This is a genomic window from Kribbella steppae (assembly GCF_004342025.1).
Lineage (GTDB): Bacteria > Actinomycetota > Actinomycetes > Propionibacteriales > Kribbellaceae > Kribbella > Kribbella steppae.
In genome coordinates this window covers 1-113,334 of record NZ_SLWN01000020.1, presented here as the reverse complement: position 1 = coordinate 113,334, position 113,334 = coordinate 1, and the positions used below count along the sequence as shown (strand labels likewise).

Here is a 113,334-nt window from a genome sequence, read left to right as displayed (position 1 = left end):
CGTTCGGCACCGAGAAGTGGATCCGCACTGGTGTCGACCGGCTCGGGCAACCACGGCCCGATGTAGGTCTCCCGCCGTACCCGCGCCGACTGCATCACGTTGATCGCGAGCCGGGTGATCGCCGTCGCCAGGTACGCCGCTGGATTCGTGACCGTACTGCGGTCAGTCGTCTGCCAGCGCAACCACACGTCCTGAACAAGGTCCTCGGCCTCAGATGCACTGCCGAGCATCCGGTACGCGATACCGAACAACCGCGGCCGCACTTCTGCGAATACGGCCGCCGCCTGCTCCAAGTCCATCGCGGTCATTGCTCGCTGAACTTGATCTCGCGATGAGTGCCGTCACACAACGGCTTGTTCGCCGAGTGACCGCACCTGCACAAGGTCACCCGGTTGCGAGTCTCCAGCGACTGCCCATCGGCCCGGTGGACCGGCAGACCGCCGGTGATCCACAGCGCGCTGGCCTGACCGTCCTCCTCCTCGAGGACCGAGATCGCCCGCGGCAGATCCGGCTCGATCGACTCCCCACCGCGGCTGAGCGCGTAGCTGTACGACCCCGAAGGGCAGTGGTCGATCCGTCCCATGACGTCGGAGCGTACGTCGCTGTCACCGGTGTCGGCGAGCATCTTGGCGATCGGCCGGGTCCGCCCGATGCAGAAGGCCGCGTGGATGCACAGTTCGCCGACGCGCTGCGCCGAGATGTCGACCGCGTCGTGCACGTGCTGCAGTTCGCGGTACGGCGGCATCAACGACGCCTCCTTCCCGTCGAATCCGACCACCGCATGGGTTCCGTCGCAGAACGGTTTGGAGCCGGACTGTCCGCACCGGCAGAGTGCGTAGGTGTCCTCGGTCTCGATCTCGAGCCCGCTCTGCCAGGTGAGCGAGTCGTTGTTCTCGGACACGATCTTGAGCTTGCGTCGCAGCGGCACCCGGCCGTAGACGACGTACGGACCATTCGGCAGTACGGCGACCCGCTGCGTCTCACCGACAGCCCATCGACGCGACGAAGGGGCGACATAGTCGAAGGTAGGACCCGCCGTACGACCGTCGTCCTCAGGCATCTGCATCAGCGCGGTAGCCTGAGCCTTGAGCGCATACATGGTGCCGGTGGCAACGGCTAGCATTCGCGGACTGCCATTGAAAGCCTGCTCGAGCAGGTGCAGCACAGCGCAGTACGTGTGGTTGAACTCCTCCTGCGCAACGCGGATCGGGTGTCCCTCAGGATGGTCGGTCAGGCGCGGGTTCGGCCGCATCGGGTGTACGCCGTCCGCGTCGTAGCCGATCGCCTCGCCGGTCGGGCCGGAGGCCGGGGTGTCGCCGCGCTGGTACCGGCGGCCGAGCTTGAGTTCCTGGAAACGGTAGTAGTGGGCGACCTCGTCGCGGTCCGGGTGGAACATGTCCGCGTCCCCGTCCCAGACCTCGCCGCGCGCTCGTACCCTCGCCCTGTTCGACGATCTCCTCCAGGGCTTCCAGCGCGGACTTCAGGCTGTCGACCACGACCAGCCGCCCGCCGCTGAGCCGGAAGTGGGCGTTGCTCACCTGCCGGGCCGGGTCGCCACAGAAGACCGCCTCCTCACCCAACGAGGAGCAGAGCGACCGCAGCGCGTGTTCGATCGCGTCATAGAACTGCCCGATCGTCTCGTAGTTGTCGCCTTCGGCCGCGCCGCCAGGTGGTGCCGGCCGCTCGATCCGGAGGAACATCTCCAGCGCTTCGGGGCCGAACGGCGCGAGTGACAGTTCCAGCGAGCGGTCGCCGTGCGGCATCCGACGCGGATGTGGTGGCAGCATCTCCGGCTTGTCCAGGTGCGGCCGCCCGCCGACGGCGTTCAGGATGTTCGCGGCCAGCGCGAGGTGCAGCATCTCTTCGGAGAAGACACTGCCGACGACCTGGACGGCCTCCGGGTTCCGCTGCGGGTCCAGCGAGTAGAGCGCGCAGAGGTACGGCGGAAGCGTCGCGTGCTCCAGCTCGACCGCCCACTGCAAGTGCTCCCGGAGACTCTCCAACGTCCACGTCATCCTCTTCTCCCCTGCCTGGTCGCATGAATCAGTTGCATCGAGAGGTGTCCGCCGTCGAAGAGGCCGGCCAGCCGCCTGCCCTGACGAGCGGCAAGTGCGTAGGCGCGGTGCGCGCGATGACGGGCCTCGACCATCGCGGCGACCTCCTCGGCACGCCGGGACCACGATCGCGGCACCTCGGCGGGCCGATCGATCTGTTCCACCACGTCGAAGCCGACGTTGCCGAGCAAGGCGTCGAGTTCGTCCTGACCCGGGAAGTGGTTGCCATCCGGCGGCCGGAGCAGCTGTTTGCCCTGAGCAACAACAACAAGTAGTCCAAGTGACCCGCCTGGCACGAGCACACGGTGGATCTCACTGAGCAGACCGGCCTTGTCCTCGACTGTGCAGAGCACTCCGAGACACCATGCGACGTCGATCGACGCCGTACGGAGTGGAATCCTCCGGCCGTCAGCCAGTACGACGGGCAGCCCGAACAACCTGGCTGCGGCACGGCAAGCGGCTGGCATCGGCTCCAGCAGGATCGGGCTGACACCGAACCGTTCGGCCGCCCAGGCCGCAGGCCCGCCGACACCCGCACCGACGTCGAGCAGGCGCATCCCGGCCGACAGCTCGCAGGCTTCGGCCAGCCAGGCCAGCGCCGTGGGGCTGGCGCTGCCACGACAAGCGGCCGGTATCGCGTACCGGTCGCCGAGCTGTCGTACGGCGTCAGCCGTCCACCCAGCCACGTCGTCGAACTCGGCAACCATCGCCGCAGCGGTCATTCGCCACCTCTCCAAACACGCGGTCGATAGCTAAGACAGGTCAGGGTGCCGTCGTGTGACAGCGGCGACATCGAGCCCTGGTCACAAACTCGCAAGCTGCCATGTCTGAGCTGGTGCCATCACTTCACGAAGGAGTTCCCCATGAATGACCAACGTCCTGTCGTCGTCCTCGTGCACGGCGCGTTCGCCGACGCCAGCAGTTGGAACGGTGTTGTCGAACGACTACTGGAGCGCTCGATCGACGTCGTCGCCGTCGCCAACCCGCTGCGCAGCCTCACCACCGATGCCGCCTATGTCCGTGACGTCATCGCGGGGATCGGCCGGCCCGTCCTGCTGGTCGCGCACTCGTACGGCGGCATGGTCATCACCGAGGCGGCCGCGCAGAACGGCAACGTGGTCGGCCTGGTGTACGTCGACGCGTTCGCACCCGACCACGGCGAGAACGCGTTCCAGCTCTCGGTCAAGTTCCCCGGCAGCACCCTCGGCGACGCGCTCAACGCCTACCCCGTCGCCGGCGGCAACGAGCTCGCCATCAGGCAGGACCTGTTCCACCAGCAGTTCGCGGCGGACGTCCCGGCGGCTGAGGCGGCCCTGATGGCCGCGACCCAGCGCCCGGCCACCGAGGCCGCCCTGACCGAGGGACTCCCGACCGAGATCCCGGCCTGGAAGTCGCTGCCGTCCTGGTTCGTCTTCAGCGACGGCGACCGCAACATTCCTGTCGAGCTGCACCGCTTCCTGTCCGAGCGGGCCGGCGCCAAGGGCAGCAAGGAGATCGCCGGCGCCTCCCACGCCCTCAGCGTCTCCGAGCCCTCGGCGGTCACCGCGACCATCCTCGAAGCCCTCGGCAACTGAACCCACCAGGCCCCTGCCGGCGCACCCAAGGCAGGCGCACCCGGCAGGGGTTTGGTGACCAGGGGCGGCGGAATACTTGCGGGATGGATGCGGAGGAGATGTTCTCGGCCGGACGGGAGTTGGAGGACCGCGGGCGGGTGGAGGATCTGCCGGCCATCGAGGAGTGGTACCGGAAGGCCGCGGCGGCCGGGTCTGCGGAGGCCATGGGGCGGCTGGGGTTGCTGCTGGAGGGGCGGACCCGGGCGCGGATGGAGGACCGGCTCGTCTACAGCGGGGACTTCATGGAGGCGGCCCGTTGGTATCGGCAGGCCGTCAGCGCGGGAGATTCCTGGGCGGCCTTCGCGCTGGGCCGGTTGTACTCGGACAAGCTGGACGACTGGGCCACTGCGGAGGTCTGGTACCGCCGGGCCGCGGCTGACGGCCGATGGCAGGCCGAGGAGCGGCTGAAGGAGGGCCCGCCCGGAGCGGTACGGCGGCAGCGCGAGGACGCGATGTTCGACCAGTCCGCGAGCGACCAGCCCAGACCCAATGCCGGTACGGCGGCCGCCGGGAGCAGTTGCCTGATGATCGTCGTACTCGTCAGTGTTCTGCCGATGCTCGCGCTGCTGCTCTCGTTCAATCCCTTGTGAGGTCCGACCAGAGCTCCTCGGGGATCTCCGCGCGGTAAGCGGCGAGGTTCTGGTGGACCTCCGCAGGCGTCCGCATCCCCAGGACGACGGAGGTGACCGCCGGGTGGCGGAGCGGGAAAGCGATGGCAGCCTCGGGCACCGTCACGCCATGCGACTCGCAGATGTCAGCGATGCGATGCGCCCGCTGCAGCACGTCGGGTGTCGCGGTCTGGTAGTCGAACTTGGCGTCCGGATCAGGGCGAGAGGTCGCAAGGATGCCAGAGTTGAAGACACCGGCGGCAACCACTGAGACGTCGCGCTCCACGCACGCCGGCAGGAACGTGGCCAGGGCAGGCTGCTGGAGGACGGTGTAACCGCCGGCGAGCATGACCACATCGACGTCGGTTTCGCGGACCAGGGTGGTCAACTGGTCGACGTCGTACATGCCGGCGCCGATCGCTTCGACCACGCCCTCGGCACGGAGTTCGGCCAGGGCCGGGTAGCCGAGGCGTAGCGCGTCGTCGAAGCGTCGCTCGGCGTCGTGCAGATAGAGGATGTCGATCCGGTCCAGACCCATCCGCTCCAGGGAATCCTCGACACTGCGGCGTACGCCGTCGCGGGAGAAGTCCCACACCCGGCGGTGCGTGGCCGGCACCTGGAAGTCCTCGTCGCTGCGGCCCTGCGGATCCTGGGGAACCAACAGCCGGCCGACCTTCGTCGACAAGATGAACTCGTCCCGCGGCTTGGTCCGCAGGAACTCGCCCATTCGTCGCTCGGAATGACCGATCCCGTAGTGCGGCGCCGTGTCGTAGTACCGGATCCCGCCGTCCCAGGCGGCCGCCAGGGCAGCGGCCGCGGTGGCATCGTCCAGCGGCTCGAACAGACCGCCTAGCGGCCCGCCGCCGAAGCCGAGTTCAGGGATTCTCACTGCTCGTTCTCCTTTGTACGACGAGTGTGGACCATTGCGGCCGCACCTGCGAGTGTGGCCACGAACAGCGGGACAGCCCACCATCCCAACGCCTGGTAGAGCCGTACGGCAGCCCACGACCCGAGACTGCCGGCACCGTACGCACACACCATGTACGCAGTGTTCATCGCACTCCGCGAACGTGGCGCGAGCCGGTACATCCTGGTGACGTTGGCAACCATGCCCGACTGCATCGACACGTCGAGCACCAGCACCCCGGCCACCAGGAGGACGAGCCCGACCGGCCCGCCAAGAAGAGCACCCAGCATGAGTACGGCGGCAACGCAGGTGCCGGCCAGGATCCAGGACGTCACCACATCCGGGCTCCGCCGATCGACCAACCGACCGATCAGCGGTACGACGGCCATCGTGGCGATCGCCACCAGGCTCACCCAGCCGAGTGCACCGGCACCGAGCCCGAACTCGTCCCGCAGGACCAGGACCAACGTTGCCCACGTCCCGGTGAACCCCGCGAACGAGCAGGCCTGGTAGAACGCCGATCGACGCAGACCGGGCCGCAGCCGCAACTGATCGAGCGGTCGCCGCAAGTACCGCGGAAAGTCCACCGGCTCGACGCTCACCGGCGTCGGCAGCCGCGTCCACGCGACCACAGCACACAACGCCGCCAGCACGGCTGCTCCGAAGTACGCGTACCGCCAGGAGTACTCCTGACCCAGATACCCGGCCACTGCGCGCGATGCGATCATCCCGGGGATGCCGACGCTGAGCAGGATGCTGTTCATGCTGCCCAGCCGTCGGGATCCGGTCATGCCCGCGACGTACGGTCCGATCACCGGGGATGCCACGGTCGCGCAGCCCATCAGGAACGAGGCCAGCACGAGCACCGGCAGCGACGGCGCCACGGCCGCGGTCAAGGCGCAGATCGTGACGCTGCTGAAGAGGATGGTGAGCAGCCGGCGCTGCGCCCCGGTGTCACCAAGTGGTACGACGGTCAGGATGCCGGTGGCGTACCCGGCTTGCGGCGCGGTCACGACCAGCGCCGCATCCGCAGGCGATACCTGCAGCGACGCGGCCACGTACGGCAGCAGCGCCTGCGGGAAGTAGACCATGCCGACACCGACGGCGGAGCACACAGCGAGTACGCCGAGCAGAGCCGTCCGTGGTCGCGCGTCGGGAAGAGCCTCGGTGAGCATGGCCCCGACTGTCCCCCGGCGTTCCGTCCGCCCGGGAACGATTTAGGATCTGGCTACATCGACGGAGGTGACGGTTGTGCTCACCTATGAGCTGACGTCGCGAGATCTGGAGGACGTCCGGTTCGCGATCTCGCCGGCAGCCGAAACCGTGCTTTCACTGCGAGCGCTGCGGGACCCCGGCCGCTTCCCGCTCCAACTGCCGTGGGTCCGCGCCGTGCAGCCACAGCTCGCCGGGCTGGACTGGAGCCTGCTGAGCCTGCTGGTCAACGACACGATGGGCAGCCCGGATTTCCTCACCCCGCGTCCCACCTCGCCGCTGACCCAGTTCCAGGACGAGCTCGAGATCATCGCGGCGGTGGACCGGACCACCTTCGATCGGCAGCTTGTCGCGGTGAACCGGGAGCTGCCGGGCGAGCTTGCCGGCTCCGATGGCGTCTCCAGAGTGGTCGACGCGCTGCGCGAGTACTGGCAGACGGTGATGGCGCCGTACTGGCCGCGGATGCGCACGGTCCTGTCCGCTGACATCAGTTTCCGCGGTCATGCGATCACCCAGCACGGCACCGGCGTGATGCTCAACGAACTCGGGCCTGCGATCAGCTATCAGGACGGCCTGCTCCGCGTCGACCGGGTCAGCAACCCCAGCCGCACCGAGCGGATCGACGGCCGCGGCCTGGTCCTGCAGCCGACCCTCTTCGGGCCGCACGCGGTCATTCCGTTCGACATCGGTGCAGAGCCTCTGCTTGGCTATCCACCGCGCGGTCAGGGAAACCTCTGGACTGTCGCCGAGCCACCGTCGCGGCGAGATCTCGGCCGGCTCGTCGGTACGGCGCGCGCCCGCATCCTGGAGCTGCTCACGCATCCTCGGACGACGAGCGACATCGCCGCGGAACTGAAGGTCACCCCGTCCGCGGTGAGTCAGCACCTCCAACTGCTTCGTCGTACGGGCCTCGTCGACCCACAACGCACCGGAAAGCAGGTGCTGTACCGCCCAACGGAACTCGCCGCGCTGCTCACCGGCACCGATCTGTTAATGTCGAAAGTGCCGCGGGAGCTCACACCGGAGTGGGCTGAGAGGGCGACTGACCAAGGTGTCGCCGACCGCTGAACCTGAATCGGGTAATTCCGGCGTAGGGAGGAAGCGATGGCGTACGAGGTATGGGTCAACGGCACGGCGACGAGCGTTCCGCCGAACCGATCCGTGGCCGATCTGGTCCGGGAGTACTCGGACCGACAGACCGGGATCGCGGTCGCGCTCAACCAGACCGTGCTGACCCGGGACGAGTGGGCCGGCACCACGCTCACGGACGGCGATCGGGTCGAGATCGTCAGTGCGGTCCAGGGTGGTTGAGATGGACGATCCACTGGAGCTCGGCGGCCGCACCTACACGTCCCGGCTGATCATGGGCACCGGCGGTGCCGCGAACCTCGAGGTGATGGAAGAGGCGTTGGTTGCCTCTGGCACCCAACTGACCACGGTCGCGATGCGCCGGCTAGGCACCGGCCACGAGGGCTCGATCCTCGACGTACTCAAGCAGCACGGCATCGAGGTGTTGCCCAACACGGCCGGTTGCCACACCGCGGCGGAGGCTGTGCTCACCGCGAAGCTCGCCCGGGAGGCGTTGGAGACGGACCTGATCAAGGTCGAGGTCGTCGCCGACGACCACCTGCTGATGCCGGATCCTGTCGAGTTGCTGGATGCCGTGGACGCGTTGGTGGCGGACGGTTTCACCGTGCTGCCTTACACCAACGATGATCCGATCCTGGCGCGTCGGCTGGAGCAGGCCGGGTGCGCCGCGGTGATGCCGTTGGCAGCCCCGATCGGGTCCGCCCTCGGCATCCGCAATCCGCACAACCTCGCTCTCATCGCCGAGGCGGCGAACGTCCCGGTGATCGTCGACGCCGGCATCGGTACGGCGAGTGACGCAGCGCTGGCCATGGAGCTCGGCTGCGCCGCCGTCATGCTCGCCACCCCGGTCACCCGAGCCGAAAAGCCCGCCCTGATGGCAGCCGCAATGCGCGACGCAGTCAACGCCGGCCGAGCCGCCCGCCTGGCCGGCCGAGTCCCCCGCCGCTGGCACTCAGCCCTCGCCTCCTCCCCGGTGACCGGCCTACCTACCTTCTGAGAGCTATGTCAGCTGGTCCAGAACGACGTTGCAGAAGGTGGATTCGTCGGCGTGCGGGCCGTGGAGCGCCAGCAGTTCTTCAGAGATCAGGATGCCGCCGGGTTGACTGTCACCGAGGGTGTCGAAGAGCTGACGGATCTTGATCACGCCACGGTCGCGGAGGAGGCGGTTGCCGTCCAGGTCGGTGATCGTGAACGTACCGGCGTCCAGGAAGTCGAAGGACCAGACGGTTCCAGAGACGTGGCTGGCGCGCTGTTCGTGGAAGACGCCGTTGGCGGTGAAGACGATCTTGTTGCCGGTGGCGGCATACGTGATCGTCTCGACGGTCTCGTAGTTGTTGTGCGCAAGGAACGCTTGCCCGTCCGAGCCCTTCACGGTGCGGACCGTCGTCACGCCACTGAACTCGACGGTGCCGGTGATCGCGAGGCCACACAGGGTATCGGTGAACGAGTCGGTACCGGAATAGTGCATGTGTTCGTACGGCGGAGCAGCCTGGGCCACTGTGGGTGTGAACAGGCCGACGACCACGATGATCGGCACCAGAAGACGACGTAACACGATGAATCCCCCTTCGCTCATGCTCCCCCAGAGCGATTCCACTCACCGTAGGACGACGAGCTCCGGGTTACAACGGGTCCGCCAGGCGAGCAGCCAGCTCGGCACCTTCGGGCAAATCGATGGAGCGGTCCAGCAGCAGGGCTGTGAGGGAGAGCGAGAGGTCTTGGTCGGGCTGTAGGGCCAAGGCGCTTTGCCAGGCTAGGGCTGGGCCGGCGCCTACGTAGTCGGTGGAGCGGAGGAACCAGGGACGGACGCCCTCGGATTGCACGAGTAGCAAGGTGGTGACGGTGTCGCCGCGTTGTTGGACGAAGGCCAGCCAGGGGCTGAGGGAGCCGTAGGCGGCGTCGACACCTTCGCCGGCTTCGCTCAGCACCACAGTGGTTTCGGCCGAGGGCAGTCGCCAGAAGATGCCCCCGTACCCGGCGCCGGGACGCCCTGCGGTCGCCGGGCTGTCGATGCGGATCGGGCCGTAGCGACCGGTGAGGACGCTGTTCCAGTCGAGGCGCCAGCCGCCTTCGGACAGCGAGCCGCTCAGGCGTCGGCGTTCCACCAGTTGCGGTCGGCCTTGTTCGTCGTACCAGGTGATGTCGTCGGTCAGCGAGTTGCCCGGGCCGTCCTCGACGGTGACGCCGCGGCTGCGCTGCTGGCCGTGGTTCGTCAGCAATGTCGGACCGCGGCCGGGGAGGAACGTGCGACCACCCCAGTGCGACGTTCCGTTGACTCCGGCAACAGCCAGCGAGACGCCGTAGTGATGCCGGTGGTCGACCGGGCTCACCTCGGTCAACGGATTACCGCCGAGGGTCCGAACCGGATGCAGATAGGGCCGCGGCGAATGCACCTGCGGCATCCGGCGCCCGAACTCGTAATGCGCCAGCAACCCCGACGAGGAACCCAGAACGAAGATGTCCCCCTGCTGCTGCCACCGAATCGGCCCCAACCGCCCGCGCGGCGCATCCCCTTGCAACCGGGTCGCCTGCGGGACCGGCCCAGTGCTCGCGCGCAACGCCAACCGCAGATCCGGTACCCCGGCCACCTCGCCCTCCGAGCCCGCGATCTGCGCGTACAAGACCTGCCAGGCCAACTCCCCCAACCCCTGCTGCGGAACTCGCACAGTCGTCAGCGACGGTACGGCGAACCGCGACAACCCGATGTCGTCCATCCCGGCCACCGACAGATCAGCCGGTACGGCGACGCCGACCTCGTTGAGCCTGGCCAGCAGACCGAAGGCGACCAGATCGTTGAACGCGACAACGGCCGTGACATGGGACTCCAGCACCCGCTCGACCGCGGCGTACCCGTCCTCGATCGACGAACCGCACTCCAGCCGAGCGATCTCCAACTCAGGGATCTCTCGCTCGGCGATCTCCAGCGACCGCAGGCGGTCCGTGTTCGACGCGCTCCCCACCGGACCGGCCAGATAGGCGAGGCGCCGATGACCGAGACCGACGAGATGGTCGACCACGATCCGCACCGCCTTGCCGAAATCGACCCCCACCGTGGCGACATCGGACGGCCCCTGGCGATTGACCAGGATGACCGGCTTCACCTCCGGTAGCAGCTCGAGCAGGCTGTCCTCGGCCAGCCGCGGCGACACCATGATGAGCGCGTCGCACCGGCTCCGGGCCTCCACCGCGATATCCGCCTCGGCCATCGGGTCCTCGTCGGTCTCGGCGACCAGGACGCGGTAGCCGGGCGCGGCCGAGGCGTTCGTGATCCCACGCATGATCTGCTGGAACAACGGGTTGCCGAGATCCGGGACCACCAGCGCGACCATGTTCGTGCGGCCGAGGGACAGGTTGCGGGCCAGATCGCTGGGCCGGTAGTTCAGCCGGTCGGCGGCGGCCCGGACGCGTTCGGCGATATTCGGCGCGACCGTGAGACGCCCGTTCATCACCCGCGACACGGTCGCCCGCGACACCTCCGCCGCCCGCGCGACGTCGGCGATGGTGATCGAGTCCTTCGGTGTCCTGCCCATCAAGCCGTCTCTCGCTCGGTTACCCGGACCGGGCCGAACACGGCCCCGCCATCGTCCATCGTGCCTTGTGGCGCCGCGGCGAACAGCCCCACCTCGGCGCCGATCCACCGTCCCTCCACAGCCTGGAAGGCCTTGGCGATCTCCACCCATTCACCGCCCGCCCGATACGAGAACCGCACAACTGCATTCTCATCCACGTCAGCGGCCAATTCGACGTACGGCGTCTCCAGTGGAGCCTGATGCAGGACGTCCTCATCCGGTGTACCGCGTTCCCGCAGTACGACGTCCGTCCCGGTCGGCGTCCGATGGAGCCCGATCCACGCATACGTCTGGCCCAGTACGACGAGACCCGCGCGAGCACCCGGCCCGCCGCCGTCGAGCTGAACCGACGTCTCGAACCGGCGGGGATGTCCAGGTAGCTGCTGCCCGAGCACCTGCGGGAGATTCCGCAGATCGCCGTCGTCGTCCGGGAGCACGGCCAACCGCAGTGAGCCGTCCTTCGGGGCGTCGTACCAGTCAGGTCGCGGGTTCGCCTGCCAGTGCCAGATCGGCGACAACTCCGGCCCCTCGAACGCATCACTCCGCTCGGGCTCTCGCTGCTCACCGGCCGGCAGCGGATGCCGCAGTACCGGCTCTCCGCCGTTACCGATGACGGGCCAGCCGTCCTCCCATTTCATCGGCTGCAGATGGACGACGCGACCCGCCGGACCGCGATCGGAGAAGTGCAGGAACCAGTCCTCACCATCCGGCGTGTCCACCCACGCGCCCTGATGTGGCCCGTTGACCGGCGTCGACCCCTGCGCCAGTACGACGCGATCCTCGTACGGCCCGTACGGCGACCGGGCCCGGAACGCGGACTGCCAGCCAGTCGTCACTCCACCGGCCGGCGCGAAGATCCAGTAGTACCCGTCCCGCTTGTAGAACTTCGGCCCCTCGAGGGTCGTGTACCCGGGCAGCTCGTCCCCGTCGATGACGGTCCGAGCCGGCCCCACGACTCGATCGAGTGCCGGCGACACCTCGCGGACGGTGAGCCGGTTCTTGATCCCGGCCCGGCTCTTCGCCCACCCATGCACGAGATAGCAGCGCCCGTCGTCGTCCCACAGCGGGCACGGATCGATCAGACCGCGGCCGGCCAGCAGCAGTCGCGGCTCCGACCAGGCGCCCGTCGGATCGGTGGCGCTGAGCACGAAGATCCCGTGATCCGGGTCGGGATAGACGATCCAGAACCGGCCGTCGTGGTGCCGGATGCTCGGCGCCCAGACACCGCCGCCATGCCGAGGAATCCGGTAGTGCTCGACCGGCGGCACCTCGCGCAGCGCATGGTTGACGAGCGTCCACGAGACCAGGTCGCGCGAGTGCAGCACCGGCAGTCCGGGCGCCCGGTTGAAGCTGGACGCGATCATCCAGAAGTCGTCGCCGACCCGGATCGCGTCCGGATCCGGCCAATCTGCATCCAGCACCGGGTTGGCATACACAGGTCTCGCCCTCCATCGGGAAACCGCCTTCCGAACCCTATTGCGAGCCCGGTGCGCTGTGTTACTTTCTCACGAAGAAACCGGTTTCTCAAACTGTTCCGGCGTGGAGAGAAGGACGAGATGACAGGCAGAGGGTGGTTCCGGGCCACAGCGGCGGCCGCGGCACTGACGCTGGCGATCGGCGGTTGTGCCGGCCCGACCAGCGGCGGCGGTTCGGAGGCCGCGAGCAACCCCGACGACTGGGGTGAGGCGAAGGGAACGGTCCAGTTCTGGGACACCAACGCCAATCCGGCGCTGACCAAGAAGTGGGAGAAGTTGATCGGCGACTTCAACGCCGCCAACCCCGACATCAAGGTCGAGTACGTCGGCCTGCCCAACTCGTCGTACCTGCAGAAGGTCGACAACGCGCTCGCCTCCGGCGAGATCCCGGACGTGATGCTGATCGGCAATGACGTCGCCCACCTGATCGCGCAGAACGCGCTGGTCAAGCTGGACGACGCGTACGAGACGTCGGCGCTGACCAGCAAGGTCGACGCGACCATGATCGCGAACGAGCGCCGAAACTCCGCCGACGCCAAGCTCTACAAGGCGCCGCTGAGCGCGCTGTCGGACGTGATCTGGTACCGGACCGACTGGCTGAAGCAGAAGAGCCTGGCCGAGCCCAAGTCGTACGACGAATTCTTCTCCATCGCCCAGCAGCTGACCGAGAAGGACAAGAACAGGTTCGGCTTCGCGTTCCGCGGTGGGCCGGGCTCGATGCCGCCGATGTTCGCGATGACGTACGGCCAGGCAGGGATCGGCAAGTTCTTCACCGACGACGGCAAGGCGACGTTCAACGACCCGGAGGCGGTCAAGGCGCTCGAGCGGTACGCCGGTCTGTACGGCACCGTCAGCGCACCGGCCGACCTGTCCAACGACTACGCCAAGATCGTCGCCGCGTTCGACGGCGGCTCGGCCTGGGCGACACACCACAACCTCGGCTCGACCCAGGACCACTTCAAGGCCCTCGGCCCGGCGAACGTGGCCGGCGTCCAGCCGTTCCCGAACGCCGACGGCGTCATCACCGCGACCGCGCCGGCCATCTCCGGGCTCGGCATCCTCGCGAAGAGCGAGAAGAAGGCGGCGGCGTGGAAGTTCGTCGAGTTCATGAGCACGACGGCCAACTCCGAGTGGTGCGAGGCGGTCGGCCAGGTGCCGGCGAACACCGAGGCCGCGAAGGCGTCGTGGGTGCAGCAGTCGCAGCCGCTGAAGGCGATCGTGGAGACGTCGAAGAACCCGAAGACGCAGTACCTGCAGCTGCCGACGTACCTGCCGGACTGGAGCAAGATCCTCAAGACCGAGATGGAAGCCGACTTCCAGCAGTTGCTCCAGAAGAAGCTCACTGCGCAGGCGTTCGCGGACAAGTACGCCGCCCGGTTCGAGGCCGCGAAGAAGGAGTACGACGAGTCGCTCAAGGCAGGCAAGTGACCCTGCTCTGACCACGGTCTGTAGTTCGTCCTAAGAAACCGGTTTCTCTCTGTGAGGAGACCCCGTCATGCCGCCCTCCCTCCGCGCCACCACAACCTTCCTACTCGCGACCGCACTGCTCGGCCTCGTGCCGGTGCAGGCTGCGGTCGCACACCAAGCCACACCGACAACCACTCACAGTTCGGATCCGGCTCGGCAGGTCCTCTCGCCTGGTGACGGGTGGGCCTCCGACGGATCCGGTACGACGGGTGGGGCTTCGGCCGAGCGCGTCGTACAGGTTCGGACGGCGGCTGAGCTCAAGGCTGCTGTGGCCGGGGACGAGCCGAAGATCGTGCAGGTGGTCGGGAAGCTCGATGCCAACACCACCGATGACGGCCGGCCGATCGCCTGTCCGGAGTACAACGTCGCGCCGTACACGTTGGAGAACTACCTCCAGACCTACGACCCGGCGCACTGGACCGGTCCGGCGACCGGCCCGGTGGAGGACGCCCGCAAGGCCTCGTCGGCGAAACAGGCCGAGCGGGTCCGGATGGATATCGGCGCCAACACGACTCTGATCGGTCTCAGCGACGCGCACCTGGTCGGGTTCGTCGTCAACATCGAGTCGGTCGACAACGTGATTGTCCGCAATCTGCGGATCTCCGACGCGTACGACTGTTTCCCCGGCTGGAACGGCGACACCTGGAAGACCGAGTGGGACAACGTCGTCGTCAGCCGGTCGACTCACGTCTGGCTGGACCACCTGACCCTCGACGACGGCGACACCGTCGACACCGAGCAGCCGAAGTACTTCGGCGAACCGTTCCTCCGCCACGACGGCCTGCTCGACGTGGTCCGCCAGGCCGACCTGGTCACGATCTCCTGGAACAAGCTCAGCGGTCACGACAAGTCGTTGCTGTGGGGCAACGGCGACGGCGTCATCGCCGACCGCGGCAAGATCCGCGTGACCATGCACCACAACGAGCTCACCGACCTGGTCCAGCGCGGTCCGCGGGTCCGGTTCGGCCAGGCGCATGTCTACAACAACCTCTACCGGGTCACGAATCCCGACCGGTACGAGTACTCCTGGGGCGTCGGCGTCGAGTCCTCGATCATTGCCCGCAGCAACTGGTTCCAAGGCGTCACCCCGGACCGCATCATCTACGACTGGGGTGGCACCGGCATCACCGAGTCCGGCAACTGGGTGAACGGCCGGCCGACAGCGGTACTGGCCGCCTACAACGCCGTACATCCTGATGACCAACTGCTGCCGACGGTGTCCGGAAGCTCCGGCCCGCACCTGCTGATCAACCCCGCGCCAAGCGTCCCCTCGCTGGTCGGCGCGTGGGCGGGTGCGGGCAGGCTGGACCAGAACAAGCAACTCCTCCAACTGATGAACGCCCCATCCAGTACCACGGCCGACGGCCCGGTGTGGTCGGGCAAGGCGACCGGCATGGCGTCGATCCCGACCGCCGACCTCCCCACCGGCACCACCGGCGGACTCGGCGGCCAGATCGTGGTCGCGGACACGGCCGAGAAGCTGACCCAGTACGCCGGTAGCGCCGAACCGCTGGTGATCGTCGTCCGGGGCAGTCTGCGGATTCCCTTCGGCACCCAGGTTTCGGTCGCGTCGAACAAGACCATCATCGGCGCCGGCACCGTGGCCGAACTCGTCGGCGGCGGCCTGTTCCTCAACGGCACGCACAACGTGATCGTCCGCAACCTGCGGATCCGCGACTCCTACATCCCCGGCGACTGGGACGGGAAGTCAGCCGAGAACGACAACGACGGAATCCGGCTCGACACCGCACACCACGTGTGGATCGACCACGTCACGTTCGAGCGGCTCGGTGACGGCCTGGTCGACGTACGCAAGGACTCCGACTACGTGACGCTGTCGTGGAACGTCTTCAGCGCACACAACAAGACGGTCGGCGTCGGCTGGACCACGAACGTGCTGACCAAGATCACGATGCACCACAACTGGTTCTCGAACACCTACCAGCGCAACGCGAGTATCGACAACACCGAGGCCGCGCACGTCTACAACAACTGGTTCCGCGGTTTCGGCCAGTACGGCACGATGTCCCGCGGCGCCGCCAAGGTAGTAGCCGACAGCAACTACTACTCCGACGGCGAGGATCCGATCGTCGCCAAGGACCCGGCCTCGCAGATTGTCAACAAGAACAATGTCTTCAACAGCATCCGCGGCCGGCGCGACAACGTCGGTACGGCGTTCGACCCGGCGGCGTACTACGCCTCGACTCCGGACGCCGCGAGCAAGGTGCCCGAGCTCGTCGGCGAGTACGCCGGACCGACCACAAAGGCCCGTAGCTACGGCCGCACGGTCACCGTGGCACTCGACGGGACCGGCGACTTCGGCAGCCTCGGTGCGGCCGTGGCAACCGTGGGCGGAAAAGGGCCGGTCACGATCGTCGTGAAGCCCGGCGTCTACCGGGAGGTCGTCCGAATCTGGGCGTTCCAGGACAACCTGACCATTCGTAGCGCGACCGGCAACCCGGCGGACGTCGTACTGACCTATGACCTCGCCGCCGGCCAGGAGAAGTTCTACGGCGGAACGTTCGGCGCGACCGGATCGGCGACGCTCGGCATCCTCGGCGACGACGTGACCGTGGAGGACATCACCGTCGAGAACGGCTGGGACGAGCAGGCGAACTTCCCCAGCCAGGCGATCGCGCTCCGCACCGCCGGCGACCGAATCCGGCTGGACAATGTGCGCCTGCTCGGCAACCAGGACACGCTGCTCCTGGACACGCCGAACCGCGAGGCGATCGTCCGCACCTGGATCACCGACTCGCTCATCCAGGGTGACGTCGACTTCATCTACGGCCGCGGTACGGCGGTGATCACCGACAGCACGATCAAGTCGGTGAACCGCGGCCAACCGGTCAACGGGTACGTCACCGCGGCCGCGACCGTCGACACGAACCCGCACGGCTACCTGATCGAACACAGCCGCTTCGAGTCCGATGCCGCCGCCGGCACGGTCTTCCTCGGTCGTCCGTGGCATCCCAGCGGCGACCCCGGTGCCGATCCCCGCGTGGTGGTGCGGGACTCCTGGCTCGGCGCCCAGATCGGTACGCCGGCTTGGACGGACATGAGCGGGTGGTCGTGGCGCGACGCGCGATTCGCCGAGTACCGCAACACCGGCCCAGGCGCCGCGACCGGCGACGGACGCCCGCAACTGACCGACACAGAGGCCGCCGCGGCCAACCGATCCGCCTGGCTGGCCGGGGCCGACGGGTGGAACCCGGTCGACCGCGACTGACCCGCAGCAACAACAAGGAGATTCCACGATGGCAGTTCTGCAGGCCGATCCGGCGCCGCCGGACACACAGGTCCGTCGGCGACCGCGGGAGCGGTGGACGCCGTACGCGCTGCTGGCGCCCACGCTGGTGCTCGTCGCGATCTTCCTGCTCTACCCCATCGGCAGTGTCGTGTACTACTCGCTGTTCAAGTACAACGTCACCAAGCCGCGCAGCAACGGCTTCATCGGCCTCGAGAACTACCAGAACATGCTGGGCGACCAGATGTTCTGGGACTCGCTGCGCTTCACAACGCAATGGGTCGTCGTCGAGGTCGGGCTCCAGTTGGTCCTGGGGCTCGGCCTGGCCCTGGTCATCAACGAGACGTTCGTGGGGAGGAGCCTGGCCAGGTCGCTGGTCTTCTCCCCGTGGGCGGTCGCCGGTGTTCTCACCACGACGATCTGGCTGCTCATCTACAGCCCGACCACCGGGTTCTCCCGCTACCTCGCCGACATCGGTATCGGTAGTTACGGCGAGAGCCCGTTGATCGACGGCACGTCTGCCTTCTGGGCGGCGGTGCTCGCGGAGTTGTGGCGCGGTGTGCCGTTCTTCGCGATCCTGCTGCTGGCCGATCTGCAGACCATCTCGCAGGATCTCTACGAGGCCGCGGAGGTCGACGGTGCCGGGCGGCTGCAGCGGTTCTGGTCGGTAACGCTGCCGCACCTCAAGAACGCGATCATCCTGTCGACGCTGCTGCGGGCGGTGTGGGAGTTCAACAACGTCGACCTGCTCTACACACTGACAGGCGGCGGCCCCGGCAACGCGACCATGACGCTGCCGCTGTACGTCGCCCGGATGGCGGTCGACGCGAAGGAGTTCGGCTACGGCTCCGCGCTGACCGTGTCCGCATTCCTGATCCTGGCGATCTTCTCGATCGCGTATCTCAAGCTCTCCAGAGTCGGCCGAGAGGACAAAGCATGACAGTGCCTTTGGCCGGGCCTTCGGCGCCGGCGGGGTCATGGGGCCTTGGCTCCCGGCCTTCCCTCGTCACTCCAGTCGCTGCGCTCCCTCCACTCCTCAGTCCAGGCCGGGAGGCCCCATGACCACGGTTCTTGAGGCGCCGGCAGAGCGTCGTACGACTGTCGATCGTCGACAATCCCGCCAAGAGATTCCCAACAACCGGCGAGCGCCGCGGTGGATGATCTACGCGCCGCTCGCGCTGTATCTGTTGTTCACGCTGGTGCCGTTCTACTGGATCCTGCTGTTCAGCCTGCGCCCGGCCGGGTCCACGTCCGTGGTGCCGTGGCCGATCACGTTCGAGCACTACGCGACCGTGTGGAACGGTGCCGGGTTCGCGGTGTTCTTCAAGAACTCGGTCATCATCGCGTTGTTCACCTTGTTCGGTACGACGGTGTTGTCGTTGCTCGGCGGCTACGCGCTGGCCCGGTTCCGGTTCCGCGGCCGGGGTGCGTTCCTGGTGATGACGTTGTGCACGCAGTTCATCCCGGGCGCGATGATGCTCATCCCGCTGTTCGACATCTTCCGCACCATCGGGCTGATCAACACCCCGTGGAGCATCGTCATCGCGGACACCGTGTTCGGGTTGCCGCTGTCGCTGATCATGATGGCCGGGTTCATCCGCAACGTCCCGATCGAGCTGGAGGAGGCGTCCTGGGTGGATGGATGCGGCCGGCTCCGCGGCTTCCTGACCATCGTGCTGCCGCTGCTGCGGCCCGGGATGGTGGCGATCAGCTCGTTCGCCTTCATCGGATCGTGGAACAACTTCCTCTTCGCGCTGATGTTCCTCAACGACCAGGACCAGTTCACCATCCCGGTCGGGCTGAGCTACATGCTCGGTGAGTACAGCGTCGACTTCGGCGCATTGGCGGCGGGTGGCGTGGTGGCCGTCGTACCGGTTGTGCTTGTCTTCGCCTATGTGCAGAAGTTCCTGGTCCAGGGCCTGTCGGCGGGGGCGGTGAAGGGTTGAGCGATCGCCCGAGCTCCCTGGGTGGCTACGAGGACTGGCCCGATTTCGTCCGCGATGCCTCGGCGCTCACCGGGGACGAACTCACCACGACGGTCGCCGGGCTGCTCGGCGTACCCGAACCTCCTCAGCCGCCGGCCGTGCGGATTGTCGACGATTGGCAATCCGACGGTGTCCACGGTCAGGTGCTCGAGTGGACGACCGGGTTCGGACCGCCGACGCGGGCGTGGCTGCTGCGTCCCGCCGATGGACCGTCAGGGCCCGGGTTGCTCGGGCTGCATTGCCATGCGGGTGTGAAGTCGGTCGGTGCGGAGCGGCTGGTCGAGTTGCCTGGGTCCAGTGCCGGTGCGGTCAAGCTTCGCCAGGAGCTCTACGAGGACCGGGCCGTCGCGAACGAGTTGGCTCGCGCCGGTTTCGTCGTGCTGTGTCATGACACGTTCGCGTGGGGCTCGCGCCGGTTTGGGCTCGATCCGTTGCCGTGGCGGCTGCGCGACGTGATGGCGACGTACGAGGCGGCCTGGCTGGCGGCGGATCACTCACCTGGCGACGACGAGTGGTACGACGTCGCCGCCGGCCACCACGAGAATTCGATCGCGAAGGCCGCCGGGCTGCTCGGTACGTCGTTCGCCGGCATGGTCGCGTACGACGACCTCGTCGCACTCAGCGTGTTGCGCGGGCTCGACGAGGTGGACGCGGACCGGATCGGCGTCTTCGGCTTCTCCGGCGGAGGTGCCCGCTCGGCGGCCCTCACCGCGCTCGATCCCGCGATCAAGGCGTCGGCGATCGTCTGCATGATGACCACGTACGACTCGCTCCTCCCGGCGTACTTCGACGCCCACACCTGGATGTTCACCACCCCAGGCCTGGCCCGTCATCTCGACCACCCGTCCCTCACCGCCGGCCGGGCCAGCCACCACCAACTCGTCGTCTACGCCGAGGACGACGAGCTCTTCCCACCCCAAGGCATGCTCACCGCCGACCGCGAACTCACCGAACACTTCCACTACGGCCCCGCCACCTACCAAGGCCTCTTCCTCCCCGGCCCTCACCGCTTCGACCGCGAAATGCAGGACGCGGTCAAGGACTTTCTGTTGTCGTCGCTGTAATGCGGTCCAACCGTCAAGAAATGAAGAAGCCTTGGAGATGCGTTCTCCGGCTGCACGACTGGCGAAAAAGTGGAGCGAGGACGTAGCGGCCGGGTTCGAGGTGATCAACCCGGTCCAGGTCACCGCCACGAGGTCTGCTACCGCTGCGACGCATACCGTGACCCCACCTGCTCGACCACCCCGGGCAATATCACCGCCCCTGACCTACCGACCGGCAATCCACCACCGGCTGGGCATTGCACCTCGGTCTGACGGTCGGGGGCCCAGGTTGCGAGGTACCGACGGACAGGAGGTACGCGGCTTCTGTCCGAAGCTTCCCGTCTGGATGCCCTGCTCTGTCTCCGTTCTAGCCGACTACCTCCTGTCCTTCGGTACCTCGCAACCTGCGGCGGTGGCTGAGGGGGTTGGAATGCGGTGGTGCCACCCGGTGTTGGGGGTGAGGATGGGGTGGACTACGACTTGTGGAGGACGTTTTGAGCAAGCTCTCGCATCCCAGGCCTGAAGGTGTTGCTCCGGGCAATGGGTACAGCCATGTGGTGACCGGGCCAGGGCAGTGGGTCGCGATCGCAGGGCAGGTGGCGTTGGATGCTGATGGCAACTTCGTCGGAGTCGGCGATCCGGCGGTGCAGGCGCAGCAGGTGTTCGCGAACCTGGATGCCTGCCTGAAGGCGGCCGGCGCGACCTTCGCCGACGTGGTGAAGCTGAACTTCTTCGTCACCGACATCGCCTACCTGCCGCCCATCCGCACCGCCCGCGACGCGTACGTCGACACCACCAACCCACCCGCCAGCACAGCAGTCCAGGTCAGCGCCCTCTTCAGCCCCGACGCCCTCCTCGAAGTAGAGGCCTACGCAGTCATCTAACCCCGGGGGACCGGGCGGTGAGCGGTTAGCGGAGGAGGTCTACGGCTGCGCGGGCGGCTTCGCCGATGGCGGTGTCTACGCGGGGTTGGCGGAAGTCGCCGCGGGCGGCGAGGGTGAAGACGGCGATCGCGAAGGCGGCGCCGCCCGGGAGAGTGACCACGCCGACCTCGTGGCGGAGGGCTCCGAAGGTCCCGGTCTTTCCGGCGACGCGTACGCCGTCGTGCGGGAAGCCGGCGGCCATCCGGTGCTGGAACACCTGCCGATGCATCGTCGCCTTCACGAACTCCGTCTGCCCGGCCGACAACAGCTCCCCCGCCCACAACCGCTGGAGCAACAACGTCATGTCACGCGGACTGCTCGCCGACGCGTTCGCCGCCTCATAGACACCCACCGGATCAGTCCGGTCGTTGTCAGCCAGTACGGCGAGCGCCGCATCCGGATCGTCCAGCCCCGTACGCCGCTGCAGATCACGCAGGTTCGCAGCAGTCCCCCGCCGTACCCAGGTCCGCTGCAAACCGAACGACTGCAGCAACTCCGCCAACCGCCGCAGCCCGACCAGATCCAGCAACGCGTCGGCCGAGGCGTTGTCCGACACCGTCATCATCGACACGGCCAGGTCCCGCAGCGACATCGTCACCGGATCCGCCAGCACCGACAGCCCGGTCGGCCCGGCCGTTCGTTCAGCCGGATCCAACGTCAACCTCGACAGCGGATCGATCTCCCCGAGATCCACCAGCCGGCAGAACGCGGCAAGCAACGGAAGCTTGTAGACCGACGCCATCGGTACGACGCCATCCGCGTCCACCCCAACCGTCGCCTCAGGCGAAGGCGAAGGCGAAGACGAAGACGAAGACGAATCCAGCGCGACCGCGTGCAGCCAACCACGCACGCCCGCATCCTCGAAGACCGCTCGAATCCGCGCGTTCACGACGTCACCAGCGCATTCGTCAGCTGCGCCATCACGTCGGCCGGCCGCAAGAACGGCGTACGCGTCCTGGACCACACCAACCGCAACCGCACCGGCAGCGGATCGTCGACCAGTCGATGCCGCCCGATCCCCGGCGCCGTCAGCGACGGATCGGCCGTCACCACGAGCGCCTGCCCCGCGGCCGTCATCGCCAGCCCGGCCCGCTCGTCCGTCACCACAACAGTCCCACCGTCGGGCCGATGCAACGCCAACGTGTCCAGGAACAGATCGCGAGCCGCCGGCGCCTCCGCCCGCGGCCGTACGGCGATCGGCAGCCCACCCAACTGCCGCAGCTTCACCTCGTCACCGTCATCCGGCACGACCGACGTCGGCACCAGCGCCCACGTCGGCAACAACGTGACCGGACCAGCCTCGAGTCCGTCCAGTACGGCGGGATGCAGTACGACGGCCAACGTCAGCCGACCCGCGGACACCTGACCGACAAGCGAACTGGTCGGCGCGGACACCACCGTCACCCGACTCCCCGGGATCGCCGCTCCACACGCAGCCGCCACCGCAGCACCAGCCGACGGCGGAACCTCCGGCGCCAGCCCCAACCGGATCTCCGGTCCCTCCGGATCACGCGCGACCGCGGCCTGATGCAGGTCCTCGATCGAGGTCAACGCACGCCGCGCATACGGAAGCAACGCCGCACCGGCTGCCGTCAGCTCGACCCGACCCTGCCCACGCTCGAACAGCTTGGCCCCGACCAACGCCTCCAGCCGGCGGAGCCCTTGGGACAACGGCGGCTGGGTGATGCCGACCACTCGGGCGGCATCGCCGAAGTGCTGCTCCTCGGCCAGCGCGATGAAGATCTGCAGATGCCGCTCAGTCAGCATGACCCAGCTGACCTGCGGCGATATGTCCCGGCAATCGGATCATGCGCAAGAGCATATTCGACATCCCCAACCGCGCTCGCCTTGACTGAAGGCCCAGGTACGGCGAGAGGGAGACAGCGTGAAGGTGAGTCGCAGGGGAATCATCACGGGCGCGGCGGCGGTCGGCGCCACCGGAGTCATCGGCGTCGCGGTCCGAGGCGAAGCCGCAACGGCGGACATTGCAACGACGGACGCAACGGCGGACGCGGCAACAGCGGGCACCGCGACCAGTGAGGCAGCAACAGCCAAGGCGACCCAGGAACGCCAGCCGGTGGAGCTCACCTGGTTCGGGACGCACGCGTGGCAGATCCGGTCGGGGAAGAGCGTCGTCCTGACCGATCCCTGGATCACCCGGTTCAAGACCGGCACGTTCACGCCCGAGGGCGCGGACCCCAAGACCAAGCTGGTGATCAAGCCGGACGTGATCGACCGCCACATCTCCACGGCCGACGCGATCCTCGTGCACCACGGGCACTACGACCACATGGCCGACGTACCGTACGTCGCGAAGAAGACGAAGGCGACCGTTCTCGGCACCGAGTCCCACGTCAACATGCTCCGCGCGATGCGGACGCCGGCGGACCTGCTGTCACCGGTGCGCGGCGGTGAGTACCTGCCGTTCGAGGGCTTCACCATCGAGGTGTTCCCGTCGTTGCACTCGTGCAGCGGACGGCACCACACCTACGCCTACCCGGGCTACCGACTCAACGGCGTCCCACCGCGGCCGCGCATGATCGAGGACCTCCTCGAGGGCGGCACGCTCGCCTACGTGATCACGATCGGCGGCACGCGGATCCTCAGCCTGAGTACGGCGAACTTCGACCCGAACGCCCTGCGCGACCTGCAGGTGGACGTCGTCTTCGCCGCACCCGGCGGCGAGCCCGGGATCACCGACCGACTGTTGCAGACGATCAAGCCCGTAAAGAAGGTCATCGCCACCCACTGGGACGACTTCGACCTGCCGTTGGACAAGCCCGGCGTGCCGTGGACCGACCTGACGAAGCTCCGCACGTCGGTCGAGACCGCCGGCGCGGAGTTCGTCGTCCTGGATCACCTGGAGAAGATCACGCTTTGACTCGGTAGTGGTACTGCGAGACGGTCCGGAACCCGAGCCGGTCGTACAGGGCCTGGGCCGGCTCGTTCTCCGCGACGACCTGCAGGAAGACCCGCCGGACTCCCAAGGTCGTTGCCTTCTGCAACAGAGCGCGGATGACGGCGAGGGCGAGCCCCTGCCGGCGGAACTGCTCGTCGACGGCCAGGCAGTACAAGCCGGCCCAGTCGTCGACCAGGGCGAGCCGCCCGATCGCCTTGACCGGACCAACCGAGGGAATCGTCGCGTAAAGCGCCCGGCCGCGGTTGAGGATCTGCCGGGCGGCCGCCTGGTCGTCCTCCCCGCCGTGCCCGTCGATGCGCCACCAGGCGTCCATCCAGGCATCGTCGGGCACCGAGGAAATATTCACGTCGACCGGCGAGTCGGGCAACCGGTCGAGAAGGTCGGCCACCTCGGCACACTGCACCAGTGTCGGCGCCTGCACGACGTAGCCGCGAGCTTCGAGCCGGTCGTCCAGATCGGTCGGCTGGGCCGCCGGGCTGACATGGAAGCACGGCGTGATGCCGTGTGCCTGGTACAGGTTTTCCACGTAGTCCAAGGCTCGTTCGAGGTCGAACGGCGCGCTCGCGGGCAGCACGGAGTTGGCTCGCTTGGTGACGCCGCGGTTGCGGCGGACGACCCAGCCGTCCAGTTCGGTCTTGGCCTCCGCGGGCCAGCCCTGATTCATCAGACTGTCGATGCCAGCTGCACTGATCACTCCACCCAGCGTAGAACCAAGCGAATCAACTTGCAACCGAATGGATGATTATTCACTCAGAGTGGATACCGCGTCCGCGAGAACGTCGATGCCCTCAGCAACAGCCTTCACGGTCAAACCGCCGTATCCGAACACCAGCCCGGCCGGTCCGTGCCCGGCCATCCAGTACGGCGCCAAGCCGTAGACCCCCAGCTCACGCTCCAGCGCGGCCGCCGACACCGCGCTCTCGGACATCCCCGCCGGCAACCAGGTCATCACGTGCAGACCGGCCGACACTCCCACCGGCACGAGCTCAGGCAGCCGCTCACCCAACCGCTCGACCAGTGTGTCCCGAAGCAGCCGGTACTTCGGCCGCATCCGGCGCAGATGCCGGTCGAACTCCCCGCGCGCCACGAAGTCCGCGAACGCCAACTGCTCCAGCACCGGCGACCCGCGATCGTCCGTCAACTTCGCCTCGGACATCTCCTCGACCAGCCAGCCCGGCAGGATCAGCCACCCGAGCCGCAACCCCGGCGCCAACGTCTTGCTCGCGGTCCCGGCGTACGCGACCCGGTCCGGCGCCAGCCCCTGCACCGCCCCGATCGGCTCCCGGTCGTACCGGTACTCCGCGTCGTAGTCGTCCTCGATGATCAAGGCATCCCGCCGTACCGCCCAGGCGACCAACGCCGCCCGTGTCTCCGCCGACGTCACCGCTCCGGTCGGGAACTGATGCGCGGCGGTCACCAGTACGACGTCCGCCCCGGACTGCTCGAGTACGTCGACATCGATCCCGGTCTCCAGCACCGGTACGCCGACCACCTCGAGCCCGGCCGTGGTCGCCACCTCGCGCAACTCGTTGTCGGACGGGTCCTCGACCGCGAGACGCCGGTAGCCCTGTTTCGCCAGGACCTGCAGCAGCAACCGCGATCCCTGGGCGAAACCGTTGCAGATCAGCATGTTCTCGGGCCTGGCCGCCGTACCGCGGACCCGGTTCAGGTAGTCGGCGAGCGCGTGCCGGAGTTCGAGCGCGCCGCGGCCGTCGAGGTAGGCGAAGCTCCGATGCGGTGTCTCGTTCAGCACCTTCTTGAGCGACCGCAGCCAGGCGGCGCGGGGGAACTCGGAGACGTCGGGCTTGCTGTACTTGAAGTCGATCCGCGGCGGCCCGATCACCGGCGACGCGACCGTGGACGCCTCGACCACGGCGATGTCCGCGACCTGGGTGTAGCCGCCGGCCCGGCTGACCAGGTACCCCTCGGCGACGAGCTGCTGATACGCCTCGACCACGACGCCGCGGGAGAGTGCGAGGTCCTGGGCGAGCGCCCGGGTCGACGGCATCACCGTGTCGGCCCGCATCAGGCCCTGCCGGATCCGGTCCCGGATCGCCTTCTCCAGCTGCTGGTGCAGCGGCACGCCGCCGTCCCGCCGGAGCTCGACCAGCAGCTCGGCGGCGCCGGAACTGGTCCTGTTTCGGCTCACGCAACTGGACCTTATCGGAGTACCGCTGCGCTGTCAGGGTGATGGAGAGCCCAAAGACCAAGGAGCGGAACGATGAACAAGCTGCTGCAGGCCGGCGACACCGGCTACGACGAGGCCCGGAGCGTGTGGAACGCGATGGTCGACCGCTACCCGGCCGCGATCGCGCGCTGCCACGACACCGCCGACGTCGTCGCCGCGGTCCGGTTCGCCCGGGAGGCCGGCCTGGAGATCGGCGTCCGCTGCGGCGGCCACAGCATCGCCGGCCACGCGGTCCCCGACGGCGGCCTGATGATCGACCTGACCCCGATGAACGCGGTCCGGGTCGATCCGGACCGGCAGCTGGCCTGGGTCCAGGGCGGCGCGTTGCTGGGTGAGCTGGACAAGGCCGCGCAGCAGTACGGCCTGGCGACGACCGCGGGCAACGTCTCGCACACCGGCGTCGGCGGCCTGACTCTCGGCGGCGGGATGGGCTGGCTGGCCCGGCAGTTCGGGCTGGCCTGCGACAACGTGGCGTCGTACGAGCTGGTCACCGCGGACGGCGAGGTGGTCCGCGCGAGTGCCGACGAGAACGCCGAGCTGTTCTGGGGGCTGCGCGGCGGTGGCGGCAACTTCGGGATCGTCACGTCGTTCGAGTTCCGGCTGCACCACATCGGCACCCGGGCGTTGGTTGCCGAGTTCACCTATCCGTCCTCGGCGGGTTTCGACGTACTGCGGGCGTGGAGGGAGCTCAACACCACCGCGCCCCGGCAGGCGACGTTCACCGCGAGCATCACGGCCGACGCCGTCACCGTCGGGTACGTGTGGGTCGGCAACGGCGGCTTCGAGTTGCTGGACGCCTTCCGTGCCATGGGTCCCACCGACGAGCACGTCGAGGAGACGTCGTACCTGACGCTGCAGAGCCGCGACGACAACGTGCAGGGTCACCGCTACCGCCGCTACTGGAAGGGCCACTACTTCAAGGCACTGCCGGACGACGCGATCCGCGCGCTGCTGCGCACCCCGGGTGTGTCCGCGAGTCTGCAGGCGTACGGCGGTGCGATCGCCGACGTACCGGACGACGACGCGGCCTTCAGCCACCGGGACACGCAGTTCGAGTTCGTCACCGCGACCCGCTGGGAGGACCCGGCCGAGGACGAATCGCGGATCGCCCAGCTGCGCGAGTACGCCGCGACGCTGGCGCCGTACGCGAGCGGTGCCTACCTCAACGTCCTCAACGGCGACTCGATCAGCCGCGCCTTCCCGCCGGCCAAGCTGACCCGGCTGACCGCGCTCAAGACGGCGTACGACCCGGCGAACGTCTTCCACCTGAACCAGAACATCCGGCCCGGCGGGGCATCTACCACCAACGCCGCCTGACTGGTACTTGTGGACGGTGGACTTCGAGGCTGTGTTCGCCGATGTGGCCCAGGTGATCGAGGGCACCGGCGTGTTCATCATGGCGATCGGCCTCGGCATCCTCCTGGTCCGCTACGTGTACGACGTACTGCGCAGACGCACCGGCAGCTATCAGCGAGTGCGGGTCAACCTCGGCCGGGTGATCCTGCTCGGCCTGGAGATCCTGATCGTCGGCGACATCATTCGCTCGATCATCGTCGACACCTCCGTCGAGAGTGTGCTGGTGCTCGGCCTGATCGTGGTGATCCGGACCGTGCTCAGCTTCGCCCTCGAGGTCGAGATCTCCGGGTCCTGGCCGTGGCAGACACGACCTGCTGCGGACGAAGCAGCCGGCAAATCGCCGTCCTGACTCCGCCCGAGTTGGCATGATGGACCTGTGACGACCGATTTGACTCCTGAACTGGCGGCGACGATCGAGGAGGCGTTCGCCCGGCGGGACCGGTCGAACATGCAGCCTACGATCGACTTCTTCGAGAAGCTGCTCACCGAGCACCCGGACAATCCTTATGTGCTGTACGAGGTCGGCGGTTCGTACGACACCGACGGCCAGGAGGAGAAGGCGATCGAGTACTACGAGCGCGCCCTGCCCGGCCTGACCGGCGAGACGCGGCGCAAGTGCCTCCTCCAGTACGGCAGCACCTTGCGCAACCTGGACCGGTTCGACGAGTCGCTGGACGTCTTCAAGGCGGCGTGCGCCGAGTTCCCCGAGTCCGACTCGCTGCGGGTGTTCAAGTCGCTCACCCTGCATGCGGCCGGCCAGAAAGACAAGGCGCTCGCCAGCCTGCTCCTGGTGATCGCGGACCGCCTCGGGACGCCCGAGATCAAGCGCTACGAGGCCGCTATCCGCGGCAACGCCGACTACCTCGCCAACCTCTGACCGTCAGCACGCACAGGCGATCCCGCGAGGTGCAGTGAGCGGGTCGGCCTCGCGGCGTTCGATGCCGTCGGCGGTCTCCACCGGCAGGCCTTCGCGGGCCCAGTACTCGAAGCCACCGATCATCTCCTTGACCGGATAGCCGAGCTTGGCGAACTCGAGTGCGGCCTTCGTCGCACCGTTGCAGCCCGGCCCCCAGCAGTACGTCACCACCATCACACCCGCCGGTACGACGGACGCCGCGCGGGCCGCGATCTCGCGGGTCGGCAGGTGGATCGCACCGGGGACGTGACCCTGGTCCCAGCTCTCCTGGCTCCGGCTGTCGACCAGCACCCAACCGGTCACGCCGGCGCCGATGTCCGCGGCCACGTCCGAGACATCGGCCTCGAACGACAGGCGGCCGGCGAAGTGCGCGACGGCCACGTCCCGCTCGGCGGCGGGCGTCTGCAGAACAGCCGAAGTGTGCAGGTCAACGGGCATCTCGGGGCTCCTTGTCGATCAGCGGAGCCACCAGCGTCGGGCATCTCTTCGCCGCGCGACAGTGGCAGAAATGCCCTAGTGCCACAAGATCCAGTCAGCGACTGATCTTGGCCCGCGCCCTGGCGACCTTGATCGCGGCCTTCAGCGTCTCGACGTCGTACGCGCCGTAGTGCCGCTGCCCGTTGATGAAGAACGTCGGCGTACCGGACACGCCGCTCAGATCGGCCGACTCGATATCCTGCGCGACCCGCGCCGCCGCCACGTGCCGCTTCACCTCTTCGTGCAACCGCTCCTGGTCCAGCCCGAGCTCCTCGGCGTACCGGAGCAGATCCTTGGGCTGCAGGTTCTCCTGGTTCGCGAGCAGCCGATCGTGCATCTCCCAGAACGCACCCTGCGCGGCCGCCGCCTCGGACACCTCGGCCGCGATCTGCGCCCGCGGATGGACGTCGCTCAGCGGCAGGTGACGCCAGACGTACCGGAGGTCGTCGTCCCGGAGCAGATCCCGCACGACGGTTTCGGCCATCCCGCAGTACGGGCACTCGAAGTCGCCGTACTCCACCAAGGTCACCGACGCCGTCTCCGGACCGCGGATGTGATCCCGCTCGGGATCGACCGGATCGATCAGGTCCACCAACATCTCCGCGTCGCCGAGCAGGGCCAGCGCCTTCTTCGGTGGGGAGAGCAGCTTGGCCGCGCGGAACACCAGCCAGGTCAGCACCGACGCCACCACGACCGCCGACAGCAGCCCGAGCTTGGCCTCCGCGAGCAACGGTCCTTCGAACGCGATCGTTGCTATCAGCAAGGAGACTGTGAACCCGATGCCGGCGATCGTGCCGCTGCCGAGAACCGCCGCCCAGCCGACCTGCGGCCGGTAACGCCCACCGGAGAAGCGGGTCAGCAGCCAGGACACCACCGTCACCGCGACCGGCTTGCCGACCACGTACCCGACCAGGATGCCGAGCGTGATCGGCGACGTGTACGCCTGCCCGAGGAAGTCCAGATCGATCGGGATGCCGGCGTTCGCAAGGCCGAACAGCGGGACGATGAGATAGCTGGTCCACGGGTGATAGAGGTACTGCAGACGCTCGTTCGGCGAGATCGTCGCGGTCAGCCCGACCGTCGCGGAGCGGGCCAGCTCAGGCGTCGGCTGCTCACGGAACAGCCGGAACAGCCCGGTCGCCTGCTCGAGCTCCTCACGTCCAGGTGAGTACGCCGACGCCGTCAGACCGATCGCGAGTCCGGCCACCACGGGGTCGACACCACTGGTCAGCAAGGCCGCCCACGTGAGGACGCCCAGTACGACGTACGCCCAGGCCTTGCGCACCCGTAGTACCGCCAGAACCACCACTGCAGCGAAGGAGAGCAGGGCGAGCGCGAGGGGTTTGAGGGCGATGTTCTCGCTGTAGACGACGGCGATGACCAGCAGCGCGAGCAGGTCGTCGACGACGAACACGGTCAGCAGGAACACCCGGACGCGATCGGGGACGCCGCGGCCGACCAGCGCGAGCAGGCCGAGCGCCAGCGCGGTGTCGGTCGACATCGCGACACCCCACCCATGGGCGCCCTCGCCACCCGCGTTGAAGGCCAGGTAGATGAGGACCGGGAGGATCATCCCGGTGACGCCGGCCGCCAGCGGCAGCACGAACCGGCTGCGGTCGCGCAGGTCGCCGAGGTCGAACTCGCGCCGTGCCTCCAGCCCGACGACCAAGAAGAACAGCGTCATCAGGCCGCTGTTGATCCACTCCCGCAGGTCCAGCCTGAGCACGTCGTTGCCGAGCCCGATCGACAGCTCGGTCCGCCAGAAATCGTCGTACATCCCCGGTGCGAGATTGGCCCAGAGCAGCGCGATCAGGATCGCCGCGGCCAGCACTCCGGAGCTGCCCGCTTCGGTCCGCAGGAAGGCACGAACCGGTGCCGCGATCTCCCGCCGCCAGCTCGTCCGGCCGCTCAGCAGCGCGGAGAAGTCCGTCATGGATTCACTGTATCGTTCTGGGTTCAAGGACCCAGAAAAATCTAGGGCCGGACCGGCTAACAGTTTGGGGGGTGCGGGCTGCATTATGTCTCCTGAGGATCACTCCAGCCAAGGGGTGCCTGATGGCTCGAGCACGACTGGAGTCCCCTTGACCGAGCAAGACCTCGCCTCGACGTCGGCTGACGCGTTCGCCCACCTGGCGATCGAGCTGCACGACGCCCCGGGGGTGGACGAGACGATCGATGCAGTCGTCCAGTTCGCCCTGCAGGCGCTCAGTTGCACCTACGCCGGCGTCGCCCTGTACGCCCGCGGTTCTCAGCCCGAGGTCGCGGCGGTGACCGACCCCGTGGTCGCCGACGTGTACACCCTGCAGATCAGCAGCCAGCAGGGCCCGCTCGTCACCGCTTTACGGGATCGGCAAACGATCCTGATCCGCGACACCCTCACCGACGACCGCTGGCCCGAATGGGCCGAGAAGGTCGCCGCTCTCGGTGTCCGCAGCGTCCTCGACGTACCGCTGACCACCGGTCACGGTGCCCGCGCGACGGTCGGCGTGCTCGGCCTCTACAGCGCCATCCCCGACGCGTTCAGCCAGGACGACGAGGCGATCGCCCACATCCTCGCCCGGCACGCCTCCGTCGCGGTCGCCTCCGCCCGCCACGAGGAGACCATGGCCCAAGCCGTCGACGCCCGGAAACTCGTCGGCCAGGCCATGGGCATCCTGATGGAACGCTTCGACGTCGACGGCGACCGAGCCTTCGCCATCCTCAAGCGCTACTCCCAGGACACCAACACCAAACTCCGCGACGTCGCCCAGCAACTCATCGACACCCGCAAACTCCCCCATTAGTAATCCAGCAATCGTTTGAAACGTTAAGAAAATATAGGAAACCGGCGAACGCCTTCCCGGCGCATCGGGTGCATAATTCAAGAAGAATTGGGTACTCCGCCCGCGAGTGGTCCGCATCGCCTTGTTGTGTCGACACCTGCGGACCGTTGGGTTGAGCTTGACGCCGGGGCTTGTGCGGCCAGAACCGCGGACCGGGTCACGTCCCGGCGTCCAACCCAGCCTTCCCTGACACCGTTACGCTGGGCGCGTGGGTGAATGGCGACCATTGACCGGTCCGTCGCGGCAGGTGGCGCTGGAAATCCTGCTGGACGGGCCGTTGTCGCGCGCCGAACTGTCCCGCCGGGTGGGTTTGTCGCCTGGCAGTCTGACCCGTTTGACCAAGCCGATGGTGGAATCCGGTCTGCTTGTCGAGGTGACCGCCGGACCGACGGACGCCCGCGTCGGCCGCCCGTCGCAACCGCTCGACCTCGATCCGGCCACCCATCACTTCGTCGGCATCAAACTCACCGGTGACACCGCGATCGGCGTCCTGACGACGCTGCGTGCCGAGGTGATCGCGAGCGCGGAGCGTCCGCTCATCGACCACACTCCGTCCGCCGTGTCCCGGCTCGTCCTCGAACTGGCCGACGACCTCGCCGTCCAGGTGCCCGGGCAGCGCCCGATCACCGGCCTCGGCGTGACCGTGGGCGGTCGGGTGACGGACAGGTCCGAGGTCCGCTGGGGACCGTATCTGAACTGGGTCGACGTACCGCTCGGCGAGATTCTCGCGGCCGGCACCGACACCCCCGTCGTCGTGGCGAACGATCTCAACGCGCTGACCGAGGCGACGCACTGGTTCGGCGCCGGCCGCGGCTCCGACCGCTTCGTGTTGCTGACCATCGGGGTCGGGGTCGGGTACGGACTGGTCCTCCACAACCGGACTGTCGACAGCCCCGACACGAGCATCGGCCTGATCGGCCATCACCCCCTCGTTCCGGACGGGCCGCGCTGCGACCGCGGTCACCACGGGTGCGCACTGAGCCTGCTGACCGTCGGCGCCATCACCGGACAGGTCGGCAGTGTGCTCGGACGGCCCGTCGACTACGAGGAATGCCTCGACCTCGCCGCCAAGGGCGACGTTGCGGCGCACCCGGTGGTCAGCAGGGCCGGCCGTGCACTGGGCCGACTCATCGCAGCCGCCGCGAACTTCACCATGCCCGAGCTGGTGGTGCTCGGCGGTGAGGGCGTCCGGCTCGCCGAGGTCGCCCACGACGAACTGCTCGCCGGGCTGCACGCCGACCGCCACCCGTCCGCCGCGGAACTGCGGATGGTCCTGCAGCCCGCCGACTTCACCGAATGGGCCCGCGGCGCCGCGGTCGTCGCCATCCAGACCTTCGTCCTCGGACGCGGTAACTGACTATTCTCGATTAAACAGTTACACTCGACGGCATGAGCGAGCTGTTGAGGCGATGGGTCGAGGGCTGGCGGCTGTGCCGGGGGCTGGAACCGGCGATCGAGTACGACGACGCATTGGCCGTCGTCCTGCGATTGCCGGGGCGCGAGCGGGAGCTGTTCGCGCTGACGGACGAACCCGCGGTCGTGGACCGACTGGCGGCCGGGACGATCGAGGATGTCTGGCTGACCGTGACCACGCAGCACGGTGACGAGGTGGCCCGACGGTTGACCGACACGGGGCTCGAGCCGTTCGCGGAGCAGAAGATGCTGATGTCGATCGAGCTGCGCGATCACCCTCAGCCGGGGACTTCGTCGTACGAGCTGGAGATCACCTCGGAAGGACCGCTGGAGTCCGTGCGGATCCTCGCGGCGGACGGCACGATCGCGGCACGGGGCATGGCGTCGATTGTCGACAATGATGCGGTGATGCACGACATCCAGACCGATCCGGCGCATCGGCGGCGCGGGCTGGGCAGTGTGGTGATGGGCGCGCTGAACCGGCGCGCGATCGAGCGGGGCGCCGAGTCGGGCTTGTTGATGGCAACGGTGGAAGGCGTGCACCTCTACCGCAAGCTCGGCTGGTTGCCGGAAGCAACCATGGTGACCGCGAAGGGATCAGGCGGTGCGGGCGCGGTGGGCGGCCACCTTGGTGCGGTTCTGGCAGGCCGCTGAGCAGAACCGCTGGGTGCGGCTCCGGGTCGAGTCCAGGAAAAGGTCCTCGCATCGGGTCGCCTCGCACCGGCGCAGCCGATGGACGTCATCACTGCCGAGCAACATGGCGGTCGCGGTCGCGAACTCCGCGATCCAGCCGGTCGCTTCGTCCGGATCCCCGAAGTGCAGGTGCCAGGGCGAGTTCTCTTGCCGGGTCAGCTGTGGCGCCGCCTTCGTCGCCTTCAGCAGCTCGTTCACCACCTGAACCGCCGCATCGACCTCGCCTTCGGGTAGGTGGCCCAGAGCGTCGTACAAGCGCCGACCACCCGAAGCGAAAGCGGCGGCGTCCACCTCGACCGGTAGGTTGGTCGTCAGCCGCAGTACGTCGTGCACAGCGGCCGCATCCGGCTCCGCGGCCGGACGGCCCTGTCGCCAGGCGGATCCGAAGGTGTTGCCCAACGCGATCGCCGCGACCAGCGACGCCTTCAGATGATCCGTGGCCTCCACCCATCCAGTATGACGCGAGAAGTTCGGCGCGCCGGACGATTTCATTCCTCTGGAGGAGGTGGTCATACCAGGGTCGTAGGGACACATCCGTCCTCGAACCGATGAAGTCGATGATTGCCGGAAACAACAATGACGGCTATGACCCTGGTCCAGAGCCCGACCCGCCACCGCCCGGCAGTCCGTGGGACTGCAGTCCGTGGGCCGGCAGTCCGTGAGATGGCCGGCCTGTCCGAGGCGGTCGTCGACCTCTCGGCGGTTCGCGACAACGTCCGCACCTTCCGCCGCCTCGTCCCACAGGGCGTCATGGCCGTGGTCAAGGCGGACGCCTTCGGCCACGGCGCCGTACCCGTTGCCCGTGCGGCCGTCGAGGCCGGCGCGATCTGGCTCGGCGTCGCCCGCGCCGAGGAAGCGCTGCAACTGCGGGCCGCCGGGTTGATCGTGCCGATCCTGACTTGGCTGTACGACGCCGCCGAGCTCATGCTGCTCGGCGATGTCGACGTCGACGTGAGCGTCTCGACGGTCGCCGAACTGCAGCGCGTGGTCTCGAACCCGTCGGTCCACCACGTCCAGCTCAAACTCGACACCGGCCTGCATCGATCCGGCAGCGCACCCGACCAGTGGATCGAACTCACCCGAGCCGCTGCACACTACGAAGCACTCGGCGCCCTCACGGTCCGCGGCATCTGGTCGCACCTCTCACACGGTGACTCGCAAGATGCCGTCCAGAGCCGCAGGCAGTTGCAACTGCTCCGCACCGGCGTGGTCCTGGCTCGACGGGCCGGTCTGCGGCCCAGCGTCGTACACCTGGCCAACTCTGCCGGGGCCATCACGCTGGATGCACCCGACTGCGATCTGGCCCGGATCGGGGCCGGGTTGTACGGCATCGACGAGCTGAACATCGGGCTGCGGCCGACGATGCGGCTGATGAGCAAGCTAATCCAGGTACGGCGGGTCCGCATAGGTGAAGGGGTTTCGTACGGACATGACTTCATCGCGGATCGCGACACGACGGTGGCACTGGTTCCGCTCGGGTACGCCGACGGCATTCCGCGAATCTCCACCGGACAAGCGAGCGTGCTGTGCAGGGGCGTCCGGATGCCTGTGATCGGGCGGATCGCGATGGACCAGTTCGTTGTGGATGCCGGCGAGCTGCCGGTCGAAGCAGGTGAGCCGGTGACGATCTTCGGCGACGGGTCGCGAGGAGAGCCGACCGCCCAGGACTGGGCCGATTGGGCCGGCACCATCCCGCACGAGATCTACTGCGGCATCGGATCCCGAGTGGCCCGCCGGTACGAGGAGGCTGCCCGATGAAGGTGGCAGTCGTGATGGGCGGCGCGAGCCCTGAACACCAGGTGTCCTTGGCCAGCGGCCGAGGCATCGCCAAGGCTGTCAGCCTTCTTGGCCACACCGCGATCCCGTTGGTGATCGATGTCGAGGGCGATTGGGTGGACGGTCAGCACGAGGCGATCGAGATCCTGCAGGCCTGTGACGTCACCGTCCCGGCCCTGCACGGCGAAGGCGGCGAGGACGGCACGCTCCAGGGATTCCTGCAACAGTTGAGGATTCCGTACGTCGGCAGCGGCGTGGCAGCCAGTGCGGTCGGGCTGGACAAGCACCTCACCAAGGCCGTGCTGAAGGCACATGGCATCGCGGTCACGCCGGGTGTCACGCTAGCCGGTCCCGACCTCACCGATATCGAGCCCGCAATGCAGAAGCTCAAGGCGGCCGGTCTCGACTTTCCCCTCTTCGTGAAGCCTGGCAACGGTGGTTCCAGCTTCGGTGTGGCCCGGGCGACCAACCTTCCGACGTTGTTGCAGGCGATCGCAGCGGCGGCCGTACTCGATCCGCATGTGCTGGTCGAGCGGGAGATGGTCGGCCGGGAGATCGATCTTGCCGTGCTGGAGTTCCCGGACGGGCGGATCGAGACCGCACCGGCGCTGGAGATCCACAGTGATCCGGGCCAGCCGTTCTTCAACGCGACCGCGAAGTACGACAGCAGTGCCACCCGGTTCGTCGTACCGGCACCGCTGGATCCGGCGCTGGCCGAGCGACTCCGCCGGACGGCGATCGAGGTCTTCGAGGTCCTCGGCTGCGAAGGGCTCGCGCGGGTGGACTTCTTCGTCCCAGCGGACGGTGAGCCGGTGGTCAACGAGATCAACACCTTCCCCGGCTTCACGCCGGCATCGCAGTTCCCGCGGATGTGGGCGGCGGCTGGGATGAGCTATGCCGAAGTGGTCGACACCTTGCTCCGTACGGCGGCAGCGCGCGGATGACCGTTCTGCTGAGCGACGACCGGATCACCCGGATCCCGGCGATCGAGAGTGGCGAACCGCTGATCGATCTCTTCACGCGAGGCATCTCGACACCGGATCGGCAGTTCGTCCGGGAGAGCGTCGCGGACCGGCTCGCGATGGCCGACGCCTTCCTGCCGGCCGGCGTACGGCTGCATGTCGTGGAAGGGCTGCGACCGGTCGAGAGTCAGCAGGAGATCTACGACGACTACCGGTTCGAGCTCGAGCGGCTGCACCCAGGCATCTCCGATCACGATGCCCACGTCCTCGCGAGCCGGTTCGTCTCTCCGGTCGAGATCGCGCCGCATGTCGCCGGGGCTGCGGTCGATCTGACGCTGATCGGCGCACACGGCCCGCTCGACCTCGGTACGCCGATCGACGCGACACCCGAGGAGAGCGATGGCGCGTGCTTCTTCGAGGCGGCCAACATCAGCCGGGAAGCACGGACGAATCGATCGCTGCTGGCCGACGTACTGACTGCCGCGGGGCTGGTGAACTACCCGACCGAGTGGTGGCACTGGTCCTTCGGCGACCGCTACTGGGCCTATCTGGAGGACCGACCAAACGCGATCTACGATCGCGCTGATACCCGGTCGGCAGACCTCAACTGCTCGGGGCTGGGACCGCCTTCTCGGCGGCGCGGCTGACGTCTTCCCAGGCCGACCAGGTGGTCATGCGTTGGCGGGAGATGTCGAAGGCCAGGTCGTAGACCATGCTGCCCAGCAACAAGCGCAGTGGTGGATTGTCGCTGGCTACCAGTTTCAGGAGGGCCTCGGCGGCGAGTTTGGGTTCGCTGTCGATGGAGCCCTCGGCCCATTGCTTCTCGAGCTCTTCGCGGAGGGGGTTGTAGATCGGGTCCGGGGTGGTTGCGGTGCTGCTGGAGTACAGGTCGGTCCAGTAGCCGCCAGGTTGGACGATGGTGAGCTTGACGCCGAAGGCGGCGGCCTCGGCGGCTAGTGCTTCGCTCATGCCCTCGAGGGCGAACTTGCTGGCGCTCCCCGCTACGACCAGCCGATGCGCGCGCTGCACACCGAGATCGTGCACGACCCCGTCCTCGCCGCCGACTACGTGAAGCGGCTGGACGAGCCGATGCGGGAGCTGAAGAAGAACCGCCTCCGCGCCGCCCAGAGCGCAGGCCAACTGTCCGACGACCTGGACCTCGACGTCGCCGTCGACCTGCTCTTCGGCCCGGTCCTCAACCGCTGGCTCCAACGCACCGGCCCACTCACCGACGAGTACGTCGACCACCTCGTCGACACCGTCCTCCAAGGCCTCCAGCCCCGCCACACCTGATCAGAGGCCGGCCGACATCGGAGTAACTCCGTAGTCACTCAGGTCAGCCGGGTCGGAGCCCGGCAGCTCGCATCGACGTTTTGATAGACGGTGACTATCAGGTCATAGGCAGCATTGCTTTGACCCCGCGGTGAGCGTCACGGAATGTTGTATACATGACGAGTGAGGTCGTGGCCGCTGCCTCCGTCCCGGTTCCCGGGCGTGCCCAACGAGTGCGAGAGATAGCCACCGAGCTAAAAGGACTCCGGGGTGCGTTGATCCCGATTCTGCATGCGATCCAGGAGGAGCTGGAGTACGTCGACCAGGGCGACATCCCGGTCGTCGCCGACGTACTGAACATCGCCGTGGCCGAGGTCCACGGCGTCGTCACGTTCTACAAGGACTTCCGCCGTACGACGATCGGCCGCACCACCGTGGCGATCTGCCAGGCGGAGGCGTGCCGGTCGGTCGGCGCGGTCGCGTTGGCCGAGCACGCCAAGCGCCGTACCGGCTGCGGTTTCGGTGAGACGACCGCGGACGGCCGGCTGACGCTGGACGAGGTGTTCTGCTTCGGCAACTGTGCGCTCGGCCCGGCGGTCCAGGTCGGCGACAAGCTGCACGGACGGGTCACTCCGGCCCGGCTCGACGCGATCCTCGGGGAGGCACGATGACCAGGGTCTACGTTCCGAGGGACGCCGCCGCGCGATCGGTCGGCGCCGACGAGGTCGCCGAACGGATCACCGCAATCGGTGGCGTGGAGGTCATCCGGACAGGCTCGCGCGGCATGCTCTGGCTGGAGCCGATGGTCGAGGTCGAGACACCCGAGGGTCGCGTCGGATACGGACCGGTCGCACCCGAGGACGTCGACGGACTCGTTGCAGCCGGGATGCTCCAGGGAGCAGACATCGGGGCGTACCTCGGCCTGGTCGAGGAGTTGCCGTGGATGAAGCGGCAGCAGCGACTCACGTTCGCGCGGGTCGGGGTGATCGATCCACTCTCCGCCGAGGACTACACGTCGTCCGGCGGAAATGCGGGCCTGAGGCAAGCACTCTCGATGACGCCGGCCGAGGTGGTCGAGACCGTGGTCGACTCCGGCCTACGGGGTCGCGGCGGCGCCGGGTTCCCGACCGGGATCAAGTGGCGCACCGTGCTCGGCGCGACGGCCGATCTCAAGTTCGTCTGCTGCAACGCGGACGAAGGCGACTCGGGGACGTTCGCGGACCGGATGCTGATCGAGGGCGATCCGTTCACACTGATCGAGGGCATGACGATCGCGGCGTACGCGGTCGGCGCGACCGAAGGCTATGTCTATCTGCGATCGGAGTACCCGGACGCGGTCGCGACGCTGAAGTCGGCTATCGAGATTGCTCGCGAGCAAGGCTGGCTGGGTGAGAACATCCTCGGCTCAGGCCTGACGTTCGACCTGCACGTGAGGGTCGGCGCCGGCGCGTACATCTGCGGTGAAGAGACGTCGATGCTGGAGAGTCTCGAGGGTAAGCGCGGAGAGGTTCGGGCCAAGCCTCCGATCCCTGCGTTGGAAGGGCTTTTCGGCCGACCGACGGTCGTGAACAACGTGTTGTCGCTGGCAACGGTTCCGACGATTCTCGCCAACGGCGCGGAGGCCTACGCGTCGTACGGAACCGGCCGCTCGCTGGGGACCAGCGTCTTCCAGCTCGGCGGGAACGTCGCCCGCGGCGGGATCGTGGAGACGGCCTTCGGGATCACGCTCGGCGAACTGGTGAACGACTTCGGCGGCGGTACGTCGTCCGGCCGGCCGGTCCGCGCGGTCCAGGTCGGCGGACCGCTCGGTGCCTATCTCCCGGTCGAGCAGTTCGACCTGCCGATGGACTACGAGGCGTTCGCGGCCGCCGGTGCGATGGTCGGTCACGGCGGGATCGTGGTGTTCGACGAGACCGTGGACATGGCTGCGATGGCTCGGTTCGCGTTCGAGTTCTGCGCAGCCGAGTCGTGCGGCAAGTGCACGCCGTGCCGGGTCGGCGCGGTCCGCGGTGTGGAGACGATCGACCGGATCGTGGCCGGTGACGACCGGCAGAAGAACCTCGTGCTGCTCGACGACCTGTGCGAGTTGATGACCGACGGCTCGCTCTGCGCGATGGGTGGGCTGACGCCCATGCCGGTGCGCAGTGCCGTCCGCCACTTCGGAAAGGACTTCGAGGAATGAACGAGCGAAGCGAGTTCATCATCAAATACAGCCCCCTTCGTGCCTCATCCGCGCCCGGAGCGAAGCGAGGACGCGGATGAGCATGCTCAAGGAACCCGACTTCGGGACCCCGGCCCGCCCGGGCGAGGCCACGGTCGAGCTGACCGTCGACGGCGTGAACATCGCCGTCCCACCTGGTACGTCGGTGATGCGCGCGGCCAAGGAGGCCGGGCTGGACATCCCCAAGCTCTGCGCGACCGACAGTCTCGAGGCCTTCGGTTCCTGCCGGTTGTGCATCGTCGAGATCGACGGCGTCCGCGGTACGCCGGCCTCCTGTACGACGCCGGTCGCGGACGGCATGGTGGTCCGGACCCAGAACGAGCGACTCGGCAAGCTCCGTCGCGGCGTGATGGAGCTGTACATCTCCGACCACCCGCTCGACTGCCTGACCTGCTCGGCCAACGGCGACTGCGAACTGCAGGACATGGCCGGCGTCACGGGTCTCCGCGAGGTCCGGTACGGCTCCGGTGTCGAGGCCGGCGCGAACCATATGGACGCGCCGACGGACACCTCCAACCCGTACTTCGACTTCGAGGCCTCGAAGTGCATCGCGTGTTCACGGTGCGTTCGGGCCTGTGACGAAGTACAGGGAACCCTCGCGCTGACGATCGAAGGGCGTGGCTTCGACTCCAAGGTCGCCGCAGGTGCGGGTGTCTCGTTCATGGAGTCGGACTGTGTGTCGTGTGGCGCGTGTGTGCAGGCGTGCCCGACCGCGACCCTGCAGGAGAAGTCCGTCATCGAGCTCGGCATGCCGACACGGTCGGTCATCACGACCTGCGCGTACTGCGGTGTCGGCTGCTCGTTCAAGGCCGAGTTGCGTGGTGACGAACTGGTCCGGATGGTGCCGTACAAGAACGGCGGCGCCAACGAGGGCCACTCGTGTGTGAAGGGCCGGTTCGCCTTCGGGTACGCCAGCCACCCGGACCGGGTGCTCGAGCCGATGGTGCGGGACACGATCGCGGACGAGTGGCGCAAGGTCTCCTGGGACGAGGCGATCGGCTTCACCGCTCGCCGGCTGCGCGAGATCCAGGCCGAGCACGGCCAGGGCTCCATCGGCGCGATCACCTCGTCGCGGACCACCAACGAAGAGGTGTACGCGGTCCAGAAGATGGTCCGCGCCGTCTTCGGCAACAACAACGTCGACACCTGCGCCCGGGTCTGCCACTCGCCGACCGGGTACGGGTTGAAGCAGACCTTCGGCGAGTCGGCCGGAACCCAGGACTTTAAGTCGGTCGAGGAGGCCGACGTGATCCTGGTGATCGGTGCCAACCCGACCGACGGGCACCCGGTGTTCGCGTCCCGGATGAAGAAGCGGCTCCGCCAGGGCGCCAAGCTGATCGTCGCCGACCCGCGCCGGATCGACCTGGTCCGCTCGCCGCACATCGAGGCCGAGCACCATCTGCAGCTAGCCCCGGGCACGAATGTCGCGGTGATCAACGCGTTCGCGCATGTCGTCGTCACCGAGGGTCTGGTGGACCGTTCCTTCGTCGCTGAGCGGTGTGAGGACTTCGAGCAGTGGGAGGAGTTCATCTCCCAGCCGGAGCACAGCCCGGAGGCGGCGGCCGAGGTCACCGGCGTACCGGCCGAGGAGTTGCGGGCCGCGGCCCGGCTCTACGCGACCGGCGGCAACGCGGCGATCTACTACGGTCTCGGCGTCACCGAGCACAGCCAGGGCTCGACCATGGTGATGGGGATGGCGAACCTCGCGATGGCGACCGGCAACATCGGCCGGCGTGGTGTCGGCGTCAACCCGCTGCGCGGTCAGAACAACGTCCAGGGCTCCTGCGACATGGGCTCGTTCCCGCACGAGCTGCCCGGGTACCGGCACGTCTCCGACGACGGCGTCCGCGAGGTGTACGAGCAGCTCTGGGGTACGCCGTTGCTGAACGAGCCCGGCCTGCGGATCCCGAACATGTTCGACGCCGCGATCGACGGCTCCTTCCGGGCGTTGTTCGTCCAGGGCGAGGACATCGCCCAGTCCGACCCGAACACCCAGCACGTGTTCGCGGCACTCGGCGCGCTGGACCTGCTCGTCGTACAGGACCTGTTCGTCAACGAGACGGCGAAGTTCGCGCACGTGCTGCTCCCCGGTACGTCGTTCCTGGAGAAGGACGGCACCTTCACCAACGCGGAGCGCCGGATCAACCGGGTTCGCCCGATCATGGCGCCGACGACCGGGAAGCAGGAGTGGGAGATCGTCTGTGAGATCGCCCAGCAGATGGGCTATCCGATGCATTACGATTCAGCCAGCCAGATCATGGACGAGATCGCCCTCACCACCCCGACGTTCATGGGGGTGTCGTTCGACAAACTGGACAAGATGGGCTCGATCCAGTGGCCGTGCAACCTCGAGCACCCGGACGGGACGCCGATCATGCACGAGGACGAGTTCACCCGGGGCAAAGGCAGGTTCATGGAGACCGTGTACGTGCCGACCAGCGAGCGGTCGACCCGGAAGTTCCCGTTGATCCTGACCACCGGGCGGATCCTGTCGCAGTACAACGTCGGCGCCCAGACCCGGCGGACGGCGAACGTCGCCTGGCACCCCGAGGACATCCTCGAACTGCATCCGCACGACGCCGAGGTCCGGGGTATCGAGGACGGCGACACGGTCGCCCTGTCGAGCCGGGTCGGCCGGACCACCCTGCGGGCCAAGCTGTCCGACCGGATGCCGGTCGGCGTGTGCTACACCACGTTCCACCACCCGGTGACCGGGGCGAACGTGATCACCACGGACAACTCGGACTGGGCGACGAACTGCCCGGAGTACAAGGTGACCGCCGTACAGGTCGATCTGCTGACCCAGACGACGTCCACCCTCTCCCAGCCCGAGCCGGTCATCGCTGGCGGTGGGAGGTGAGCGGCACGACGCTGCCGTCGTACGTGCGACTGGCCAACGAGATTGCCGCCCAGTTCGCCCACCGTGCACCGGCGGACGCCGCCACCGCGATCGCCAACCACATGAAGATTGTCTGGGACCCTCGGATGAAGAAGGCCCTGATCGCTCACGTCGAAGCCGGTGCCGAGGACCTCGACCCGGTAGCAGCACTGGCCGCCCAGCAGTTGCAGGCGGCCTACAAGTGACCCAACCGAGCGACGCCCCACGGCATGCCGAAGCCGTGCTGCCGTGGGATGTTGCTCGGGAGTTGGCGCATGCGGCCGCGACACCACTGAAGCCCGTCTCTAGGCCACTGGCCGAAGCTGCAGGGGGTGTGCTTGCGACTCCGCTTGTCTCGCCCGTTGCTGTGCCACCCGTGGACCGGTCAGCCATGGACGGGTACGCCGTGCGTGGTGCCGGGCCTTGGCGGCTTGGTGGTCACGTAGCAGCGAGCTCTCCCACCCCGCCAGAATTGGCTGAGGGTGCGGCCTGGAGCATCACGACCGGGGCAGCCGTGCCTGTCGGCACTACCTCGGTCGTGCGCGACGAAGACGCCGTACTCGTTGGCGATCTGGTGCAGGGCCCGGCCGAGGTTGGGCGGCACATCAGGCGAGCCGGTGAGGAATGCGCTGCCAACGAGATGCTGCTACCTGCTGGTGTGGAGGTGGATCCACCAGTGCTGGGCGTGGCTGCGTCTGTCGGTCTCAACCGGCTCACCGTCATACCGCAACCACGAGTGGCAGCCGTTGTGACCGGTGACGAGTTGGTCCACCAAGGCCCGTCCGGACCAGGACGCGTGCGTGACGCGATCGGTCCGATGCTGCCCGGCCTGATCACCCGCGCCGGTGCTCTCACGACTCCGGTCACGCATCTAGCCGACGACCGTACGGCGTTGATCGACACGCTGCGGTCGGCCGACGCGGAGCTGATCTTCGTGTCCGGCTCGTCGGCGTCCGGGCCGGCGGATCATCTCCGCCCGGCGTTGTCCGCCCTCGGCGCCGAGCTGATCATCGACGGTGTGGCGTGCCGGCCCGGTCATCCACAGGCGTTGGCGCGTCTCGCCGATGGCCGGCTGGTCGTTGGTCTGCCCGGCAACCCGTTCGCCGCGTTGACCGCGTTCCTCACCTTGGGTGTCGCGGCCATCCTGCGCATGCGCGGTCTCCCCCTTCCCTCGTTGATGGTTGCGCCGGTACCAGGTGGGCTGGCGTGCCATCCGCGGAGTACCCGGCTCGTACCGGTTCGGGTCACCGGACAAGGCGTCGTACCAGTGGGACACGGCGGTTCAGCGATGCTGCGCGGGGTGGCCGCGGCGGACGCACTCGCCGTGGTCGATCCCGGTCCGGCGTCCGCGATCGCTGCTCGCCTGCTGCCACTCGATCCGGGAGCGCGACCATGGGGCGTCTGATCGCACGTCGTCCGGTACTGCGACTTGGCCCGACGGGCGACCGAACGAGGCCGGACTCGATCGCCGTCGAGGAACCGCTCGAGCTTCGCGTCGACGGCAAGCCGCTCGCGGTCACCATGCGTACGCCGGGGCACGATGTCGAGCTGGCACACGGGTTCCTGCACACCGAGGGTGTGATCGGCAGCGTCGACGACATCCGCGACGCCAGGTACTGCGACTCGCGCGACGACGAGGGTCGCAACACCTACAACGTCCTCGACGTCGGACTCTCACCCGGTGTGCCACCGCCGGTGACCGGCGTCGAGCGCAACTTCTACACGACGTCGTCCTGCGGCGTCTGCGGTAAGGCCTCGCTGGACGCCGTACGCCTGAAGACGCGCTACTCGCCGGCTGACGACCAGGTCCGCATTCCGTACGACGTTCTGGTCGGCCTCCCAGACGCGCTGCGCGCCCGGCAGCAAGTCTTCGACCGCACCGGCGGACTGCACGCCGCCGGTCTGTTCACGGCCACCGGTGAGCTCCTCGTCGTCCGCGAGGACGTCGGGCGGCACAACGCCGTCGACAAGGTCATCGGCTGGGCAGTCCTCAACAACCAGATCCCGGCCCGCTCCCGCATCCTCATCGTCTCCGGCCGCACCTCCTTCGAGCTCGCCCAGAAGGCAGTCATGGCCGGCATCCCCGTCCTCGGCGCCGTGTCCGCCCCCAGCTCCCTGGCCGTTGACCTCGCCGACGAATCCGGCCTGACGCTGGCCGGCTTCATCCGCAACGGCTCGATGAACGTCTACGCCCATCCGGATCGCATCGACGTCAGCGCCGCCCGCTCAGCCGGGTAGTCAGGAGGCTGCGGAGGTGTTCTCGGCGGTGGTCGAGGGCGCGACCCAGAGGCAGTCGGCGGTGCCTTCCGCGAGACGTTGCTGGTAGACGTCGACCTTGTGGGTGATGACGTTCAGGCACTCGTTGAGGTCCTGAATCTGGGCGGTGACATGGTCCTGGTGGCTGCGGAGGAGCGCCAGCCGGTCCTGTTCGTTGCCGGGGCCCTGGCGGACCAGGTCGGTGTACTTGCGGATGGTGTCCAGCGGCATCCCGGACGATCTGAACTTGATGCACATACCGAGCCAGTCGACGTCGTCCTCGCTGTAGACGCGTCGGCCGTTCGACTCACGCCGTACCGGATCCGCGAGCAAGCCCTCGCGCTCGTAGAACCGCAGGGCGTGCACACTCAGCCCGGTCCGCTCCGCCACCTGTCCGATGCTCAGTCCCGTGCTCATAGGCGGCACCTTAGCCCGGACCTAGACCACCCTCTAGATGGTTTACTGCAAAGGTTTGAGCGCTGCGAGGGCCTGATGGACGTCGGCCGGCGTCGTGTAGAGGTGGAACGACGCCCGCAACTTCCCGTCCCGGACGGCCGCGCGGATGCCCGCGGACGCGAAGGCCTCCTGCGCTCCGGCCAGTGAGGTGCTGACGATGGCGGAGTTGGACGGCGGCAGGCCGAGTCCGTCGCGGAACTCGTTGGCCAGTGCGAGGTTGTGCTGCTGGATCGTCTCGACACCGATCTGCTCGACCAACTCCAGCGCGGGCGCGGCGCCGACGTAGCAGAACCAGCTCGGCGACTGGTCGAACTTCCGGGCGCCGGGTGCAAGGTCCATCCGGGTGCCGTAGTACGACGTGTGCACGTCCGCGCCGGCGTACCACCCGGCGGCCGACGGTCGGCAGAGCTCCTGCAAGCGCGGCGAGAGGTAACCCAGCGTCGCGCCGCGAGGCGACATCAGCCACTTGTAGGTGTGGACGACGAGAGCGTCGATCCCGTCCACGGTGAGCGGCAGCCAGCCGACGGCCTGGCTCCCGTCGATCACCACCAACGCGCCGATTTCCTTGCTGGCAGCAATCACCGTGGGCAGGTCGAGGACCACGCCGGTCGACGACTGCACCGCACTGACCGCGACCAGGTCGATCCCGGGCCGGATCGCCGCGACCAGTTCCTCCCCCGGTACGCCGACCACCTCGACGCCCCGGTCCTCCTGCACCTTCCACGGGAAGACGTTGGAGGTGAACTCGACGTCGTCGGTCAGCACCTTCGCACCGTCCGGCAACGCGGTCGCGATCGGCGCCAGGGCCGCGGAGACCGTGCTGCCCACGAACACATCGGCCGCATCGGCACCGACCAACCGCGCGAACGACTCGCGGCTGCGGGTGGTCGACTCGTCCCACGGCTCCCAGCTCGTCGCGCCGACCCGCCAGTCGGACAGCGCGGCCTGCAGCGCCTCCCACGCGGGCCGCGGCGGCAACCCGTACGACGCGGTGTTCAGCCAGCCCGGCTCTGGATCCCACAGTCCTGAGAACTCCACGCGCTCCACCCTACGCATGGCTTGACCTAGACAGCGCTCTAGCTTCTAGCGTTCGGGACAGCAGATCCGGGAGCTAGGAGCTTGTACATGCGTTATCGCACGCTGGGTGGGACCGGGATCGAGGTCAGTGCACACTGCCTCGGGACCATGATGTTCGGTGCGGTCGGCAACCCCGACCACGAGGACAGTGTCCGCATCATCCACGCCGCCCTGGACCAGGGCATCAACTTCGTCGACACCGCGGACATGTACTCCCGCGGCGAGTCCGAGGAGATCGTCGGCAAGGCGCTCAAGGGCCGCCGCGACGATGTCGTCCTCGCGACCAAGGTGCATTTCCCGCTGGACGACGGGACCCGCAACCGCAGCGGCAACTCGCGCCGGTGGATCGTCCAGGAGGTGGAGAACAGCCTGCGCCGGCTCGACACGGACTGGATCGATCTGTACCAGATCCATCGGCCGGACTACAGCACGGATATCGAGGAAACGCTGTGGGTGCTGACCGATCTGGTCAGCCAGGGGAAGATCCGCGCGTTCGGGTGCTCGACGTTCCCGGCCGAGGACATCGTGACCGCGTACTACGTCGCCGAGCGGCGCGGGTACGGGAAGTTCCGGACCGAGCAACCGCCGTACTCGCTGATCAGCCGGGGGATCGAGCGGTCGTTGCTGCCGACGACCCAGCGGCTGGGCATGGGTGTGCTGACGTGGAGTCCGCTCGCGTCGGGGTTCCTGTCCGGCAAGGTGCGCAAGGACCAGCCGGTCGATCTGACCACGGGGCGGGCCGCGCTCACGCCGTTCCGGTTCGATCCGTCGATCCCGGGGAACGCGGCGAAGTTCGACGCGGTCGAGCAGCTGATCGAGGTTGCCGAGGGCATCGGTTGCACGCTGCCCGAACTGGCGCTGGCGTTCGCCACCACACACCCGGCGGTGACGTCGGTGATCAGCGGCCCGCGCACGATGGAGCAGTTGGACGGCCTGCTGAAGGCCGTCGACCTGACCCTGGACGACGCGACCCTCGATCGCATCGACGAGATCGTCCCGCCAGGCACAGACCTCTACCAGCCGGATGGTGCCTGGCGGCCGCCGTCACTCACCATCCCGACCCTCCGCCGCCGCCCGGCAGCCGAACGCTGATCCACCGGACCGCCAGGCCATCACATGTGACGCTCACACCCCCCCGGCCCGCGGGCGGGAGCCCGCCGAGCTGGATTGTGATGGCCTGGCGGTCCGCGCCGTCGTCAACGAGTGTTGGAGGCGACGGCCAGCTGTCCCACACATGGCGGTCAGTCCTTCACGGAGCGTGTGCGAATCTTCGTCACCAGGGCGTGCAGCGTCGCCCGTTCGGCTGCCGACAGCGGCTGCAGCGTGGTCCGCTCCACCTCCCGGATCACCTTCGCGGCGGTGGTCAGCGCGGTCCGGCCCTTCACGGTCAGCGTGATCCGGTACCGGCGCCGATCCGCCGGGTCGCGCTCCCGGCCGACCAGCCGCTTGGTGATCAACTCGTCCATCAGCCGGACCATGTCACTCGGATCCATCCCCAGCGCCGCGGCCAGGCTGTTCTGTGCCGCCGGTCCGTGATCGCCGAGCTCCGCGAGCGCGGCGTACTGCCACAGCGTGAGGCCCGGCCGCTCGGCGAGCCGGTCCGCGATCGCCCGCCGGCTCGCCACCGCCACTTTGTGCAGCACGAAGGTGGTCGTCCCCGCGAGAGTCTCCATCGGCCTATTGTAGGTTGATACCAATCGTTGGTTATCACCAACTAACTGAGGAGCTGACGATGGACGCGCTCTACCCACGGCTGCTGGTCCGCGATTTCCCTGCTGCCGTTGACTTCTACCGGACCGCACTGTCCTAGTTGTACGACGTCCAGCCGGTGAAGGTGATCCCCGAGGCGCAGTACGCGAACTGGGATCTGGACGGCCAGACCGGCCTGGTGCTGTTCGGCCGCACGATGATGGCGAACACGATCGGCACCGGCGATCTGCCACCAGACGCTTCCACCCAGGACGCGGCCATGCTCGTCTTCAAGGTTGACGAGGTCGACTCGGCGGTCGAGCTGCTGGAGAAACTCGGCGCGACCGTTGTGTCACCACCCCAGGACCGTCCGCAATGGGGGCCGAACCTCCGCACCGCCCACCTCCGCGCCCCCGACGGCACCCTGCTCGAGCTCCAGTCGTACTGACTTTTCAAACGTTGCAGATCGGGCACCGGGGACGGAGATCGGAACGAAAGAAGTGAGGACGATGGGATTGCCGCAGTCCATCCGCAATGCCGCGGAACCCTGGACAGCAAAGGAACTGAGCAAGTTGAAAGAACTGGCCGCCGACAACCTGCCGCCCGCGGTGATCGGAATGCGCCTCGGCCGCCCAGAACCGGCGATCCTGAGCAAAGCCGTCCAAGTCGGCATCACGCTCACGCCACTGAACCGCCCGCCGTACGGCGCTTAACCGCGCCGAAACGGCACCACAGCCACCGCATTGTCGGCCGTCGAGGCAAGGGTCCAGGCGGTCGATCAGGCGGACGGTGCCGGACTGAAGGAGCCCGATCCGGGTCCACAACCAGTCGGCAGAGCAGCCGGGGCCGCCGGGTGCATTACGGTGTGGGGGAAACCAAGGACCGGTGGGTTGGGGGTGATGCCGTGGCAGTGACGATGCGGGACGTGGCCCGGCATGCCGGGGTGTCGCCGAAGACGGTGTCCAACGTGATGAACGGGTACCCGTACATCCGTGAGGAGACCCGGATCAAGGTGCTCGCCTCGATCGATGCCCTCGGCTACCAGATGAACATCTCGGCCCGGAACCTCAAGTCCGGCCGGACTGGCATCATCGGCCTGGCCGTCCCCGAGCTGAGCAATCCGTACTTCGCCGAGCTCGCCGACGCGGCGATCGCGGCCGCCGGTGAGCACGGCCTGACGGTGATGATCGAGACCACGAACGCCGACCGTGAGCGCGAACTGACCGCGCTCGCCCGGCCGCGCGGCCATCTCGTCGACGGCCTGCTCTACAGTCCGCTCGGGCTCGGCCCCGAGGACGTCGAGCAGCTCCGCACGCCGACCCCGATGGTGCTGCTCGGCGAGCGGATCTTCCACGGACCGGTCGACCACGTGATGATCGACAACGTCGAGGGCACCAAGGCCGTCATCCGGCACCTGCTCGACCAGGGCCGCCGCAGGATCGCGGTCATCGGCATCCGCCCCGGCGAGAAGGTGGGAACCGCCGCCATCCGGTACGGCGCGTACGCCGAGACCCTCACCGAGTACGGCGTACCCGTGCCGGAGCAGCTGGCCGTGTCGGGCGGGAAGTGGCACCGGTCGAGCGGTGCGGACGCGATGGAGGAGCTGCTCGCCACCGGGCAGAAGTTCGACGCCGTCTTCGCCCTCAACGACACGCTTGCCCTCGGCGCGGTCCGCGCGCTGACCGCACACGGGATCCGGATCCCGGACGACGTCGCAGTCGCAGGCTTCGACAACATCGACGAGGCGAGCTACAGCAGCCCGACCCTGACGACGGTCGATCCGAACCGCACCCAGATCGCCCGGAAGGCGGTCGAACTGCTGGTGCAGCGGATGGCCGGCGACGACTCCGAGCACCAGGAGATCGTGGCGTCGTACGAGCTGCACGTGCGCGAATCCACCGCCGGCTGACCGGTCACACAAAGGCACCGGACCCGAGGGGTTGACGGTCCAAAGACCACCCGGGCATCATCTCTACACCGATGTAGTACACCGATGTAAAAGCATGCGCCGGTGATCCGCACCCCGAGCCGGCGCGGCGGTCATGCACGCCCGAAACCGTGCTCCACCCCCGCCTGGAGGACACGCAGATGCTTGACGAATCTCCCCCGCACCCCTCCCGCCGAGCCGTTCTCGGAGGTCTGCTCGGCGCTGCCGGAGCCCTCGCCCTGAGCGGCTGCGGCAGCCTCGGATCCACGCCCCGGGTCCGCGAATGGAACCTGTTCGGCGGCGGTGACGGTGCCCGCCTGCTGCAGATCCACGACCAGTACGTCGCCGAGCACCCGGACGTGCACTTCGAGGCGCACACGCTGGCCTGGGGCCCGCCGTTCTACACCAAGCTGGCGATGTCCGCGGCCGGCGGCCGGGCGCCCGAGGTGGCAACCCTTCACTTGTCCCGGCTGAAGGGTTTCAGCCCGAGCACCATGCTCGATCCGATCCCGGTCGACCTGCTGAACGAGGCCGGTATCCGCGAGGAGGACTTCCTGCCCGCGACCTGGAGCCGCTGTGTCGTGGAAGGCAAGCTGTACGCCGTACCGCTGGACCAGCACCCGTTCGTCCTCTACTACAACACCGAGATCTGCAAGAAGGCCGGGCTGCTCGGCCCCGACGGCAAGATCAAGCCGGTCAAGGGTGTGGACGCCTTCGTGGAGATGATCCGGGCGGCCAAGGAGACCACCGGCAAGTACGGCGCCTCGATCGAGACGACCAACCCGTGGCGAATGTGGTGGACGCTCTACGGGCAGCTCGAGGGGAAGTTCTTCAACGAGGACGGCACCGAGCTGATCATCGACGACGCGAAGGCGCTCGAAGCGCTGGAGCTGATGGCGAAACTCGCCGCCGACGGCCTCGTCCCCCGGTCGGCCAACTACCCGGCCCTGGTCGCCCAGTTCACCAGCGGCGACGTGGGCCTGAGTTTCAACGGCGAGTGGGAGGTGACGACGTACCAGACCGCGAAGATGCCGTTCAGCATGGCGCCGTTCCCGGTCGTGTACGACGTACCGGCGTACGCCGGTGATGCGCACACGTTCGTGATGCCGCATCAGGCGAACCGGAGCAACGCCGACACGAAGGCAACGATCGAGTACATCGCCTGGATGCTCAAGCACAGTGCGGACTGGGCCGCCGGCGGCCACATTCCGTCGTACCAGCCGGTGGCGAACAGCGAGGACTACCTGAAGCTCAAGCCACAGGCGGAGTACCGCAGTGTCGCGCCGGACGTGCTGTTCGACCCGGACGCGTGGTTCAGCGGCTCGGGCGCGCAGTTGCAGAACGAGGCCGGTGCCGCCTTCAGCGGTGTCTTCTCCGGTCAGGCGACACCGAAGGCCGCGCTCGCGCAGTTCAAGGCGGCCACCCAGACGCTGCTCGACACCCCGTCCCCGGTCTGACAGGAGGTCACCCCATGGCCGTGCAGACACCACCCCGAGTCACACCTGGTTCGCCCTCCAAGGCGGCGAAACCTGAGACCGGGCAGCCGTGGAAGGAACGCTGGGCGGGACTGTTCTTCGTCGCACCGTTCCTGCTGCTGTTCGCCGCCTTCCTGCTCTGGCCGACGCTTTCCGGCCTCTGGAACAGCTTCTTCAACACCAGTCTCGCCGGGGTCCAGCAGGAGTTCCTCGGACTGCAGAACTGGCGGGAGATGTTCGGCGACCCGGCCGTCTGGTCGTCGTTGAAGAACACCTTCGTCTTCACCGCGATGAGTACGCCGCCGTTGGTGATCATCGCGCTCGTGATGGCCCTGCTGGCGAACCGCAGCGGCTTGCTCGGCTGGCTGCTGCGATTCTCGTACTTCGCTCCGTTCGTCCTGCCCGCGACCGTCGTGACGCTGATCTGGGTCTGGATCTACCAGCCCGGGTTCGGCCTGGTGAACGGTCTGCTGACGGCCGGCGGTTTCGCCGAGATCGACTGGCTGAACACCGAGAACCGGGCCATGCTGGCCGTGGTGATCACGACCGTCTGGTGGACGGTCGGGTTCAACTTCCTGCTGTATCTGGCCGCCCTGCAGGGGATTCCGGCCCAGGTCTACGAGGCGGCCGCGATCGACGGCGCGAACGGCCGGCAGAAGCTGTTCCGGATCACGCTGCCGCTGCTCAGCCGGACCACCGGTCTGATCATCGTCCTGCAACTGGTGGCGTCGCTGAAGATCTTCGACCAGATCTACCTGATGACGAACGGCGGCCCGAACTTCGCGACCCGGCCGATCATCCAGTACATCTACCAGAACGGCTTCACCAACTACCGGATCGGTTACGCGTCGGCGATCTCGTACATGTTCTTCGCGATCATCGTGATCGTCTCGGTGCTGCAGTTCAAACTCTTCTCCGGCCGGAAGGAGGGCGCAGAATGACCACCGCCACCGCCACCCCCACCAACACCACGACCCGGCCGGCCGCGACCAGGTCCGGACCGGTCGAGCCTCGCTGGAGCTTCCCGAAGGTGGCGAGCATCGTCGGTGCGGTCATCCTGGCTGTGATCTGGCTGGTGCCGCTGCTCTGGGCCCTGGACACCTCGCTGAAGCCCGAGCCGGAGACCACCCTGATCCCGATCACCTGGTTGCCCGAGGCACCGACCACGGCCGCCTACCAGGGCGTGATCGAGCAGGGCGACCTGATCCGCTGGTTCTTCAACAGCACGATCGTGGCGGTCCTGGTGACAGCGCTGACCCTGCTGGTCTCGGTGCTGGCGGCGTACGGCTTCTCCCGGACCGAGTTCCCGGGCCGGCGGGCGCTGTTCGCGCTGATGATCGCGGGCATCCTGGTGCCGCCGCAGGTGCTGATCGTGCCGTTGTTCCAGGAGATGACCGGGCTCGGCCTGGTCGACACCTACTGGGGCATCGTGCTGCCGCAGGTGGTCGCGCCGGTGATGGTGTTCGTGCTGAAGAAGTTCTTCGACGGCATCTCCCGCGACTACGAGGACGCCGCCCGGGTGGACGGCGCGACCCGGTGGCGGATCGTCTGGAGTGTGATGGTGCCGATGTCCCGGCCGATCCTCGTTGCCGTCGGCATCTTCACCTTCATCGGCGCCTGGAACAACTTCCTCTGGCCGTTCATCGTCACCACCGACCCGTCGATGATGACGATCCCGGTCGGGCTCGCGAACGTGCAGGGCTCGTACGGTCTGCGGTACGCCCAGATCATGGCGTCGGCAGTGCTCGGCGGGCTCCCGCTGCTGATCGTGTACGCCTTGTTCCAGCGGCACGTCGTCCGTGGTGTCGGCGACGCGGGAATCAAGGGATGAGGCGTTTCGCCCTGCAAGGAGGCGGCACGGTGATCCTGTCCGGATCCGGCTCGATGGCCGGACCGGGCGGCCAGTCCGTGTACGACGGCTGGCTGGCCCATCACTACTACGACGTCCAGGCCGGTGGCGATTTCCGGCTCGGTCTGCGGCGGATCCATTGGGGGCCGGACGGCTGGCCCCGCGTCACCTGAAGCACATCCGTACCCACGACAGGAGCCACCTGGTGCCCTCTGCCAACTTCACCATCGACCCCGCGTTCACGATCGCGCCCGTGAACCGCCGTACCTTCGGCACCTTCGTCGAGCACATGGGCCGGTGCGTCTACACCGGCATCTACGAGCCCGGCCACGCCACCGCAGACGAGGACGGCTTCCGCAAGGACGTCCTCGAACTGACCCGCGAGCTCGGGGTGTCCGTGGTCCGCTACCCCGGCGGCAACTTCGTCTCCGGCTACCGCTGGGAGGACGGCGTCGGCCCGCGCGAGGGCCGGCCGCGCCGGCTCGACCTGGCCTGGCACAGCGTCGAGACGAACGAGTTCGGCCTGGACGAGTTCATCCGCTGGTGCGCCAAGGCCGGGGTCGAGCCGATGATGGCGATCAACCTCGGCACCCGCGGGGTGCAAGAGGCGCTTGACCTGCAGGAGTACGCCAACCACCCGGGCGGCACGGCCCTGTCCGACCTGCGCGAGCAGCACGGCGCATCGCCGTACGGGATCAAACTGTGGTGCCTGGGCAACGAGATGGACGGCCCCTGGCAGATCGGGCACAAGACGGCTGAAGAGTACGGCCGGGTGGCGGCCGAGACCGCGCGGGCGATGCGGATGATCGAGCCCGGCCTGCAGCTGGTCGCGTGCGGATCGTCCTCGTCGGCGATGCCGACCTTCGGCACCTGGGAGCAGACGGTCCTGCGGGAGACCTACGATTTCGTCGAGTACATCTCCTGCCACGCGTACTACGGCAACGACGACGGTGACACCGCGTCGTTCCTGGGGTCGGCGGTCAACATGGACCGCTTCATCGACGCGGTGGTCGCGACCGCGGACGCCGTCGGCGCGGAGCTGAAGAGCACGAAGAAGATCGACATCTCCTTCGACGAATGGAACGTCTGGTACGGCGCCCGCTCGCGCCGGACCGATGAGGACCCGGACGGATGGGCGGTGGCGCCGCGGCGGATCGAGGACGAGTACAACGTCACCGATGCCGTTGTCGTCGGCAACCTGCTGATCTCGCTGCTGCGGCACAGCGATCGGGTCGGCGTCGCCTGCATCGCGCAGCTGGCGAACGTGATCGCCCCGATCATGACCGAGCGCGGCGGCCCGGCCTGGCGGCAGCCCACGTTCCACCCGTTCGCGATCACCTCCCGGCTCGCGGCCGGCCAGGTGCTGCACGTGGAGACCAACTCGCCGACCGTCAGCACGGCCAAGTACGGCGACATCACGGCGGTCGACGCGGTGGCGACGTACGACGAGGGCAAGCTGTCGGTGTTCCTGGTCAACCGGTCCACCGAGGGCCCGATCGAGGTCACCGTCGACGTCAGCCGGGCAGGCGTGACATCGGTCCTGGAGTCTCAGCTGATCCACGACGAGGACGGCCTCGCCACCAACTCCGCCGACCAACCCGACCGCGTCACCCCACAACCCGCCGAGGCCCAGCTGGAGGACGGCAAGCTCACCATCACCCTCCCCGCCGTCAGCTGGGCGGCCCTCAGCCTCGGCTGAACTGCGTCACGGTGACCCCCGGCGCGATCTCGACGCGAGCAGTCTCGTGATAGCCACGGGACGCGTAGAGAGTGACCGCCGGGGTGTTCGCCGTGCCCGTCGAGACGACGCTGGTGTGACGCGGCTCCAGTTGGTCGAGGTGGTCGAGCAGGGCGCGGCCGTGGCCGCGGCGGGCGTGGGCCGGGTCGACGATCAGGCGGGTGATGTCGACCGTGTCGTCGTCCGGGAACTCGTAGGCGACCGCGCCGACCAGGAGATCGCCGTCGTACCGGCCCAGCCAGTGTTCCGTGGACGACATCAGGCCCTCGAGGTCCTCCTGGAGTGGCGGGATGCCGTCGAAGCCGATCAGCTCGGCCTCGACGGCGTACGCGCGATGCTGGATCTCCAGCAGCCGTTCGGCGAGGGCCCGGTCGCTGAGGTCGAGGGGTCTGATCACGCGCGCCAGGCTACTGCCGGACCGCTCAGGCCGCGCGCCAATAACCCAGCGCCTTGACCCGGTGCTTCGGGACCGAGAGGTCCTTCAGGAGGTACGACGTGAGCGTCCGGGTGGTGACGGTGTCGCAGGCGATCCACACGAAGGCGTCGGCCGGGTCACTGATGAACTTCGGCAGATCCGCCTTGACGCCCTCGACCATTTCTTGCCGTGGCACGGTCCGCAGCTCGTGATGGTCCGGATTGATCCGGAACGGCAGCTCGTGATCGACGTCATCCGTGGTCTCGAACCAGATCGTCGCGGGCAGCTTCGGCGCGACCGCGAGCAGCGAGTCGATGGCCGGCAGCGACGCCGGATCGCCGATCACCAGCATCCGCTCCGGCAGCGGGTCCGGCACCTCGAACCCGCTCCCCTGCACGGTCGCCTCGATCGTGTCTCCCGGCTCGGCCTTGCGGGACCAGTCGCTCGCACACCCGTCGTGCAGGGCGAACTCCAGACTGAAGGTGCCCGCCTCAGCGTCCGGGTCGACCAGCGTGTACGCACGCTGATGCGACTTGCCCGCGTTGTCGAACCACAGCCGCACCCACATCGTCGGGTGTACGCCGATCGCCTCGAGCAGCCCGCCGTCGGTGAAGTGCACCCGGCGGTACCGCTCGGTGACCTGTTCGGCACCCGTCACGGTGAAGGTGAAGTCCTTCCCGCGGAACAGCTTGAGCACCACGTGTTCCCAGCCATGCCCCACTGTGTCCTCCACTGAACGACAATGGCCGTTGCGGCCACTTTTGTTGCCTTGTAAGTTAGCTCAGCCTAACCTAACTGAAACGAGGACTGCAGTGAATGCTCGGGTCTTCCGGGACGCGTACGGCGTACCCCATCTGCACGCCGGAGACCCGTTGGCGCTGGTCTATCTGCAAGGCCTCAACGCGGCGCAGGACCGCGCCTGGCAGCTCGAGTTGGAGCGCCGCCGGTTCCTCGGGACGAGCGCCGCCTTCCTCGGTGCGGAGGCCGCGCCGTGGGACGTCTTCGCCCGGCAGGCACGGCTCGCCGACACCGCGCAACGCTGCTTCGAGGCACTCGACGACGAGCTGCGCGAGTGGATCACGGCGTACGTCGAGGGCGTCAACCATGCAATGCCGGTCGGGGCGGCACGTGCGCCCGAGTTCGCCCAGACCGGGCTGACAACCGAGGAATGGGAGCCCTGGGCTCCGCTCGGGATCTGGCTCGCGGTCCACATCATGTTCGCCGGCTTCCCTTCGAAGTTGTGGCGAACGCATGTCGCGCGACACCTGGGCGACGAGGCCATCGAGCTCTTCTCCTCGGAGGGTCCGCGGACCGCGGGCAGCAATGGCTGGATGATTCCCGGCTCGCTGACCACCTCGGGCCAGGCGATCATCGCGGGTGACCCACACCGGTTCATCGAGAGCCCGGGCATCTACCAGCAGATCCGGTTGTCCTGCCCCGAGTACGACGTCCTCGGCCTCGCCGTACCTGGAATCCCGGGCATCGCCCACTTCGGCCACACCGGCAAGGTCGCCTGGGCGATCACCAACGCGATGTCGGACTACCAGGACCTGTACGCCGAACAACTCCGGCGGACCGGGTCGTCGGTGGAAGCGCTCGGCCCGGATGGCTGGAAGCCGGCCGCGGTACAGCACGAGATCGTCGAGGTGGCTGGCGCGGAACCGATCGAGATCGAGGTGATCGAGACCGAGCGCGGACCGGTGATCATCGACAACGCTGAGCAGACCGTCAGTCTGCGGTACCCACCACGGGTGACGGGACGGCTTGGCTTCGAGGTGCTGCCGAAGTTGCTGCGGGCAACCACAGTCGGCGATATCGACGCTGCGCTGGAGACCTGGGTGGAGCCGGTCAACGTGGTGCTGGCGGCTGACACGTCCGGTGGCCTGTTGCACCGGACTGCCGGTCTGGTCCCGACGCGTCACGAGTCCAATCGGTTGCGCGTCGTACCGGCCTGGGAATCCGACCACCAGTGGCAGGGCTGGTACGAGCCGATGCCGCGGGCAACTGTCGACGGCCCCGCGGTGATGGCGAACGCGCGTGAGCTGGCCGCGCCACTGGGCGTCGAGTTCGCCGCACCTCATCGATCCCGGCGAATCTCTGAGCTGCTGAACGCACGTGCAGGCTGGTCGGTCGACGAGATGCCGTCGATCCACAGCGATACCTATCTGGGCTCGGCCGGGAGTCTGCTGGATGTCCTGGCCGGCTTGATGGATCTCTCGACGGACGCTGTTGCCCTGCGCACCGAACTGCTCGGGTGGGACCGGCGGATGGACGCCACCAGCACCACCGCATCCTCGTTCGCGGCAGTCCGCAAGGCGCTCGCCTCACGGTTGGCCGACCATTTCGCCGTACTGGAAGGTGATGCCGGCTGCCCGGAGGTCTTCCAGCCCTGGATCGACCCGCTCGCGCATGTGTCGTATGCGCTGGAGAACCTGCTCAGCACCGACCTGCTTCCCGAGGTCAACGTGAGTTGGCTGGCGCGTGAAGCACTCGAGGAAGTTGCCGCGCGCAAGCCTCGGCCGCCGTGGGGTGAGACGCATCAGCTGTCGCCGCTGCACATGTTGCGGGGTCCGGTGTTCGCACCGGGCGAGGAGCCGATCGATCTCGGGCTGTCCGGCGATCACCACTGCGTGATGTCGACGTCGAGCGTGCCCGGTCTCACTGACATCTGCATCCGCGGCTCAGCAGCTCGTTATGCGTTCGACCTTGCGGACCGCTCGGCCAGTGGGTGGGTCGTTCCGCTGGGCGCGTCCGGCGTACTCGGGGATGCGCATCACCACGACCAGCTTCCGCTGTGGCTCCGTGGCAAGCTGGCCACGGTCCAAGGCGAGCTAGAGCGCGAGGACTGGAGCTTCTCGGCGGAGCTGGCCGGGTTCGGCGCGGTGCGGATCGTCGAGGCCGATCCCGACCGCGACCTCGACCTGATCCACGGCTGGGTGACGGCCGAGCGGGCCGGCTTCTGGGGGATGGGGCATCTGTCCCGGGACGAGATCGCGGGGATCTACACGTTCCTCGACTCGGTGCCGACGCATCACGTGTACCTGGTGTATCTGGACGACGTACCGCTGGCGCTGTTGCAGACCTACGATCCGCAGGCGGATCCGGTCGGAGCGGCGTACGACGTCCAGGCCGGTGACATCGGCCTGCACTTCCTGATCGCCCCCGGCGACCCACGCCCCAACTTCACCGGCAACCTGCTCACGATCATCGGCCAGTTCATGTTTGTCCACCTCGGCCACTCCCGCGTCGTCGTCGACCCCGACACCCGCAACGACAAAGCCATCGACCGCTTCCACCGCACCGGCTTCGTCCTCGGCCCCGAAGCCAAGATCACCCACCCCGACGGCACCACCAAAACCGCCCAACTCGCCTTCCTCACCAAGGACCGCTTCCTGGGCTTCAGGGCGAGTTGACGGCTACTTCTTGACCGCGAGGACGGCGGCGATCAGGCGCTGCCAGTCGGTGAGGTCGTCGACGGGCTCCGGATTGCGCCACTCGACCGCCGGAACCAGGCCGGGCTCGAGGACGGTGAAGTCGTCGCCGAAGAGTGCGAGGATCTGCTCATCGGTGCGCCAGCGGCCGCGGCCGAGCGACCCCTGCAGCACCTGCTCCAACTCCTGGCTGCGCGGGTCGTTCTCACTGCGGAAATGACTGATGAAGACGTGACTGCCGGACGCGACACGGTCGGCCCAGAACTTGACCAGCGCGGCCGGGTCCTCGTCGTCGTTCACGTGGTGCAGGGTCGCGCTGAAGATGACCGCGACCGGCTTTTCGAAGTCGATCAGCCGACGAGTGTCCGGGTGGTCGTAGATCGCCTTCGGCGTGCGCAGATCGGACTGGATGACGGTGGTATTGCTGTTCTCGGACAGCAGCGCGCGGCCGTGCGCGAGCACGATCGGGTCGTTGTCGACGTACACGACCTTCGCGTCCGGGTCGTACCGCTGGGCGACCTGGTGCACGTTGTCCGCCGTCGGCAGCCCGCTGCCCAGATCGATGAACTGCCGGATCCTGCTGTTCGACACCAGTTCGCGGATCGCCCGGATCAGCGCGCCGCGATTGTCGTGCGCGATCTGCTGGGAGCCGGGCAGGTCGTGGATGAACTTGTCGCCGAACGCACGGTCGACGGCGAAGTTGTCCTTGCCACCGAGCAGGTAGTCGTATGTCCGGGCGATACTCGGCTTGCTCATGTCGAACCCGGGGTACGGCGCCTTCTCGTCTCCGTCGGCCATCGCGGCAACTCCTCCGATCCGGTAGTGACCCCAATCACTCTAGGCGATCCGGGGACTACACGGTCGCCAACCCCGGCCTGTCAGCCGGCCCACTCCAGCAGCCAGCCGCGGTCGGGGGGACGGGTCAGTCAGCAGGCATGCCGCAGCGGCCGTCGGGTTCCGGCACGACGGCCGCTGTGGTGACTGTCGGCGAGTGTGCGGTGACCTGGTCTGGCGGGCCCTGCCACCGGTTCGTCAGCCGATAGCGGTCTTCTTCTCGTCTCTGCCGAGGTGCTCACGCCCGGCCGGATGCCGTTCACGCGGCTGTGCGTGGTCGGTCGTCCGTGGCGCCGGACACACCGGGCCACGGCGGATCGGACCGCCACCCAGCCTCCGGCTCTTCCACTGCTTCTCTTCGTAGTCGTAGTAAGTGTCGACGCCTCCGACTGTCATATATGTCCTCCCGTCAACCCCGCGACCCCTGCTGGCGGTTTCCACAGTCCGGCACGAGTGGCCTATGACACAAGCAATTCCGGAAATCCCCATCGACAAACGGATTCGAACAGCCGGATGCGTTCGATTCGCCCACAAACCTGCATCAACCCGTTTAATGCTTGATGGTCTCAGATCACGAAGATGGCCACGCCATGACCGGACTGCCGGACACCGTCCGTGACGGGATCCGCCGTACCGAAGGCCATCACCTGGTACGTCGGGACGCCGTCGAGCGGCACCACGGCCTCGCCGGCGGCCAGGTTCACCACGATCCGGAAGCGGCCGCGGGTGACCACGAGCCAGTCGCCGTCGGCGTCGTACGCGATGCCGACCGAGTCCAGCCGGTCGTCGTGGAGGTCCGGCGTCCGGGCGCGAAGTGCGAGTAGGTCGCGGTACCAGGCGAACAGTTCGTTGTGGGGTGGCTCGTCGTGCTCGGACCAGTCGAGGACGGAACTGCGCCAGGTCTCCGGGTCCTGCGGGTCCGGGATCTCCTCGGCGTCCCAGCCGTGCGCCGCGAACTCCCGCCGACGACCGGTCCGGACTGCCTCGGCCAGCTCGGGTTCGTCGTGGTCGGTGAAGTAGCGCCAGGGCGTCGAGGCGCCCCACTCCTCACCCATGAACAGCATCGGCGTGTACGGCGAGGTGAGCACGAGCGCAGCGCCGATCGCGAGCTGGCCGGTCGTCAGCGCGGGCCGGTCGCCGAGCGCGCGGTTGCCGACCTGGTCGTGGTTCGAGGTGTACGCGAGGAACTCGCCACCGCGGTGCCGGGCCGGGTCGACGGGACGTCCCCAGTCCTTGCCGCGGAAGGTGGAATACGACCCGTCGTGCAGGAACACCTGGGTCAGCGTCTTGGCGAACACCCCGGGCTCACCGAAGTCCACGTAGTACCCGGCGCGCTCACCGGTCAGGAGCGTGTGCAGCGCATGGTGGAAGTCGTCACTCCACTGCGCGGTCATGCCCAGCCCGCCCTCGTCCACGGGCTCGACCATGCGCGGGTCATTGAGGTCCGACTCGGCCACCAGCCCGAGCGGCCGGCCGAGCTGCTTCGACAGCTCCGCGGTCTCGGACGACAGCTGAGCCAGCAGATGCGTCGGACTGTCGTCAGCCAGCGCATGTACGGCGTCGAGCCGCAGAGCGTCGAGGTGGAACGACCGGAACCACCGCAGTGCGTTGTCACAGATCCACCGGCGTACCTCAGTGCTGCCCGTGTCGTCGAGGTTGACCGCCGGACCCCACGGTGTGGTGTGCCGGTCGGTGAAGTACGGCCCGAACTCGCCTAGCCGATTCCCACTCGGTCCGAGATGGTTGTAGACGACGTCGAGGCAGACAGCCAGGCCGACCTCGTGGCAGCGATTCACGAACCGCTGCAGCGCTTCCGGCCCGCCGTACGGCTCATGGACGGTGTAGAGATGCACACCGTCGTACCCCCAGCCGTGCCGCCCCGGGAAGGCAGCGACCGGCATCAGCGAGACGACCTCGACGCCGAGCGCCACCAGGTAGTCCAGATGCCCGGCGGCCGCCTCGAGCGTTCCTTCCGGCGTGAACGTGCCGATGTGCAACTCGTAGAACACAGAGCCCCGCACATCCCGCCCAGCCCACTCGCTGTCCGTCCAACGGAAGCGGTCCTCGTCGAACACCCGGCTGAACCCATGTACGCCGTCCGGCTGCCAAGCACTGCGCGGATCCGGCAGCGGCCCGGTCCCGTCGACCGTGTACGCGTAGTCCGAGCCGTGTCGGGCCTCGACCACGTCCCGCTGCCACCAGCCGTCGTCCGCCCAGCGCATGGGCAGAGTGCCGTCCCGGAGCACCAGGTCGACGGACGAGGCGGCAGGCGCCCAGACGCGGAAGGTGTGCATTCAGCTCCCTACGAGCAGGGCCACCGGGAGGTCTTCCAGCAGCTCCTGGATGCGGGCTGATCCACTACCCACGACGCGGCCGGTCAACACGTTCTTCCACTCACCACTCGGCAGGACGACCGTGCTCTCGCCCCAGCCGCCCAGCCGATGCAGTGCGGCGGGAAGGCGGGTTGCCACCGTGATGACCGCGTCGCCGCGGGCGAAGGCGACCGCATGTCCGTTGGAGGTCGGCAGTGGGGTGTACGTGCCGGTGAAGGCGTCCGGGTACTGCCGGCGGATGCGGAGCGCTCTCGACGTGACCAGTAGCTTCTCGTCGGAGAGGTTGGCCGGTTTGGCGCCGTCGTCGAGACGTCGCAGGCGGTCGATCCGGTGCTGGTAGTCGACGGGCCGCCGGTTGTCCGGGTCCACGAGCGACAGGTCGACCAACTCGGTGCCCTGGTAGACATCCGGTACGCCGGGCATCGTCAGCTGGACCAGCTTCTGGCCGAGCGTGGCCGCCCTGACGAACTCGGTCTGCCGTGCGGCAAAGCGTCGTACCGACTCCAGAACGGCTGTGTCGGCGAGGACCGCGGTGGTGAAGGTGGAGACTGCCTCTTCGTACTCCTCGTCCTGAGACGTCCAGGTGGTGTGGCGTTTGGCTTCGCGGATCGCCTTGAGGAGATAGGCCTGCATGCGTTCCTCTGGGATCGGGCCGTCGTCCCAGGTGCCGAAGAGCGTCTGCCAGAACAGGTACTCCGTGCTGCCGTCGAGCAACGGACTCCGGTGGTCCTCCGACAGCCGCCGCCACTCCCGGACTGCCTCCGACCAGGCAGCAGGCTGTTCGGACAGCACACCGAGCCGGGCCCGCACGTCCTCGGATCGCTTCGTGTCATGTGTGGAGAGCGTGGTCATCGTCTTCGGCCAGTGCTGGTTCAGCCGGGATGCGAAGGCGTGGAACTCCTCCGGAGTCACGCCGAAGTGCTCCGGATCCCCACCGACCTCGTTGAGCGACGAGAGCCGGAACCACCGGTAGAACGCGGTGTCCTCGACCCCCTTGGCCATCACCGGACCACACGTCTGCTGGAACCGGATGATCAGCTCGTGCCGCGCGTGCTCGTCGATCCTGCTCGCCGTACCGGTCTCCCGGCCGAGCAGCAGGTGCAGTACGACGTCCAGCGTCTCCTGCCGGTCCTCGTCCAGCTTCTCCCGCGCCTTCTCGGCCGCACGCTCCAGTGCACGAATCGCTGCCGGTCCAGGCTGCTCCCCCGGTACGACGTACGCCCGGTAGATCTCGAAGTGGACGAGTAGCTCCACGACCACCTCGTGGAACGCACGACGAGTGTGGTCACGCAGACGCACGTCGTCCTGGCAGATGCGGGCCAGCAACTCCACCAGCCGGTGCACCTCGGCGTACTGCCCGTGCTTCACGACCTCCCGTTTGGCCTCCTCTACGACCGGGCTGAAGTCGGCCGGCTCACCGGTCAGCTCGGAGTGGAAGGCTGCCAGCGGTGCAGCACCGGCCGGGTCGACGAAGAGACCTCCGACTCGCAGTAGAGCGTCGTACCCGGTGGTGCCGGCGCAGGGCCAGTCGCGTGGGAGCTCCTCGTCGCCTTCGAGGATCTTCTCCACCACGACCCACGCACCACCGGTGCGCTCGGCCAGCCGGCGCAGGTACCCACGTGGGTCGGCGAGACCGTCCGGGTGGTCGATGCGGAAGCCGTTGAGCTTGCCCTCATGCAACAACGAGAGCAGTAGCTCGTGAGTGGCCTCGAAGACCTCCTGCGTCTCAACTCGGACGGCGGCGAGTGTGTCGACGTCGAAGAAGCGTCGGTAGTTCAGTTCCTCGTCAGCGACCCGCCAGTGCGCCAGGCGGTACCACTGCTCGGTCACGAGCTCTGCGATCGGCAGATCCTCTGTCCCCGGCCGCAACGGGTACTCGTGCTCGTAGTACCGCAGTACGTCGCCGTCGACCGACAACTCGTCATCCGCCAGCACCTTGCCGATGCGCTGACCGAGCACCGCCATCAGCAACGGCTGGTTCCCCGAACCCCAGTCGACGTCGAACCACTCCGCGTACGGCGACCCAGGCCCATCCCGCAGCACCGACCACAGTGCCTTGTTGAGCCGAGCCGGCGTCGGCACTGCGACGTGGTTCGGTACGACGTCCGCCACGGCGCCCATGCGGTGATCTGCCAGCCGTGTCGCGAGCCGGTCGAACGCGGCGCGGCCACCGGCCGGTTCGGACAGGCGGCTGTGGTCCACCACGTCGTACCCGTGGGTGGAGCCGGGCGCCGCTTGGAGGATCGGGGACAGGTAGGCGTGGGAGATCCCGAGGCCGTGCAGGTACGGCACCACCGTGGCGGCGTCGTCGAACCCGAACTCGGCGCGCAACTGCAACCGATAGGTGGCCTGCGGGACCCTTGTCATCCGGCGGCCCGCCGGGGCCGGGTCAGGACCAGCATGCCGTGGGCCTCGATCCGGATGGTGCTGCCCGCGGCGTGCTCGCCCCCCTCGGCACGACCGGTCGGCCTGATGGTGTCCACCACCACGGACCACACTTCGCCGTACTCCTTCACGGGCAGCAGGAAGTCCTGCGCCTCGTCGTTACTGTTCAGCAGGATCAGGAACGAGTCGTCCACCACCGGCTCGCCGCGCGGATCCGGCTCCGAGATGGCGTCACCGTTGAGGAAAACGGCCACCGCGCGGGCGTCGTCGCGGCTCCAGTCGCCGTTCTGCATCTCCTGACCGTCGGGGGTGAACCAGACCAGGTCGCCGAGCCCGTCGACCCCCGTGTCGCCGTGGAAGAACCGGCGGCGCCGGAACACCGGGTGCTCGTTGCGCAACCGGACCAGCGCACCGGTGAACTCCAGCAGGTCCTGCTGCTCCTCGGTGAGGTCCCAGTTCACCCAGGCGAGTTCGTTGTCCTGGCAGTAGACGTTGTTGTTACCCGACTGGGTCCGGCCGAGCTCGTCGCCGTGGGCGAGCATCGGAACCCCCTGCGAGATCAGCAACGTGGCCAGGAAGTTGCGCTGCTGCTTGGTCCGCAACGCGAGCACGGCGGCATCGTCGGTCTCGCCCTCGGCGCCGCAGTTCCAGGACCGGTTGTGACTCTCCCCGTCCTTGCCGCCTTCGCCATTCGCCTCGTTGTGCTTCTCGTTGTAGGAGACGAGGTCGCGCAGCGTGAAGCCGTCGTGGGCGGTGACGAAGTTGATGCTCGCCAGCGGGCGGCGGCTGTCGTCGCGGTACAGGTCCGACGAGCCGGTCAGCCGCGAGCCGAACTCGGCCAGCGTGTACTTCTCACCGCGCCAGAAGTCGCGGACGGTGTCGCGGTACTTGCCGTTCCACTCGGTCCACAGCGGCGGGAAGTTGCCCACCTGATAGCCGCCGTCGCCGACGTCCCACGGCTCGGCGATCAGCTTGACCTGGCTCACCACCGGGTCCTGCTGGACCAGGTCGAAGAACGCCGACAGCCGGTCCACCTCATGGAACTGGCGGGCCAGCGTCGACGCGAGATCGAACCGGAATCCGTCCACGTGCATCTCGGTGACCCAGTAACGCAGCGAGTCCATGATCAGCTGCAGCACGTGCGGGTGCCGCATCAGCAGGCTGTTCCCGGTGCCGGTGGTGTCGTAGTAGTGCCGCTTGTCGGCGTCCACCAGCCGGTAGTACGCCGCGTTGTCGATGCCCTTGAACGACAGCGTCGGGCCGAACTCGTTCCCCTCGGCGGTGTGGTTGTAGACGACGTCGAGGATGACCTCGATGTCGGCCTCGTGCAGCGCCTGCACCATCGTCTTGAACTCGGTCACCTGCTGGCCGCGCCCGCCCAGCGAGGAGTAGGCGTTGTGCGGGGCGAAGAAGCCGATCGTGTTGTAGCCCCAGTAGTTGGACAGGCCCCGCTCCTGCAGGTGCCCGTCCTGGGCGAACTGGTGGACCGGCATCAGCTCGATCGCGGTCACCCCGAGCTCCTTCAGGTGCTCGATGATCGCCGGGTGCCCGATCCCGGCGTACGTGCCGCGGATCTCCTCCGGCAGCGCCGGGTGGGTCTTGGTCAGACCCTTCACGTGCGCCTCGTAGATGACCGTCTCGTGGTACGCGTGCCCCGGCGGGCGGTCGTTGCCCCAGTCGAAGAACGGGTTCGTCACCACCGACAGCATGGTGTGCTCGCGGTTGTCCATCGTGTTCAGCTCGTCCGGTTTCGCGAACCGGTAGCTGAACAGCGACTCGTCGCCGTCGACCTGCCCGTCGATGGCCTTCGCATACGGGTCCAGCAGCAGCTTGGACGGGTTGCACCGATGCCCCTCGGCCGGGTTGTACGGCCCGTGCACCCGGAACCCGTACCGCTGGCCCGGCTGCACCGCCGGCAGGTACCCGTGCCAGACGAAACCGTCCACCTCGGTCAGCTGCACCAACTGCTCGGACCCGTCGTCGCCGATCAGGGCCAGATCTACTCGCTCAGCTACCTCCGAGAACACCGCGAAGTTCGTCCCGGAGCCGTCGTAGGTGGCTCCGAGGGGGTAAGGACGGCCAGGCCATTTCTGCACCAGACGACAGTAGCCACCCAAGGTCCTGAAGGAGGCATCCCGGTCTGTTTTGCTCCCGAGTGTTCATTGCGGTGCGCTGGACCGCGTACTGCGGCGGCCCGGCGCACCCGATCGATCAGTCGGACCAGGCGACCGGTTCGTCGAAGGGCCGTCGTCCGCGGCTATAGGGTGCTGCGATGGGCTACTGGGGCTAGCTCGTCGCGGCCAAGAGCGACGGACAACTGGACGAACTGGACGAACTGGCCACCTTCGGCGACGAATACCTCCGGGTCGAGCCACTTCACGACGGCTGGCAACAGGCCTGGGTCGCCGGAGCGAACGAGAACCCACTGATCGGCGCACAACTCCTCGCCAAGACCACCGGCCATCCCGCCCTTGCGGCCTTCATCCTCGACAGCGACTGCGGCCCCGTCGCCGCCGCCGACCCGCAGGGCTCCACCTGGTCGGGCACTCTCGCCAAGTCCATGGCGATCGACTCCTACGAAATGCCCGACGACGGGATCCCGCTCGCAACAACTGTGCAGTCGTTCCTCGCCTGGACCACCCAGGCCGGCCTCCCAGCCGACGAGCACCTCGTCACCAAGGCCCTCGACCCCGACGCCAGAGGCCCCGAGCGCCTCTTCACCCTGCTCCTCGAGGCGACGCGTATCGCGCCCGCCCGCGCGTGATCACCTGCCCCCTCATCCGCCCCCGACAGATCCGCACGCCTGAGGTGTTGTTCGCGATCGCGCGACGAAAGTCTTGTGATGCAAGCGTTTGACGCACCGGGGTGGGTTTTGGAGTACCGGTGAGGCTAGTAAGATCTCGCGCTTGTGAAGTCGCCCTCCGTCCGGCGGCCGGTTTTCTTGGACTCGACCGGGCGTCGCCATCGAGCCATCCGTCGGGGCGGTGCGTTTCTCGCCGTACCTGTTGTGGGTTACCTGATCCTGCTGGTCAGCAGTCTGCTCGGTGGACCGAGTCTGGACACTCCGCTGGTTCCGTTGCCGGAGGCCGGCAAGCCGGCGGTCGAGAAACCGCTGGTGACGCCCGGGTCGGCCGCCGTGCAGTCCGAGCGTCCGAACGAGCCGGCCGTGACGCCGGAAGGCGCAACCGAGCCGACGAGCACACCGGCTTCGAGTAGTACGCCGGTCCCGAGCAGCACGCCCACCGTCGTACCCACCCCGACGATCGCACCGACCACCCCGGTGACCGGATCACCCACCACCCCACCGGGTAAACCCACCACCGCACACGCCAGCAACAAGCCGACCGTGCCGCCTGGTCGGACGAAGTCACCGCCCAGGCCGTGAGTCGTCCGGTCGCGCGACGCGCGAAACCCGTCCCACTGCGCACCCACTGGGTCGTGCTGACCATGCTGCTCGTCTGTCTGTCGAGCATGCTGGTTCTGCACGGCTACACGCATCACATGTTCGGCACCGAGCCCGACGGCGCAGCCGTGGCCGGCGGTCCGGACGGCGCCGTACCGCGGAAGGTCGTCGACGGCGGCCCGGTGATCGACGCGCGACCTGCCGACGTCCGCACGGTCCGTCCCGCGGCTCGCACCATCGCGCTGACCTTCGACGACGGCCCGGATCCGGTCTGGACCCCGAAGGTGCTCGACCTGCTCAAGGCGCAGAAGGTCAAGGCGACGTTCTTCGTCGTCGGCACCGAGGTCGCCGCCCACCCGGAGATCGCCCGCCGGATTGTTGCTGAAGGCCACCAAATCGGCGTGCACACGTTCACGCACGCGAACCTGAGTACGGCGGCCGGCTGGCGCCGATCGCTCGAGCTGCGGCAGAGCCAGCTGATCCTGGCCGGTGCGACCGGGATGAGTACGCCGCTGCTGCGACCGCCGTACTCGTCCGAGGCGAACGCGCTGACCAACGCCGATTGGACCTCGATCGAGGCGGCTCGCCAGGCCGGCTACCTGACCGTGCTGAGCACACAGGACAGCAAGGACTGGCGGCGACCGGGAACCACGAAGGTGATCGCCAACTCGATGCCGCGCGGGACCGCGGGGCAGGTGCTCCTGATGCACGACGCGGGTGGCGACCGGAGCGAGACCGTGGCCGCGCTGGCCAAGTTGATCCCGACGCTGAAGGCGCGTGGGTTCAAGTTCGCGACCGTGAGCGACTCCGTGGGGCTGCCGCAGCCCGTGCACAAGGCCAGTCTGGTCGAGCGTGGGCGTGGCCTGGCGGCCATCTGGGCGCTGCGGATCAGTGACGGCGTACTGACCCTGCTGACGTGGTTCCTGTACGCCGCGGGCGCGCTGAGCGTGCTTCGCGCTATCACCACCGTGGTCGCGGCACGGCGGCACGCCCGGCAACGGGACTGGACGTGGGGTGACCCGGTGACGGAGCCGGTCAGCGTGATCGTCCCGGCGTACAACGAGAGCGCGGGGATCGAAGCGGCGATCCGGTCGCTGGTCGCGTCCGACCATCCGATCGAGGTGATCGTCGTCGACGACGGTTCGACCGACGGTACGGCGGAGATCGTCGAGGCGATGCGCATTCCCGGCGTCCGGGTGATCCGGCAGCGGAACGCGGGGAAGCCGGTCGCCCTCAACACCGGGTTGCAGGCCGCACACTTCGACCTGATCGTGATGGTCGACGGCGACACCGTGTTCGAACCCGACGCCGTCCGCATGCTGATCCAGCCCTTCGCCGACCCGTCCGTCGGTGCCGTGTCGGGTAATGCGAAGGTTGGCAACCGGCGCGGCCTGCTGGGTCGCTGGCAGCACATCGAATACGTGGTCGGCTTCAACCTGGACCGGCGGTTGTTCGACCTGGCCGAGTGCATGCCGACCGTGCCCGGCGCGGTCGGCGGCTTCCGTCGTACGGCTCTGGACCGGATCGGCGGGCTCAGTGACGTGACACTGGCGGAGGACACCGACCTGACGATGGCCCTGTGCCGGGACGGGTGGCGGGTGGTCTACGAGGAGCGTGCGGTTGCGTGGACCGAGGCGCCGGCGTCGCTGGGTGCACTGTGGCGGCAGCGGTACCGCTGGTGCTACGGGACGTTGCAGGCGATGTGGAAGCACCGTGGTGCGTTGGTGCAGCGCGGTCAGGCCGGTAAGCTCGGCCGACGCGGTCTGAGCTACCTCCTGATGTTCCAGGTGCTACTGCCGCTCCTGGCGCCGGTGGTCGACGTGTTCGCCCTCTACGGCCTGCTCTTCCTCGATCCGCTCCGGGTGGGGCTGGTCTGGCTGGGCTTCCTGGCGTTGCAGTTCGCTATGGGTCGCTACGCGTTCCACCTGGATGGTGAGCGGGCTGGACCACTGTGGACACTGCCGCTGCAGCAGTTCGTCTACCGGCAGCTCATGTACCTGGTCGTCATCCAGTCCGTCTTCACCGCGCTGGCCGGCTCTCGCCTGCGCTGGCAAAGGATGGAACGCTACGGAAGTCTCCGCTCACCCGCGAGCAACTCCACTCTCCTCTCTTGAACGTCTCCAGCACCCCAGCCCCACCTCCACGACCGAAGGTTTTCCCTAGACCACGCGAAATTCGTCGGTGATCGCTTCCGCAGCAGGGAAGTTCTTGCGCAGTATTCCGGCAACCGGCCGCCCGCCCAGCGGCCCGACCCGGAGGAGCGCAATCCATGCGATCTCTGATCACCCGTCCCCGCGTCGCGGCAGCCCTACTGGCCGGCTCGGCGCTCATGTTCAGTCCTCTCAGCGGCCAGGCCACGGCCCGGCTTCCCGTAGGGTCTGCGGACTGCTTCGTGCCGCCGGCCAGTGCTTCGGCCAAGGGTGGCCACGGTCCGGACACCCGGGAGGTGTCGGCCGCCGAGCAGAAGGCGATCGAGGCCCGGACCGCACAGTTGTTGAAGGCAAAGGCCGCCCGCGGCATCGCCGTACCGAAGGGTGCACTGGCGGCCGCGACCGTGCCGGTGTACGTCCACGTGATGCGCGACGCGGCCGGCAACGGCGATGTCACCAACAAGCAGATCGCCGACCAGATCACCGTGCTGAACAAGACGTTCGCCGGTGGGGAGTCCTCGGCCGCGGCGGAAACCGGCTTCAGCTTCACGCTGGCCGGGACCTTCCGCTACAACAACAACCAGTGGCACAAGGACAAGCAGAGCAGCTCGTACCGCAAGCAGACCCGCAAGGGCGGTGCGAACGCACTGAACATCTGGCTGGTCGACTTCGCCTACCTCGGCATCGCCACCTTCCCGTGGGACTACGACCGTAGCCCGGGGACCGACGGCATCCGGGTGCATTTCGACTCGCTGCCGGGCGGCAGTATCGCCAACTACAACCTGGGCGAGACCGCGACCCACGAGGCCGGCCACTGGTTCGGGCTGTACCACACGTTCCAGGGCGGCTGCACGGAGACGAACGACGAGGTCGCGGACACGCCGGCGCAGAGCAGCCCCACCAACGGCTGCCCCGTGGGCCGTGACTCCTGCTCGTTGCCGGGCCTCGACCCGATCCACAACTACATGGATTACTCGTACGACTCCTGCTACAACCAGTTCACCGCAGACCAGAGCACCCGCATCAGCCAGATGTGGACCGCCTACAGGGCTTAAGGTCGTAGACGTGGCCACCCCGGCATGCGTGGCCGGGTGGCCACCCATCACACGATGTAGCGGTCGCCGGGCCGGATGATGCGCAGCCAGCGGGAGCCGTAGGGCTCCAGGTCGAGGTCGACCACGCCGTCCTCGCGGACATTCGTCGTCCGTTCCTCGAGCAGATCGACCGCTCGTACGCCGACTCCTGTGCCGGCCACCGCGAGCGTCACCCGGGCGGATTCGGCGGCGAAGTTGTGGACGGCGATGATGCGGCCGTCCTCGCAGTCGGAGCGGTGGGCGAACACGGACGGCGACTGGTGCTCGAGGATGGTGCAGTCGCCCCAGGAGAGCTCGGGGCACTCGCGGTACCGCTGGGTGAGGAGCTTGATCCAGTTGAGGAGTGACTCGGGGTCACGACGCTGAGCCGCGACGTTGACATGCTCAGGGCTGAAGTCGCCGTCGGGAACGGCGGCGGCGAGATCGTTCGGGTCCGCGGTCGAGAAGCCGCCGTTCGCTTCGGCCGTCCACTGCATCGGCGTACGGACCGCGTTCCGCCCTTCGATGGCGAGGTTCTCACCCATGCCGATCTCCTCGCCGTAGAACAGCACCGGCGTACCGGGAAGTGAGAAGAGCAGGCTGTAGACCATCTTCAGCCGGGCCGGGTCGTTGTCGAGCATCGGCGGCAGCCGCCGGCGCAGACCGCGCCCGTAGAGCTGCATGGACTTCTCGGGGCCGAAGGCGTCGAAGACCTCCTGCCGTTCGTCGTCGGACAGCTTGTCCAGCGTGAGTTCGTCGTGGTTGCGCACGAACGTGCCCCACTGCGCCTCCTCCGGCGGATCCGGACGCTCCCGCAGCGCCTTCGCCAGCTCGGCCGGGTCGCTGCGCGCCAACGAGAGGTAGAGCCGCTGCATGCCGATGAAGTCGAAGCTCATGGTCAACTCGTCGCCGTCCTCGTCACCGAAGAAGGTCCGGGTGTCCTTGTACGGCAGATTGACCTCGCCGAGCAGCATCGCCTGACCGCTCCGCCGGGACAGGAAGGCCCTCAGGTCACGCAGGTAGTCGTGCGGGTCCGGCAGGTCGGCCGCGTCGAGCGAACCCGCCGGGTCGATCAGGAACGGTACGGCGTCCACCCGGAACCCGGACAGCCCCAGCTGCAACCAGAAGCCGATCACACGCATGATCTCCTCGCGCACCGAAGGGTTGGTGATGTCGAGATCCGGCTGGTGCTTGTAGAACCTGTGCAGGTAGTACTGGCCGGCCTCCTCGTCGTACTGCCAGAGACTGTCCTCCTGGTCCGGGAACACGACGCCCTTGTCCGCATCCGCCGGCGGCTCGTCCCGCCAGACGTACCAGTCCCGGTACGGCGACTCTCGCGAAGCCCGCGCGCTCTGGAACCACGGGTGCTGGTCGGACGTGTGGTTGACGACCAGGTCGGCGATCACCCGCATGCCCCGGTCCTGCGCGAGCGTGATCAGCTCGACCAGATCGCCATGGGTGCCCAGCCGCGAGTCGACACCGTAGAAGTCGGTGATGTCGTAGCCGTCGTCGCGGTCCGGCGTCGGGTAGAACGGCATCAGCCACAGGCAGGTGACGCCCAACTCAGCCAAGTGGTCAATCCGCTGGCTCACCCCGCGCAGATCACCCCGTCCATCGCCATCGGTGTCGAAGAACGTCTCGACATCAAGGCAATACACCACTGCGTTCTTCCACCAGACATCCGCGGTCTCTGTCAGTCTCATGTCTCCCGGTCCCCACCGCGCGATGAACTACACCGACGTTCGTGTAATCAATCGCTCACGTGGAGTAAGTTCGTCGGCATGCTGAAAAGGGCCGTTGTGCTTGCCGGGATCCTGATGCTCGTGTCTGCCGGGGCTGTCTCGGCGGCTGACAAGCGACTGATCGTTGGCGGGACGTTGGCGAGTGTCAGGGAGGCGCCGTGGGCGGTGGCGTTGACGAACTCGCAGTCGTCGCGGCCCACTGGGCGGTGGTGTGGTGCCGTCCTGGTGGCACCGGACAAGGTGCTGACGGCTGCGCACTGCATGCTCAAACCGGTGTCGACATACACGGCGGTCCAGGGACGGGCCGAGTTGAGTGACGACTCGACCGGGCGGGTGTCCGGGATCAGCAAGGTGTGGATCCATCCGGGCTACAACACGAAGAACAACCGCAACGACTTCGCGATCCTCACCCTGGCCCAGCCGTTCACGCAGGTCCCGGTGATCACGCTCGAGACCAACCCGAAGGCCGACCGGAAGGGCGCCGTTCCAACCGTCTACGGCTGGGGCGACACCGCGGACACCGGTCCGGACGACACGCTGCAGAAGGTCGCCGTACCCGATCTCGGCGACGACGCCTGCCTGGCGAACAAGGAGTACGTCGCCAACGGGTACGCCGCCGCGTCGAACGTCTGCGCCGGCAACGGCACCGGCGACGCCTGCCAGGGCGACTCCGGCGGCCCCCTTGTCCTCAACGGCCGCCTGCTCGCCACCGTCTCCTGGGGCAAGGGCTGCGCCGACCCCGCTTTCCCCGGTGTTTACGCGGAAATCGCGTCCGCGGCCAAGGCACTCAGAGCCCAGATCTGAACAGGTTCGTTAACCCGAAACATACCTGTCAGTACCTGTCTCAGGTCCTCATCGGACGGACACGGGACAGAAACACCAAGTCCTTACCTTTCTGGTCAGCTACCCAGTTGCCCAGTGAGGAGAAGGCATGGCGCAAACCAGACGTCAGTTCCTGCAACAGGTCGGTATCACCGGTGGAGCCGGTGTCATGTATTCCACGATGTCGGCGCTCGGCCTCACGGGCGTCGCCGAGACTCCCGCGTACGCCGCCCCGTCGCGCGTCGAGCTCAACGGCCGCGGCAAGCACATCGTCATCCTCGGCGCCGGGATCGCCGGCCTGACCTCGGCGTACGAACTGCTGAAGGCCGGCTACAAGGTCACCCTGCTGGAGGCCCGCAACCGCCCCGGCGGCCGGAACTGGACGGTCCGCGGCGGCACCGTGGAGACCGACCTGGCCGGTAACACCCAGCGGGCGACGTTCTCTCCCGGCCAGTACATGAACGCAGGCCCGGCCCGTCTGCCGCAGCACCACGTGACGCTCGACTACTGCCGCGAGCTCGGCGTCGCGATCGAACCGTTCGTCAACCAGAACGCGGACGCGTACCTCTACCGCGAGGGCACCACAGCCCTGTCCAACAAGCCGATCCGGCACCGCACCGCCAAGGCGGACGTCTACGGCTACGTCGCCGAGATGCTCGCCAAGGCGACGGATCAGGGCGCGCTCGACGGGCAGCTGACCGGGACCGACAAGCAGGCGCTGATCGGGTTCCTGAGCAGCTTCGGCTCGATCGGGAACAAGGCGGCCGGGTTCGCCTACACCGGCGCCGACGGCCGCCGCGGTTACGAGATCGAACCCGGTGCGGGGATGGAGGGCGGTACGACGGCCGCGCCGTACGCACTGAGCGACGTGTTCGCCAGTGGGGTCGGCAACTACTTCTCGTTCGAGTTCGGCTGGGACCAGGCGATGATGATGTTCCAGCCGTCCGGCGGGATGGACCGGATCCCGTACGCGTTCGAGAAGGCGATCGGCCAGGAGAAGATCCAGTACGGCGCCGAGGTGACCGGCCTGCGCAACACCACGGCCGGCGTCGAGGTCACCTACCGGAGCGGGACGCGGACCCGGATCATCAGCGCGGACTACGCCATCTGCACGCTGCCGCCACACCTGGCCGCGAAGGTTCCGTCCAACCTGCCCACGCCGATCATCGAGGCGCTGAAGTACGCCCGTCCGACGAACGCGGGCAAGATCGGCATCGAGTACGGCCGGCGCTGGTGGGAGGAGGACCACCGGATCTACGGCGGTATCACCAACAGCAACCTCGACACGGTCAACACCTGGTACCCGTCGACCGGCTTCCACGGCAAACGCGGCACCGTCATCGGCTACTACAACACCGGCGCCAACGCCAATGTGTACGGCGCCCTGACACCGGCCGCGCGGCTGGAGCGAGCCCTGATGCAGGGCACCAAGATCCACGGTGACGTCTACGGCAAGGACGTCAAGGCCTCCTTCTCGGTGAACTGGCTCGGGACCAAGTACTCCGAGGGCGCCTGGGTCGGCTGGCCGTCCCAGACCGACGGGATCTACGCCCGGCTGCTCGATGCCACCGGCAACATCTACTTCGCCGGCGACCACCTGTCCCACGCCATCGCCTGGCAGCACGGCGCGATGGTGTCCGCCCGGGCGGCCGTGACCGCCCTGCACAGTCGGGTGACCAGCAGATGAAGCGCAAACTCCTGATCGGGTTCGTCGTCGTGGTGATCGCGTCGTGCTCGTTCACCGCCGGAGCCGCCGGGTGGTGGAACAAGCCGAAACCGCCGAGCCCCGGCACCGTCGTCCCGGCGCTGCCCGCCGGCCAGTCCAACCCGATGATCGCCAGCGGTGTCGGCATCGGGGCCAACACTCCGATCTACAAGTCCAGCGGGCTCGGCCCGTCGGCCCTCAACACGGGCGCTCCCGCGGGGTCGGAAGCGTCGTACATCGACACCGTGGTCTTCCCGGGTGGGACGCTGCCGGAGGGCGTCACCATCACCGAGGCGCAGGGCATCAACGTGCTGCGGCGGATCGGCGAGAACCTGCAAGCCCAGGGCCTCTCGTACGCCGATGTCTACACGATGCGCGTGTTCCTGCAGAACCCGGCCGGCGCCACCACCGCCGACTTCGCCGGCTGGAACCGTGCCTACCGCCAGTACTTCGCCAACACCGACCTCACCACAGGTCAGTACGTCCCTGTCCCCCTCGGTACGGCGCCACCCGCCAAACCGTTCGTGGTCAACAAGTCCCGCCCCTCCCGCTTCGCTCTGGAGATCGAGAACCTGCCCGTCACCGGCTGGCTCGTCGAAGTCGAGGTCGACGCCGCCTACCCCAAGCGCTGAACACCTCCGGATGCCCCGGCGAACCGCCGGGGCATCCGGCCGCGTGGGTTACAGAACAGCACCTCGCGGCGCGATCTCGATGGCCGCGACTCCCCGCGCGTACAGCACGAGGAGCCGGTCGCCATGCCTGCACTGGAGCATGCCGGCCTCGCCCGCGAGCACTGCGACAGCGTGCGCGACAACTTCGTCCTCATCGGCCGCGTCAGGCTCCTCGTAGCTGACATCCAGGTGGTCACCGCTCGTGAGCCGGATCCGCAACACAATGCTCGCCATGATCGCAGCCTAGGCGCGCCGCCCCGTCGTTGACAGTGCGCCCGGCGGGCCACAGGCTGCAGTCAACGGCGTCGGCCGCGGGAGGAGGGCCCATGCAGCACGGGATCTACTTGCCGAACCAAGGTGCTTTCGCTGACGTGGGTGTGCTGGTGGAGCTGGCGCAGTCGGCTGAAGCGGCCGGATGGGACGGACTCTTCATCTGGGACGAACTGCTGCCACTGCACCCGCACACGGACGCGGTCCGAGAAGCGCTCGGTGAGTCCGACGACGTGGCCGACGCGATGGTGGCGCTGACGGCGGTGGCCGGGGCGACTGAGCGGATCCGCTTCGGGACTCTGGTCACGGCGGTAGCCCGGCTGCGGCCGGAGGCGTTCGCCCGCCAGGCGGTGACGCTGGATCGGCTGTCAGCGGGCCGCCTGGTGCTCGGGGTCGGCCTCGGTCACCCGGATGACCAGTTCACCGCGTTCGGGATGGACGTGGATCTGCGAACCAGGGCGGCGATGGTCGACGAGTTCCTCGAACTGGTGAACCGCCTGTGGACCGGCGAACGGGTCGACTTCGAAGGCGAGCACTACACCTGCCGCGGCGTCTCCCTCCAACCCACGCCGCTCCAGCACCCCAGAATCCCGATCTGGATCGGCGCCGGCGGCTCCTTCCGCCCACCCCGCCGCCGAGCCGCCCGATGGGACGGGTTCGCCCCAGCCAGCGAGCAGTGGCCGACGGTGGTGATCCCGCCCGAAACCTATGCGGAGATCGCCGAGGATCTCCGCGCCGCCCGGACCTCCGGTACGCCGTACGATGTCGTCCTCATCGGCAACGCCGACGCGACCGAACCCACCCCAGCCACAATCCCGCAGTACGAACGCTCCGGCGTCACCTGGCTTCTCACCCAGGCCCTCACCGTCCCCGATGCCCGCGCCCGCATCCGCACCGGTCCACCCGCTGGCGGGAGCACTCGGGCGGAGGCAGACTGCTGGCATGAGTGAGCCTGTTCGGGTGATCAAGGCAGGGGACCTGGTGGCCGCCGATCCGACGTCCGGGATGCTGCGGATGCGGGCGTTCGAGCTGCCGATCCTGTGGTCCGGGCAGGTGATCACCGAGCCCGGCGCAGTCTCGGGGTGGCATCACCACGACAAGAACGAGAGCAGTCTCTACATCGTGTCCGGCGTACTGCGGCTGGAGTTCGAGGGGAGTGACGAGTACCTCGACGCCGTTGCCGGCGACTTCGTGCACGTGCCGGCGTTCACTGTGCACCGGGAGAGCAATCCTTCCGGTGCACCGTCGCTGGCGATCATCGCCCGGGCGGGCGGCGGTATCCCCACCGTAAACGTCGACCCACCCGAGCGATTCCTCTAGCTAGCAGCCCAAGGCCGCACTATCTCGGTTGTCAGAGCTGTTCGTCTGCTGGCAGGCTCCCATCCGGCTGCCGACTGAGGCAGCCACCTGGAGGGGGAGCCTTGTACGAGGTCGAGGGACAACCGGCACGGCGGGTCCGACCGCACGTCGCCCATGCCGTAGCTCAAGCCCAGCATGTCCTGCTGGACTTCGATGGCGTGATGTTCGACGTGGAGACGGCTCTGGGCCGCTGGGGTCGCGAGAATGCCGTCCGCGAGTACTTGGACAGCCGCCCGTACTTTCCACGGCCGATCGTGCTCGGAGCCTTCGGGGTCGACCACATGCTCGGGTACATCGCGGAGAACAAACCCGACTACGCCGACGAGTCGGAGAAAGCGCTGTCGAGACGGGAGCTGGACTCCGCCCTCACCGCCGTCCCCGCTCCCGGTCTGCGACAGTTGCTGGCGGCGTGCGCCGACACCAAGCGCAAGGTCGGCGTGATCAGCGACCTCTCGGAAGACGCCGTGGCGGCAACAGTGCGAGCGCACTCGCTCGAGTTGCACGTCGGCACGATCTCCGCGCGGCGAGGGCTCGACCTCGCCGTGTTCGACACGGGGCATGCCGCCGAGCGGGCGGCAGACCAGCTCGGCGCCCCGGTCAGCTCCTGCTTGTTCGTTGGTGGTCGTTGGGCCAGGATCCGCGCCGCTCAGGAGGCCGGCGCAGTCGGACTGGGTTGTGAGTGTGGGCGTGAACCTCGCAAGTACCTTGCCACGCCACAGGTTCCGGTGGTGCAGAACCACGCGACGCTGATCCAAGCGCTTCTGGCCGCTTAGGAGAAGCGTTCGTAGGCGGGCAGTGTCAGGAAGTCGACGTAGTCGTCGGCCAGGGCTACCTCGAGGAAGAGGGCCCGGGCGGACTGGTAGCGCAGGTACTGGTCGAGTTTGGTGATCTCCTCGTCGGCGATCCGTTCGACGAGTTCGGTGGTGACGGTTTCGCCGGTGTCCAGCACGACGCCGTTCTGGCGCCATTGCCAGATCTGGGAGCGAGAGATCTCGGCGGTGGCGGCGTCCTCCATCAGGTTGAAGATGCCGACCGCGCCGAGACCGTCGAGCCAGGCGGCGAGGTACTGGATGGCGACGCTCACGTTGTTGCGCAGGCCGGCCTCAGTGACCTCGCCCGGCGTGGCGGCGACGTCCAGGAGCTGCTCCGCGGTGACGTGGACGTCTTCACGGAGCTTGCCCAGCTGGTTCGGCTCCGACCCGAGCACCGAGTCGAAGACAGTGCGGCAGGTCTCGACCATGCCGGGGTGCGCGACCCACGAGCCGTCGAAGCCGTCACCGGCCTCGCGCCGCTTGTCCGCCTCGACCTTGGCGAACGCCTGCTCGTTCACCGCCGGGTCCTTGCTCGGGATGAACGCCGCCATCCCGCCGATCGCGTGCGCGCCGCGCTTGTGGCAGGTGCGGACCAGCAGCTCGGTGTACGCGCGCATGAACGGGACCGTCATGGTGACGCTGTTGCGGTCCGGCAGCTGGAAGTCGGCGCCGCGGGTCCGGTGCGTCTTGATCACGCTGAACATGTAGTCCCAACGGCCCGCGTTCAGCCCGGCCGAGTGCTCCCGCAGCTCGTAGAGGATCTCCTCCATCTCGAACGCGGCCGGGTACGTCTCGATCAGCACCGTCGCCCGGATCGTGCCGCGCGGGATGCCAAGGTACTCCTGCGCGGTGACGAACACGTCGTTCCACAGCCGCGCCTCGAGATGCGACTCCATCTTCGGCAGGTAGAAGTACGGCCCTTGGCCGCGGTCGATCTGCAGCTGACCAGAGGCGGTGAGGTACAGCGCGAAATCGACCAGCGAACCGGACACCGGCGAGCCGTCCACCTGGATGTGCTTCTCCGGCAGATGCCACCCGCGCGGCCGGACGACGATCGTCGCCAGCTCCTCGTCGGGCTTCAGCGCGTACGACTTGGCGTCGGTGCTGAAGTCGATCCGCCGGGTGATCGCGTCGAGCAGGTTGAGCTGGCCGCCGATCACGTTCTCCCACAGCGGCGTGTTCGCGTCCTCGTGGTCGGCCAGCCACACCTTGGCGCCCGAGTTGAGCGCGTTGATCGTCATCTTCCGGTCGGTCGGCCCGGTGATCTCCACCCGCCGGTCCACCAGCCCGGGCGCCGCCGGCGCGACCCGCCAGTCCGGGTCGTCCCGGACATCCTTCGTCTCTGGCAGGAAGCCCAGCGACGCTCCGGCCTCGATCTCGGCCACCCGCTCCCGGCGACGCTCGAGCAGCTCCTGCCGCCGCCCGTCGTACTCCCGGTGCAACTTCTCGATCAGCCCGAGGGCGCGCTCGGTGAGGATCTCGTCGTACCGCTCGTTCATCGGCCCGGTGACGTCTGGCACAAGAGACTCCTTAGCTGAGAACCACGACTTCGTGATCGGTGATGCGGTCTACCCCGACCGTAATCCAGCCGTCCTGTTCGTTCACCTCCGCGTCCACACCGGCGACCAGGAAACGAGCCCTGCTGCCGGTCCCGCGGACCCGGACGGTGAACGGCCCGGACGGCGTGAGCTCCTCCAGCCGGCCGCGCCACGCGCCGCCCTGATCGAGGTTGACCAGGTGCAGGACGAGCGTGTCGCCCTGCCGGTAGAGCTGGCAGTCGAGTACGCCGGCACCCTCGACCTGCAGCGGGATGTCGTCCCGGGCCGCCCACCGGACCAGGTTCGCCAGCAGCCGACCGTGATCGGGATGGTGGTACTGCGCGTACAGCCGGTCGAGATCGGCCGCCAGGTACGCCGTCCGCTCGCCGAGGACCAGCGCGGGTACGTCGGTCCGCGGCTCGGCCATCCACGACTTCTCCGGCGGATAGATCGGGAACGGCGGCACATAGGTCACTGCCGGCGCCTTGGAGTGCACCACCTCGAGCTGCCCACCGAACGGCAGCACATCCGTGTCGTCGAAGCCGTCGGCGATCGCCCGGTCCTCGATCCGCAGATAGGTATGCGCGTCGTACGTCTCCCAGTCGACCTTCCCCGCCTCGAACCGTTTGCCCTCGTGATGTACGCCGAGCAGCTCAGCCAACGCGAAGTCGTCGCGCCGATCGCCCCACTCGTCGTACAGGCTCGACTCCCCGGTCACCACGAGCCGCCCGCCGCCCTCGACGTACGCCGTCAGCGCCTCGCACTGTGCATCGGTGAGAACGCCGATGTTCGGGATGATCAGAACAGCAAACGACGCGTCGACCTCGTGCGTCGGCAGATACGGGATCCGGGCCCGGATCAGCGCGTCCACCCAACCCCGGTAGGGCAACTGACTCGTCGTCTCCGGATCGTCCTTGCCGTGGAAGTCCACACTGCGCTGACTCCACAGCAACCCGACCGTGGCGACCGGCTCGCGGTTGACCAGAAACGCCTCATGCTGCGAATGCCAGTCGAACAGCGGCCCGGCCGTCGCGTACTGCCGCCGGTCCTCGTGCACCGAACCGATGTGATGCCACCACGGCTGGATCCCGCCCGCGAACCCTTCGAGCGCCCACATCCGGGCCTCCGGCTCGGGTTTGCTCCCGAGCCGGAAGGTCGGCGTGCCCGCGTCGTACATGGCCGTGCTCTCCGGAATCAGCGTCTCCCAGCCGAGCAGGCCGTGCAGCCGCTTTCCGCTGTCGGCGTTGGCCTGGAAGCCGCTCTCGTCGTGCCGCCACTGCGAGTCGAGCAGGAAGATCGAGGCCCGCTTGCAGATCTCCACGTCGTCGCGCAACCGCTTGCTCTGCGCAACGACCTCGCCGCCGTTCATACCGATCCACAGGCAGTCCGGACCGCCGGCCCGCCGCGTCACCTCGTTGTTCAGGTCCCACACCGCAAGCCGTTGGTCGTAACTCCAGCGGATCCATTGCCGGTACGCCGGATCCGCCCAGTCAACCCGAGTCGGCAACTCTTGGCCGAAGCTGTGCCGGCAGTTCGGGCAGTAGCAGATCTGGTCCCGGCCGAGACCGCTCCAGCTGTTGTCGGTGAGGCCGTCCGGCGCCGTCCGCTCGATGACTTCTTCGAGGATTCCGGTCAGGAACTCCTGGTAGTACGGACCGGTCACACACGCGACGTAGAGCTTGCCGGCTCGATAGGGGTTGCCCTCGGCATCGATCGCGAACCAGTCCGGGTGAGCGTCGTACAAGGGTTGGTGAGCCCGGTTCGAATCCATTCTGGCCAGCACCGTCAGGCCCTCGGAGCGGGCCGCCGCGACGATCTCGCCGTACAGATCGCGATCGCCGAGGAACTCGGCCCGGTGCTGCAGTTCGAACCGGCTCGGGTAGTACGCGACGATCCCGCCGGCGTTCACGATCACGCCTTGTACCTTCGTACGACGCCAATGCGCCCGCCACCACTCGGCGTCGTACCGGGCCGGGTCCTTCTCCGTCAGGTTCGTCTGTCCCCAGCGGAGGGTGCGCTTGTACCAAGGCAGGGTCACTTGAGGCTCCGGATCGCGTCGCCCGCGCCGGACAGGTTCTCCAGCAGCATCTCGGAGTACTTCCGGCTCAGGACGACGCCCTCCGCGCCGCCCTCGAAAGCAGCCAGCGTCGCGTCCCGCACGGACTCGCGGGTGCACTGGGTCAGCTCGCCCTCGTTGTCGTCCCAGTTGATCTTGGTGCCGAGGTCGCGAGGCTTCTCCAGCCGCTGCTTCGGGACGCCGACCGGGATGTCGATGTCGATGCCCGGGTAGATCTTGCTCTGCCCGCCGACGCCGGCGACGGCCCGCGCGGTCTCCCGGCGGACGTAGTCGGCGGTGAAGCCGGACCGCGGCAGCTTCTCGTAGTCACCCTCGTCGAGCTGCAGCAGCTTCATCATCAACGGGTACACGTCCTCCGGCTCCGCGTCGGCGAACAGCGAGCCGCAGATGCTCTTCACCCAGGTGAAGAACCGCGGTCCGGCACAGTTGTTGTAGATGACCACCTTGATGAAGTCGGAGAACTTCGCCATCTCGGTGTAGTCCTGGTCGGCCCGGTAGAACGGGCTGAACGAGATGTTGTGGTAGACGTGCCAGCCGACCTGTACGTCGGGCGACATCGCCTTGGCGACACCGTAGATGTCGCGGTACAGCTGCCGCTGGCTCTCTGTCCACAGCGTCTGCCAGCTCAGGACCTCGGGGAAGTTCAGCAGGATCCGCCAGAAGGTGACGAACGCGCCGTCGACCGGACGCTCGCCCGCGCCGACCCGCTGGTTCCACTCGACCAGCTCGCGGTAGCCACGCATCGCGCGTTCGACGTCGATCCCGCGATCGCGACCGATCTGCCGGCAATGCGGGCAGAAGCAGCCGACCTCGGCCACGTCGACCGTGCCTTGCATCAGCATGTTCAGCGGACCCGGTCGCTCCGAGCACCAGGCGAGTCCGTCGAGCTGGTAGCTCTGCAGGTAGTCCTCGACGAACCCCAGATGCCAGTTGCGGTAGTCCGGGTTGTTGAAGCACGGCCGGCGACCGGGCCGCCCCCACGCGTCCACCTCGAGCACCTTGACGAAGTTCGGGTAGGTCCGCAGCTGCCGGGCACCACCGCTCTCCTCCATCCAGGCGAACGACTGCATCCCGCGTTCGCGCGCCTTCGGCACCACCTCGGCGAGCAGGTCGAGCTCCGGGTGTTCCGGCGCTCGTCCGACCGCGCCGAGCGCCGTGTTGCCGTAGTACTGCGGATGCGGTGTCGCGTAGTTGCCGCCGACCCAGCCGAGGTCGTACTCCGCTCCGCCGTGGTCCGGCATCGGGTACCCGGGGATCTGCCGCCCACCGGTCCCCCGGGTCCAGGTCGGTGTGGCCAGGAACAGCGCGTTCACCGCGCCGCGCTCGGCCAGGATGTCCAGTGTCTGGTCGACCCCTTCGTCGACGAACGAAACCGCTCCGATCTGCATGGCAACGAGCCTGTCCGGCACGGTGCTCACCCCTTCATTCCTGTCATCGTGATGCCCTGGATGAAATAGCGCTGTGCAAAGAGGAAGACGGCGATGACGGGGACCACCGAGACGGTCGCCCCGCACATCAGCAGACTGATCTGGGTGAAGTACTCGCCCTGGAACTGGGCCAGCGCCACCGGCAACGTCTGCAGGTTCTCGGAATTGATGTAGATCAACGGACCGAACAGGTCGTTCCACGACTCGAGGAAGGTGAACACCCCGATCGCGGCCAGCGCCGGCTTGGTCTGCGGCAGCATGATCCGCCAGTAGATGCCGAACGTGGACGCCCCGTCGATCTTGCCCGCGTCCTCGAGCTCCTGCGGGATGGTCAGGAAGGACTGCCGCATCAGGAACGTCGCGAACACCGGCGTGAGCACCTTCGGCACCCACAGCGGGTACTGCGTGTCCACCCAGCCGATGTGCCGGAACACGATGTACTGCGGGATCAGGTAGGCGATACCGGGGATGATCGAGGTGGCCAGCAGCACCATGAACGCGAGGTCCCGGCCGGCGAACCGCAGCCGCGCGAACGCGTACCCCGCCATCGACGCGACGATCAGGATGCCGATCACGTTCAGCCCGGCCAGTTTCACGCTGTTCCACAGGAATATCGGGATCAGCTCGAAGATCTGCCGGTAGTTGTCCCACTGCGCGTCGCTGGGCAGGAACTGCGGCGGCACCGACAGCACCTTCGCCTCCGGCCGCAGCGACGCACTGACCATCCAGACCAGTGGCGCCAGGAAGGCCACCGCGAACAGCGACATCACCATGTACTGCGCGGTCTTGCTCGCCAGCCTCACGAGTAGAACACCCACCTCTTCTGGAGCTTCCACTGCAGGAAGGTGACGGCCGCGATCACCACGAAGAGGATCCACGCCATCGCCGAGGCGTAGCCGATCTTCCCGAAGCTGAACGCGTTCTGATAGATGTTGAAGATGTAGACGCTGGTGGCGTGGCCGGGCCCGCCCTTGGTCATCACGTAGATCAGGCCGAACACCTGGAACGACGTGATGAACTGCGTGATCAGCAGGAACAGGAAATGCGGTGTCAGCAACGGCAGCGTGATGAACCGCAGCCGCTGGAACGCTCCGGCACCGTCGATCTTCGCCGACTCGTAGTACTCCACCGGCAGGCCCTGCAGCCCGGCCAGCAGGATGATCATCGGATAGCCGATGCCCTGCCAGACGCTGACCACGATCACCGCCGGCATCGCCCAGGTCGAACTCGACAACCACTGCGGCCCGGTCACGCCGACCTGGCTCAGCAGCCCGTTGACCACCCCGTTGTCCGGCTGGAAGAACCAGAACCATACGAACCCGATCGCGACCACGTTCGTCACGTACGGCGCGAAGTACGCCGTCCGGAAGAACGCGACACCGCGGATCGGCCGGGCACACAGCAGTGCCAGCACCAGGCCGATCCCGATCGTGAGCGGGATGCTCGCCAGCGTGAAGTAGATGGTGTTCTTGAACGTCTGCAGGAACAGCGGGTCGTCGCCGAACAGATCGGTGAAGTTCTTGATGCCGACGAACTTCGGCGCCGAGATGCCGTTCCAGTCGGTGAGTGACGCGCCCATCGAGACCAGGATCGGGAAGAACTGGAAGGCCACCACACCGACCACGATCGGGCTGATGAACAGCCAGCCGACCAGGTTCTGCTTGCGGCGCGCCCGCCGTACCTCGGCCCGGTGGTTCGGCACCTCGGTCTCGACCGCCGGCGGCCTGGTTGGTGTTGTCGTTGCCATCGACATCAACCCTTCAAGGCGTTCTCCACCTGTGGCTTGATCTGGTTCAGGACGTCGCCGACCGGCTTCTCGCAGTTGTAGGCCTGGTCCAGCGCGGGCCGGTACAGCTCACGGGCGCCGAGCGTGTTCTTGGTCTGGTTGGTCGCGGTCAGGTGCTCCGCGGCCTCGCCGAACAGCCCGATGTGCTCGGGCATCTTCCCGTCCGGCGCGAGTTGCGCGGCGACCTTCTTGTTGATCGGGGTGAACGCGCCACCCTGCAAGAGGATCTTGCCGCCCTCCTCACCGGCCAGGAACTTGAGCAATGCCCACGCCTGGTCGGGATTCTTGGCCGACTTCGGGATGCAGAACACGATCACGCTGGCCTCGGTCTTCTGCCCCACGTCGGCCGGTGGCGGCGCGACGTCCCAGGTGAAGTCCTTCACCGTGGTCCGCATGTACGGCACGGTGCCGAAGGTCGCGAACATCATTGCGATCTTGCCCTGGGCGAACAGCTGGTTCTGCACGTTGTCCTGCTGCAGCGCGGACCACGGCGGCTGCACCTTGTCCTTGCAGGTCAGGTCGGTCGCCCATTGCAGGGCTTCGACCTCCTTGGCACCGGGCAGCGTGAACTGCGTTCCGTCGGTGGAGTAGATGCCGGTCTGGCTGCCGTGGTTGACCGTGAACGTCTGCTCGTACCCGGTGTCCAGGTACACCAGAGCGCCGTACTGCTTCTTCGCCGGATCGGTCAGCTTCTTGGCCCGGTCGGCGAAGTCGGCCCAGGTCCAGCCGTCCGGCGACCAGGTCGTCGGCGGCAGCGGTACGCCGGCCTGTTTGAACAGATCGACGTTGTAGAACATCAGCCGCGGCTCGTAGCCGAGCACCCAGGCGGTGTGCGAGCCGTCCGGCTGCTTGGGGAACTCGTACGCCTCCTTGGCGAACGCAGCGGTGTCCAGACCGTCCTTCTCGATGTAGGGCTTCAGGTCGAGCAGGGCCCCCTGCTCGGAGAAGCCGCGGACGAAGTCGTCGTTGATCCGCATCACGTCCGGCGGACTACCGCCCGCGAGCAGTGTGCGCATCTTGGTGTCGTACTCCTGGGTGACCGCGGGCTGCACGGTGACCGACGTACCGGATGACTTCTCGTACGCCTGGATCGCCTGCTCGAGCGGCGTGCCCTTGACCTGTTGCCAGTTGAGGAAGGTCATGCTCTTCCCGTCACCGCTTGCGTTGCCGTTGCCGCCGCAGCCGGCCAGTACACCGCCGGCCGCGAGTCCCGTCAGTCCGGCGAGAAACCTGCGGCGGCTCAGGTTGGAGTGGGTTGTCTGCACCGGAATCTCCCATCCGCGAGGGATGAATACGTATACAATGAATACGTATACACAGGTCCTGGCGGGTGGTCAACGGCGAGACGTGACACTCTTCAGTAGGTTCAGGACCGGGATGACGAGGGGAGGGGGCTGATGGTGCGACCACCCACCAGCAAGGACCTGGCCCGGCTGGCCGGGGTGTCCCAGGCGACGGTCTCGCGGGTGCTGACCAACAACCCGAAGGTCAACGCGGAGACCAGGGCCCGGGTGCTGCAGGTGCTGAAAGACGCGAACTACACGCCCAACGCGCTGGCGCGGGCGATGAAGACCGGCCGGACCGACACGATCGGTGTGTTCATGACCCGGGTGACCAGCCCGTTCCACGCCGAACTGCTGGACGAGATCGGCCGGGTGCTGAGTGCGCTCGGGCTGCACATGATCCTGTGGAACATCGAGCACGACCCGGAGGAGTCGGTCGGCAAGGTGCTCCAGCAGCGGCTGGTCGACGGGTTCCTGCTGACGTCGGCGACGTACGACTCGACCCTGCACACGATGGCGCTCGAATCCGGGACACCCACCGTCCTGCTGCACCGTGGGATCGACGGTCTCGACTGCGACCAGGTGGTCGGCGACAACTGGCAGGGTGCGTACGACGCCGGCCGCTACCTCGCCGAGGCCGGGCACACCGAGATCGGCCTGGTCACGCTGGAACACACCGGGAACACCTCCCGCGATCGCGATCTCGGCTTCCGCGCCGCGCTCGCCGACGCCGGTATCCAGATCAAGGCCCGGAACGTCGTCACCGTCGGGGTTCCGCACGCGGACGGTCACGCGGCGGCGCAGAAATTGTTGTCGTTGAAGAAGCCGCCGACCGCGATCTACACCGTCACCGACCTCCTCGCGTTCGGCATCCTCGACGGCGCCCGCGCACTGAACGTCCGGGTGCCCGACGACGTCTGGGTGATCGGCTTCGACAACACCGACCTGGCGGCCTGGGAGTCCTTCGACCTGACCTCGGTCGAACAACCGGTCCACGCCATTGTCGAAACCGGCGTGGATCTCCTCCGCCGCCGCATCGAAACCCCCGACCGCCCCACCGAGATCATCACCCTGCCCTGCCCCTTGGAAATCCGAGGCTCAACCGCCAACACCCCCTGGCAGAGCATCAAAAGCTGAAAGACAGCGCCGTCGCCGGCTGCGTTCCGTCAGGCGCGACGCAGTACAGGCAGCACGTCGCGCAGTACGGCGGCGTGGTCCTCCGGGCGCTTGAGGCCCAGCTTCATGGTGTTGACGGCCAGATGGGTGGCGCCGATGTTGCGCCAGCCCTCGATGTAGGCGGGCCAGTCCTGCTCGGGGACCTGACCGAGGGTGAGGCGGGGCTCGATACCGATGGTGGCGGGGTCGCGGCCGGCTTCGGCGGCGTACGCGCGCAGGCGGTCGACGCGGGCCTTGGCCTCGGCGTTCGGCGCGGTCTGCGGCATCCAGCCGTCACCGATCCGACCGGTCCGACGAAGCACAGCCTCGGCACCACCGCCGAACCAGATCGGGATCGTTCTCCTGGGTAGCGGGTTCAGCCCTGCTTCCTCGATCTGGTGGAATCGGCCGTCGTACGAGATGACCGGCTCTGCCCACAACCGCCGCAGTACGTCGACCTGCTCCTCCAGCAAGGCACCGCGCTGCCTGAACGGCACGCCGAGCGCCTGATACTCAACCTGGTTCCACCCGATCCCTACGCCGAGCCGCAGCCGGCCGCCACTCAGCACGTCGACCTCGGCGGCTTGTTTCGCGACCAGAGCGGTCTGACGTTGCGGGAGAACCAGTACGCCGGTCACCAACTCGACCGACGTCGTGATCGCCGCGAGGTACCCGAACAGCACGAAAACCTCGTGGAACAAGGACTTGTCGGTGTAGCCGGTCCAGCCGGGCCGGTTGGCCGGATCCGCGCCGAGCACGTGATCGTACGCGTGCACATGGGTGTAACCGGCCTCTTCAACCGTCGTCGCCCAATCGCGCACGACGGCCGGATCCACACCGATCTCCAACTGCGGGAACACGGCACCGATCTTCACGCTGAGGCCTCCTGAAGCAGGGTGATCAAGCCTTGGACGGCGAGTTCGAACGGCTCGTCGGAGTTCGCGGCGCGCGCCAGCACGTACCCACCCTGGAGTACGGCGGCGATGGTCGCGGCGGTCTGATCCGGGTCGATCGTGGCCGGATACTCGCCCGTACGTTTGCCTTCAGCAACGACCTCGGCGAGCCGGCCGCGCAACCAGCGGAACGTCTCGTCCACCGGCGCCCGGAGCGTGGGGTCCGCCATCACATCCGGGTCGGCGGTGAGCCGCCCGATCCGGCACCCGCGCAACACTTCACGGTCACGCTCGAGGTAGTGGGTGATCCGCTCGGTCGCCGTCCCCGGACTCGCGAACTGCTCCTCGGCGGCCTCCCGCAACTCCTCCCCCGACCGCTCGATGGCTGCCCTGGCGAGCTGGGCCTTTCCGCTGAAGTGGTGATACATGCTGCCCTGACCGGCGTCCGCGGCCCGCTGAATCGCCTTCGGACTGGTCCCGACGTACCCACGCTCCCACAACAATTCCTGAGTACTGCGAATCAGCCGCTCCACCGTCTCCACCCCACAACTGTACCTCCAGGTACACGAGTTGCCGCGGTGACTCAGGGCTTCGAGTCGGTGCGGCGCTCCAGGGCTTCGATGATGGTCGGGCAGACGTCGATCTCGTAGAGCCTTTCGACGCTCTGCATCCCGCCAGGGCTCTCCGCGTTGATCTCCACCACCTTGCCGCCGATCACATCGATGCCGACGAAGTACATGCCGTCGGCCACGAGTTTCTTGCTCATCGCTTCGATGATGCCGCGTTCCAGGTCACCGATCTCGAGAGGGATCGAGCGTCCGCCCTTACTGATGTTGGCTCGCGGGTCGTTCCCCGTGGGCACTCGCCGGAAGGCGGCCTGTTTCCCGTCGCGCTCGAGGAGCTGACCCTCGAGCAGGAAGATCCGGGCATCGCCGTCCTCGCCACCGTCGACGAACTCCTGGATGATCGCGTAGCCGTCCTCCAGCACCGCCTCGGTCATCTGGGCGAGGTTCGCTTCGCCTTCGTCCTCGATCATGAACACGTTCCGCCCCTTGGCTCCGTACAGCGGCTTGACGACGCAGTGGCCGACCTGGCCGGCGAACCGTTCGATCGCTTCCGGGTCGCGCGTCACCAGCGATCGGGGCCGGATCTTCTCGGGGAACTCCTCCAGGTAGAGCTTGCTCGTCGCGCGGGCGAGGAACATCGGGTCATTCACCACCGTGACGCCTCGTGCCTGGAGCATCTGGCCGAAAATCACACCCAAGGGACTTGCCCACGGCCGCTCCTGCAGATCGTCGATCGACTCGTTGCGCAGGAACAAGGCGTCGAGGTCGTCCATCACGATCCGTTCGGCGTCGCGCTCCTTGATGCCCTTCATGAAGGTCTCGAGCGTGTCGTTCTTCCCGAACTCCGCGGCATGCGCCCGGGCCACCAGTTGCCCGTCGCTTTCCCCGAGCTCGACGTCTGCGACCCCGACGTACCAGACCTCGTGCCCACGCTGGGCCGCGGCCCTCGCCAGCCGCGTCGTCGTGTACTCGTCGACCTCGGTGGCGACGTCGTTGACGAAGAAGGCAAGCCTCATGCGATCACATCTCCTTCGTACAGGTCCGTGACCGAGGCGCCCTTACGCAGTCGGTCGAGGCGCTCCTGAGCGCCGGGTACGTCCAGCCAGCGCGGACGGACCCATGGTGCTTCCAGCACCTCGCGGTCGAGCAGGTCCTGGATCAACGGGATGTGGTCCAACGCGAACTTGCCGACGAAGAGGACATCAAGGCTGCTGCCCTCCGCGAGGGATTCGAGGATGCGCGTGATCCCGCGCAGATAGATCGCGTCCTTCACCGAACCGCCCCCGACGACGACCCGGATGGCGATCGACCACGCCGTCCTCGTCGGTATCCGATGGTCTGCCCGTAACGATTCGAAGATCTCCAAGAACTCGGCGCCGTCGAGCATCTTGCCCACGGCGACCACCCTCGCCGCGAGCACGCGAAGACGCCGCGGGTCCAATCCGCCGGTCAGGTACTCGGCGAGCACGGCAAGGCCCTCTTGGGTCTCGTCGTAGCCGGGCAGTCCGATCGTCAGCAGCGTCAGGGGCTGCCGCGCGCCGTTCTGATAGGTGACGACATGGGTGCCGACCTCGTGGTGCAGCAAGGGCTCGACGCGGTCCGCCCTGATCGTGGCGGATTCGGGGATGAGCAGCCGCCCGAACGACACCATCAGCTCGGAGATGTCGTCGCGCACCTCGATGTGCGCCGGGAAGTCCGGATACACGGCGCGATATCGCTCGAACTCCTCCCGAGCCGCCTCCGCGAACGCACCGGCCGTGACGCTGCGGTTGTTGGGGGCCTGGGCCGGGATGGTCTCGAGCAGCTCCTCCGCGGCGGACGCGAGCGGCGGGGCGACCCCTCCGTACAGTTGCAGCGACCCGTACACGAACCGTGAGGTGTCGCGATCCTCCAAGGCGGTGATCTGTCGTGCGATCTCGTCGCGCTTCGCCCGGAAGAGGGTGTGCAGCGCAGGGTCGGCGACGTTCTCGATCTCGAGGCCGTAGAGCTCACGGCGGACCAGGTCCGGCTCGAATTCCAGCGGCCTGAGCCGGAGCGTGGGGGCCGCCCCGAAGTCACCCCGTTCGAAGTCTGTCCAGGCCTCTGCCGCATTGACCGGCGTGTTGTTGAGCAGCAGGTTCAAGCTGCGCTCGATCTCGGTCAGCCGGGCGTCGATTTCGAGGGCAGGCGCAAGTTGCTGGGTCGCGGACGTCATCCCACCGACGTACCCAGCAGCATTCATGCACAACCTGAGCACAGTCTCGTCACCACGGTGCGCGCCCGCGCGACGACTCGGCGTGTGGGATCGTCGGATGAACGGCTGGTCCGTCAACGCACTCGGTCCGCGCATCAGACTCGACTGTTTGACTACGAATGGTGTTTCCGGGGTGTGAATTTGTTCGTATCCGCAGGTGGACCGGATGGCCCTGGGTTGCAGTCGACCGATAGTCTCGGGCGCCATGAGCACCAGCGTCGCCATTGCGGTAATCACCTTCAGGCGACCTGCTCTGTTGCGCGCTCTGCTGACCAGCCTTCAGGCCCAGGAAATCCCCGAGGACGGGGATTACGCGATCCGGATCGTGGTGGTCGACAACGACGCGGACGGTTCGGCGGCGACAGTGGTCGAGGAATTCGGGAAAGGTACGCCGTACCCGATCGAATCCGTGGTCGAACCGGAGCCGGGAATCCCTTTCGCGCGGGAGAAGTCGGTCGAACTGTGCTGGAACGACGACGCGCTGGTATTCGTGGACGACGACGAGGTGGCGCCGCCGAACTGGCTGGCGACGCTGCTGCAGGCGTGGGAGACGACGGGCGCCGACGTTGTCACCGGGCCGGTCAAGGGCAACCTGCCGCCGGGCGCCCCGCCCTGGAACCACTACAGCGACGTGCACGACTCGACCGGCAGGCACACCACCGGCGAGGAACTGCGTAAGGCGTACACGAACAACACCCTGGTCAGCCGGCGGGTGTACCACGCGGTCACGCCCGGGTTCCATCCGGCGTTCCGCTACACCGGCTCCAGCGACCTGCACTTCTTCCTCCGGGTACACCGGGCCGGGTTCCGGATCGTCTGGTGCGAGGAGGCGTGCATCGTCGCGGAGGTGCCTGCCGGGCGGACCACTCTGCGCTGGCTGGTCCGGCGAGCGTTCCGGTCCGGTAGCGGCGACACCATCAGCCGGCTGCTGATCCGGCCCGGTGCGGTGAGTTATGTGCTCGTGCTGGCCTATGCTTCGGCCCGGGTGGTCTCGGCGTTCGGGTTCGCCCTCGCCGGGCTGCTGCTCGGCCGGAAGACGCACCTGCTGAAGGCAGTCCGCCGGTTCTTCTCGGGTGTGGGCAGTCTCGCGGGGATAGTAGGGATCAACTATGACGAGTACCGGGAGCGGCACGGCGCCGACGGTGGCGAGCCTGTGCCGGGCGATCTGGCAGGTGGAGCGGGAGCTGAATCTGCTCGATTGGCGGATCGGCGACGCTCGCCCATGGCCGGTCATCCGGATGAGGATCTTCCATGAGCTGACCCGGCGCAGCGGCATCCACGGCGCCTCCCATCCGGTCCGACGTACGCCGTACGACAAAGCGCGACTCGTCGCCAGACACCTGACCGGCCTGGTCACCCGCAACCCGTTCCTCGGCTCGTACGACGCTCTGGTCGTCCCGCACCCGCGGAAACCGGGCGGTGTCGAGATCTACACCGACGAACTCCGGACAATCCTTGGCGACAGGGCGCTGATCCTGGACTCAGGCATCAACGGAACACCGCTCCCAGGCAGCCGGAACCTCGACTTCTTCACCTCAGCCGCCGGGGCAGTGCACAGGCGGCAGGTGGGCGACCGCGGCATCAGCACAGCGTTGCGGGAACTGACCGGTGTCTCGGTGCCGGTCGGCTCGTTGCTGGCGCGGGAGGTGGCCAAACACCAAAGGTTGCGGGCGCTCTATCGCAGGTTGCTGCGGAAGCACCGGATCGAGACGGTCTACGTGGTGGTCGCGTACTTCCACCAGCACATCGTCGGCGCGGCCCGCGACCTGGGCATCCGCGTGGTCGAGCTCCAGCACGGCGCCATCAGCCAGTTCCACCTCGGCTACAGCTACCCGGGTCGTCCGGCAGTGGCCGACCAGCCGGACGAGCTGTGGTGCTTCGGGTCGTACTGGACGGACGTCGCTGACCTTCCGGCCGGCATGACTACGTCGGTGATCGGCACGTCGCACCTGCCTCGTGCTGCTCAGAAGGACCCGCGGCTCGCAGTCTTCCTGTCTCAGGGCACCATCGGCGCCGAGCTACTGCACGTCGCGGAGTCGGTCGCCAAGGTGGACCCGTCGCTGGACGTTGTCTTCCGGCTGCATCCGAGCGAGCGGGCGTCCGACTACACCATCCCGGCGGGCGTCCGGCTGTCCACCGACGGCAGCACTCTCGACCTCCTGGCCTCGGCCACCTACCAGGTCGGTGTGTCCACCACCGCGCTCTTCGAGGGAATGGCGCTCGGCTGCCGCACTGCCGTGGCCAACCTCCCCGGCCACGAGTACCTCGCGCGGCCGATCACCAGGGGCCACGCCCTGCTGATGACCAGCCCGAACCAGCTGACGAGCGCACCGCTGTGCTCGACTCCGGAGGCGTACTACGCTCCGAGCACCCTGCGCTCAGGGCTGGCGGCCGATCAGGCCGAGTAGGCGGTCCTGGAGAGGTGCGTCCGGGGGAACCTTGACCTCGGCGCCGAAGACCTCGACACCTTCGCCGAAGGCGCCCGGCGTACGGAACTTCTCCATCACGTCCGCGGGAATGGCCGTCGTACTGGCCCAGAGGGCCTCCAGGTCGACCGGGTCCATCGTCTCGTCCTGACCGGTCGCACGGGCCAGGTCCCAGCCGTGCAGGACGAGGTCGTCGGAGACCACCTGGTCGATGTGCTGCTCGGTCGTCAGCCGGCCCGACGGGGTGTCGGTCTCGGTGAGGGCGAGCACCGGGTCGTCGAGCACGTCCTCGACCGCCGCCCGGGCCTCCTGGAACGCGGTCAGCGGGTCGTTGGCCGGCTCCAGCTTCCGGGCGACCGGCATCAGCATGAACCCGTGCATCATCACGATGTGGTCGACCACGTCCTTGGCCGTCCACTTCTCGCATGGTGACTGGTTGTCCCACTGCTCCGGCCGTACCGCGGCGACCTTCCGCTCGAACGCCTCGGCCCGCCGGCGGTACCGCTCCGCGATCTCACCCATCTCCGCATACTGCCGCTTCCGCCCGTCGCGCGGAAGTGGCGGAAGTGTCGGAGGCGACTTCTAGGGTCGGCCGCATGCGGAGTGTGGAGCTGGGCCGGACGGGGTTGCGGGTGAGCAGGCTGGGACTCGGGCTCGCCTCGGTCGGGGGCATGTTCGCCGCCGTCCCGGAGTCGCAGGCGGTCGCGACCATCGACCGGGCCTGGGATCTCGGCATCCGGCTGTTCGACACCGCGCCGGTCTACGGCTACGGCCGCTCGGAGCAGCGGGCCGGGCTCGCGCTGCGCGGGCGGCCGCGGAACCGGTTCGTCCTCTGCAGCAAGGTCGGCCGGCTGATCGAGCCGGGCGGTCCGGACATCCAGCCGATCTGGGCCGAGCCGCCGGCCGGCCTGGGTCCTCGGCTCGACTATTCGTACGGCGCGGTGATGCGATCGTTCGAAGAGAGCCTGGAGCGGATGGGCATCGACCGGATCGACGTCCTGCACATCCACGACCCCGAGCTCGACTACTCGACCGCCTCGACCGAGGCTCTGCGGGCCCTGGCCGAGTTGCGCGGGCGTGGAACCATCCAGGCGATCTCGCTCGGGGTGAACCACGCGGACGTCGCGGCCCGCTTCCTCCGCGACACAGGGTCGGCCGGCCCGGACTGCATCCTCCTCGGCGGTCGCTACACCTTGCTCGACCAGTCCGGCGCTGACGAGCTCCTACCGCTCTGCGAGAAGCTGGGGGTCGCGGTGCTCGCGGCCGGCGTGTTCCAGGGCGGCGTACTGGCCCAGAGCGCCCCACAGGGACCACCTGAGCTGGTAGGGCGTATCGATCGGTTGCGCGAGGTGTGTCGCCGGTACGACGTGCCGTTGCTGGCCGCCGCGGTCCAGTTCCCGCTCGCGCATCCCGCCGTACCGGCGGTGGTGGTCGGGGCGCGCAGCCCGCAGGAGATCACCGAGGTCGCGGCGTGGCTCGACCACGAGATCCCGCCGGAGTTCTGGGCAGCACTAGGGTCTGCCCTATGAGGTACATGCTGCTTCACAAGACCAACGACAGCCTCGAGGCGGGTAACCCGCCGGACCCGGACATGCTGGCCCGGGCGGACGCCGTCCTCGAGGAGATGCGGCAGGCCGGCGTACTGCTCGCCGCCGAAGGCCTGATGCCGAGCTCGCGCGGCGCCCAGGTCACCTTCCCGACGCCCGGTGAGGAGCCTCGCGTCGTCGACGGCCCGTTCGCCGAGACCAAAGAACTGATCGCCGGCGTCTCGATCATCCGCGTCGAGACCAAGGCCGAGGCCGTCCACTGGGCCCTCCGCTTCGCCGAAGCCGACCCCAACACCCCCATCGACATCCTCGAGCTGGCCGACTGACTCTGGTGGCGCCGGTCAGTCGGTGAGGGTGCCTTCTTCGGCGGTGACGAGGTAGTCGATGGCGGCGAAGAAGCGGGCGATGCCGGGGAGGTTGGGGCCCTTCTCGCGGGAGATGGCGTAGGCCTCCGGGGTTGCCCACTCGACGATGTCGAGGAACTCGTAGTTCGGCAGCTGGACCAGGCGGGCACTGACGAAGCCCGCTCGGTCGGCGGCGAAGTCCTTCAACATGTCCGGGCGTGCGGCCAGTAGTTCCTCAACCTGCTCAGGTCGCACCCGGAACCGCGTCAGCTCAACCGTTGTCATGTCCAACAGCAACCGCTCAGGAGCTCAGTTGCTTCCCGTGAGGTTGGTGGCGGCCCAGCCGGTGATGTCTTCGTGGCGGATGGCGGCGGCCATGAGGTCGGGGAAGAGATCAGGAGTGCAGGCGAAGGTGGGTACGCCGAGATCGGCGAGGGCGGCGGCGTTCTCGGCGTCGTACGACGGGGTGCCGGAGTCGGCCAGGGCGAGCAGGGCGATGAGCTGGACGCCGGACTCGACCAGCGAGCGGGCTCGACGCAGCATGTCCTCGCGGACGCCGCCTTCGTAGAGGTCGGAGATCAGCACCATGACGGTATCGGCGGGCTTGGTGACGAGCTCCTCGCAGTACGCGAGCGCACGGTTGATGTCCGTGCCGCCGCCCAATTGCGTCCCGAACAGTACGTCGACCGGATCCTCCAGCTGATCGGTCAGGTCGACCACCGCGGTGTCGAACACGACCAGGCTGGTCCGCAGCGTGCGGATCGACCCGAGCACCGCGCCGAACAGCGACGCGTACACCACCGACTCCGCCATCGAACCGGACTGGTCGATGGCCAGCACGATGTCCCGCTGGACGCTGTGATTCCGCCGCGCGTACCCGACCAGCCGATCCGGAACGATGGTGCCGAGGGCCGGCGAGAAGTGTTTGAGGTTCGCCCGGATAGTCCGGTCCCAGTCGATGTCCGAGTGCCGCGGGCGACCGGTCCGGCCAGCCCGGTCGAGGGCGCCGGTGACCGCAGCCCGGGTGCGTTCGGTCAGGCGGGCCTCGAGTTCGGCCACGACCCGGCCAACTACGTCACGCGCGGTCTGCTTGGTCTCCTCCGGCATCACCTCGTTGAGCGCGAGCAGCGTGCTGACCAGGTGCACGTCCGGCTCGACCGCGCCCAGCAGCTCCGGCTCCATCAGCATCCGGGTGATGCCGAGCCGCTCGACCGCGTCCCGTTGCATCACCTGGACAACCGTGCTCGGGAAGTACTGCCGGATGTCGCCCAGCCACCGCGCCACCCGTGGCGCCGACGACCCCAGCCCGGCCGCCCGTTGCGTTCCATCTCCGGGAGCTGCGTCGTACAGCGCGGCCAACGCCGCGTCGACCGACCGGTCCTCAGCAGACAGCGTCGTACCGGTCTCCGGATCGGCTTCGCTCCCGAGGACGAGTCGCCAGCGGCGCATCCGTTCGCCATCCAGCGAAGACTCAGTCATGACACCCCCAGCAGTTGCGCGACGACAGGCAGCACGGACGCGGCCAGCTCGGCATCAAGGTCGCTGTCATCAGCAACAATCACCGACGCCGGATCGCCGAGCGCCCGGGCGCGCGTGCCGATCGACCGTCGCTCCGGCGAGGCGAAGGTTCCGAACGTACGGCGAAGCAGTGGCAGCACCTCGACGAACGCGTCGTCCGGGACCGCCGCCAGCCAGGCATCCACCAACGCCAGCAACCGTTCGTCGTGGACGAGCAGCAACCCACCACCGGCCAGGAAGCCCTCGACATACCCGGCCGCATCGGCGGTCGTTGTACCCGGCGACAACGCGCGTCCGAGGCGCAGCGCGACCTCATGATCCGGCAGCCGCGACGTGTCGAGCATCAACCGGGTCAACCGCCCACGGATCAACGGCGGCACGGACGACCGGTCGCTCAACCCCTCCAACGTCGCCAGCCACTCCGCCCGCACATCCTCGTCCAGCAAGGCGGTCGCGTCCTGCACCCCGTCGATCAATTCCAGTACGGCGGCCGCCGCATCCGGATCGAGTCCGTGCACCGTCCGGCCGAGACCGGCGCACACCCGGGACACCATCCGACCCGCGACCGAGGCCAGCCCGGCCGTGTCGGTGCCACGCACATCGCCGTACCGCGAGGATCGCGCCAGCGCCGGCAACGCCGCCATCAGGTGACCGACGTCCGCATCCTTCGCCGCCCGGGTGTCGACACCGCGCAGCAATTCGGGCAACGCGTCCGCGAGGTCGGCCAACAGCGACTTCTCCAACGCCGCGGTCACATCGGCCAAAGTCGACGACTCGTCCGCGACGCGCAGCATCACGGTCGTCGCAGCGCCGAGGACCGTCGTACCGTGGGCGCCGGCGGCGACCAGTTCGACCTCGAGCCCTGGATCCCAGGCGAGCCGCCACATCTCGCGGAACGTGCCCTGCGCCCGCCGCTCGTCGGCGGCCGCCACACCCCAATGCACACCGAGGATCCGCAACCGGTGCAGCAGCCGCGACTTCTCGAGGTCGTTCGGCTTCCGCAGGTCGAGCTCGATCACCCGCTCGGTCGCGTCCCGCCTCATCCTGAGCCGCCGCGCCTGCGCCGCCAGGTCCGCCGCGACCGGAGCCTGCGGCGTCTCACCCGGCACCGACCCCAACAGCTCCCCGACCACCGCTTCGCGAGTGACGAGATCAAGCAGTACGTCGTTCCCGCCGCAGAGCACTGCCCGCGTCGCTTCGGTGACCTCGCTCAGCCCGGCCAGCGGACGTTCCCGCAACGCGGCCAGGGTGTCCGCGAGTCGGACCGCTTCGATCACGTGAGCGCTGGAGACGGGCAGATCTTCCTCCCGCAGGACCCGCGCGACCTTCGACAACCACCGCGTGGTGATCTGGTCCGGCGCGGTGAACAGGTGGTGATACCAGCCAGGTGAGGTGATGCCGGCGCCGTACCCGCTCGTCGCCGCCAGCCGACCGTGCGTCCACGGGACCCACGTGCAGGCGACCTTGCGCTTCGGCAAGCCCTTCAGGATGCGTTGATCGTGGGTTGCTGGGGGCAACGGTGCTTCCAGCGCCGGTACGTGCCAAGCACCACAGATCACTGCGATCCGCTCGAAACCTTCGCGGATCGCCTTCCGCAGTACCGTCCGCATGTACGCCTCACGCTGCGCCTCGCGCCCGGTCGCCTCCTCGCCGTGGCGGAGCTCGCGCATCGCATCGGCGATCACGGTGAACGGCTCGGCCCCCTCGCGCCGGGACTCGATCACGTCGTCCCACCAGCGCTCAGGATCGTCGTACCCGCCCGCGTTCGCCAACGTGGCCAACGGATCGATCGACAATCCGCGTCGGCCATCACCACCGGAGGAAGCGAACTGATGGGCAGCCGGCAGATCACAGAACCGCACCGGTACGTCGGCCGCCAAGGCGTACTCGACCGCCTGCCACTCTGGGCTGAACACCGCGAACGGCCAGAACGCAGCCCGGGTCGAGTCGTCCACCGCATACGCGAGCAACGCGACCGGCGGCACCATCTCCTCCGACCCGGCCAGCTCGACCACCTTGTCGGCCTCCGGAGGTCCCTCGATCAGCACCACATCCGGCTGGAGCTCAGCAAGCGCAGTCGCCACCGCCCGCGCCGACCCCGGCCCATGATGCCGAATCCCCAGCAGGTGAACAGTCATCGGAATTGTCGCGGGGATACCCGGTCGTTCGGGGCAGGGTGGAACCGCGACTGCCTCCTCTCGGAGATCGAGGATTGTCGGTCCCGGTTGATTGGGTAGGTTCCATGTCCCGGTTCCGGATGTATCCGACTCCCGCGCAGCAGGCCGCGCTGCTGGAGCAGTGCCGGCATGCCCGGTACGTGTGGAACCTGGCACTCGAGCAGTGGTCGATGTGGACCCGCGACAGAGGCCTGACGCCTGGGTACGTCGAGCAAGCACGGCAACTCACCGAAGCGCGAGCCGCGTTCGGCTGGCTGCGGGCCGGGTCGCAGACCGTCCAACAGCAAGCGCTGCGGGACTTCGACCAGGCCATCAAGAACTTCTACGCAGGCACCCACCGGCGACCGACTTGGCGCAAGGCCGGGCTGCACGAGGGGTTCCGCATCGTCGGTCCCCAGGCGTCCCGGATCGTGAAGCTGAACCGGGGATGGGCTGCGGTCAACGTGCCCAAGGTCGGCAGGGTACGGTTCCGGCTGTCCCGTGCCGTTCCCGAAGCCAAGTCCTACCGCATCACCCGCGACCGAGCGGGCCGCTGGCACCTCGCCTTCGCCGCCATCCCACCGCCGATCCCCGCACCCGGTACAGGTGAGGTCGTCGGCGTGGACCGCGGCGTCATTGTCTCGGCGGCCCTGTCCACCGGAGAACTGGTGACCTGTCCTGGCCTGTCGGCACGGGAGCAGGAGCGGCTGAAGCAGTTGCAGCGTCGGCTTGCCCGGTGCCGCCGCGGCTCCAGCCGGAGCCACCGGGTAAAGGCTGCGATCGCCAAGCTGCACGCTCGTGCCGGTGACCGCCGCAAGGATTGGGTCGAGAAGACCAGCACCGACCTCGCCCGACGCTTCGACGTCATCCGTGTCGAGGACCTTCGGGTCGCCCAGATGACCAGACGAACGAAGGTCAAGTTCGATCCGGGGCGGCCGGGTGCGTATCTGCCGAACCGGCGCCGTGCCAAAGCCGGGCTGAACCGGGGCATCCTGGCCAACGGCTGGGGACTGCTCGTGCAGCGTCTGGAGCACAAGGCGGCAGGGCGAGTCGAGAAAGTCAATCCGGCATACACGTCGCAGACCTGCAGCGTCTGCGGGCACTGCGCACCGGACAACCGTGAGAGCCAAGCGGTGTTCCGGTGCGTAGCCTGCGGACATGAGGCAAACGCGGATGTGAACGCGGCAGTCAACATCGCGGCCGGACGGGCCGTCAGTGCACGCCGAGCGACGCCACCACGGGTCTCGCCGAAGCGTGAACCTCAACACGCTACCTCCGCGTAGTAGTTGGAATCCCCTTCCCTTCGGAACGGGGAGGACGTCAACCGCTGATCTCGCGACAGGCTCGGTAGAACGGTGCCCAGTCGTCGCGCTCGCGGACGACCGTCTCCAGGTACTCCGACCACACCACCCGGTCGGCAGACGGGTCCTTGACGACGGCACCGAGGATGCCGCCGGCCACATCGGTGGGTCGCAAGACGCCGTCACCGAAGTGGGCGGCCAGCGCGATGCCTCCGGTGACCACGCTGATCGCCTCGGCAGTGGAGAGAGTGGCGGACGGCGACTTCACCGCAGTACGACCGTCCTCGGTCCGGCCGGAGCGCAGCTCGCGGAAGATCGTCACGACCCGGCGGATCTCGTTCAGCGCGTCGTCCGGTTGCGGCAACTCGAGGGCGGACCCGAGCTGCGCGACACGGCGGGACACGATCTCCACCTCGTCATCGGCCGAGTCGGGCAGCGGCAGGACGACGGTGTTGAACCGTCGCCGGAGCGCGCTGGACAGTTCGTTGACTCCCTTGTCGCGGTCGTTGGCCGTGGCGATGACGTTGAAACCCTTGCGTGCTTGGACTTCCGTGCCCAGCTCGGAGATCGGCAGCGTCTTCTCGGACAGAATCGTGATGAGCGCGTCCTGGACGTCGGACGGCATCCGGGTCAGCTCCTCGATCCGGGCGATCTTCGCCTCCGTCATCGCCCGCTGCACCGGACTCGGCACCAGCGCCGCCTCACTGGGGCCCTGGGCAATCAACTGCGCGTAGTTCCAGCCGTACCGGATCGACTCCTCGGCCGTGCCCGCCGTACCTTGCACCAGCAGGGTCGAGTCGCCGCTGATCGCGGCCGCGAGGTGCTCGCTGACCCACGTCTTCGCCGTACCCGGTACGCCGAGGAGCAGCAACGCGCGGTCCGTCGCCAGCGTGGCGACCGCGACCTCGACCAGCCGGCGCGGACCGACGTACTTGGGTGAAATCTCCATGTCACCGGCCCGTCCGCCAAGGAGGTACGTGACGACCGCGGCCGGCGACAACCGCCATGCAGGCGGCCGCGGCCGGTCGTCGGTCGCGGCCAGCGTTTCGAGTTCGCCGGCGTACTCGGTCTCGGCGTGCGGCCGCAGTACCTCAGTGGTCATGAGAGCTCCTCGTACATTTCACGGCGGAAGATCAAGGTCTCCACCAGCCGGCGGCGCCAGGTGTCTTCCTCGCCGGTCGGCTCGCGGGTGATCGGATGATTCAGTACGTCGGCCGGCACCGCGCGAGCCGCGATACTCGCCAGCCGGGCCCAGCCCCGCGCGGTCCCGACCTTCGCGAGTTGATCCAGGATCATGGTTCCCAGCGACGCCGGCCACGGCACCGGCAACCCACCGACCAACTCGGTCAGATCGATACTTTCCTTCAACGCGGTCACTGCCCGGACCCATTCATCAGCAGGCAGCACCCGCAGCAGTTCGGCCGCACTCCGGCTGCCGGTCGAAGCGTTCGCCTTCAGCAACTCTCGCGCCCAGGGCTCCGCGTTCTCTCGTACGGCGGCCTCCGCCCAAGCGGACTGAAGGATCTCGGGCGCGCAACCCTCCACCGGCAGGTCCAGCCAGGTCGGATCCATCACCTCGAGCGGGGTGTTCGCGACGATCTGGAGGAACCACCAGGCGCGCTTGCCGATCCCCTCGGGGTTCTGCGAATCGATGCCGTCCCGTTCCATCGACGCGCTGAGACGTTTCGGCAGGTCGACCGCGAGCACGCCTTGGCTGACGACCAGATACGACGACATCCGCTCAGCCATCCGGTCGCCGTACCGCGATCCCGGGATCCGCGCCAGCAGCCGGGCCGCACCCCGGCGGACGTCCTTGGCGCGGTCGTCGAGAGCCGCCTCGAGGAACTCTTCGTCATCCAGGGACAATCCGTCGGCCAGCAAGCTGAGGAACTCGGCCCGGGTCGCGGCCGACTCGGTCGGCCAGACCTCACACAGCGCCTCGAGTGCGGCGGCGGGATCCTGCTGGCGCGTCGCATGCAACCAGGTGCGTCGCTGGAGCGAGTTGCCGTGGGTCCACAGCTCCGGGTCATTGCGCTCGGCAACCGCCGCGTGGAGGAACTTCCACTCGGGATTGAGATCGGCCAGCCAGGTCGCGCGCCGACCGGCCGCAGCGATGACGAGCGGTCGGTAATCCGCGCGATTGCGCGCGTAATCGGCCAACGCCGGCAGATGCTCCGGCGGCACTCCCCAACCCTTGGCGTCCGCTGCCCGCAGCCACTCCCCGAGTGCCGACGTCTGGAATCCGCCGAGCATCGCGGCCAGTCGGCGGATGGCGACCGGCCGGGGCAACGGACGATCCTCGCCAGGGGCCGCAGGCAACGGTTCGATATCACGCAACGGAGTGCGGCCGGCGCGTTTGTAGACGGTCGCCAACGCGGCCGCGTCCAGCAGACCGCCCTCACCGAGCCGCTCCTGGACATGTTCAGGCAGCTCCTCGAAATGCACCGGCCGTCGCTCGGTCCCGAGTAGCGCCGAACTGACCAGCCCGTCCCAGCCCTTCACACGATCACCGGCCTGTCCCGGTGCCAGCACGTCATCGGGCGGAACCCGGCCCGGTTCCACTCGCCGGCGACTGTGACCGGATCACCTGCCGACACCGCGAGCAACTTCAACGGATCCACGCCGGGCAGGATCTCGAGCCCGTCGTCCGCCTGATCCACCAGCGCCCAGCCCTCGCCGTACCGGGCCGGGCGGACGTCCTGCAGGACCAGCGGCCAGCGTTCGTTCCACGGGTCCGCGGCGACGGATTCGACGTACGACGCCAAGGCCTGTTGCGCCGTGAATCCGGTGGGCCGAGGTGCGGGCAGGCGTGGCGCGGTCTGGGTGAGGAGGGCGCGCATCGGGAGAGCGCCGGGGTAGAAGGAGAGCGCGCCAGGGACGTACTCGCCGGGCCGGGCCGGCAGCGGATCGAGTGGGCGTCCGGCAGCGGCGAAGTTGAGGATCAGGCCGAGTCGTCCGGTTGTTGCCCCGCGCAACCACACGCGGCGGACAGTCAGCCGGTCGTCGGGTTCGATCACCCGACCGAGCACCAGCCAGTCGTCCTCCACCTTCTCGCCCTCGGCCAGGACCCGCGCAGTCTCGACGGTCCAGCCGATCCTCGACTGCACAGTGTCGGCAAGTGACGGCGGGAGGTCGGCCAGCCGGGAGTGAGCGGACACGATCAGGTGGATGAGCGACAATTCCTCCAGCAGTTCGCCCGGCCAGCCGTGTCCACGTCCGACGACACCCGCTGCGCGCCGTACCGCTCCTGCAACGCCTGGCGCCTGAGCGTCCACCATGCGCGCGGCCAGCCGACTCAGCTCGCTGTAGGCCCGCTGATCGAATCCACCGAGGCCTTGCCTAACCTGGTCGTCGAGCCAACTGGCCAACTCGGCCATCCCGGCGGACACCCGATCGGCCCGCCTGGACGCACGCTGCTGAGCCGCCAACGGGTCGACGACCTCACCCGGCTTCCGCTCCGGGCGTTCGGCGCGGGCCGCGCGCTGATCCACCCAGGACCTCGCCCACTCCGGCTCATCAGCCGGCCGGACCTCGCCGGTGGCCCAGAGCAGCAGCAACCCGACCGCGTGCTTGCACGGGAACTTCCGGCTCGGGCAGGAGCACTTGTACGCCGGACCACTCAGATCGACCGTGGTCTGGTACGGCTGCTTGCCGCTCCCCTGACACAGCCCCCAGACCGCCCGCTCCGAGCTACCGGTCTCCGGCCACTTCGTCGTGCGGGCCTGGGCCTGGGCTGCCTTGGCGGACGCAGGATCCGGCGCCAACCCCAGCACCTGATCGACATCCCACGGCCCCACAGCACTCCCTGCTCCACTCGACACCCCGACCCGAGCAGCATGCCATCCACCCCCGACATGCGCATCGAGGGACCGAGCGACAGGAGGTGTCGCGGCGCTCGGCCCACCTGCCCGCCTGAGTGGCGCCCCGTGGCCACGACGAGCCCGGACACCTCCTGTCCTTCGGTCCTCCCCAGGTCAGCCGAAGGGTTGGAACATGATGATCGCGAGCTGGACGAGCAACTTCTTGCTGACCAGGTCGGACAGCTTGCCCCAGACCGGCGTCGACACGGTCATCGCGAGCAGGCTGGCGGTGATCACCCAGGTGTACTGCGTCTGGGTGCCTTCGAGGTCGGCGATGATCGTCGGCAGCGCGTTGCTCACGATCGTCGAACTCAGCACCGCGGTGAACAGCGCGGCCAGTAGCCCGGCGAGGATCTCCAGGATCTCCGGTGCGTCAGCCCTGGATCCTCCGGCCGGACGTCGCGCGGCAGGGTGGCGGGGTGCGTCGCCGGGCCGGTGGGCTCGGTCAGAGTGGCAGACATCGGGTTCCGTTCGTGCGCGGGGTCGCTGCGGCCGGGGCAGCCGATCAGCTGCCCCGGGGCGGAAACGGCCGGCGCGTCCTCACCCAGCCCTATTTGGTTGCAAGAACCAACAATAATCCCGCACCGTCATCAACCGATCACCACCCGCAGTTCTTTTCCTGACACGAGCCCTCCTCAGGACAGGGCTTACCGCGTACGATCCGGTGGCTGTTGAGAGATCAACAGCCACCCCGGCGGTGCTGTCAGGGCCCGCCGGGGTCTCTCTCGTCAGCCGAAGGCCGACACCAACAGGTCCAAGCACGCAGGCGGTTGACCAGCGGAAACGACCAGGTTGCCCGGAGCGCTCAGCGCAGGGGCGAACGGGCCCATCCACAGGGCGCCGTCGGTTGTCTCGCAGGAGGTGCCGTAGACGACGGTCCAGGCTGGGGCGCCGGTGGACATTTCGACGACGGTGTCCTCGAGGTTGTCGACTGGGCGGCCGAGCACCGGCTCGAAGCCGGCCTCCCGGCAGGCACCGACGATGTGGTCGTGCAGCCACGGATCGGCCGGCAGACGCAACGGCAGTGCGGCGAGGTCCACCAGCTTCACGCCATCGTCGGCCCGATACTCCGACGGCACGAGAACCGACAGCGGATCCCGCCACAGCTCGACTACACGAAGGTCAGCAGCCGCAACCTCACCCCGCACGAAGGCGACATCCAACTCGCCCGCCCGAACAGCCTCGAGCTGCTCAGCAGCCGGCCGCGAACTCAGCTTGATCTCGATCCCGGGCGTCTGCGAGCGCAGCACCGCCAACCCGCTGGCGCTGGCTGCTCAGGCGCTCAGCGTGCAGGCGGTGACCGGGAACCGGTTGACGCTCGGGATCGGGACGAGCCATCCGCACATGGTCGAGGGGATGCTCGGGCTGTCGATGGAGCAGCCGGCGAAGTACATGCGGGAGTACGTCGAAGCGCTCCTCCCGCTACTCGCCGGAGAAGCGGTGAACTACAAGGGCGAGAAGCTCAGCGCCGCCGGGAAGATCGAGATCATGGGAGCCGAAGCGCCGGAGCTGATCCTGGCTGCCCTCGGACCGCGCATGCTCAAGATCGCCGGCGAGCTCGCGGCCGGGACCACCACGACCTGGGTAGGTCCGGAGCTGATCGCGAGCTACATCCGGCCGACCATCGACCGGGCGGCATTCGGGAGGCCGCAACCGCAGGTGATCGGCGCGATCTGCGTGGCACTGACCGACGACCCCGACAAGACCCGCGACTGGATCCGCGAGAGGTTCGGCGCAGCAGGCACCATGCCCGCCTATCGGGCCGTATTGGACCGCGGCGGCGTGGCCGGGCCCGAGGACACGGCAGTCCTGGGTGACGAGACCGCGGTGGCCAAGGAGGTCCAGCGCTTCGCGGACGCCGGAGCCACGGAGCTCCTGTTCTGCCCGGTCGGTACGCCGGAGGAGCAAGCGCGCACGATCGCCTTCGTGCACGACTACGCCCGCCGCTAGTCAGGCAGCGTGCGGGTGTCGATCAGCCGGTGGGCCACATCGCGGAGCTTGATGTTGTGGTCCTGGGAGTAGCGGCGGAGTACGGCGAACGCCTGGTCGCTGTTGATGTCGAAGCGTTCCATCAGAATGCCCTGGGCCTGGCCGACCAGCTTGCGGGCGTCGATCGCCTGCCAGAGCGAGGCCTCCTGGCGGGCGTTGGCCAACGCGACGGAGGCGTGCCGGGAGAGGATGTGGGCGACCTCGTCGTCGTCCGACTCGAAGGCGTAGGGCTCGGTGTTGAAGAGTTGCAGGACGCCGAGCATCCCGCTGGCGGCCAGCCGGACGCTGAGCACACTGCGCAACCCGAGGGTGGCGACCTTCGCCGACCAGTCCGGGTACCGCGGCTCGTCCATCGTGTCCGGCACGAGGACGGTGTCCCGTTCCGCGATCACATCCAGCGACGGGCCCTCGTTGCACTCCAGCTGCAGCTGATCCGACAGCTCGACCACTGGATCCGTGACGGCGACGGTCTCCAGTTTCGCGCGGCGGTGGGACAGCGCCACACCGGCATGCGTGCAGCTAACCGCCTGCAGGGCGAACTGCAGGACGGCCTCGACCGTCTCCTCGACGCTGGACTCCTCGTGCAACTCGAGCGCGAGTTTCGCGAAGACGTCAGCGACTCCCGCGCCGTCATCGTTCACACAACAACCTTATTACGCGACCCGCGCCGCGACGAGACGTTCCGCGTTTGCCCGAACACGCTCCCGCCAGTCGCCGGACCGGGCGTCCAGGGCCGCGAACTGCCGCTCGACCGCGTCAGCCGGCGTGAAGCAGTAGTCACTCCCGTACAGCACCCGATCCCCCAGGACCGCGTCCGGCGTACCGGCGACGTCGTACCAGAGGTTGTCCAGCTGCGGCGTGACGCTGGGCAGGCTGTCGGGGGCGAAGGTACGGCGGAAGTGGTCGAGCCGATCGCCGAGTAGCGGCAGTACGCCGCCATGTGCGACGACGAACTGGATGTCCGGGTAGCGCGTGAAGATCCCCGTCAGCGCGAGATCGGTGACCGCCCGAGCGCTGTCGAACAGGAACTCGACCATCGGCCGCGGCCGGTCCAGCGCCACCTGACGCCACTGCGGCGGCGACGTCGGATGCAACAGCACCACGGCCGACCGGTCGTTCAGCGCCCGCCACAGTGGCTCCCACGACGGCTCACCCGGATACAGCCCACCCGCATTGCTCATCAGTACGACGCCATCCGCGTGCAACACGTCGTATGCGTACTCCAGCTCGACCAGTGCTCCCTCGACATCCGGCAGCGGCAGACTGGCGAAGAACCCGAACCGCCCGGGGTGGTCGCGGCCCAGCTCGGCAGCACTCTCGTTGACCCGCCGCGCGAGCACCTGCGCCCGGAAGTCGTCACCGAAGTGGACGCCGGGTGACGAGACGGACAGCAGCGCGGTGGCGATCTCGTTCCGGTCCATCAGGTCCAGCTGCTTCTGGACGGTCCACACGGGCCAGCCGGGCATCCCGTCTGGACGGAGATGCCCGGCCCGTTCCGCTGCGGCGACGTACTCCGGCAGCAGGAAGTGCGAGTGGACGTCGATCAGACCCCTCATGCCGCCGGGTGGAGCAGGTCCTCGAGGCCGATCCGGCGGAGGAGTTCGGTGCGGACCCGGTCGGCGACCGCGTTCACCACGGCCGCGCCGTCGTCGGACGGATCGATGTGCACCCGGAACGGCCGCCGGCCCTTCTCGGTGTCGACCACGGTCACGATCGCCTTCGCCACCTCGGCGACGTCGGCCCACTCCGGCTCGAGCTCGGCGAGCTTCTGGCTGACCTGTTCCATCAGTCCGGCGTACTTCGTCTCGTACGCCGCGACCACGTCCGCGTCGGCCGGCGAGCCACTGTGCGCGAAGTGATTGGTCCCGTGGGTGAACGCACCCGGTACGACGATCGCGCTCTCGATCCCGAACCGCGCCACCTCCAGCGCGTAGCTCTGCGCGAGCGCGTCCATCGCCGCCTTCGCCGCGAAGTACGGAGCCAGGTACGGCGGGGTGCCGCCGCGGGTGCTCGAGCTACCGACCCACAGCAGCAAGCCGTCCTGCTGCTCGCGAAGCTTCGGCAACGCGGCCCGGTTCAGCCGCTGCGTGCCGAGCACGTTGGTGTCGTACAGCTCGGCGAGCTGCTCGGGCGTGAAGGCCTCGGCCGGCCCGGTGACCATGTGCCCGGCGTTGTGAATCAGTACGTCGAGGTGCCCCTGCTCGCTGATCACAGTGTCGACGGCCTGCTGCGCGGAGGCGTCCGAGCTGATGTCGAGCTCGACCGGGCGGAGGTCGACCTTGTGCTCGCTCGCGTACTGCTTGGCGTCGGCCGCGGCCGTCGCGTTCCGGCCGGCCAGGTCGCGCATTCCGGCGTACACGATGTGCCCGGCGTCGGCGAGGGCGCGGGCGGTGAGAGCGCCGAAACCGCTGGACGCACCGCTGATCAGAACTGTCTTGCTCATGATGGTTTCCCTTCAGCTCAAGCGGTTGTCAGGCGGCCGAGCCGCCGTTGGCGTAGATGACCTGACCGTTGATCCAGCGGGCCGGACCGGCCAGGAAGGCGATGATCTCGGCGATGTCGGACGGCTGCCCGAGGCGCTCCAGCGGCGGCTCGGCGGCGATCCGGTCGATCAGCTCCTGCGACTTGCCCTCGAAGAACAAGGCGGTCGCGGTCGGGCCGGGGGCGACGGTGTTGACGGTGATGTCGCGGCCGCGCAGCTCGCGGGCCAGGATCAGCGTGATCGCCTCGACGCCGCCCTTGGTAGCGGAGTAGGCGGAGTACATCGGCCGGGCCAGCTTGGTCAGGGAGCTGGACACGTTTACGATCGCGCCGCCTTCGCGCACCCGCCGTACTGCCTGCTGGTCGACCACGAACGTGCCGCGCAGGTTGGTCCGTACGACGCGGTCGAACACCTCGAGGTCGAGGTCGGCCAGCGGCGCCAGCGGCATGATCCCGGCCGCGTTCACGACCACGTCGATACCGCCGAACTCCTGCTCGGCCCGGTCGAACAGGGCGGCCACCGCGGTCTCGTCGGCGACGTCGGCCTGGACCGCGATCGCCTTGCCGCCGGCCTGCTCGACCTCCTTGACGGCTTCCTCGGCCGCGGCCTGGTTCCCGGCGTACCCGATCACCACCGCGTAGCCGTCCTGGCCCAGCCGGGTCGCGGCCTGGCGGCCGATTCCGCTCGAACCGCCGGTGACGATCGCGACCCGGTCGGTGGTGTTGTTCTCGGTCATCGCCCTGCTCCTTCAGATCGTGGTGTTTCGTGCTGACACCAAGATCTTGCGGCGGGTGATGGATCAAGTCCAACGACTCAAGTCGATGGGTGGATCAAGTCTGTTGATCCAAGTCCCCACCGAGTTCGGTCCCTGGCGGCTGCCGGAGATGGGTGCTGACCAGGCCGAGCAGGGCGCGGAGCGCAGCGGTCGGTTTCCGCTTCTTCAGCGTGGCCATGTAGAGCGACCACTGGAACGACTCGTCGGCGATCCGGACCACGCGGATCGCGTCGATGCCCTGGACGGCGTACCCGGGCAGGATGCCGAGGCCGACGCCGTGGGTGACGAACTGGACGCCGTTCTCGATGCCGAGCGCCTCGACCACGACCTGCCGTTCGAGCCCGGCCGCCTCGAACTTCTGGTCGATCATCGACCGGGTGCCGAAGCCGGGCGGGAAGTCCACGAACGCTTCGTCGGCCAGATCCCCGAGAGTCACCGACCGCCGACGGGCCAGCCGATGCCCGACCGGAACCGCCAGCACCTGCGGGACTCTGAGCAACTCCCACGTAGTCAGTTCGCGGGGTGCACTACCGGCCGCGATGCCGAGGAAGCCGATATCGATGTCGCCGTTGCGCAGGCCGACGATGACACCGGCCGAGCCTTCGGGTTCGACCCGCAGTTGCAGCTCGACGTTCGGGTACCGCCGCCGGAACTCACCGGCCGCCGCCGGCAGGTCGACCAGCCCGAGGCCCGGCAGCAGCCCGACCCGGACGGAACCGCGAATCCCCGCGCCGAGTTCGTCGACGACGTCACGAGCACCCTGGACGGCGTCCATCACCGCCAGCGCTTCCGGCAGAAGCGCCGTACCGGCCTCTGTCAGCACCACCCGCTGCGCGCTGCGCTCGAACAGCGTGACCTTGAGATCCCGTTCCAGTGCGGCGATCGCGGCACTCACCGCACTCTGCACCACGTGCAGCCGTCGAGCCGCCAGCGTGAAGCTGCGCTCGTGCGCCACCGCCACGAAGTACTCCAACTGCCGCAGTTCCACGGGATGAGCGTACGGAACGAAGCCGTGTCAAAACCGCAGGCTCGGCTCCGACCCGTTCGTGAAGGTCCCCCGACAGAGACAGGAAGACCAACGTGACGAACCTCCAGGACCAGGTGCAGGACCGACTCGACGAACTGGCCGGCAGCGAGCTCGGCCTCCAAGTCGCCGTCTATCAGCACGGCGAAGTGGTCGTCGACGCCGTCGCCGGCACCAGGATCACCTCGGACACCCTCTTCTACAGCGCTTCCACCGGCAAAGGCGCGACGGCGACGGTGGCGAACACCTTGGTCGACCGCGGCATCCTCGAGTACGACGCTCCGATCGCGGGCATCTGGCCCGAGTTCGCCGCGCACGGCAAGGACAAGGCGACCTTGCGCCACGTCCTGACCCACTCGATCGGCCTGCCGGCACTCGCGCCCGACACCACGGTCGAGGACCTGCACGACTGGGCGAAGATCACGTCGTACCTGGCATCGGCCGAGCCGTGGTGGGAGCCCGGCAAGAAGACGACGTACCACGCCGAGACCTTCGGCTACCTGGTCGGCGAGATCGTCCGACGCGCGACCGGCCGAACGATCTCCGACGTACTGCGGGAGATCGCGGAACCACTCGGAATCGCGGACGAGGTCTACTTCAGCGTGCCGCCGGACCAGCAGCACCGGGTGGCCACCCTGGTCGAGCCGGAAGGGATCGAGGACACGATCGCGATGCTGGCCGGGATGTTCGCCAAGGTCACGCCGGCCGCGATCATGCCTCGGGCCGCGATGTGCAACAGCCCTGAACACCTCGCCGCCGAGACTCCGTCCGCCGGCGTCCTGACCGCACGCGGCATCGCCAAGCTGTACGCCGCTTTGATCGGTGAGGTGGACGGTGTCCGGCTGATCCGGCCGGAGCGGGTCGCGGAGATCACCGGCCCTGTCTTCACCGGGCAGGACGAACTGCTGGGCAACCACGCCACATGGGCGATGGGCTATGGGATCGGGCGGCTCGGGTCGACGGACAAGGAGAGTCCGACCACGATCGGCATGCCGGGCATGGGCGGGAGCGCCGCCTGGGCCGATACGCGGTCAGGCGTCACATTCGCCCTCACCAGGACGTTGTTCGACCCGGCTCAGTCCGACTCCGCGACTGAGATCGGCAGCCTGGTTGCGAAAACACTTTGCTGAAAGCCCTTGTGTGTAAGGGCTTTCCGTAGCTCAGGAGCTGCGGACGGACTGGTGGTCGACCCAGACCAGGTGGCCGTGGTGGCTGACGAGAACCTCGTCGGCACCGGCGGCGCCGGTACGGCGACCGACTTCCTGACCCGCGATCCAGCGACCGCCGATGCGGACCTGGACGGCGACGGGCCGGGCCGGAGAAGTGGCTACAGACATGGCATCTGACTTCTGGACAGGGGCGGTCACGGGATGGCGGCGTACTGCGCTGGGGTGGTGCTGGAGCTCGGTCATCGTCGCCCTCGCAGGGACACGGCAACCAGCGTCGGGGGGCTGGCTACTCAACCAAGGGCCACCATACAACCGCCGAATGACAGAGCGTTAGCGATAACTCGAATTGACCAGGAACCTCGCACCGCGTGCGGTTGTCGGCCCCTGGGTACCGGAAAGAATCTCATCATCCAGGAGGTGCCATGAGCACGAATCCGATCCCACCGGTGCCGGTCGGACCGGGTGAATCCCGGAACCCGGACAACCCGGATCCGGAGATGCCGGACCTGGTCGACCCGACCATCGAAGAGGAAACCACCGTCGGCACCCGCCCCGATGACGATTCACCGCTGTCGCAGCCGGCCTCCAACCCGGACCAGCCGGACGAGGACCCGGACGACCAACTCCCCCGGTGGGACAACTGATATGGAGTGGCTTCCTGTCAAGGGGCAGGGTGAGGCGCCCGTCCCGGTTGTTCCGGGGCGGGCGCCTCGTGGCTTCGTCGGCGGGGTGTGGTGGTGAGCGTGTCGTTGGCGACGCGCGGTCAGACTGATATGCGCTGTGAGTCTTGGGGTAGCTGGTCTGGGACTGGCTGGCAGGGTTAGCGG

Annotated in this window: 111 protein-coding genes, 1 pseudogene and 1 riboswitch (1 of these 113 only partly in view); of the genes and pseudogenes, 58 read left to right on the top strand and 54 right to left on the bottom strand. The window is 67.9% G+C overall.

The window, feature by feature from the left end; all coding sequences use genetic code 11:
* From EV652_RS39950 to EV652_RS39935, 4 genes are all read right to left on the bottom strand, one after another.
* Positions 1–308: the 5' portion of an RNA polymerase sigma-70 factor gene (locus EV652_RS39950; protein WP_132215436.1), read on the bottom strand. The gene continues 565 nt to the left of window position 1, outside the view; only the first 308 of its 873 coding nucleotides appear in the window; its start codon is at positions 306–308; the stop codon falls past the left edge of the window.
* Positions 305–1,060, bottom strand: coding sequence for a CDGSH iron-sulfur domain-containing protein (locus EV652_RS44905; protein WP_242002301.1), 756 nt, complete (start codon positions 1,058–1,060; stop codon positions 305–307). Before EV652_RS44905 ends, EV652_RS39950 begins: the two co-directional genes overlap by 4 nt.
* A gap of 157 nt (positions 1,061–1,217) precedes the next feature.
* Positions 1,218–2,015 carry a ferritin-like domain-containing protein gene (locus EV652_RS45615; protein ID WP_242002299.1) on the bottom strand — a complete coding sequence of 266 codons (798 nt, stop codon included), beginning with the start codon at positions 2,013–2,015 and terminating at the stop codon, positions 1,218–1,220.
* Positions 2,012–2,776 carry a class I SAM-dependent methyltransferase gene (locus EV652_RS39935; protein ID WP_132215434.1) on the bottom strand — a complete coding sequence of 255 codons (765 nt, stop codon included), beginning with the start codon at positions 2,774–2,776 and terminating at the stop codon, positions 2,012–2,014. Before EV652_RS39935 ends, EV652_RS45615 begins: the two co-directional genes overlap by 4 nt.
* Before the next feature lie 141 nt (positions 2,777–2,917).
* Here EV652_RS39935 and EV652_RS39930 point away from each other — a divergent pair, with 141 nt between their 5' ends.
* Both EV652_RS39930 and EV652_RS39925 read left to right on the top strand, forming a co-directional pair.
* The gene (locus tag EV652_RS39930) at positions 2,918–3,628 is read left to right on the top strand and encodes an alpha/beta fold hydrolase (RefSeq protein WP_132215432.1); all 711 of its coding nucleotides are present in this window, start codon (positions 2,918–2,920) and stop codon (positions 3,626–3,628) included.
* A gap of 83 nt (positions 3,629–3,711) precedes the next feature.
* Positions 3,712–4,257, top strand: coding sequence for an SEL1-like repeat protein (locus tag EV652_RS39925; RefSeq protein WP_132215430.1), 546 nt, complete (start codon positions 3,712–3,714; stop codon positions 4,255–4,257).
* Here EV652_RS39925 and EV652_RS39920 read toward each other — a convergent pair.
* The 3 genes from EV652_RS39920 to EV652_RS46485 all read right to left on the bottom strand — a co-directional run bounded on the left by EV652_RS39920 (position 4,244) and on the right by EV652_RS46485 (position 7,216).
* On the bottom strand, positions 4,244–5,164 hold the full coding sequence (locus EV652_RS39920) for an aldo/keto reductase (RefSeq protein ID WP_242002298.1): 921 nt from the start codon (positions 5,162–5,164) through the stop codon (positions 4,244–4,246). The two genes, EV652_RS39925 and EV652_RS39920, sit on opposite strands and share 14 nt — an antisense overlap.
* Complete coding sequence (locus EV652_RS39915) at positions 5,161–6,357, bottom strand: MFS transporter (RefSeq protein ID WP_132215426.1); 1,197 nt, start codon at positions 6,355–6,357, stop codon at positions 5,161–5,163. The genes EV652_RS39920 and EV652_RS39915 overlap by 4 nt, the downstream gene beginning before the upstream one ends.
* Positions 6,358–6,511: 154 nt before the next feature.
* The gene (locus tag EV652_RS46485; RefSeq protein ID WP_242002297.1) at positions 6,512–7,216 is read right to left on the bottom strand and encodes a hypothetical protein; all 705 of its coding nucleotides are present in this window, start codon (positions 7,214–7,216) and stop codon (positions 6,512–6,514) included.
* Between EV652_RS46485 and EV652_RS46480 the strand changes: the two are divergent.
* The 3 genes and pseudogenes from EV652_RS46480 to EV652_RS39900 all read left to right on the top strand — a co-directional run.
* Positions 7,196–7,267 (top strand): annotated as a pseudogene (locus tag EV652_RS46480) (hypothetical protein); the annotation flags it as partial. The gene EV652_RS46485 and the pseudogene EV652_RS46480 sit on opposite strands and share 21 nt — an antisense overlap.
* Before the next feature lie 124 nt (positions 7,268–7,391).
* Positions 7,392–7,508, top strand: a riboswitch (TPP riboswitch).
* Positions 7,499–7,705: a sulfur carrier protein ThiS gene (gene thiS / locus EV652_RS39905; protein ID WP_132215424.1), complete on the top strand. Its 207-nt coding sequence runs from the start codon at positions 7,499–7,501 to the stop codon at positions 7,703–7,705. (Overlaps the previous riboswitch by 10 nt.)
* Before the next feature lies 1 nt (position 7,706).
* Complete coding sequence (locus EV652_RS39900) at positions 7,707–8,480, top strand: thiazole synthase (protein WP_132215422.1); 774 nt, start codon at positions 7,707–7,709, stop codon at positions 8,478–8,480.
* A 3-nt stretch (positions 8,481–8,483) separates the two neighbouring features.
* Here the strand turns inward: EV652_RS39900 and EV652_RS39895 are convergent, their stop codons facing one another.
* The 3 genes from EV652_RS39895 to EV652_RS39885 form a co-directional block, all read right to left on the bottom strand.
* The gene (locus EV652_RS39895) at positions 8,484–9,038 is read right to left on the bottom strand and encodes a hypothetical protein (protein ID WP_132215420.1); all 555 of its coding nucleotides are present in this window, start codon (positions 9,036–9,038) and stop codon (positions 8,484–8,486) included.
* Positions 9,039–9,105: 67 nt separating this feature from the next.
* Positions 9,106–11,013 carry a DUF6807 family protein gene (locus EV652_RS39890; protein ID WP_132215418.1) on the bottom strand — a complete coding sequence of 636 codons (1,908 nt, stop codon included), beginning with the start codon at positions 11,011–11,013 and terminating at the stop codon, positions 9,106–9,108.
* Positions 11,013–12,473 (bottom strand): glycoside hydrolase family 43 protein, encoded by a 1,461-nt coding sequence (locus EV652_RS39885; protein ID WP_199238664.1) that lies wholly within the window; start codon positions 12,471–12,473, stop codon positions 11,013–11,015. The genes EV652_RS39890 and EV652_RS39885 overlap by 1 nt, the downstream gene beginning before the upstream one ends.
* A gap of 135 nt (positions 12,474–12,608) precedes the next feature.
* Between EV652_RS39885 and EV652_RS39880 the strand changes: the two genes are divergently transcribed.
* From EV652_RS39880 to EV652_RS39855, 6 genes are all read left to right on the top strand, one after another.
* A complete protein-coding gene (locus EV652_RS39880) occupies positions 12,609–13,955 on the top strand; it encodes an ABC transporter substrate-binding protein (protein WP_132215414.1) in 1,347 nt (448 codons plus the stop codon).
* Positions 13,956–14,022: 67 nt separating this feature from the next.
* Positions 14,023–17,223, top strand: coding sequence for a pectinesterase family protein (locus EV652_RS39875; protein WP_132215412.1), 3,201 nt, complete (start codon positions 14,023–14,025; stop codon positions 17,221–17,223).
* Positions 17,224–17,251: 28 nt separating this feature from the next.
* Positions 17,252–18,181 (top strand): carbohydrate ABC transporter permease, encoded by a 930-nt coding sequence (locus tag EV652_RS39870; RefSeq protein WP_132215410.1) that lies wholly within the window; start codon positions 17,252–17,254, stop codon positions 18,179–18,181.
* A gap of 118 nt (positions 18,182–18,299) precedes the next feature.
* A complete protein-coding gene (locus EV652_RS39865; protein WP_132215408.1) occupies positions 18,300–19,187 on the top strand; it encodes a carbohydrate ABC transporter permease in 888 nt (295 codons plus the stop codon).
* Positions 19,184–20,290, top strand: coding sequence for a dienelactone hydrolase family protein (locus EV652_RS39860; protein WP_132215406.1), 1,107 nt, complete (start codon positions 19,184–19,186; stop codon positions 20,288–20,290). Before EV652_RS39865 ends, EV652_RS39860 begins: the two co-directional genes overlap by 4 nt.
* Before the next feature lie 461 nt (positions 20,291–20,751).
* Positions 20,752–21,153, top strand: a complete 402-nt coding sequence (locus tag EV652_RS39855; protein ID WP_255512686.1) for a RidA family protein — start codon at positions 20,752–20,754, stop codon at positions 21,151–21,153.
* 25 nt (positions 21,154–21,178) lie between these two features.
* On the opposite strand, the gene EV652_RS39850 is transcribed toward EV652_RS39855, so the two are convergent.
* Positions 21,179–22,042 carry a serine hydrolase gene (locus EV652_RS39850; RefSeq protein WP_500784512.1) on the bottom strand — a complete coding sequence of 288 codons (864 nt, stop codon included), beginning with the start codon at positions 22,040–22,042 and terminating at the stop codon, positions 21,179–21,181.
* 35 nt (positions 22,043–22,077) lie between these two features.
* Entirely contained in the window at positions 22,078–22,959 is an 882-nt protein-coding gene (locus EV652_RS39845) for a LysR family transcriptional regulator (protein ID WP_132215400.1), read from the bottom strand.
* A 118-nt stretch (positions 22,960–23,077) separates the two neighbouring features.
* Here EV652_RS39845 and EV652_RS39840 point away from each other — a divergent pair, with 118 nt between their 5' ends.
* Positions 23,078–24,073 (top strand): MBL fold metallo-hydrolase, encoded by a 996-nt coding sequence (locus EV652_RS39840; RefSeq protein WP_242002294.1) that lies wholly within the window; start codon positions 23,078–23,080, stop codon positions 24,071–24,073.
* On the opposite strand, the gene EV652_RS39835 is transcribed toward EV652_RS39840, so the two are convergent.
* Positions 24,063–24,806, bottom strand: coding sequence for a GNAT family N-acetyltransferase (locus EV652_RS39835; protein WP_132215398.1), 744 nt, complete (start codon positions 24,804–24,806; stop codon positions 24,063–24,065). The two genes, EV652_RS39840 and EV652_RS39835, sit on opposite strands and share 11 nt — an antisense overlap.
* Before the next feature lie 48 nt (positions 24,807–24,854).
* Positions 24,855–26,261, bottom strand: coding sequence for a MocR-like pyridoxine biosynthesis transcription factor PdxR (pdxR, locus tag EV652_RS39830; protein WP_132215396.1), 1,407 nt, complete (start codon positions 26,259–26,261; stop codon positions 24,855–24,857).
* A gap of 72 nt (positions 26,262–26,333) precedes the next feature.
* On the opposite strand from pdxR, the gene EV652_RS39825 reads away from it, so the two are divergent.
* The 3 genes from EV652_RS39825 to EV652_RS39815 are packed head-to-tail and all read left to right on the top strand — an operon-like array spanning position 26,334 to position 28,533.
* Positions 26,334–27,617, top strand: a complete 1,284-nt coding sequence (locus tag EV652_RS39825; RefSeq protein WP_132215394.1) for an FAD-binding oxidoreductase — start codon at positions 26,334–26,336, stop codon at positions 27,615–27,617.
* 16 nt (positions 27,618–27,633) lie between these two features.
* Positions 27,634–28,005, top strand: coding sequence for a DUF1622 domain-containing protein (locus EV652_RS39820; protein ID WP_199238663.1), 372 nt, complete (start codon positions 27,634–27,636; stop codon positions 28,003–28,005).
* Between the two features lie 27 nt (positions 28,006–28,032).
* Positions 28,033–28,533, top strand: coding sequence for a tetratricopeptide repeat protein (locus tag EV652_RS39815; protein WP_199238662.1), 501 nt, complete (start codon positions 28,033–28,035; stop codon positions 28,531–28,533).
* A gap of 3 nt (positions 28,534–28,536) precedes the next feature.
* On the opposite strand, the gene EV652_RS39810 is transcribed toward EV652_RS39815, so the two are convergent.
* Positions 28,537–29,010, bottom strand: coding sequence for a rhodanese-like domain-containing protein (locus tag EV652_RS39810; RefSeq protein ID WP_132215392.1), 474 nt, complete (start codon positions 29,008–29,010; stop codon positions 28,537–28,539).
* A 94-nt stretch (positions 29,011–29,104) separates the two neighbouring features.
* A complete protein-coding gene (gene nhaA, locus EV652_RS39805; RefSeq protein ID WP_132215390.1) occupies positions 29,105–30,982 on the bottom strand; it encodes a Na+/H+ antiporter NhaA in 1,878 nt (625 codons plus the stop codon).
* 148 nt (positions 30,983–31,130) lie between these two features.
* Here nhaA and EV652_RS39800 point away from each other — a divergent pair, with 148 nt between their 5' ends.
* The 3 genes from EV652_RS39800 to EV652_RS39790 all read left to right on the top strand — a co-directional run bounded on the left by EV652_RS39800 (position 31,131) and on the right by EV652_RS39790 (position 33,938).
* Positions 31,131–31,832: a GAF and ANTAR domain-containing protein gene (locus EV652_RS39800; RefSeq protein ID WP_242002293.1), complete on the top strand. Its 702-nt coding sequence runs from the start codon at positions 31,131–31,133 to the stop codon at positions 31,830–31,832.
* A gap of 247 nt (positions 31,833–32,079) precedes the next feature.
* A complete protein-coding gene (locus EV652_RS39795; protein ID WP_132215386.1) occupies positions 32,080–33,228 on the top strand; it encodes an ROK family transcriptional regulator in 1,149 nt (382 codons plus the stop codon).
* A 32-nt stretch (positions 33,229–33,260) separates the two neighbouring features.
* Positions 33,261–33,938 carry a GNAT family N-acetyltransferase gene (locus tag EV652_RS39790; protein ID WP_132215384.1) on the top strand — a complete coding sequence of 226 codons (678 nt, stop codon included), beginning with the start codon at positions 33,261–33,263 and terminating at the stop codon, positions 33,936–33,938.
* On the opposite strand, the gene EV652_RS39785 is transcribed toward EV652_RS39790, so the two are convergent.
* Positions 33,882–34,424 (bottom strand): CGNR zinc finger domain-containing protein, encoded by a 543-nt coding sequence (locus EV652_RS39785; RefSeq protein ID WP_158441486.1) that lies wholly within the window; start codon positions 34,422–34,424, stop codon positions 33,882–33,884. The genes EV652_RS39790 and EV652_RS39785 overlap by 57 nt on opposite strands.
* A 138-nt stretch (positions 34,425–34,562) precedes the next feature.
* On the opposite strand from EV652_RS39785, the gene alr reads away from it, so the two are divergent.
* From alr to EV652_RS39770, 3 genes are read left to right on the top strand one after another with little or no spacing between them, the layout of a single operon-like run.
* Positions 34,563–35,735 (top strand): alanine racemase, encoded by a 1,173-nt coding sequence (gene alr, locus EV652_RS39780; protein WP_199238661.1) that lies wholly within the window; start codon positions 34,563–34,565, stop codon positions 35,733–35,735.
* On the top strand, positions 35,732–36,697 hold the full coding sequence (locus EV652_RS39775; protein ID WP_132215380.1) for a D-alanine--D-alanine ligase family protein: 966 nt from the start codon (positions 35,732–35,734) through the stop codon (positions 36,695–36,697). The genes alr and EV652_RS39775 overlap by 4 nt, the downstream gene beginning before the upstream one ends.
* On the top strand, positions 36,694–37,362 hold the full coding sequence (locus tag EV652_RS39770; RefSeq protein WP_132215378.1) for a M15 family metallopeptidase: 669 nt from the start codon (positions 36,694–36,696) through the stop codon (positions 37,360–37,362). The genes EV652_RS39775 and EV652_RS39770 overlap by 4 nt, the downstream gene beginning before the upstream one ends.
* Here EV652_RS39770 and EV652_RS39765 read toward each other — a convergent pair.
* Positions 37,319–37,744, bottom strand: a complete 426-nt coding sequence (locus EV652_RS39765; protein WP_242002292.1) for an SDR family NAD(P)-dependent oxidoreductase — start codon at positions 37,742–37,744, stop codon at positions 37,319–37,321. The two genes, EV652_RS39770 and EV652_RS39765, sit on opposite strands and share 44 nt — an antisense overlap.
* On the opposite strand from EV652_RS39765, the gene EV652_RS39760 reads away from it, so the two are divergent.
* The 7 genes from EV652_RS39760 (at position 37,730) to fdhD (ending at position 45,324) form a co-directional block, all read left to right on the top strand.
* Positions 37,730–38,008 carry a TetR-like C-terminal domain-containing protein gene (locus EV652_RS39760; protein WP_132215376.1) on the top strand — a complete coding sequence of 93 codons (279 nt, stop codon included), beginning with the start codon at positions 37,730–37,732 and terminating at the stop codon, positions 38,006–38,008. The two genes, EV652_RS39765 and EV652_RS39760, sit on opposite strands and share 15 nt — an antisense overlap.
* Positions 38,009–38,163: 155 nt before the next feature.
* A complete protein-coding gene (locus EV652_RS39755; RefSeq protein ID WP_242002291.1) occupies positions 38,164–38,658 on the top strand; it encodes an NAD(P)H-dependent oxidoreductase subunit E in 495 nt (164 codons plus the stop codon).
* Positions 38,655–40,169, top strand: coding sequence for a formate dehydrogenase beta subunit (locus EV652_RS39750; RefSeq protein WP_132215374.1), 1,515 nt, complete (start codon positions 38,655–38,657; stop codon positions 40,167–40,169). The genes EV652_RS39755 and EV652_RS39750 overlap by 4 nt, the downstream gene beginning before the upstream one ends.
* A 76-nt stretch (positions 40,170–40,245) precedes the next feature.
* Complete coding sequence (gene fdhF / locus EV652_RS39745) at positions 40,246–43,068, top strand: formate dehydrogenase subunit alpha (protein WP_132215372.1); 2,823 nt, start codon at positions 40,246–40,248, stop codon at positions 43,066–43,068.
* On the top strand, positions 43,065–43,292 hold the full coding sequence (locus tag EV652_RS44335) for a formate dehydrogenase subunit delta (RefSeq protein WP_158441484.1): 228 nt from the start codon (positions 43,065–43,067) through the stop codon (positions 43,290–43,292). The genes fdhF and EV652_RS44335 overlap by 4 nt, the downstream gene beginning before the upstream one ends.
* Complete coding sequence (locus tag EV652_RS39735; protein ID WP_199238660.1) at positions 43,289–44,491, top strand: molybdopterin molybdotransferase MoeA; 1,203 nt, start codon at positions 43,289–43,291, stop codon at positions 44,489–44,491. The genes EV652_RS44335 and EV652_RS39735 overlap by 4 nt, the downstream gene beginning before the upstream one ends.
* A complete protein-coding gene (gene fdhD, locus EV652_RS39730) occupies positions 44,479–45,324 on the top strand; it encodes a formate dehydrogenase accessory sulfurtransferase FdhD (RefSeq protein ID WP_132215368.1) in 846 nt (281 codons plus the stop codon). The genes EV652_RS39735 and fdhD overlap by 13 nt, the downstream gene beginning before the upstream one ends.
* On the opposite strand, the gene EV652_RS39725 is transcribed toward fdhD, so the two are convergent.
* The gene (locus EV652_RS39725; protein ID WP_132215366.1) at positions 45,325–45,759 is read right to left on the bottom strand and encodes a MerR family transcriptional regulator; all 435 of its coding nucleotides are present in this window, start codon (positions 45,757–45,759) and stop codon (positions 45,325–45,327) included.
* A 42-nt stretch (positions 45,760–45,801) separates the two neighbouring features.
* Positions 45,802–46,836, bottom strand: coding sequence for an aminotransferase class V-fold PLP-dependent enzyme (locus tag EV652_RS39720; RefSeq protein ID WP_242002290.1), 1,035 nt, complete (start codon positions 46,834–46,836; stop codon positions 45,802–45,804).
* A gap of 87 nt (positions 46,837–46,923) precedes the next feature.
* Here EV652_RS39720 and EV652_RS39715 point away from each other — a divergent pair, with 87 nt between their 5' ends.
* Positions 46,924–47,967: an aldo/keto reductase gene (locus tag EV652_RS39715; protein WP_132215362.1), complete on the top strand. Its 1,044-nt coding sequence runs from the start codon at positions 46,924–46,926 to the stop codon at positions 47,965–47,967.
* Between the two features lie 149 nt (positions 47,968–48,116).
* Here EV652_RS39715 and EV652_RS39710 read toward each other — a convergent pair whose 3' ends face one another.
* Positions 48,117–48,548, bottom strand: coding sequence for a MarR family winged helix-turn-helix transcriptional regulator (locus EV652_RS39710; protein WP_132215360.1), 432 nt, complete (start codon positions 48,546–48,548; stop codon positions 48,117–48,119).
* Positions 48,549–48,685: 137 nt separating this feature from the next.
* Here EV652_RS39710 and EV652_RS39705 point away from each other — a divergent pair, with 137 nt between their 5' ends.
* The 8 genes from EV652_RS39705 to arfA all read left to right on the top strand — a co-directional run bounded on the left by EV652_RS39705 (position 48,686) and on the right by arfA (position 55,514).
* On the top strand, positions 48,686–49,012 hold the full coding sequence (locus EV652_RS39705; RefSeq protein ID WP_199238659.1) for a VOC family protein: 327 nt from the start codon (positions 48,686–48,688) through the stop codon (positions 49,010–49,012).
* A 61-nt stretch (positions 49,013–49,073) separates the two neighbouring features.
* Positions 49,074–49,277 carry a hypothetical protein gene (locus tag EV652_RS39700; RefSeq protein ID WP_132215358.1) on the top strand — a complete coding sequence of 68 codons (204 nt, stop codon included), beginning with the start codon at positions 49,074–49,076 and terminating at the stop codon, positions 49,275–49,277.
* Between the two features lie 191 nt (positions 49,278–49,468).
* Positions 49,469–50,473: a LacI family DNA-binding transcriptional regulator gene (locus EV652_RS39695; protein WP_242002289.1), complete on the top strand. Its 1,005-nt coding sequence runs from the start codon at positions 49,469–49,471 to the stop codon at positions 50,471–50,473.
* A gap of 179 nt (positions 50,474–50,652) precedes the next feature.
* On the top strand, positions 50,653–51,948 hold the full coding sequence (locus EV652_RS39690) for an extracellular solute-binding protein (RefSeq protein WP_132215356.1): 1,296 nt from the start codon (positions 50,653–50,655) through the stop codon (positions 51,946–51,948).
* Positions 51,949–51,962: 14 nt separating this feature from the next.
* Positions 51,963–52,907 (top strand): carbohydrate ABC transporter permease, encoded by a 945-nt coding sequence (locus EV652_RS39685; RefSeq protein WP_132215354.1) that lies wholly within the window; start codon positions 51,963–51,965, stop codon positions 52,905–52,907.
* The gene (locus EV652_RS39680) at positions 52,904–53,797 is read left to right on the top strand and encodes a carbohydrate ABC transporter permease (protein WP_132215352.1); all 894 of its coding nucleotides are present in this window, start codon (positions 52,904–52,906) and stop codon (positions 53,795–53,797) included. Before EV652_RS39685 ends, EV652_RS39680 begins: the two co-directional genes overlap by 4 nt.
* On the top strand, positions 53,794–53,988 hold the full coding sequence (locus EV652_RS39675; RefSeq protein WP_132215350.1) for a hypothetical protein: 195 nt from the start codon (positions 53,794–53,796) through the stop codon (positions 53,986–53,988). Before EV652_RS39680 ends, EV652_RS39675 begins: the two co-directional genes overlap by 4 nt.
* A 32-nt stretch (positions 53,989–54,020) precedes the next feature.
* Positions 54,021–55,514: an arabinosylfuranosidase ArfA gene (gene arfA / locus EV652_RS39670; protein ID WP_132215348.1), complete on the top strand. Its 1,494-nt coding sequence runs from the start codon at positions 54,021–54,023 to the stop codon at positions 55,512–55,514.
* On the opposite strand, the gene EV652_RS39665 is transcribed toward arfA, so the two are convergent.
* Both EV652_RS39665 and EV652_RS39660 read right to left on the bottom strand, forming a co-directional pair.
* Entirely contained in the window at positions 55,501–55,950 is a 450-nt protein-coding gene (locus tag EV652_RS39665; RefSeq protein WP_242002288.1) for a GNAT family N-acetyltransferase, read from the bottom strand. The genes arfA and EV652_RS39665 overlap by 14 nt on opposite strands.
* Before the next feature lie 25 nt (positions 55,951–55,975).
* Complete coding sequence (locus EV652_RS39660; RefSeq protein ID WP_242002287.1) at positions 55,976–56,701, bottom strand: siderophore-interacting protein; 726 nt, start codon at positions 56,699–56,701, stop codon at positions 55,976–55,978.
* A gap of 79 nt (positions 56,702–56,780) precedes the next feature.
* Here EV652_RS39660 and EV652_RS39655 point away from each other — a divergent pair, with 79 nt between their 5' ends.
* A complete protein-coding gene (locus tag EV652_RS39655) occupies positions 56,781–59,381 on the top strand; it encodes a GNAT family N-acetyltransferase (protein WP_132215344.1) in 2,601 nt (866 codons plus the stop codon).
* A 3-nt stretch (positions 59,382–59,384) separates the two neighbouring features.
* Here EV652_RS39655 and EV652_RS39650 read toward each other — a convergent pair whose 3' ends face one another.
* The 5 genes from EV652_RS39650 to glgX form a co-directional block, all read right to left on the bottom strand.
* Complete coding sequence (locus EV652_RS39650) at positions 59,385–60,197, bottom strand: SAM-dependent methyltransferase (protein WP_132215342.1); 813 nt, start codon at positions 60,195–60,197, stop codon at positions 59,385–59,387.
* 234 nt (positions 60,198–60,431) lie between these two features.
* On the bottom strand, positions 60,432–60,629 hold the full coding sequence (locus EV652_RS39645) for a hypothetical protein (RefSeq protein ID WP_132215340.1): 198 nt from the start codon (positions 60,627–60,629) through the stop codon (positions 60,432–60,434).
* A 170-nt stretch (positions 60,630–60,799) separates the two neighbouring features.
* Positions 60,800–62,527, bottom strand: a complete 1,728-nt coding sequence (treZ, locus tag EV652_RS39640; protein WP_132215338.1) for a malto-oligosyltrehalose trehalohydrolase — start codon at positions 62,525–62,527, stop codon at positions 60,800–60,802.
* The gene (gene treY, locus EV652_RS39635) at positions 62,528–64,933 is read right to left on the bottom strand and encodes a malto-oligosyltrehalose synthase (RefSeq protein ID WP_132215336.1); all 2,406 of its coding nucleotides are present in this window, start codon (positions 64,931–64,933) and stop codon (positions 62,528–62,530) included.
* Positions 64,930–67,047, bottom strand: coding sequence for a glycogen debranching protein GlgX (gene glgX, locus EV652_RS39630; RefSeq protein ID WP_132215334.1), 2,118 nt, complete (start codon positions 67,045–67,047; stop codon positions 64,930–64,932). Before glgX ends, treY begins: the two co-directional genes overlap by 4 nt.
* 464 nt (positions 67,048–67,511) lie before the next feature.
* On the opposite strand from glgX, the gene EV652_RS39625 reads away from it, so the two are divergent.
* The 4 genes from EV652_RS39625 (at position 67,512) to EV652_RS39610 (ending at position 71,559) form a co-directional block, all read left to right on the top strand.
* The gene (locus tag EV652_RS39625) at positions 67,512–67,715 is read left to right on the top strand and encodes a hypothetical protein (protein WP_132215332.1); all 204 of its coding nucleotides are present in this window, start codon (positions 67,512–67,514) and stop codon (positions 67,713–67,715) included.
* A 243-nt stretch (positions 67,716–67,958) separates the two neighbouring features.
* Positions 67,959–68,336: a hypothetical protein gene (locus tag EV652_RS39620; RefSeq protein WP_132215330.1), complete on the top strand. Its 378-nt coding sequence runs from the start codon at positions 67,959–67,961 to the stop codon at positions 68,334–68,336.
* Complete coding sequence (locus EV652_RS39615) at positions 68,333–70,468, top strand: bifunctional polysaccharide deacetylase/glycosyltransferase family 2 protein (protein WP_242002286.1); 2,136 nt, start codon at positions 68,333–68,335, stop codon at positions 70,466–70,468. The genes EV652_RS39620 and EV652_RS39615 overlap by 4 nt, the downstream gene beginning before the upstream one ends.
* A 155-nt stretch (positions 70,469–70,623) precedes the next feature.
* Positions 70,624–71,559: a zinc metalloprotease gene (locus EV652_RS39610; RefSeq protein ID WP_132215328.1), complete on the top strand. Its 936-nt coding sequence runs from the start codon at positions 70,624–70,626 to the stop codon at positions 71,557–71,559.
* A 47-nt stretch (positions 71,560–71,606) separates the two neighbouring features.
* On the opposite strand, the gene EV652_RS39605 is transcribed toward EV652_RS39610, so the two are convergent.
* Positions 71,607–73,280, bottom strand: coding sequence for an alpha-amylase family protein (locus EV652_RS39605; protein WP_132215326.1), 1,674 nt, complete (start codon positions 73,278–73,280; stop codon positions 71,607–71,609).
* 78 nt (positions 73,281–73,358) lie between these two features.
* Here EV652_RS39605 and EV652_RS39600 point away from each other — a divergent pair, with 78 nt between their 5' ends.
* The 3 genes from EV652_RS39600 (at position 73,359) to EV652_RS39590 (ending at position 76,478) form a co-directional block, all read left to right on the top strand.
* Complete coding sequence (locus tag EV652_RS39600; RefSeq protein ID WP_132215324.1) at positions 73,359–74,123, top strand: S1 family peptidase; 765 nt, start codon at positions 73,359–73,361, stop codon at positions 74,121–74,123.
* Positions 74,124–74,250: 127 nt separating this feature from the next.
* Positions 74,251–75,828 (top strand): flavin monoamine oxidase family protein, encoded by a 1,578-nt coding sequence (locus EV652_RS39595; RefSeq protein WP_132215322.1) that lies wholly within the window; start codon positions 74,251–74,253, stop codon positions 75,826–75,828.
* Positions 75,825–76,478, top strand: coding sequence for a Rid family hydrolase (locus EV652_RS39590; RefSeq protein WP_132215321.1), 654 nt, complete (start codon positions 75,825–75,827; stop codon positions 76,476–76,478). Before EV652_RS39595 ends, EV652_RS39590 begins: the two co-directional genes overlap by 4 nt.
* A 48-nt stretch (positions 76,479–76,526) precedes the next feature.
* On the opposite strand, the gene EV652_RS39585 is transcribed toward EV652_RS39590, so the two are convergent.
* Positions 76,527–76,751, bottom strand: a complete 225-nt coding sequence (locus tag EV652_RS39585) for a hypothetical protein (RefSeq protein WP_132215319.1) — start codon at positions 76,749–76,751, stop codon at positions 76,527–76,529.
* Between the two features lie 92 nt (positions 76,752–76,843).
* On the opposite strand from EV652_RS39585, the gene EV652_RS39580 reads away from it, so the two are divergent.
* The 3 genes from EV652_RS39580 to EV652_RS39570 all read left to right on the top strand — a co-directional run bounded on the left by EV652_RS39580 (position 76,844) and on the right by EV652_RS39570 (position 78,919).
* Positions 76,844–77,737 (top strand): LLM class flavin-dependent oxidoreductase, encoded by an 894-nt coding sequence (locus tag EV652_RS39580; protein ID WP_132215317.1) that lies wholly within the window; start codon positions 76,844–76,846, stop codon positions 77,735–77,737.
* Complete coding sequence (locus EV652_RS39575; RefSeq protein WP_132215315.1) at positions 77,730–78,107, top strand: cupin domain-containing protein; 378 nt, start codon at positions 77,730–77,732, stop codon at positions 78,105–78,107. Before EV652_RS39580 ends, EV652_RS39575 begins: the two co-directional genes overlap by 8 nt.
* A 101-nt stretch (positions 78,108–78,208) precedes the next feature.
* The gene (locus EV652_RS39570) at positions 78,209–78,919 is read left to right on the top strand and encodes an HAD family hydrolase (protein WP_132215314.1); all 711 of its coding nucleotides are present in this window, start codon (positions 78,209–78,211) and stop codon (positions 78,917–78,919) included.
* Here the strand turns inward: EV652_RS39570 and aceB are convergent.
* The 6 genes from aceB to EV652_RS39540 are packed head-to-tail and all read right to left on the bottom strand — an operon-like array spanning position 78,916 to position 87,051.
* The gene (gene aceB, locus EV652_RS39565; protein WP_255512684.1) at positions 78,916–80,478 is read right to left on the bottom strand and encodes a malate synthase A; all 1,563 of its coding nucleotides are present in this window, start codon (positions 80,476–80,478) and stop codon (positions 78,916–78,918) included. The two genes, EV652_RS39570 and aceB, sit on opposite strands and share 4 nt — an antisense overlap.
* Before the next feature lie 10 nt (positions 80,479–80,488).
* Positions 80,489–82,534 carry an alpha-amylase family protein gene (locus EV652_RS39560; protein WP_132215312.1) on the bottom strand — a complete coding sequence of 682 codons (2,046 nt, stop codon included), beginning with the start codon at positions 82,532–82,534 and terminating at the stop codon, positions 80,489–80,491.
* Positions 82,531–83,961 carry a glycoside hydrolase family protein gene (locus tag EV652_RS39555; RefSeq protein WP_132215310.1) on the bottom strand — a complete coding sequence of 477 codons (1,431 nt, stop codon included), beginning with the start codon at positions 83,959–83,961 and terminating at the stop codon, positions 82,531–82,533. Before EV652_RS39555 ends, EV652_RS39560 begins: the two co-directional genes overlap by 4 nt.
* 26 nt (positions 83,962–83,987) lie before the next feature.
* Positions 83,988–84,803: a carbohydrate ABC transporter permease gene (locus EV652_RS39550; RefSeq protein WP_242002285.1), complete on the bottom strand. Its 816-nt coding sequence runs from the start codon at positions 84,801–84,803 to the stop codon at positions 83,988–83,990.
* Complete coding sequence (locus EV652_RS39545; protein WP_132215308.1) at positions 84,800–85,747, bottom strand: carbohydrate ABC transporter permease; 948 nt, start codon at positions 85,745–85,747, stop codon at positions 84,800–84,802. Before EV652_RS39545 ends, EV652_RS39550 begins: the two co-directional genes overlap by 4 nt.
* Before the next feature lie 5 nt (positions 85,748–85,752).
* Positions 85,753–87,051, bottom strand: coding sequence for an extracellular solute-binding protein (locus EV652_RS39540; protein ID WP_132215306.1), 1,299 nt, complete (start codon positions 87,049–87,051; stop codon positions 85,753–85,755).
* A gap of 132 nt (positions 87,052–87,183) precedes the next feature.
* On the opposite strand from EV652_RS39540, the gene EV652_RS39535 reads away from it, so the two are divergent.
* Complete coding sequence (locus EV652_RS39535) at positions 87,184–88,206, top strand: LacI family DNA-binding transcriptional regulator (RefSeq protein ID WP_132215304.1); 1,023 nt, start codon at positions 87,184–87,186, stop codon at positions 88,204–88,206.
* 29 nt (positions 88,207–88,235) lie between these two features.
* Here the strand turns inward: EV652_RS39535 and EV652_RS39530 are convergent, their stop codons facing one another.
* Genes EV652_RS39530 through EV652_RS39515 form a run of 4 tightly spaced genes read right to left on the bottom strand, consistent with a single transcriptional unit; the run spans position 88,236 to position 91,904 of the window.
* A complete protein-coding gene (locus EV652_RS39530; protein ID WP_132215302.1) occupies positions 88,236–89,099 on the bottom strand; it encodes an LLM class F420-dependent oxidoreductase in 864 nt (287 codons plus the stop codon).
* Entirely contained in the window at positions 89,096–89,659 is a 564-nt protein-coding gene (locus EV652_RS39525) for a TetR/AcrR family transcriptional regulator (protein ID WP_132215300.1), read from the bottom strand. Before EV652_RS39525 ends, EV652_RS39530 begins: the two co-directional genes overlap by 4 nt.
* 41 nt (positions 89,660–89,700) lie before the next feature.
* Positions 89,701–90,699: an ATP-grasp domain-containing protein gene (locus EV652_RS39520; protein ID WP_132215298.1), complete on the bottom strand. Its 999-nt coding sequence runs from the start codon at positions 90,697–90,699 to the stop codon at positions 89,701–89,703.
* On the bottom strand, positions 90,696–91,904 hold the full coding sequence (locus EV652_RS39515; RefSeq protein ID WP_132215296.1) for a peptidase MATCAP family protein: 1,209 nt from the start codon (positions 91,902–91,904) through the stop codon (positions 90,696–90,698). The genes EV652_RS39520 and EV652_RS39515 overlap by 4 nt, the downstream gene beginning before the upstream one ends.
* A 217-nt stretch (positions 91,905–92,121) precedes the next feature.
* Between EV652_RS39515 and EV652_RS39510 the strand changes: the two genes are divergently transcribed.
* A complete protein-coding gene (locus EV652_RS39510) occupies positions 92,122–93,171 on the top strand; it encodes a glycosyltransferase family 2 protein (RefSeq protein WP_132215294.1) in 1,050 nt (349 codons plus the stop codon).
* Positions 93,155–94,324: a hypothetical protein gene (locus EV652_RS39505; RefSeq protein WP_132215292.1), complete on the top strand. Its 1,170-nt coding sequence runs from the start codon at positions 93,155–93,157 to the stop codon at positions 94,322–94,324. The genes EV652_RS39510 and EV652_RS39505 overlap by 17 nt, the downstream gene beginning before the upstream one ends.
* On the opposite strand, the gene EV652_RS39500 is transcribed toward EV652_RS39505, so the two are convergent.
* The gene (locus EV652_RS39500; protein ID WP_132215290.1) at positions 94,295–94,864 is read right to left on the bottom strand and encodes a TIGR03086 family metal-binding protein; all 570 of its coding nucleotides are present in this window, start codon (positions 94,862–94,864) and stop codon (positions 94,295–94,297) included. The genes EV652_RS39505 and EV652_RS39500 overlap by 30 nt on opposite strands.
* A 74-nt stretch (positions 94,865–94,938) precedes the next feature.
* On the opposite strand from EV652_RS39500, the gene EV652_RS39495 reads away from it, so the two are divergent.
* Both EV652_RS39495 and EV652_RS39490 read left to right on the top strand, forming a co-directional pair.
* A complete protein-coding gene (locus EV652_RS39495) occupies positions 94,939–95,871 on the top strand; it encodes an aldo/keto reductase (RefSeq protein ID WP_132215288.1) in 933 nt (310 codons plus the stop codon).
* A complete protein-coding gene (locus tag EV652_RS39490; protein ID WP_132215286.1) occupies positions 95,868–96,215 on the top strand; it encodes a YciI family protein in 348 nt (115 codons plus the stop codon). The genes EV652_RS39495 and EV652_RS39490 overlap by 4 nt, the downstream gene beginning before the upstream one ends.
* 15 nt (positions 96,216–96,230) lie before the next feature.
* Here the strand turns inward: EV652_RS39490 and EV652_RS39485 are convergent, their stop codons facing one another.
* Genes EV652_RS39485 through EV652_RS39475 form a run of 3 tightly spaced genes read right to left on the bottom strand, consistent with a single transcriptional unit; the run spans position 96,231 to position 99,889 of the window.
* Positions 96,231–96,518, bottom strand: a complete 288-nt coding sequence (locus tag EV652_RS39485) for an antibiotic biosynthesis monooxygenase (RefSeq protein WP_132215284.1) — start codon at positions 96,516–96,518, stop codon at positions 96,231–96,233.
* A gap of 24 nt (positions 96,519–96,542) precedes the next feature.
* A complete protein-coding gene (locus EV652_RS39480) occupies positions 96,543–97,712 on the bottom strand; it encodes a VWA domain-containing protein (protein ID WP_132215282.1) in 1,170 nt (389 codons plus the stop codon).
* Positions 97,709–99,889 (bottom strand): DUF5682 family protein, encoded by a 2,181-nt coding sequence (locus EV652_RS39475; RefSeq protein ID WP_132215280.1) that lies wholly within the window; start codon positions 99,887–99,889, stop codon positions 97,709–97,711. Before EV652_RS39475 ends, EV652_RS39480 begins: the two co-directional genes overlap by 4 nt.
* A gap of 104 nt (positions 99,890–99,993) precedes the next feature.
* Between EV652_RS39475 and EV652_RS39470 the strand changes: the two genes are divergently transcribed.
* Positions 99,994–101,190: an RNA-guided endonuclease InsQ/TnpB family protein gene (locus tag EV652_RS39470; protein WP_132215278.1), complete on the top strand. Its 1,197-nt coding sequence runs from the start codon at positions 99,994–99,996 to the stop codon at positions 101,188–101,190.
* A gap of 37 nt (positions 101,191–101,227) precedes the next feature.
* Here EV652_RS39470 and EV652_RS39465 read toward each other — a convergent pair whose 3' ends face one another.
* From EV652_RS39465 to EV652_RS45605, 5 genes are all read right to left on the bottom strand, one after another.
* Positions 101,228–102,310: an ATP-binding protein gene (locus EV652_RS39465; protein ID WP_132215276.1), complete on the bottom strand. Its 1,083-nt coding sequence runs from the start codon at positions 102,308–102,310 to the stop codon at positions 101,228–101,230.
* Positions 102,307–103,710 (bottom strand): DUF5691 domain-containing protein, encoded by a 1,404-nt coding sequence (locus EV652_RS39460; protein WP_132215274.1) that lies wholly within the window; start codon positions 103,708–103,710, stop codon positions 102,307–102,309. The genes EV652_RS39465 and EV652_RS39460 overlap by 4 nt, the downstream gene beginning before the upstream one ends.
* Entirely contained in the window at positions 103,707–105,005 is a 1,299-nt protein-coding gene (locus EV652_RS39455; RefSeq protein ID WP_132215272.1) for an SWIM zinc finger family protein, read from the bottom strand. Before EV652_RS39455 ends, EV652_RS39460 begins: the two co-directional genes overlap by 4 nt.
* Before the next feature lie 177 nt (positions 105,006–105,182).
* Entirely contained in the window at positions 105,183–105,398 is a 216-nt protein-coding gene (locus EV652_RS44330; protein WP_369410066.1) for an MFS transporter, read from the bottom strand.
* Between the two features lie 398 nt (positions 105,399–105,796).
* A complete protein-coding gene (locus tag EV652_RS45605) occupies positions 105,797–106,318 on the bottom strand; it encodes a LysR substrate-binding domain-containing protein (RefSeq protein WP_242002284.1) in 522 nt (173 codons plus the stop codon).
* On the opposite strand from EV652_RS45605, the gene EV652_RS39440 reads away from it, so the two are divergent.
* Entirely contained in the window at positions 106,284–107,018 is a 735-nt protein-coding gene (locus EV652_RS39440) for an LLM class flavin-dependent oxidoreductase (protein WP_242002283.1), read from the top strand. The genes EV652_RS45605 and EV652_RS39440 overlap by 35 nt on opposite strands.
* Here the strand turns inward: EV652_RS39440 and EV652_RS39435 are convergent.
* The 5 genes from EV652_RS39435 to EV652_RS39415 all read right to left on the bottom strand — a co-directional run bounded on the left by EV652_RS39435 (position 107,015) and on the right by EV652_RS39415 (position 111,302).
* A complete protein-coding gene (locus EV652_RS39435) occupies positions 107,015–107,698 on the bottom strand; it encodes a GAF and ANTAR domain-containing protein (protein WP_132215264.1) in 684 nt (227 codons plus the stop codon). The genes EV652_RS39440 and EV652_RS39435 overlap by 4 nt on opposite strands.
* A 12-nt stretch (positions 107,699–107,710) precedes the next feature.
* Complete coding sequence (locus EV652_RS39430) at positions 107,711–108,613, bottom strand: amidohydrolase family protein (RefSeq protein ID WP_132215262.1); 903 nt, start codon at positions 108,611–108,613, stop codon at positions 107,711–107,713.
* The gene (locus EV652_RS39425; RefSeq protein ID WP_132215260.1) at positions 108,610–109,500 is read right to left on the bottom strand and encodes an SDR family oxidoreductase; all 891 of its coding nucleotides are present in this window, start codon (positions 109,498–109,500) and stop codon (positions 108,610–108,612) included. The genes EV652_RS39430 and EV652_RS39425 overlap by 4 nt, the downstream gene beginning before the upstream one ends.
* 28 nt (positions 109,501–109,528) lie before the next feature.
* Entirely contained in the window at positions 109,529–110,275 is a 747-nt protein-coding gene (locus EV652_RS39420) for an SDR family oxidoreductase (RefSeq protein ID WP_132215258.1), read from the bottom strand.
* A 94-nt stretch (positions 110,276–110,369) separates the two neighbouring features.
* Positions 110,370–111,302 carry a LysR family transcriptional regulator gene (locus EV652_RS39415; protein WP_132215257.1) on the bottom strand — a complete coding sequence of 311 codons (933 nt, stop codon included), beginning with the start codon at positions 111,300–111,302 and terminating at the stop codon, positions 110,370–110,372.
* A 92-nt stretch (positions 111,303–111,394) separates the two neighbouring features.
* Here EV652_RS39415 and EV652_RS39410 point away from each other — a divergent pair, with 92 nt between their 5' ends.
* From EV652_RS39410 to EV652_RS39400, 3 genes are all read left to right on the top strand, one after another.
* Positions 111,395–112,468 (top strand): serine hydrolase domain-containing protein, encoded by a 1,074-nt coding sequence (locus tag EV652_RS39410; protein ID WP_132215255.1) that lies wholly within the window; start codon positions 111,395–111,397, stop codon positions 112,466–112,468.
* A gap of 78 nt (positions 112,469–112,546) precedes the next feature.
* Positions 112,547–112,684 carry a hypothetical protein gene (locus tag EV652_RS44325; protein ID WP_158441482.1) on the top strand — a complete coding sequence of 46 codons (138 nt, stop codon included), beginning with the start codon at positions 112,547–112,549 and terminating at the stop codon, positions 112,682–112,684.
* 245 nt (positions 112,685–112,929) lie between these two features.
* A complete protein-coding gene (locus EV652_RS39400) occupies positions 112,930–113,151 on the top strand; it encodes a hypothetical protein (protein ID WP_132215251.1) in 222 nt (73 codons plus the stop codon).
* Positions 113,152–113,334 lie beyond the last annotated feature (183 nt).

Bases quoted from the DNA above. Each gene is read 5' to 3' on its own strand.
- EV652_RS44905 (WP_242002301.1), bottom strand. From the start codon at position 1,060: ATGCCTGAGGACGACGGTCGTACGGCGGGTCCTACCTTCGACTATGTC.
- EV652_RS45615 (WP_242002299.1), bottom strand. From the start codon at position 2,015: ATGACGTGGACGTTGGAGAGTCTCCGGGAGCACTTGCAGTGGGCGGTC.
- EV652_RS39935 (WP_132215434.1), bottom strand. From the start codon at position 2,776: ATGACCGCTGCGGCGATGGTTGCCGAGTTCGACGACGTGGCTGGGTGG.
- EV652_RS39930 (WP_132215432.1), top strand. From the start codon at position 2,918: ATGAATGACCAACGTCCTGTCGTCGTCCTCGTGCACGGCGCGTTCGCC.
- EV652_RS39925 (WP_132215430.1), top strand. From the start codon at position 3,712: ATGGATGCGGAGGAGATGTTCTCGGCCGGACGGGAGTTGGAGGACCGC.
- EV652_RS39915 (WP_132215426.1), bottom strand. From the start codon at position 6,357: ATGCTCACCGAGGCTCTTCCCGACGCGCGACCACGGACGGCTCTGCTC.
- EV652_RS46485 (WP_242002297.1), bottom strand. From the start codon at position 7,216: ATGCGTGAGCAGCTCCAGGATGCGGGCGCGCGCCGTACCGACGAGCCG.
- thiS (WP_132215424.1), top strand. From the start codon at position 7,499: ATGGCGTACGAGGTATGGGTCAACGGCACGGCGACGAGCGTTCCGCCG.
- EV652_RS39900 (WP_132215422.1), top strand. From the start codon at position 7,707: ATGGACGATCCACTGGAGCTCGGCGGCCGCACCTACACGTCCCGGCTG.
- EV652_RS39890 (WP_132215418.1), bottom strand. From the start codon at position 11,013: ATGGGCAGGACACCGAAGGACTCGATCACCATCGCCGACGTCGCGCGG.
- EV652_RS39880 (WP_132215414.1), top strand. From the start codon at position 12,609: ATGACAGGCAGAGGGTGGTTCCGGGCCACAGCGGCGGCCGCGGCACTG.
- EV652_RS39875 (WP_132215412.1), top strand. From the start codon at position 14,023: ATGCCGCCCTCCCTCCGCGCCACCACAACCTTCCTACTCGCGACCGCA.
- EV652_RS39870 (WP_132215410.1), top strand. From the start codon at position 17,252: ATGGCAGTTCTGCAGGCCGATCCGGCGCCGCCGGACACACAGGTCCGT.
- EV652_RS39865 (WP_132215408.1), top strand. From the start codon at position 18,300: ATGACCACGGTTCTTGAGGCGCCGGCAGAGCGTCGTACGACTGTCGAT.
- EV652_RS39845 (WP_132215400.1), bottom strand. From the start codon at position 22,959: ATGCTGACTGAGCGGCATCTGCAGATCTTCATCGCGCTGGCCGAGGAG.
- EV652_RS39825 (WP_132215394.1), top strand. From the start codon at position 26,334: ATGAACAAGCTGCTGCAGGCCGGCGACACCGGCTACGACGAGGCCCGG.
- EV652_RS39810 (WP_132215392.1), bottom strand. From the start codon at position 29,010: ATGCCCGTTGACCTGCACACTTCGGCTGTTCTGCAGACGCCCGCCGCC.
- nhaA (WP_132215390.1), bottom strand. From the start codon at position 30,982: ATGACGGACTTCTCCGCGCTGCTGAGCGGCCGGACGAGCTGGCGGCGG.
- EV652_RS39790 (WP_132215384.1), top strand. From the start codon at position 33,261: ATGAGCGAGCTGTTGAGGCGATGGGTCGAGGGCTGGCGGCTGTGCCGG.
- alr (WP_199238661.1), top strand. From the start codon at position 34,563: ATGACCCTGGTCCAGAGCCCGACCCGCCACCGCCCGGCAGTCCGTGGG.
- EV652_RS39775 (WP_132215380.1), top strand. From the start codon at position 35,732: ATGAAGGTGGCAGTCGTGATGGGCGGCGCGAGCCCTGAACACCAGGTG.
- EV652_RS39770 (WP_132215378.1), top strand. From the start codon at position 36,694: ATGACCGTTCTGCTGAGCGACGACCGGATCACCCGGATCCCGGCGATC.
- EV652_RS39760 (WP_132215376.1), top strand. From the start codon at position 37,730: ATGCGCGCGCTGCACACCGAGATCGTGCACGACCCCGTCCTCGCCGCC.
- EV652_RS39755 (WP_242002291.1), top strand. From the start codon at position 38,164: ATGACGAGTGAGGTCGTGGCCGCTGCCTCCGTCCCGGTTCCCGGGCGT.
- EV652_RS39750 (WP_132215374.1), top strand. From the start codon at position 38,655: ATGACCAGGGTCTACGTTCCGAGGGACGCCGCCGCGCGATCGGTCGGC.
- fdhF (WP_132215372.1), top strand. From the start codon at position 40,246: ATGAGCATGCTCAAGGAACCCGACTTCGGGACCCCGGCCCGCCCGGGC.
- fdhD (WP_132215368.1), top strand. From the start codon at position 44,479: ATGGGGCGTCTGATCGCACGTCGTCCGGTACTGCGACTTGGCCCGACG.
- EV652_RS39725 (WP_132215366.1), bottom strand. From the start codon at position 45,759: ATGAGCACGGGACTGAGCATCGGACAGGTGGCGGAGCGGACCGGGCTG.
- EV652_RS39715 (WP_132215362.1), top strand. From the start codon at position 46,924: ATGCGTTATCGCACGCTGGGTGGGACCGGGATCGAGGTCAGTGCACAC.
- EV652_RS39710 (WP_132215360.1), bottom strand. From the start codon at position 48,548: ATGGAGACTCTCGCGGGGACGACCACCTTCGTGCTGCACAAAGTGGCG.
- EV652_RS39700 (WP_132215358.1), top strand. From the start codon at position 49,074: ATGGGATTGCCGCAGTCCATCCGCAATGCCGCGGAACCCTGGACAGCA.
- EV652_RS39690 (WP_132215356.1), top strand. From the start codon at position 50,653: ATGCTTGACGAATCTCCCCCGCACCCCTCCCGCCGAGCCGTTCTCGGA.
- EV652_RS39685 (WP_132215354.1), top strand. From the start codon at position 51,963: ATGGCCGTGCAGACACCACCCCGAGTCACACCTGGTTCGCCCTCCAAG.
- EV652_RS39680 (WP_132215352.1), top strand. From the start codon at position 52,904: ATGACCACCGCCACCGCCACCCCCACCAACACCACGACCCGGCCGGCC.
- EV652_RS39675 (WP_132215350.1), top strand. From the start codon at position 53,794: ATGAGGCGTTTCGCCCTGCAAGGAGGCGGCACGGTGATCCTGTCCGGA.
- EV652_RS39650 (WP_132215342.1), bottom strand. From the start codon at position 60,197: ATGGCCGACGGAGACGAGAAGGCGCCGTACCCCGGGTTCGACATGAGC.
- EV652_RS39645 (WP_132215340.1), bottom strand. From the start codon at position 60,629: ATGACAGTCGGAGGCGTCGACACTTACTACGACTACGAAGAGAAGCAG.
- treZ (WP_132215338.1), bottom strand. From the start codon at position 62,527: ATGCACACCTTCCGCGTCTGGGCGCCTGCCGCCTCGTCCGTCGACCTG.
- treY (WP_132215336.1), bottom strand. From the start codon at position 64,933: ATGACAAGGGTCCCGCAGGCCACCTATCGGTTGCAGTTGCGCGCCGAG.
- EV652_RS39625 (WP_132215332.1), top strand. From the start codon at position 67,512: ATGGCGATCGACTCCTACGAAATGCCCGACGACGGGATCCCGCTCGCA.
- EV652_RS39610 (WP_132215328.1), top strand. From the start codon at position 70,624: ATGCGATCTCTGATCACCCGTCCCCGCGTCGCGGCAGCCCTACTGGCC.
- EV652_RS39605 (WP_132215326.1), bottom strand. From the start codon at position 73,280: ATGAGACTGACAGAGACCGCGGATGTCTGGTGGAAGAACGCAGTGGTG.
- EV652_RS39600 (WP_132215324.1), top strand. From the start codon at position 73,359: ATGCTGAAAAGGGCCGTTGTGCTTGCCGGGATCCTGATGCTCGTGTCT.
- EV652_RS39595 (WP_132215322.1), top strand. From the start codon at position 74,251: ATGGCGCAAACCAGACGTCAGTTCCTGCAACAGGTCGGTATCACCGGT.
- EV652_RS39590 (WP_132215321.1), top strand. From the start codon at position 75,825: ATGAAGCGCAAACTCCTGATCGGGTTCGTCGTCGTGGTGATCGCGTCG.
- EV652_RS39585 (WP_132215319.1), bottom strand. From the start codon at position 76,751: ATGGCGAGCATTGTGTTGCGGATCCGGCTCACGAGCGGTGACCACCTG.
- EV652_RS39580 (WP_132215317.1), top strand. From the start codon at position 76,844: ATGCAGCACGGGATCTACTTGCCGAACCAAGGTGCTTTCGCTGACGTG.
- EV652_RS39575 (WP_132215315.1), top strand. From the start codon at position 77,730: ATGAGTGAGCCTGTTCGGGTGATCAAGGCAGGGGACCTGGTGGCCGCC.
- EV652_RS39555 (WP_132215310.1), bottom strand. From the start codon at position 83,961: ATGCAGATCGGAGCGGTTTCGTTCGTCGACGAAGGGGTCGACCAGACA.
- EV652_RS39545 (WP_132215308.1), bottom strand. From the start codon at position 85,747: ATGGCAACGACAACACCAACCAGGCCGCCGGCGGTCGAGACCGAGGTG.
- EV652_RS39535 (WP_132215304.1), top strand. From the start codon at position 87,184: ATGGTGCGACCACCCACCAGCAAGGACCTGGCCCGGCTGGCCGGGGTG.
- EV652_RS39520 (WP_132215298.1), bottom strand. From the start codon at position 90,699: ATGAGGCTTGCCTTCTTCGTCAACGACGTCGCCACCGAGGTCGACGAG.
- EV652_RS39515 (WP_132215296.1), bottom strand. From the start codon at position 91,904: ATGAATGCTGCTGGGTACGTCGGTGGGATGACGTCCGCGACCCAGCAA.
- EV652_RS39510 (WP_132215294.1), top strand. From the start codon at position 92,122: ATGAGCACCAGCGTCGCCATTGCGGTAATCACCTTCAGGCGACCTGCT.
- EV652_RS39505 (WP_132215292.1), top strand. From the start codon at position 93,155: ATGAGGATCTTCCATGAGCTGACCCGGCGCAGCGGCATCCACGGCGCC.
- EV652_RS39500 (WP_132215290.1), bottom strand. From the start codon at position 94,864: ATGGGTGAGATCGCGGAGCGGTACCGCCGGCGGGCCGAGGCGTTCGAG.
- EV652_RS39495 (WP_132215288.1), top strand. From the start codon at position 94,939: ATGCGGAGTGTGGAGCTGGGCCGGACGGGGTTGCGGGTGAGCAGGCTG.
- EV652_RS39490 (WP_132215286.1), top strand. From the start codon at position 95,868: ATGAGGTACATGCTGCTTCACAAGACCAACGACAGCCTCGAGGCGGGT.
- EV652_RS39485 (WP_132215284.1), bottom strand. From the start codon at position 96,518: ATGACAACGGTTGAGCTGACGCGGTTCCGGGTGCGACCTGAGCAGGTT.
- EV652_RS39480 (WP_132215282.1), bottom strand. From the start codon at position 97,712: ATGACTGAGTCTTCGCTGGATGGCGAACGGATGCGCCGCTGGCGACTC.
- EV652_RS39475 (WP_132215280.1), bottom strand. From the start codon at position 99,889: ATGACTGTTCACCTGCTGGGGATTCGGCATCATGGGCCGGGGTCGGCG.
- EV652_RS39470 (WP_132215278.1), top strand. From the start codon at position 99,994: ATGTCCCGGTTCCGGATGTATCCGACTCCCGCGCAGCAGGCCGCGCTG.
- EV652_RS39465 (WP_132215276.1), bottom strand. From the start codon at position 102,310: ATGACCACTGAGGTACTGCGGCCGCACGCCGAGACCGAGTACGCCGGC.
- EV652_RS39430 (WP_132215262.1), bottom strand. From the start codon at position 108,613: ATGAGGGGTCTGATCGACGTCCACTCGCACTTCCTGCTGCCGGAGTAC.
- EV652_RS39425 (WP_132215260.1), bottom strand. From the start codon at position 109,500: ATGAGCAAGACAGTTCTGATCAGCGGTGCGTCCAGCGGTTTCGGCGCT.
- EV652_RS39420 (WP_132215258.1), bottom strand. From the start codon at position 110,275: ATGACCGAGAACAACACCACCGACCGGGTCGCGATCGTCACCGGCGGT.
- EV652_RS39400 (WP_132215251.1), top strand. From the start codon at position 112,930: ATGAGCACGAATCCGATCCCACCGGTGCCGGTCGGACCGGGTGAATCC.